Annotated in this window: 95 protein-coding genes (2 of these 95 running past the window's edge); 38 read left to right on the top strand and 57 right to left on the bottom strand. The window is 67.8% G+C overall.

The window, feature by feature from the left end; genetic code table 11:
- The 7 genes from AC1DFU_RS02090 to AC1DFU_RS02060 form a co-directional block, all read right to left on the bottom strand.
- On the bottom strand, nt 1–563 hold the start of the coding sequence (locus tag AC1DFU_RS02090) for a lipase family alpha/beta hydrolase (RefSeq protein ID WP_211943371.1). Its footprint begins 985 nt before the window's first position; only the first 563 of its 1,548 coding nucleotides appear in the window; the start codon lies at nt 561–563; its stop codon lies beyond the left edge, outside the window.
- 41 nt (nt 564–604) lie between these two features.
- Nucleotides 605–1,672 carry a T6SS immunity protein Tli4 family protein gene (locus AC1DFU_RS02085; RefSeq protein WP_441592519.1) on the bottom strand — a complete coding sequence of 356 codons (1,068 nt, stop codon included), beginning with the start codon at nt 1,670–1,672 and terminating at the stop codon, nt 605–607.
- Nucleotides 1,673–1,849: 177 nt separating this feature from the next.
- Nucleotides 1,850–2,917 carry a T6SS immunity protein Tli4 family protein gene (locus tag AC1DFU_RS02080; RefSeq protein WP_441592518.1) on the bottom strand — a complete coding sequence of 356 codons (1,068 nt, stop codon included), beginning with the start codon at nt 2,915–2,917 and terminating at the stop codon, nt 1,850–1,852.
- A complete protein-coding gene (locus tag AC1DFU_RS02075; RefSeq protein WP_441592517.1) occupies nt 2,914–4,500 on the bottom strand; it encodes an esterase/lipase family protein in 1,587 nt (528 codons plus the stop codon). Before AC1DFU_RS02075 ends, AC1DFU_RS02080 begins: the two co-directional genes overlap by 4 nt.
- Nucleotides 4,501–4,510: 10 nt before the next feature.
- On the bottom strand, nt 4,511–7,006 hold the full coding sequence (locus tag AC1DFU_RS02070; protein ID WP_477159664.1) for a type VI secretion system Vgr family protein: 2,496 nt from the start codon (nt 7,004–7,006) through the stop codon (nt 4,511–4,513).
- A gap of 158 nt (nt 7,007–7,164) precedes the next feature.
- Nucleotides 7,165–7,908 (bottom strand): CDP-diacylglycerol diphosphatase, encoded by a 744-nt coding sequence (locus AC1DFU_RS02065; protein WP_441592516.1) that lies wholly within the window; start codon nt 7,906–7,908, stop codon nt 7,165–7,167.
- Nucleotides 7,909–8,014: 106 nt separating this feature from the next.
- Nucleotides 8,015–8,692 carry a GntR family transcriptional regulator gene (locus AC1DFU_RS02060; protein ID WP_441592515.1) on the bottom strand — a complete coding sequence of 226 codons (678 nt, stop codon included), beginning with the start codon at nt 8,690–8,692 and terminating at the stop codon, nt 8,015–8,017.
- A gap of 80 nt (nt 8,693–8,772) precedes the next feature.
- Here AC1DFU_RS02060 and AC1DFU_RS02055 point away from each other — a divergent pair, with 80 nt between their 5' ends.
- From AC1DFU_RS02055 to AC1DFU_RS02040, 4 genes are all read left to right on the top strand, one after another.
- Nucleotides 8,773–9,534 carry an enoyl-CoA hydratase/isomerase family protein gene (locus AC1DFU_RS02055; protein WP_092295151.1) on the top strand — a complete coding sequence of 254 codons (762 nt, stop codon included), beginning with the start codon at nt 8,773–8,775 and terminating at the stop codon, nt 9,532–9,534.
- Between the two features lie 30 nt (nt 9,535–9,564).
- The gene (locus AC1DFU_RS02050) at nt 9,565–10,560 is read left to right on the top strand and encodes a tripartite tricarboxylate transporter substrate binding protein (RefSeq protein WP_092295153.1); all 996 of its coding nucleotides are present in this window, start codon (nt 9,565–9,567) and stop codon (nt 10,558–10,560) included.
- A gap of 17 nt (nt 10,561–10,577) precedes the next feature.
- A complete protein-coding gene (locus AC1DFU_RS02045; RefSeq protein ID WP_441592514.1) occupies nt 10,578–11,768 on the top strand; it encodes a CaiB/BaiF CoA transferase family protein in 1,191 nt (396 codons plus the stop codon).
- A 153-nt stretch (nt 11,769–11,921) separates the two neighbouring features.
- Nucleotides 11,922–12,305, top strand: a complete 384-nt coding sequence (locus AC1DFU_RS02040; RefSeq protein ID WP_092295157.1) for a hypothetical protein — start codon at nt 11,922–11,924, stop codon at nt 12,303–12,305.
- A 59-nt stretch (nt 12,306–12,364) separates the two neighbouring features.
- On the opposite strand, the gene AC1DFU_RS02035 is transcribed toward AC1DFU_RS02040, so the two are convergent.
- On the bottom strand, nt 12,365–13,429 hold the full coding sequence (locus AC1DFU_RS02035) for a VWA domain-containing protein (protein WP_092295159.1): 1,065 nt from the start codon (nt 13,427–13,429) through the stop codon (nt 12,365–12,367).
- A 76-nt stretch (nt 13,430–13,505) separates the two neighbouring features.
- Here AC1DFU_RS02035 and AC1DFU_RS02030 point away from each other — a divergent pair, with 76 nt between their 5' ends.
- The 9 genes from AC1DFU_RS02030 (at nt 13,506) to AC1DFU_RS01990 (ending at nt 21,718) form a co-directional block, all read left to right on the top strand.
- Entirely contained in the window at nt 13,506–14,453 is a 948-nt protein-coding gene (locus tag AC1DFU_RS02030; RefSeq protein ID WP_441592513.1) for a S1C family serine protease, read from the top strand.
- A 12-nt stretch (nt 14,454–14,465) separates the two neighbouring features.
- Nucleotides 14,466–15,479, top strand: coding sequence for an AAA family ATPase (locus AC1DFU_RS02025; RefSeq protein ID WP_092295163.1), 1,014 nt, complete (start codon nt 14,466–14,468; stop codon nt 15,477–15,479).
- On the top strand, nt 15,457–16,479 hold the full coding sequence (locus AC1DFU_RS02020; RefSeq protein WP_441592512.1) for a DUF58 domain-containing protein: 1,023 nt from the start codon (nt 15,457–15,459) through the stop codon (nt 16,477–16,479). Before AC1DFU_RS02025 ends, AC1DFU_RS02020 begins: the two co-directional genes overlap by 23 nt.
- Complete coding sequence (locus AC1DFU_RS02015; RefSeq protein WP_092295167.1) at nt 16,476–17,534, top strand: VWA domain-containing protein; 1,059 nt, start codon at nt 16,476–16,478, stop codon at nt 17,532–17,534. The genes AC1DFU_RS02020 and AC1DFU_RS02015 overlap by 4 nt, the downstream gene beginning before the upstream one ends.
- Nucleotides 17,535–17,577: 43 nt before the next feature.
- Entirely contained in the window at nt 17,578–18,105 is a 528-nt protein-coding gene (locus AC1DFU_RS02010; protein ID WP_441592511.1) for a GbsR/MarR family transcriptional regulator, read from the top strand.
- A gap of 72 nt (nt 18,106–18,177) precedes the next feature.
- Nucleotides 18,178–19,494 (top strand): SDR family oxidoreductase, encoded by a 1,317-nt coding sequence (locus tag AC1DFU_RS02005; protein ID WP_441592510.1) that lies wholly within the window; start codon nt 18,178–18,180, stop codon nt 19,492–19,494.
- Nucleotides 19,467–19,934, top strand: coding sequence for a DUF2269 family protein (locus tag AC1DFU_RS02000; protein ID WP_441592572.1), 468 nt, complete (start codon nt 19,467–19,469; stop codon nt 19,932–19,934). Before AC1DFU_RS02005 ends, AC1DFU_RS02000 begins: the two co-directional genes overlap by 28 nt.
- A gap of 114 nt (nt 19,935–20,048) precedes the next feature.
- Nucleotides 20,049–20,750, top strand: a complete 702-nt coding sequence (locus AC1DFU_RS01995) for a cysteine hydrolase family protein (protein ID WP_092295170.1) — start codon at nt 20,049–20,051, stop codon at nt 20,748–20,750.
- 59 nt (nt 20,751–20,809) lie between these two features.
- Nucleotides 20,810–21,718, top strand: a complete 909-nt coding sequence (locus tag AC1DFU_RS01990) for a LysR family transcriptional regulator (protein WP_441592509.1) — start codon at nt 20,810–20,812, stop codon at nt 21,716–21,718.
- Between the two features lie 6 nt (nt 21,719–21,724).
- Here AC1DFU_RS01990 and AC1DFU_RS01985 read toward each other — a convergent pair whose 3' ends face one another.
- Together AC1DFU_RS01985 and AC1DFU_RS01980 are read right to left on the bottom strand one after the other, a co-directional pair.
- Nucleotides 21,725–22,432 (bottom strand): cysteine hydrolase family protein, encoded by a 708-nt coding sequence (locus AC1DFU_RS01985; protein WP_441592508.1) that lies wholly within the window; start codon nt 22,430–22,432, stop codon nt 21,725–21,727.
- Between the two features lie 30 nt (nt 22,433–22,462).
- Entirely contained in the window at nt 22,463–23,449 is a 987-nt protein-coding gene (locus AC1DFU_RS01980; protein WP_092295178.1) for an alpha/beta fold hydrolase, read from the bottom strand.
- A 56-nt stretch (nt 23,450–23,505) separates the two neighbouring features.
- Between AC1DFU_RS01980 and AC1DFU_RS01975 the strand changes: the two genes are divergently transcribed.
- The 5 genes from AC1DFU_RS01975 (at nt 23,506) to AC1DFU_RS01955 (ending at nt 28,445) form a co-directional block, all read left to right on the top strand.
- Nucleotides 23,506–23,700: a hypothetical protein gene (locus AC1DFU_RS01975; RefSeq protein ID WP_441592507.1), complete on the top strand. Its 195-nt coding sequence runs from the start codon at nt 23,506–23,508 to the stop codon at nt 23,698–23,700.
- Nucleotides 23,697–25,190, top strand: coding sequence for an efflux transporter outer membrane subunit (locus tag AC1DFU_RS01970; RefSeq protein ID WP_218158033.1), 1,494 nt, complete (start codon nt 23,697–23,699; stop codon nt 25,188–25,190). Before AC1DFU_RS01975 ends, AC1DFU_RS01970 begins: the two co-directional genes overlap by 4 nt.
- Entirely contained in the window at nt 25,187–26,365 is a 1,179-nt protein-coding gene (locus AC1DFU_RS01965) for an HlyD/EmrA/EmrK family protein (RefSeq protein ID WP_092295182.1), read from the top strand. Before AC1DFU_RS01970 ends, AC1DFU_RS01965 begins: the two co-directional genes overlap by 4 nt.
- 7 nt (nt 26,366–26,372) lie before the next feature.
- Entirely contained in the window at nt 26,373–27,917 is a 1,545-nt protein-coding gene (locus AC1DFU_RS01960; RefSeq protein ID WP_441592506.1) for an MFS transporter, read from the top strand.
- 87 nt (nt 27,918–28,004) lie between these two features.
- The gene (locus AC1DFU_RS01955; RefSeq protein ID WP_092295184.1) at nt 28,005–28,445 is read left to right on the top strand and encodes a MarR family winged helix-turn-helix transcriptional regulator; all 441 of its coding nucleotides are present in this window, start codon (nt 28,005–28,007) and stop codon (nt 28,443–28,445) included.
- A gap of 17 nt (nt 28,446–28,462) precedes the next feature.
- Here AC1DFU_RS01955 and AC1DFU_RS01950 read toward each other — a convergent pair whose 3' ends face one another.
- Genes AC1DFU_RS01950 through AC1DFU_RS01940 form a run of 3 tightly spaced genes read right to left on the bottom strand, consistent with a single transcriptional unit; the run spans nt 28,463 to nt 32,830 of the window.
- Nucleotides 28,463–30,022: a DHA2 family efflux MFS transporter permease subunit gene (locus AC1DFU_RS01950; protein ID WP_441592505.1), complete on the bottom strand. Its 1,560-nt coding sequence runs from the start codon at nt 30,020–30,022 to the stop codon at nt 28,463–28,465.
- A 41-nt stretch (nt 30,023–30,063) separates the two neighbouring features.
- Nucleotides 30,064–31,311: an HlyD/EmrA/EmrK family protein gene (locus AC1DFU_RS01945; RefSeq protein ID WP_092295190.1), complete on the bottom strand. Its 1,248-nt coding sequence runs from the start codon at nt 31,309–31,311 to the stop codon at nt 30,064–30,066.
- A gap of 31 nt (nt 31,312–31,342) precedes the next feature.
- Nucleotides 31,343–32,830, bottom strand: a complete 1,488-nt coding sequence (locus tag AC1DFU_RS01940) for an efflux transporter outer membrane subunit (protein WP_441592571.1) — start codon at nt 32,828–32,830, stop codon at nt 31,343–31,345.
- A gap of 305 nt (nt 32,831–33,135) precedes the next feature.
- Here AC1DFU_RS01940 and AC1DFU_RS01935 point away from each other — a divergent pair, with 305 nt between their 5' ends.
- Complete coding sequence (locus tag AC1DFU_RS01935) at nt 33,136–34,728, top strand: ATP-binding protein (protein WP_092295195.1); 1,593 nt, start codon at nt 33,136–33,138, stop codon at nt 34,726–34,728.
- On the opposite strand, the gene AC1DFU_RS01930 is transcribed toward AC1DFU_RS01935, so the two are convergent.
- A complete protein-coding gene (locus AC1DFU_RS01930) occupies nt 34,725–35,957 on the bottom strand; it encodes a CaiB/BaiF CoA transferase family protein (RefSeq protein ID WP_092295198.1) in 1,233 nt (410 codons plus the stop codon). The genes AC1DFU_RS01935 and AC1DFU_RS01930 overlap by 4 nt on opposite strands.
- A gap of 2 nt (nt 35,958–35,959) precedes the next feature.
- Entirely contained in the window at nt 35,960–36,751 is a 792-nt protein-coding gene (locus tag AC1DFU_RS01925) for an enoyl-CoA hydratase/isomerase family protein (protein WP_441592504.1), read from the bottom strand.
- A gap of 144 nt (nt 36,752–36,895) precedes the next feature.
- Here AC1DFU_RS01925 and AC1DFU_RS01920 point away from each other — a divergent pair, with 144 nt between their 5' ends.
- Nucleotides 36,896–37,885, top strand: coding sequence for a LysR family transcriptional regulator (locus AC1DFU_RS01920; protein WP_441592503.1), 990 nt, complete (start codon nt 36,896–36,898; stop codon nt 37,883–37,885).
- Between the two features lie 38 nt (nt 37,886–37,923).
- Here AC1DFU_RS01920 and AC1DFU_RS01915 read toward each other — a convergent pair whose 3' ends face one another.
- Genes AC1DFU_RS01915 through AC1DFU_RS01905 form a run of 3 tightly spaced genes read right to left on the bottom strand, consistent with a single transcriptional unit; the run spans nt 37,924 to nt 41,156 of the window.
- Nucleotides 37,924–38,904 (bottom strand): Bug family tripartite tricarboxylate transporter substrate binding protein, encoded by a 981-nt coding sequence (locus tag AC1DFU_RS01915; RefSeq protein ID WP_441592502.1) that lies wholly within the window; start codon nt 38,902–38,904, stop codon nt 37,924–37,926.
- A gap of 27 nt (nt 38,905–38,931) precedes the next feature.
- Nucleotides 38,932–39,987 (bottom strand): acyl-CoA dehydrogenase family protein, encoded by a 1,056-nt coding sequence (locus AC1DFU_RS01910; protein WP_092295210.1) that lies wholly within the window; start codon nt 39,985–39,987, stop codon nt 38,932–38,934.
- Nucleotides 39,984–41,156: an acyl-CoA dehydrogenase family protein gene (locus AC1DFU_RS01905; RefSeq protein WP_441592501.1), complete on the bottom strand. Its 1,173-nt coding sequence runs from the start codon at nt 41,154–41,156 to the stop codon at nt 39,984–39,986. Before AC1DFU_RS01905 ends, AC1DFU_RS01910 begins: the two co-directional genes overlap by 4 nt.
- 272 nt (nt 41,157–41,428) lie before the next feature.
- On the opposite strand from AC1DFU_RS01905, the gene AC1DFU_RS01900 reads away from it, so the two are divergent.
- Nucleotides 41,429–42,463 (top strand): Bug family tripartite tricarboxylate transporter substrate binding protein, encoded by a 1,035-nt coding sequence (locus AC1DFU_RS01900; RefSeq protein ID WP_441592500.1) that lies wholly within the window; start codon nt 41,429–41,431, stop codon nt 42,461–42,463.
- A 30-nt stretch (nt 42,464–42,493) separates the two neighbouring features.
- On the opposite strand, the gene AC1DFU_RS01895 is transcribed toward AC1DFU_RS01900, so the two are convergent.
- The 11 genes from AC1DFU_RS01895 to AC1DFU_RS01845 form a co-directional block, all read right to left on the bottom strand.
- Nucleotides 42,494–56,143, bottom strand: coding sequence for a filamentous haemagglutinin family protein (locus AC1DFU_RS01895; RefSeq protein ID WP_441592499.1), 13,650 nt, complete (start codon nt 56,141–56,143; stop codon nt 42,494–42,496).
- Nucleotides 56,144–56,378: 235 nt separating this feature from the next.
- Nucleotides 56,379–57,383, bottom strand: coding sequence for a FecR family protein (locus AC1DFU_RS01890; protein WP_177219930.1), 1,005 nt, complete (start codon nt 57,381–57,383; stop codon nt 56,379–56,381).
- A gap of 99 nt (nt 57,384–57,482) precedes the next feature.
- Nucleotides 57,483–57,998 (bottom strand): RNA polymerase sigma factor, encoded by a 516-nt coding sequence (locus AC1DFU_RS01885; RefSeq protein ID WP_092295224.1) that lies wholly within the window; start codon nt 57,996–57,998, stop codon nt 57,483–57,485.
- Nucleotides 57,999–58,001: 3 nt separating this feature from the next.
- A complete protein-coding gene (locus AC1DFU_RS01880; RefSeq protein WP_092295227.1) occupies nt 58,002–58,715 on the bottom strand; it encodes an STN domain-containing protein in 714 nt (237 codons plus the stop codon).
- Nucleotides 58,716–58,871: 156 nt separating this feature from the next.
- Entirely contained in the window at nt 58,872–59,423 is a 552-nt protein-coding gene (locus tag AC1DFU_RS01875) for a YbjN domain-containing protein (RefSeq protein ID WP_441592498.1), read from the bottom strand.
- A 37-nt stretch (nt 59,424–59,460) separates the two neighbouring features.
- Complete coding sequence (locus tag AC1DFU_RS01870; protein ID WP_441592497.1) at nt 59,461–60,192, bottom strand: hypothetical protein; 732 nt, start codon at nt 60,190–60,192, stop codon at nt 59,461–59,463.
- Nucleotides 60,193–60,202: 10 nt separating this feature from the next.
- Entirely contained in the window at nt 60,203–62,029 is a 1,827-nt protein-coding gene (locus AC1DFU_RS01865; RefSeq protein ID WP_441592496.1) for a putative porin, read from the bottom strand.
- A gap of 47 nt (nt 62,030–62,076) precedes the next feature.
- A complete protein-coding gene (locus tag AC1DFU_RS01860) occupies nt 62,077–62,787 on the bottom strand; it encodes an energy transducer TonB family protein (RefSeq protein WP_177219931.1) in 711 nt (236 codons plus the stop codon).
- 10 nt (nt 62,788–62,797) lie between these two features.
- Complete coding sequence (locus AC1DFU_RS01855) at nt 62,798–63,208, bottom strand: ExbD/TolR family protein (RefSeq protein ID WP_092295239.1); 411 nt, start codon at nt 63,206–63,208, stop codon at nt 62,798–62,800.
- A 15-nt stretch (nt 63,209–63,223) separates the two neighbouring features.
- Nucleotides 63,224–65,005, bottom strand: a complete 1,782-nt coding sequence (locus AC1DFU_RS01850; protein ID WP_441592494.1) for a DUF2341 domain-containing protein — start codon at nt 65,003–65,005, stop codon at nt 63,224–63,226.
- Nucleotides 65,006–65,044: 39 nt separating this feature from the next.
- The gene (locus AC1DFU_RS01845) at nt 65,045–66,724 is read right to left on the bottom strand and encodes a ShlB/FhaC/HecB family hemolysin secretion/activation protein (RefSeq protein ID WP_092295245.1); all 1,680 of its coding nucleotides are present in this window, start codon (nt 66,722–66,724) and stop codon (nt 65,045–65,047) included.
- A gap of 293 nt (nt 66,725–67,017) precedes the next feature.
- Between AC1DFU_RS01845 and AC1DFU_RS01840 the strand changes: the two genes are divergently transcribed.
- The 7 genes from AC1DFU_RS01840 to AC1DFU_RS01810 all read left to right on the top strand — a co-directional run bounded on the left by AC1DFU_RS01840 (nt 67,018) and on the right by AC1DFU_RS01810 (nt 74,626).
- Nucleotides 67,018–67,371: a hypothetical protein gene (locus tag AC1DFU_RS01840; protein WP_441592491.1), complete on the top strand. Its 354-nt coding sequence runs from the start codon at nt 67,018–67,020 to the stop codon at nt 67,369–67,371.
- Nucleotides 67,372–67,574: 203 nt separating this feature from the next.
- Nucleotides 67,575–69,551 (top strand): TonB-dependent receptor plug domain-containing protein, encoded by a 1,977-nt coding sequence (locus tag AC1DFU_RS01835; protein ID WP_441592490.1) that lies wholly within the window; start codon nt 67,575–67,577, stop codon nt 69,549–69,551.
- 31 nt (nt 69,552–69,582) lie between these two features.
- Nucleotides 69,583–70,902 (top strand): HmuY family protein, encoded by a 1,320-nt coding sequence (locus AC1DFU_RS01830; RefSeq protein WP_441592488.1) that lies wholly within the window; start codon nt 69,583–69,585, stop codon nt 70,900–70,902.
- 21 nt (nt 70,903–70,923) lie between these two features.
- Nucleotides 70,924–71,970, top strand: coding sequence for a hemin-degrading factor (locus tag AC1DFU_RS01825; RefSeq protein ID WP_441592487.1), 1,047 nt, complete (start codon nt 70,924–70,926; stop codon nt 71,968–71,970).
- Nucleotides 71,971–71,998: 28 nt separating this feature from the next.
- Complete coding sequence (locus AC1DFU_RS01820) at nt 71,999–72,841, top strand: heme/hemin ABC transporter substrate-binding protein (protein ID WP_092295260.1); 843 nt, start codon at nt 71,999–72,001, stop codon at nt 72,839–72,841.
- On the top strand, nt 72,841–73,830 hold the full coding sequence (locus AC1DFU_RS01815; protein WP_441592484.1) for a FecCD family ABC transporter permease: 990 nt from the start codon (nt 72,841–72,843) through the stop codon (nt 73,828–73,830). Before AC1DFU_RS01820 ends, AC1DFU_RS01815 begins: the two co-directional genes overlap by 1 nt.
- Nucleotide 73,831: 1 nt before the next feature.
- Nucleotides 73,832–74,626, top strand: a complete 795-nt coding sequence (locus tag AC1DFU_RS01810) for a heme ABC transporter ATP-binding protein (protein ID WP_441592483.1) — start codon at nt 73,832–73,834, stop codon at nt 74,624–74,626.
- A gap of 24 nt (nt 74,627–74,650) precedes the next feature.
- Here AC1DFU_RS01810 and AC1DFU_RS01805 read toward each other — a convergent pair whose 3' ends face one another.
- From AC1DFU_RS01805 to AC1DFU_RS01785, 5 genes are read right to left on the bottom strand one after another with little or no spacing between them, the layout of a single operon-like run.
- Entirely contained in the window at nt 74,651–75,352 is a 702-nt protein-coding gene (locus tag AC1DFU_RS01805; RefSeq protein ID WP_441592481.1) for an RraA family protein, read from the bottom strand.
- 29 nt (nt 75,353–75,381) lie between these two features.
- Nucleotides 75,382–76,584, bottom strand: a complete 1,203-nt coding sequence (locus AC1DFU_RS01800; RefSeq protein WP_441592479.1) for a pyridoxal phosphate-dependent aminotransferase — start codon at nt 76,582–76,584, stop codon at nt 75,382–75,384.
- 2 nt (nt 76,585–76,586) lie between these two features.
- Complete coding sequence (locus tag AC1DFU_RS01795) at nt 76,587–77,189, bottom strand: LeuD/DmdB family oxidoreductase small subunit (protein WP_441592477.1); 603 nt, start codon at nt 77,187–77,189, stop codon at nt 76,587–76,589.
- Complete coding sequence (locus AC1DFU_RS01790; RefSeq protein ID WP_441592475.1) at nt 77,186–78,499, bottom strand: 3-isopropylmalate dehydratase large subunit; 1,314 nt, start codon at nt 78,497–78,499, stop codon at nt 77,186–77,188. The genes AC1DFU_RS01795 and AC1DFU_RS01790 overlap by 4 nt, the downstream gene beginning before the upstream one ends.
- A 17-nt stretch (nt 78,500–78,516) precedes the next feature.
- Nucleotides 78,517–79,491: a Bug family tripartite tricarboxylate transporter substrate binding protein gene (locus AC1DFU_RS01785; RefSeq protein WP_092295281.1), complete on the bottom strand. Its 975-nt coding sequence runs from the start codon at nt 79,489–79,491 to the stop codon at nt 78,517–78,519.
- A 159-nt stretch (nt 79,492–79,650) separates the two neighbouring features.
- Between AC1DFU_RS01785 and AC1DFU_RS01780 the strand changes: the two genes are divergently transcribed.
- The 4 genes from AC1DFU_RS01780 to AC1DFU_RS01765 all read left to right on the top strand — a co-directional run bounded on the left by AC1DFU_RS01780 (nt 79,651) and on the right by AC1DFU_RS01765 (nt 85,535).
- On the top strand, nt 79,651–80,598 hold the full coding sequence (locus tag AC1DFU_RS01780) for a LysR family transcriptional regulator (RefSeq protein ID WP_092295284.1): 948 nt from the start codon (nt 79,651–79,653) through the stop codon (nt 80,596–80,598).
- A 120-nt stretch (nt 80,599–80,718) separates the two neighbouring features.
- Nucleotides 80,719–82,815 (top strand): hydantoinase/oxoprolinase family protein, encoded by a 2,097-nt coding sequence (locus AC1DFU_RS01775; protein ID WP_092295287.1) that lies wholly within the window; start codon nt 80,719–80,721, stop codon nt 82,813–82,815.
- Nucleotides 82,812–84,437: a hydantoinase B/oxoprolinase family protein gene (locus AC1DFU_RS01770; protein ID WP_092295289.1), complete on the top strand. Its 1,626-nt coding sequence runs from the start codon at nt 82,812–82,814 to the stop codon at nt 84,435–84,437. The genes AC1DFU_RS01775 and AC1DFU_RS01770 overlap by 4 nt, the downstream gene beginning before the upstream one ends.
- 105 nt (nt 84,438–84,542) lie before the next feature.
- Nucleotides 84,543–85,535, top strand: a complete 993-nt coding sequence (locus AC1DFU_RS01765) for a Bug family tripartite tricarboxylate transporter substrate binding protein (RefSeq protein WP_177219932.1) — start codon at nt 84,543–84,545, stop codon at nt 85,533–85,535.
- Nucleotides 85,536–85,586: 51 nt separating this feature from the next.
- Here AC1DFU_RS01765 and AC1DFU_RS01760 read toward each other — a convergent pair whose 3' ends face one another.
- Nucleotides 85,587–86,561, bottom strand: coding sequence for a LysR family transcriptional regulator (locus AC1DFU_RS01760; RefSeq protein WP_441592472.1), 975 nt, complete (start codon nt 86,559–86,561; stop codon nt 85,587–85,589).
- A 126-nt stretch (nt 86,562–86,687) separates the two neighbouring features.
- On the bottom strand, nt 86,688–87,599 hold the full coding sequence (locus AC1DFU_RS01755; protein ID WP_441592470.1) for a LysR substrate-binding domain-containing protein: 912 nt from the start codon (nt 87,597–87,599) through the stop codon (nt 86,688–86,690).
- 268 nt (nt 87,600–87,867) lie between these two features.
- On the opposite strand from AC1DFU_RS01755, the gene AC1DFU_RS01750 reads away from it, so the two are divergent.
- Together AC1DFU_RS01750 and wrbA are read left to right on the top strand one after the other, a co-directional pair.
- Entirely contained in the window at nt 87,868–88,818 is a 951-nt protein-coding gene (locus AC1DFU_RS01750) for a ring-cleaving dioxygenase (protein ID WP_092295298.1), read from the top strand.
- 26 nt (nt 88,819–88,844) lie between these two features.
- On the top strand, nt 88,845–89,471 hold the full coding sequence (gene wrbA, locus AC1DFU_RS01745) for an NAD(P)H:quinone oxidoreductase (protein WP_092295301.1): 627 nt from the start codon (nt 88,845–88,847) through the stop codon (nt 89,469–89,471).
- A gap of 105 nt (nt 89,472–89,576) precedes the next feature.
- Here the strand turns inward: wrbA and AC1DFU_RS01740 are convergent, their stop codons facing one another.
- Genes AC1DFU_RS01740 through AC1DFU_RS01725 form a run of 4 tightly spaced genes read right to left on the bottom strand, consistent with a single transcriptional unit; the run spans nt 89,577 to nt 94,090 of the window.
- Nucleotides 89,577–90,623 (bottom strand): glutathione S-transferase family protein, encoded by a 1,047-nt coding sequence (locus tag AC1DFU_RS01740; protein WP_441592467.1) that lies wholly within the window; start codon nt 90,621–90,623, stop codon nt 89,577–89,579.
- A 13-nt stretch (nt 90,624–90,636) separates the two neighbouring features.
- Complete coding sequence (locus tag AC1DFU_RS01735) at nt 90,637–91,521, bottom strand: tryptophan 2,3-dioxygenase (protein ID WP_441592465.1); 885 nt, start codon at nt 91,519–91,521, stop codon at nt 90,637–90,639.
- Between the two features lie 23 nt (nt 91,522–91,544).
- Entirely contained in the window at nt 91,545–92,972 is a 1,428-nt protein-coding gene (locus AC1DFU_RS01730; RefSeq protein WP_441592463.1) for an amidase, read from the bottom strand.
- Complete coding sequence (locus AC1DFU_RS01725; protein WP_441592461.1) at nt 92,972–94,090, bottom strand: iron-containing alcohol dehydrogenase; 1,119 nt, start codon at nt 94,088–94,090, stop codon at nt 92,972–92,974. The genes AC1DFU_RS01730 and AC1DFU_RS01725 overlap by 1 nt, the downstream gene beginning before the upstream one ends.
- A 427-nt stretch (nt 94,091–94,517) precedes the next feature.
- Here AC1DFU_RS01725 and AC1DFU_RS01720 point away from each other — a divergent pair, with 427 nt between their 5' ends.
- Nucleotides 94,518–95,207 (top strand): nitroreductase, encoded by a 690-nt coding sequence (locus AC1DFU_RS01720; protein ID WP_441592570.1) that lies wholly within the window; start codon nt 94,518–94,520, stop codon nt 95,205–95,207.
- Between the two features lie 11 nt (nt 95,208–95,218).
- Here the strand turns inward: AC1DFU_RS01720 and AC1DFU_RS01715 are convergent, their stop codons facing one another.
- Nucleotides 95,219–96,040, bottom strand: a complete 822-nt coding sequence (locus AC1DFU_RS01715; protein WP_441592569.1) for a sulfite exporter TauE/SafE family protein — start codon at nt 96,038–96,040, stop codon at nt 95,219–95,221.
- A gap of 120 nt (nt 96,041–96,160) precedes the next feature.
- Between AC1DFU_RS01715 and AC1DFU_RS01710 the strand changes: the two genes are divergently transcribed.
- Nucleotides 96,161–96,931 (top strand): AraC family transcriptional regulator, encoded by a 771-nt coding sequence (locus AC1DFU_RS01710; protein WP_092295312.1) that lies wholly within the window; start codon nt 96,161–96,163, stop codon nt 96,929–96,931.
- Here AC1DFU_RS01710 and AC1DFU_RS01705 read toward each other — a convergent pair.
- From AC1DFU_RS01705 to AC1DFU_RS01685, 5 genes are all read right to left on the bottom strand, one after another.
- Complete coding sequence (locus AC1DFU_RS01705) at nt 96,908–97,840, bottom strand: SMP-30/gluconolactonase/LRE family protein (RefSeq protein WP_441592459.1); 933 nt, start codon at nt 97,838–97,840, stop codon at nt 96,908–96,910. The genes AC1DFU_RS01710 and AC1DFU_RS01705 overlap by 24 nt on opposite strands.
- A 40-nt stretch (nt 97,841–97,880) precedes the next feature.
- Entirely contained in the window at nt 97,881–98,864 is a 984-nt protein-coding gene (locus AC1DFU_RS01700; protein WP_255370841.1) for a Bug family tripartite tricarboxylate transporter substrate binding protein, read from the bottom strand.
- Nucleotides 98,865–98,949: 85 nt separating this feature from the next.
- A complete protein-coding gene (locus tag AC1DFU_RS01695; RefSeq protein ID WP_441592457.1) occupies nt 98,950–99,897 on the bottom strand; it encodes a hydroxyacid dehydrogenase in 948 nt (315 codons plus the stop codon).
- On the bottom strand, nt 99,894–100,577 hold the full coding sequence (locus tag AC1DFU_RS01690) for an RraA family protein (RefSeq protein ID WP_092295320.1): 684 nt from the start codon (nt 100,575–100,577) through the stop codon (nt 99,894–99,896). The genes AC1DFU_RS01695 and AC1DFU_RS01690 overlap by 4 nt, the downstream gene beginning before the upstream one ends.
- Before the next feature lie 39 nt (nt 100,578–100,616).
- Nucleotides 100,617–101,594 (bottom strand): Bug family tripartite tricarboxylate transporter substrate binding protein, encoded by a 978-nt coding sequence (locus tag AC1DFU_RS01685; protein ID WP_092295323.1) that lies wholly within the window; start codon nt 101,592–101,594, stop codon nt 100,617–100,619.
- A gap of 96 nt (nt 101,595–101,690) precedes the next feature.
- Here AC1DFU_RS01685 and AC1DFU_RS01680 point away from each other — a divergent pair, with 96 nt between their 5' ends.
- Nucleotides 101,691–102,461 (top strand): IclR family transcriptional regulator, encoded by a 771-nt coding sequence (locus tag AC1DFU_RS01680; protein WP_092295326.1) that lies wholly within the window; start codon nt 101,691–101,693, stop codon nt 102,459–102,461.
- A gap of 4 nt (nt 102,462–102,465) precedes the next feature.
- On the opposite strand, the gene AC1DFU_RS01675 is transcribed toward AC1DFU_RS01680, so the two are convergent.
- The 10 genes from AC1DFU_RS01675 to AC1DFU_RS01630 all read right to left on the bottom strand — a co-directional run bounded on the left by AC1DFU_RS01675 (nt 102,466) and on the right by AC1DFU_RS01630 (nt 113,123).
- Nucleotides 102,466–103,059 carry a helix-turn-helix domain-containing protein gene (locus AC1DFU_RS01675; protein ID WP_477159663.1) on the bottom strand — a complete coding sequence of 198 codons (594 nt, stop codon included), beginning with the start codon at nt 103,057–103,059 and terminating at the stop codon, nt 102,466–102,468.
- A gap of 56 nt (nt 103,060–103,115) precedes the next feature.
- Entirely contained in the window at nt 103,116–104,450 is a 1,335-nt protein-coding gene (locus tag AC1DFU_RS01670; protein WP_441592452.1) for a M20 family metallo-hydrolase, read from the bottom strand.
- A 12-nt stretch (nt 104,451–104,462) separates the two neighbouring features.
- Entirely contained in the window at nt 104,463–105,764 is a 1,302-nt protein-coding gene (locus AC1DFU_RS01665; RefSeq protein ID WP_092295335.1) for an amidase, read from the bottom strand.
- A gap of 32 nt (nt 105,765–105,796) precedes the next feature.
- Complete coding sequence (locus AC1DFU_RS01660) at nt 105,797–106,510, bottom strand: ABC transporter ATP-binding protein (RefSeq protein WP_092295338.1); 714 nt, start codon at nt 106,508–106,510, stop codon at nt 105,797–105,799.
- Nucleotides 106,507–107,289 carry an ABC transporter ATP-binding protein gene (locus AC1DFU_RS01655; RefSeq protein ID WP_092295341.1) on the bottom strand — a complete coding sequence of 261 codons (783 nt, stop codon included), beginning with the start codon at nt 107,287–107,289 and terminating at the stop codon, nt 106,507–106,509. The genes AC1DFU_RS01660 and AC1DFU_RS01655 overlap by 4 nt, the downstream gene beginning before the upstream one ends.
- The gene (locus tag AC1DFU_RS01650; RefSeq protein WP_177219933.1) at nt 107,286–108,494 is read right to left on the bottom strand and encodes a branched-chain amino acid ABC transporter permease; all 1,209 of its coding nucleotides are present in this window, start codon (nt 108,492–108,494) and stop codon (nt 107,286–107,288) included. Before AC1DFU_RS01650 ends, AC1DFU_RS01655 begins: the two co-directional genes overlap by 4 nt.
- Nucleotides 108,481–109,410: a branched-chain amino acid ABC transporter permease gene (locus AC1DFU_RS01645; RefSeq protein WP_092295344.1), complete on the bottom strand. Its 930-nt coding sequence runs from the start codon at nt 109,408–109,410 to the stop codon at nt 108,481–108,483. The genes AC1DFU_RS01650 and AC1DFU_RS01645 overlap by 14 nt, the downstream gene beginning before the upstream one ends.
- Nucleotides 109,411–109,496: 86 nt before the next feature.
- Nucleotides 109,497–110,672: a branched-chain amino acid ABC transporter substrate-binding protein gene (locus AC1DFU_RS01640; protein WP_441592449.1), complete on the bottom strand. Its 1,176-nt coding sequence runs from the start codon at nt 110,670–110,672 to the stop codon at nt 109,497–109,499.
- Between the two features lie 412 nt (nt 110,673–111,084).
- On the bottom strand, nt 111,085–112,074 hold the full coding sequence (locus tag AC1DFU_RS01635) for a Bug family tripartite tricarboxylate transporter substrate binding protein (RefSeq protein WP_255370842.1): 990 nt from the start codon (nt 112,072–112,074) through the stop codon (nt 111,085–111,087).
- Between the two features lie 260 nt (nt 112,075–112,334).
- Complete coding sequence (locus tag AC1DFU_RS01630) at nt 112,335–113,123, bottom strand: HpcH/HpaI aldolase family protein (protein WP_092295350.1); 789 nt, start codon at nt 113,121–113,123, stop codon at nt 112,335–112,337.
- 118 nt (nt 113,124–113,241) lie between these two features.
- On the opposite strand from AC1DFU_RS01630, the gene AC1DFU_RS01625 reads away from it, so the two are divergent.
- A complete protein-coding gene (locus AC1DFU_RS01625) occupies nt 113,242–114,180 on the top strand; it encodes a LysR family transcriptional regulator (RefSeq protein ID WP_441592446.1) in 939 nt (312 codons plus the stop codon).
- A 47-nt stretch (nt 114,181–114,227) separates the two neighbouring features.
- Here AC1DFU_RS01625 and AC1DFU_RS01620 read toward each other — a convergent pair whose 3' ends face one another.
- A protein-coding gene (locus AC1DFU_RS01620) for an autotransporter family protein (RefSeq protein WP_441592444.1) crosses the window boundary here: on the bottom strand, nt 114,228–115,343 show its end. Its footprint extends 1,734 nt past the window's final position; only the last 1,116 of its 2,850 coding nucleotides appear in the window; its start codon lies beyond the right edge, outside the window — the gene reads right to left on this strand; the stop codon is at nt 114,228–114,230.

The following is a 115,343-nucleotide window of genomic DNA, read 5'->3' as shown; positions in this document are numbered from 1 at the left end:
TGCAGCCAGTTGTACCCCACGGCATGGACGGGATAGCGGTATTTGTAGGACAACGCGGCTTCCTCACGCGTGAGCGCTGCCACGCCGATCTCGCGCGCCTTCACTTCATCCAGCAACGTCGAACGTATGCCGGTCTGCCATTGATGCGTATCGTTGAGCGCCTCCTCAAGCCAAGCGAGGAACTCCCCGTAGCTCATATATGCGACTTCGCCCCAGCCTCTCCGCTGCATTTCCTCTGTGGAAAGCGTGCTTCCAGTCGGAAGCTTCCCTTTTCCATACACGATCGTCTCATTTGGATCTAGAATCGTCTTTCGTTCTTCCGCACTCTCATCCATCCAACCAATCACGGTAAGCACGCTATCCAGAAGCCAAACTGGATTGTCTTGCTCATCCTTATCAGCCAAATTCGACCCCATCACCCCCGGCACGAACACCACCGGGATGACCCGCCGCGAGACCAGGTAGCAAATCGCCTCGGTCTTTCCCTTCGACATGACGGATCGATACCGCACGGAGCCGTCTTCCTGAATCTCGGGCGGGATAATGCGTTGCGTGACTTCCATGACATCACCGTTGTTGTTTGACGTTGACCATCGCCGGCTTCTCAGAGAGCACCGGGTCTGGGCCGCAGGGTGCGGGACACGGCGTCCCATAGGGCCAGCGCCTGCGCCTCCGTCAGCGAGGCCTTCTTCAACGGCTCTTCCAGACCCGTGGGGCCGCCGTTGCTCAGCTTGACGGCGACGAACGGTGTCTCCGGGCTGCCGGTCGTGGCGTTGCTCTCCAGCCGGAACGCCTGCCCCTGGACGTTCGTCACGATCATCGGCCCCGCAACAACCATCTCCTCGCCCCGGCCACCCGGCAGCTCCACCGTGCCCCTGCGTAACGTCTTCCCGTCATCGAGCACGCGTTGCGCAGCGGCAATCGGGCCGCCCCGCCACAGCAAGGAGGTCTTCTCCTGAAGGCTGGAATGGGTGAATACGTTGAAGTAGACGTCGGGATATGCCGGCAAATTGAAATCGACGTCGACCTGCTCGTCATCCTTCGACTTGCCCAGGAGAATCCCGCCGGGAACGCAGAGGCCGGGCTCCGTGGGAATGGCGCCGTCTGGCCGGCCGCGGAAGCTGGTGAGCATTTCGAACACCTGTGTGGCGGCGCGAGGCACGTCGTTCTTGACCGCCATCTGCCGTACAAGCGGATCCTTGGTCTGATCTGGCTTTGTGTAGTCCGAGGATCGAAGTTGGATACTGATGAAGACACCGTTCTCCCAGCGATACCCTTCCAGCACCCGGTTTCCCGGATCGTCCCCGATCGAGCCACGATGCAGGAAGTAGCGTGAATGTTCATCCCACGCCGGCGCGTTCACGTACAGGAAGGGATGCGCATCGATGCTTCGCGTCTTGGTGAGTTCGGCCTCCCGAGCCGCCATCGCTTTCCGGAACTCCTCCAACGACATGGCCATGGTCTCAACGATGGCACCTTGCATCTTCACCATGCCGCCCAATTCGACTTGCGCAGGCATATCGATGAGATAGCGCCCCACGCATTGCGGGACGAGCCGGGTAGTCAGTGCCTGGATGGCTTGTTGTTCTTGCTCGGTCATTTTCGGAGGGAAATCACAGCCGGCAAGCGTCAGGCACAGGCCGGCGGTAAAGAGTCTGCGGGTTAGCTTCATTTGCCGTAGGCCATCGAGGTGAGCTTGACGGCATCGGTGATCTTCACGATCGACCAAAGCGTAAAGAGTTAGATGGGTAGCGCCTTGTAGGCACCGCACGGAGCCGTCTTCCTGAATCTCGGGCGGGATAATGCGTTGCGTGACTTCCATAGCATCAGGTTGGCAATCGCCAGCTTTTCAGAGAGCACCCGGCCTGGGCCGCAGGGTCCGGGACACGGCGTCCCATAGGGCCAGCGCCTGCGCCTCCGTCAGCGAGGCCTTCTTCAACGGTTCTTCCAGGCCCGTGGGGCCGCCGTTGCTCAGCTTGACGGCGACGAACGGTGTCTCCGGGCTGCCGGTCGTGGCGTTGCTCTCCAGCCGGAACGCCTGCCCCTGGACGTTCGTCACGATCATCGGCCCCGCAATAACCATCTCCTCGCCCCGGCCACCGGGCAGATCCACCGTGCCCCTGCGTAACGTCTTCCCGTCATCGAGCACGCGTTGCGCAGCGGCAATCGGGCCGCCCCGCCACAGCAAGGAGGTCTTCTCCTGAAGGCTGGAATGGGTGAATACGTTGAAGTAGACGTCGGGATAGGCCGGCAAATTGAAATCGACGTCGACCTGCTCGTCATCCTTCGACTTGCCCAGGAGAATCCCGCCGGGAACGCAGAGGCCGGGCTCTGTGGGTATCGCGCCATCCGGCCGGCCGCGGAAGCTGGTGAGCATTTCGAACACCTGTGTGGCGGCGCGAGGCACGTCGTTCTTGGTCTCCATTTTCCGCACGAGCGGATCCTTGGTCTGATCGGGCTTTGTGAAGTCCCAGGATTGAAGCTCGATCCTGATCAGCACACCGTTCTCCCACCGGTAGCCTTCCAGTATTCGATGTCCCGGATCGTTGCCGATCGAGCCACGATGCAGGAAGTAGCGTGAATGTTCATCCCACGCCGGCGCGTTCACGTGCAGGAAGGGATGCGCATCGATGCTTCGCGTCTTGGTGAGTTCGGCCTCCCGGGCTGCCACCTCTTTCTGGAATTGGTCCAGCGACATGGCTACCGTCTCGACGAGGGCACCTTGCATCTTCACCATGCCGCCCAATTCGACTTGCGCCGGCATATCGATGAGGTAGCGCCCCACGCATTGCGGGACGAGTTGGGTGGTCAGTGCCTGGATGGCTTGTTGTTCTTGCGCGGTCATTTTCGGAGGGAAATCGCAGCCGGCAAGCGTCAGGCACAGGCCGGCGGTAAAGAATCTGCGGGTCAGGTTCATTTGCCGTACGCCATCGAGGTGAGCTTGACGGCATCGGTGATCTTCACGATCGACCAAAGCGTAAAGAGTTGGATGGGCAGCGCCTTGTAGGCACCTTCGTGATCGATGCCACGATAGGCCAGGCAGACCTTTGTCCTGCCTTTTGGCGCGGCACCCGAGCGGTGCGGGACTGTGCCGTCACCGCTGTCCGCTGCGGCTTGAAGCTGGAACACGGTCCGGACGGTGTTGTCACCGCGCCGGGTGTGAACGGCGATTTCGCCGGTGCCCTTGTTCGCCACCACCTTGCCATCCAATGGGTCATCGACAGGCAGGCCTCTTGCCGGCCCGAGGCCTGCCTGATGGCGTCGCTGCCATGTCACCTCGCCCCAGCTCTTGTGATTTGGATCGTCACCGAAGAAGGCATACGAATTTGGATGGTAGCGGCCGGCGATCTCCTGATGAAACGGTTTGACGACGGCCTTGACTCGGAACTCGTATAGCTTCCAATCGCGATCGAGGGTGACCTTCTTCTTGTCCGCCGGATTGATCAACTTGTCGTCGCATAGACACCACCACTTTCCGCGGTTGGTATAGATCTCGTCGTACGGATCCGATTCCGGCAAGCCAATCACCTTGTCCCCATCCCGAAACTTCAGCCAACGCATGCCGTACTCCGGCGTTGGCAGCAGTTGCAGCGGGCCCGGTGACTGTGCGAAGACCGCAGTCATTTCCTCCGCATCGCAGCCCAGTGCCCAGCCAGCCGGTTTTTCCGTTCCCGCCTTGACGCGCTTGTAGGCGGCCGGCGCGCCGGTGGCGGGCATGACGCCATGCACAACGCCCAGCACCCGGTCGCGCCCGCCCAGCACTTCGGTGTAGCAGCGTGACACCAGCCCGCCCATGGAATGCGTGACGAGAATCACCCGGTCGCACATGAATCCCTGCTTCCGGTAATAGGCCGTGAATGCCTCGACGCGCGCCTTCAGGTGCTCCGCCGATGCGCGGTTCGACTGCAGCCAGTTGTAGCCCACGGCATGCACCGGGTATCGGTATTTGTAGGACAGCGCCACCTCCGCACGCGTCAGCGGCTGTACGCCCACGCGTTGCACGGTGTTGGGCTCCATCAGTTGCGAGCGCACGCCCGTCAGGAAGTCGTGGGTGTCGTTGAGGGCGTTCTCCAGCCAGGCCAGAAACCCGCCGTAGCTGATGTGGGCGATCTCTCCCCAACCACGGCGCCTCATCTCGTCTTCCGTCAGCGACGTCCCGGTAGGGAGCTTTCCGCCGCCATAGACGGAAGTCGTTAGCGGGTCCAGCATGATCTTGCGGAACTCGGCGCCTACGGGAATCCAGGTCGCCGCGTCGGCCATGCTGTCGAGCAGCCATACAGGCTCCTTCGTCAGTTCAATCTCGCCGTTGAACCGCCGTCTGGGTCGTAATCCAAGCAGATTCGACCCCATCACCCCCGGCACGAAGACCACCGGAATCATCCGGCGCGACACCAGATAGCAGACCGCGACGCTGTCGTCCGGCGGCGTCATGACGGAGCGGTAGCGAACCGTGCCGTCCGGCTGGATTTCGGGTGGGATGATGCGTTCTCTTGCTGCCACAGGTATGTCCTCAGGATTTCAATGCGCAAAGCAGGTCGACGCTCTCGGCGAAGAGGCTCTTCTGCAGCGACGTCTTGCCTTCCGCATCGGCCGCGCCACGAATGCGGCTGCCGTCGTCGCGGAGCACGGCATACGACTCATGGCTGGCGGGCTCGTCGTCGAACGGCCAGCGGACCGTGAACGCTTCATCGAACTCCGTGTGCTTCCACGTATTCATCGCCTGAGAAAGCGACTGCTTTGTCGTCTGCTGATAGGACGCCGATCGGATGATCCGGTCGCCGCGCGTGCCGTCCTCGATGCCCGTGAGCGACAGCCGCAGGAATGAACCGCCGCACTTCAGCAGCAGTTCCTTTTCGGCCTCGATGACCACCCTGCCGTTGGCGCTGCTGATGGTCACGTTGCGGTCGGCCAGCAGACGCATGTCGTCGCTCTGCGCCTGGATGTCGATGGGTCCCCGCGCGGCGAACAGCTTGATGCCGAGCTTTTGCGCGAAGATCGACACCAGCTCGCCGGCGGCGACGGTGAAGCGCTTCAGCGCGCTGAAGTCCGCGTGGCCACCCGATGTGCCGATCAAGTTCTGGCTCGCGCTCAGTTGCAGGTCGCCGCCAGACGCCAGCGCCATGCCGGCCGGGGCGCTGGCCAGCAGGCCGGCCTGCTTGAGGGTGTCCAGCGTGTTGTCGAGCAGCGCCTTCTGGCGGCCGTAGTCTGCCGCCACCGCCTGTGCCGCCTGCGCGGCGGAGGCCAGCGCTTCGGCCTGACTGAGCGCCTGCTGGAGCAAACCCCGGGCCGCGTCCATGCCGAGCTGTGGGCCCTTGGCGCTGGGCTGGTCGTCCGCCGACAGGAACAGGCCCTTGCCGCCCCGGATGGCGCCCCACCCGGACGTGCGCAGCTCGAAGCCCTCGCCGCGCTTCTGCCGCTTGTCGTCGACGAGATAGCCAAGATTCAGCTGCGACTTGCGCGCAAAGTCGGTGGAGAGCTTGACGCCCTCCTGCCCCTCCCAGTCTTCGAAACGCAGCTTGTTATTGCTCTGGGTGCGGATCACGTTGCGAGACAGCCAGCGGTCCCGGTTGGTGATCAGGTCCTCGTGCTGGCTGTTGTGCTGCACGTGGGCGATGTATGGCTTGTTCGGATTGCCGTCGCGGAAGGCCACGTCCACATAGGTGCCATCGACGAGCGGGAAGTGGAAGCCGGTCTGCCTCGCCCCGGCGAACGGCTTGGCCAGCGCCAGCGGCACGCTTTCGCCGCCGTTCGGCCAGGTGTCGAAATCGAGGTCGAAGCGGACCGTGTAGTGCCCCTGCTGCGTCAGGTAGGCGTACTTGTACTGGCCCGGCGAGGTCACGCGGGCAGACAGCGTGCCCTGGATCCTCGGCCATCGGTCTTCGGCCAGCGGCAGCCGGAAGCGCCGGTCCGAAGGGATGGCCTTGAAGGTGTTGCGATAGGCGGCATCGCGCGCGCCGGTGTGGATGACCTCGGTGATGACCTGCCCGTTCGGCGCCTCCGCCAGCGCCAGATCCATGCGGAGGATGCGCGCCGGGCGCAGGTCCAGCACGTTGCTCTCGCCCGAGAACACCAACTGGCCGGCCATCGCCGCTTCATGGCGTAGCTGCGCCTCCCACTTGCCGCCCTCGAAGTCCAGATGATGGGTGCCGAAGACATAGGACTGCCCGTAGGTCGTCGCCTCCTTGCGCGCGACGTTGGCCTCGCCGGTGAAGCGCTCCCACGCGCTGCCCGGGTGGTAATCGGCCACGCGAAATGACGCCGCCACGGTCGTCGCATGAGATTGCAGCGCCAGCACCGCCTCCACGCCCGCCTCCAGCCCGGCGGTTTCGCGGTACGGCACGCGCAGTTCCGGCTGGTAGAGGTAATGGTCGATGTCATCCCCGACCACCAGCATCTCGCCGAACTTGCCGGGCGCGAAGTAGCTGTACAGCCCCTCCTGCTCCATCAGCAGCCGGATGTAGGCCCAGTCGGACATCTGGTACTGGAAGCGGAACGCGTGCTGCGGATACTTGCGGCGCAGCCGGAAGGCGAACTGATGGCCCTGCAGGTCGTGCCGGCGCAGGATGGCCTCGATGATCTGCGGCGCGGTCTGGTGCTGGTAGATGCGGCTGGCCTGCGTAAGCTTCAGCCGTGCGGCGAGCGGTTCGACCACGGCCTCGTAGCTGAACAGGTCGCGGGAGCGCTGGAGCCGGCTGAGCCGGGTGATGCAGCCGGCGAACTGGCGCGGCGCGGCCCCGTCGATGGGGTCGCCATGGTCAATGCGGAAGGTGGCGGCCTTGCCGAGATAGTCGGCACGCTCGAGTTCGAGCGGGTGCGTGAACTGCACCGTGACGACGTAGGTCTCGCCAAGCCGTTCTTCGGCAGTGAATGACACCACCGACAGCGCGGCGGCATTGGCGGCGCCGGGCACGTCGAGGTAGTAGACCTGCCTCCTCTTCAGCCGGGCGTCGCCGTCGTCCGCCCAGTATTCCTTCCGCTGCGCTATTGCTTCCACTTCCTTCCCCATCGACTCGGATTTGCGGCAGAACCGTACTCCGTTTCGATGGCGCCGGAAGCGCCCAAAGCGCGCTGTTTGCGCTACGTCATGTGTGACTAATTGCTTGAATTTCCTAGGCTTTCTCGGAATTACCTGAGGTCAGGCCGGCGCCTTCCCAGGCGCCCGATCTATCGGCCTAGCTTGCAGCCACGGTCCAGGAAATCGCTGGCATGGCCGTTGTTGGCCGGCGCGAGAGCGACCGGCTCATCCACGACGACAAAGCCGCCGCCCGCGTAAGCGAGAAAGATGCCGCGGTCCTGCGTGTCGCCGCTAGTACCCGCCGTTTCGCGATGCACCTCATCGAACGGATTGAAGGCCAGCACCGGCTGGTCCGCCGGCACGCGCTTCGCCCGGACGCGCTTCCCCGCGAACGTGAACTCCCCCCATGCCGGCGAAATGCCGCTCTGGTTCAGAAACTTCTGAGCGGCGCCGCTGATGCAATCCAGATGGATATGGAGCTGGTCCTGGCTGCGCGAGCCCCGGGAATTCACGGCGAGGCCGATCAGCGTATCGGTCAGGGGCTTGCCGACCGCCTTCGCCACGATCTGGCGTTCTTCCCACCCGAAGGCCCAGCCGTTGGCTCGCGTGCCCGTCCAGACGCGCGCGTCTTCCACACCGCTGACGGCATGATCGGGAATCACGAGGTAGTGCGAGGCGCCGACGTAGTCCTTGTAGAGCACGAGGCCCCGGTCGCGATCGACCACGGCGCAGTCGGCGTGGCGCGGCGCGCCGTCCGTGAGGCAGCGCGCCTGCACGTTGCGCCAGAGACCGTTGCGGGTGAAACCGCCGACGGCATTCGGCGGCCACACGATCTCCGCGCTGGCCACGGCCGAAACGCAGGCCGCAATGATCGCGACGAACAAACCTCGCATCGGAAAACTCCTGGGTATGGGTGAGATGCCTGGGGCGCGGGGCGCGCGCCTGACCCGGGAGAGTTACCAGAACTTGTGTGGCATTTCTACCATAGGGCCGGACTGGCTATCTGGATTGCACGCCGCCCTGGTCCACCGCCGCACTGGCCAGCAGCACGAGATCGGCGATGGCCTTGCCGCCTGCCGAGATATGCGTCCGCATGGCCTCGGCGGCGACGTCGGCATGGCCCGCCAGCACCGCCTCCACCACATGCCCGTGCTCGCGGTGGGAGCTGGGCACGCGGGCGTCGTTGATCAGCCCCTTCTTCTGCCAGTAGATCGCCAGCCGGCGGCGCAACTGCACGATCTGCTCGGACAGGAACGGATTGGCTGCCGCCTGGTACAGCACGTCGTGGAATTTGCGATTGGCCTCGATATAGCCGGCGGTATCCCCGCGCTCGACGTGCTCGGCTGCCGCTTCGTGCGCATTGGCCAGCACTTTCTTGCCGGCCGCCGTAATGCGCTGGGCTGCCAGCCGCGCCACCACGCCCTCCATCTCGGCCAGCGTCTCGAACATCGCCACCAGTTCGGCGGCGGTCGGCTGGTGCACGAACATGCCAGCGCGCGGCACGATGGTCACCAGCCCCTGAGCGGCCAGCATCAGCAGCGCCTCGCGCACCGGCGTGCGCGAGCTCTCGAACGCGTCGGCCAGCGCCTTCTCGTCGATCTGTGCCCCCGGGGGCAGCGCGCCGGTCTGAATGGCCGACACCACGTTTTCTCGAATGCGATCCTGGAGTGATTGCACGGGTATACCCTCTTTTGTTCCGGATAGAAAATATCTGTAGGCTTCGTGAATATATCAAGAAGACCGGGAGATATTTCGGAATGGATGATAACTCGCCTCTGCTCACTGTGGACGGCCCCATCGCCACCCTCGCGCTACGCCGCCCCGAGGTGGCAAACCGGCTCAATCCAGGTGATCTGCGCGCCATACGGCATCACATCGAGGCGGTCAACGAGATGGAGCGCGTGCTGGTGCTCCGCTTCGTCAGCGCCGGCAAGTATTTCTGCAGCGGCTACGACATCGGCTCGCTGGCCGGCAAGGCCGACGAAGGCGCGCTGAATTTCGGCGAAGTCATGGACGTCATCGAAGCCGCCCGCCCGGTCACCATCGCCGCCATCAACGGCGGCGTCTACGGCGGCGCCACCGATCTTTGCCTGGCGTGCGACTTCCGCATCGGCGTGCCCGGCTGCGACATGTTTATGCCGGCCGCCCGCCTGGGCCTGCATTTCTATCGCGGCGGCATGGCGCGCTACGTCTCGCGGCTCGGCCTGAACGCCGCCAAGCGCCTGTTTCTGACCACTGACCGGATCGACGCCGCCACCATGCTGGACATCGGCTTCCTCACCGAGATGGTCGAGCCGGAGGCGCTCCACGCGCGGGTGGACCAGTTGTCCACCCAGCTTGCCGGCATGGCGCCCATCGCCCTGCTCGGCATGAAGCAGCACCTCAACGCGCTGGCGCGCGGCACGCTCGATGCCGACGCGCTGGCGCGGGACATCCATCGCTCGGAGATCTCGGCAGATCTCCGGGAAGGCGCGGCGGCGTGGAAGGAAAAGCGCCAGCCGGTATTCAGCGGCAAGTAGCGATACAGCTACCCGGAGGAGACACACACCATGAAAAAGACCCCCGTATCCACGCAGTCACTGGCCGCCCTGGCCACGTTGGCCCTCGTCGCCACCGCGCTGCCTGCACAGGCTTCGCCGCAGACGGCGTACCCGACCAAACCCATCCGCCTCGTCATCGGCTTTCCCGCCGGCGGCGGCGCGGACAACACGGCACGGCTGTATGGCGATGCGCTGAGCCGCGAACTGGGCCAGCCCGTCATCGTTGACAACCGGCCCGGCGCGGGCACCACCATCGCCGCCGAGTTCGTCGCCAAGGCGCCGGCGGACGGCTACACGCTCTACATCGCCACGGCCAGCCTGATGGGCGGCGACAAGGTGCTCTACAAGAACATCAAGTACGAGCCGTCCGATTTCATCCCCATCACCCGGCTGGTGGCGGCGCCGATGATCCTGGCCGTCAACAAGGACATCGGCATCCGCAATGTGGCCGACCTCGTGGCGCAGGCCAAGGCGCACCCGGGCTCGCTGAACTATTCGTCCTCCGGCAACGGCGTCATCACCCATCTGGCCGGCGTCTACTTCACCAAGCTGGCCGGCGTGAAGATGACACACGTGCCGTATAAGGGCGGCGCGCCGTCCGCGCAGGCCGTGGCCGCCGGCGACGTGCAGCTCACCTTCGGCACGGCGCCGTCCGTCAAGCCGATGATCGACACCGGCAAGATCGTGCCGATTGCCGTGACGTCCGCCCAGCGCTCGCCGGCCAACCCCCAGTTGCCGACCATTGCCGAAGGCGGCGTGAAGGGCTACGACCTGTCCGCGTGGTACGGCCTGTTCGCGCCCGCCAAGACGCCGCCCGAGATCATCGACAAGCTCTACGCGGCCACCGCCAAGGTCATGGCCAACCCCGAACTGAAGAAGAAGTTCCTGATGCAGGGCGACGAAGTGGCGGTCTCCGCCTCGGTGGCCGAATTCCAGGAATACGCGGCGCGCGAAGGCCGAATCGGCGTGGACCTGGCGGTCTCCAGCGGCGCGAAGATCGATTGAATGACATGGAGCATGCAATGACAAACCCGGCCAATCCCACCCCCACGCCTCCGGCGGGCCAGAGCCTGCTGCCGCTGGCGGGCCTCACGGTGGTGGATCTCACGCGGGTGCTGTCCGGCCCCTACTGCACGATGATGCTGGCCGACCTCGGCGCGCGCGTCATCAAGATCGAGCACCCCAACGGCGGCGACGACTCGCGCCAGGTCGGCCCGTTCGTGGATGGCGAGTCGGCCTACTTCGCCTCCATCAACCGGAACAAGGAATCGATCGCGCTGGATCTAAAGCAGGCCGACGACCGCAAGGTGCTCGAAAAGATGCTGGAGTCGGCCGACGTGCTGATCGAGAACTTCCGCGCCGGCGTGATGGAGAAGCTCGGCTACACCTGGGCGACGCTGCACGCGCGCTACCCGCGCCTGGTATTCGCGTCGATTTCCGGCTTCGGGCAGACCGGCCCCTACCGGAACCGCCCCGCCTACGACATGGTGGTGCAGGCCATGGGCGGCCTGATGAGCGTGACTGGCGAGGCCGGCGGCAACCCGGCGCGCGTGGGCGTATCGATTGGCGATATCGGCGCGGGGCTGTACGCCACCATCGGCATCCAGTCCGCGCTGCTCAAGCGCGCGGCCACGGGGCTGGGCGAACGCGTGGACATCTCGATGCTCGACTGCCAGGTGGCGCTGCTGGAGAACCCGATCGCACGCTACTCGGCCACGGGCGGCGTGCCGAAGCCGCTGGGCACACGGCATCCGTCGATCACCCCGTTCGACATGTTCGCCACGCGCGACGGCTTCATCGTCATCGCCGTGGGCAACGATGCGCTGTTCACCACACTTTGCGCGGCGCTGGGGCGCGAGGAATGGGCGCGCGACCCGCGCTTTGCCACGGTGCCGGCCCGCAACGAGCACCACGCCATCCTGAAAGAGGCGCTCGAAGCCCGGCTGGCCGATGCCACCACCGCGGAGTGGGAAGCTGCGCTGGAAGCCGCCGGGGTGCCGCATGGTCCACTCAACGGCGTGCCGGAGCTGGTCGAGAACGCGCACGTGGCGGCGCGCGGCATGCTGCTGGACATCGGCATCGGCGATGGCAAGGCGCTGCGCGTGGCCGGCAACCCGATCAAGATCGGCACGGCGGACGCACTCTCTGGCGTGCGCAACCCGCCGGCGCTCGACCAGGACCGCGCCCGGCTGCTGGCCGAGTTCCGGGTGTAGGCCCCGCTAATCAGGGTTCGCGCGCGTAACTAACCGGCCTTGCCGTGACGGGCAAGGCTCGTAAATGACAGTTGCACAATCAAACAGAATGTCAGGTGCCTCGACGCTACAGTGGTCACTCCCATGCCTGTAGGCGTTTTAGGAGGTACACGAATGAAGCAACATCTGGCGAAATCCCTGTTGATGGCTGGTGCAATGATCGCGTCTTATCCGCTGCTGGCGCAGCAGACGCTGCCGGCCCAGCCGATGCAACCGGCGCAACAGGGTCAACCGCCGATGCAGTCGGCCGCGCCGTCCCCGGTGGGCGTGCAGCAAGGCGTGCCGCCTGCTGCACCCGACACCTATGCGCAAGGCTCCGGCCAGTCGGTCCAGTACGGCGTGCCGCCGTCGGCTGGCGCGCCCATCGCGGCAACCGTCGCCCCCGCCCCCACCATGAGTCCGGCGATGGACCCGAGCGCGGCAGCGAACACCACCTTGCCGCCCGACGCACTAGGCTCGCGGCTCGGCCAGCGCAGCAGTTTCCTCGACGGGGCCTGATCCAGCCCGTTCAGCCCGGCACGCCGAGGCACCGCGCTGGTGCCCCGGCGTGCCAGCGCTCACCGCCGGAACCACAGCATCGACAAGGCGCAGGCCGCCACCAGCAACACCACCGACGCCGCCGCCAGCAGCGCGCTCACCTCGGTTTCCTTGCGCTCCATCGCAAAGCGGGCACTGAGCTGGCGATAAACCTGACTCAGGTCGGCCGCCGACCCGGCCTGGAAGTACTCCCCACCCGTCATCGTCGCCACCGCGCGCAGCGCCGGTTCATCGAGCTGCATGAAGTAAGACAGGTTCGATTCCCCCGCCGCGCCGCCCTGCGTCGACCCAAATCCCACGGTATAGACACGCACCCCGCGCTGGGCCGCCATGCGCGCGGCTTCCGCCGGGTCCGGGCCGGTGGTGCGGCGCCCATCACTCAGCAGGATCACCGCGCCGTGCCGGTACGAGCCCGGCTGCACCGCCTCCCGCTCCTGATCGCGCTTGCGCGCGGCATCCGCCGACGCGGCCTCGTCCAGCGAGCGGGGGCCGCGCCCGGGGCGGGCCGACATGCCATTGAACAGGATGTCCTCGAGATCGATGCCATCGTCGGGAAACAGCACCGCCAGCGCCTGGATCAGCCCGCTGCCGGTGGCCGTGCCACGCTGGAGCTGGAAGCGCTCGATGGCGTCGAGCATGTCCTGCCGGTTGTTGGTGGGCGGCAGCACCACCGTGGCAGTCGTGGCGAAGGACACGATGCCCAGGCGCACGCTGGCCGGCAGGCCGATGATGAGGTCCCGCGCCGCCTGCTGCGCGGCGCTGATGCGTGTGGGCGCCACGTCGGTGGCTTCCATGCTGCGCGAGGTGTCCATGGCAAGCACCAGCGTGACGGTGTCCGATGGCAGGGTGATGGTGGCGCTGGGGCGCGCGCAGGCCAGTAGCGCCAGGGCCAGCGCCACGAAGTACAGCAGGGGTGGAATATGGCGCCGCAGGCGTTGGCGCGTGCCAAGCGCGGCGCGGGGCAGCGTCAGGCTGGCATAAAGCAGCGCGGTCTTCTTACGCCGTGCCAGCAGATAGAGATAGGCCGCGGCCAGCAGCGGGAGCGCCAGCAGCAACCAGAGCATTTGCGGCCAGAGAAACTGCATGCCCTGCTCCTTGGCGCGTGAGTGAGAACGATGGTACTGTATTTTCCAACGGCGGGACGGGACCTCGGGAGCAGCAATGAAACGGGTGACGATCTACGGATGGCTCTCGGCGGCAGTCGCGCTCGTTTTCTCCTTGGGTGTGGGCTCCGCCTGGCTGATGCAGCCCGCCCCGGCGCGCGCACCCACGCAGGCAGACATCGACTCGGCCGTGCTCCATACGCTGCAAACCAAGAGCCTGCCGTCGCGCACGGCGCGCGCCGCAGAGGCGGTGCGCGAGTCGGTGGTGGAAGTCCGCAGCTACGCGCCGGGGGAAGACAAGGCGCAACCGGCACCGGCGGCGCCCAACAGCAAGCCGGCGCCATCCGCCAAAGCCGCCAAACCTTCCCCGAAATCCTCGCCAAAATCCTCCGCACCTTCCCCCGCGCCGGCCCCCGCCCCGCCGCGTGACGAAATCGCCACGGAAGGCATGCCCGACCACAAGACCGAAGAGCGCCAGATCGGCACCGGCGTGGTCGTGACCGAAAGTGGCATCGTCATCACCAATCACCACGTCATTGCCGATGCCAGCCGCGTGGAAATCCGCTTCCACGACGGGCATGTCGCCGAGGCATCCATCCTCCAGGCGATTCCGGAAAAGGACATCGCCATCCTGCAGGCCAAATCCATCCCCGACGACCTGCCGGCGGCCACGCTCGGCTCCAGCCGGGAGCTGGCGCCCGGCGCCGAAGTCGTGGCGGTGGGCTTTCCGTTCGGCATCGGCCCGTCCGTCTCCGCCGGCGTGGTGTCCGGGCTGGACCGCCAGTTCATCTCGCCGGACAACAAGCAGAAGCTGGACAAGCTGATCCAGTTCGACGCCGCCGCCAACCCGGGCAACTCGGGCGGGCCGCTGGTCAACATGAACGGCGAGGTGGTGGGCATCGTCACGGCCATCCTCAACCCCAACAAGGACGGCACTTTCCTCGGTATTGGCTTTGCCATCACCATCGAAAGTGCCGGCGCATCCATCGGATCTTCCCCCTTCTAGACGCGGAGGCCTATGAACGACGAAGCCCGTAGCGCTGCGGACAGCGCCAACCTGATGGAACGCCTGCTGTACGAGGTGAAGCGCGTGGTGGTGGGGCAGGACCACTTCCTGGAGCGGGTACTGGTGGCCGTGCTGGCTGGGGGGCACCTGCTGGTGGAAGGCGTGCCGGGCCTGGCCAAGACGCTGACCGTCAACACGCTCGCCCGCACCATGAGCGGCACGTTCAAGCGTATCCAGTTCACGCCGGACCTGCTGCCGGCGGACCTGGTCGGCACGCGCATGTACAACCAGGGCAGCGGCGAGTTCTCCACCGTGCGCGGGCCGGTGTTCGCCAACCTGCTGCTGGCCGATGAAATCAATCGCGCCCCAGCCAAGGTGCAGAGCGCGCTGCTGGAAGTGATGCAGGAGAAGCAGGTCACCATCGCCGGGGAGACGCATCGCGTGCCGGCGCCCTTCCTCGTCATGGCCACCCAGAACCCGATCGAGACCGAGGGCACCTACCCGCTGCCCGAGGCGCAGGTCGACCGCTTCATGATGAAGGTGCTGGTGGGCTACCCGAGCGAGGAGGAGGAGGTCGTCATCGTCAATCGCGTGACCGGCCCGCGCATCCATGTCGGGGCGATTGCCACGCCGGAGCATCTGGTCGAATTGCAGGAAGCCTGCCGCAAGGTCTATGTCGACCCGGAACTGATCCAGTACGCGGTGCGCGTGGTGGCGGCCACCCGCAAGCCCGGCAACTACGATCTCGCCGACATGGATCGCTACGTGTCCTTCGGCGCCAGCCCCCGCGCCACCATCGGCCTGATCGAAGGCGCCCGCGCGCTGGCCTTCCTGCGCGGCCGGCACTATGCCGTGCCCGAGGACGTGGTGGATCTGGTGCCCGATGTCCTGCGCCACCGGCTGGCGCTCTCCTATGAAGCCATGTCCGATGGCGTGACGGCGGACCAGTTGATCGCACGCATCCTCAAGGCCCTGCCGGTGCCGGAGCGGCCGCTGGAAACCCATGCTCGGGCGGCTGTTCGGTAGGCGCCGGGCCGGCGCGGACGGCATTGCCGCCGCCGCCCCGCTCCCGCCGGCCCCCCCGCCTGCGGAGGCGCCGCTGGGCGGCCCGCGCGTCAGCCAGACCGAGGCGCTGGTCCGCCGCCTGGAATGGACCGTGGTGCGCCGGCTGGACGGCATGCTCCAGGGCGACTACCGCACCCTGTTCCGCGGCTTCGGGCTGGATCTTGCCGATCTGCGCGAATACCGGCCCGGCGACGATGTGCGCCACATCGACTGGAACGTGACCGCGCGGCTGCAGACGCCGCATGTGCGCGAGTTCCAGGAAGACCGCGAGGTGGCAGTCTGGTTCCTGCTGGACCTGAGCGGCTCGATCGACTTCGGCTCGGGCAGCGTGCGCAAGCGCGACCTGCTGAACGATTTCACCACCGTGCTGGCGCTGCTGCTGACGCGCTATGGCAACCGGGTAGGCGCGGTGTTCTACGGCGGCGCGGGCGAGATCGCCACCTCGGTGATCCCGGCGCGCGCGGGGCGCCGCCAGTTGCTGCACCTGCTCGACCGCATGCAGGCCACGCCCGCCGCTTCGCCGGGCGACACCCGGCTGCGCGACCTGCTCGAACGCGCGCGGTCCGTGGCGAAACGCCGCTCCGTGATGTTCGTGGTCTCTGACTTCATCAGCGCGCCGGGCTGGCAGGCCTCGCTCGCCATGCTGGCCCGGCGCCACGAAATCGTCGCCGTGCGGCTGGTCGATCCGCTGGAAGTGGCCCTGCCTGATCTTGGGCTGGTGGTGCTGCAGGATGCCGAAACCGGCGAGCAGATGTTCGTCGACACCCATGACCCGGCCTTCCGGAAGCGCTTTGCGGCCGCCGCGGAGGCGCGCGAGGCGGAGTTGCGGCAGGGCTTCGCGCGGGCCGGCGTGGAGTGCCTGACCCTGTCGACCTACGCCCGGCTCGATCTGGCGCTGCTGCACTTCGCCCGGCAGCGACGCCATCGGCAAGGGGCCGCGAGCGGCGCGGGGGCATCATGATCGATGCGATGAGCCGCCTGCCCCTCTTCAGTTTCCTGTGGCCGGAAATGCTGTGGCTGCTCGGCTTCGTGCTGGTGCTGGGGGCCGGCTATGTCTGGCTCGATGCGCGCCGGCGCCGCGCAGCGGTGCACTATCCCGCGCTGCGCAGCGTCGGCCTGACCACCACGGGCGGCGCCGGCTGGCGCCGGCACGTGTCGCCCGGGCTGGCGCTGCTGGCCCTGAGCGCGTTGATCTTCGCCATCGCCCGCCCGCAGGCCGTGCTGATGCTGCCGTCCCGCATCGATACCGTCATGCTGGTGATGGACCTGTCCGGCAGCATGCGTGCGCAGGACGTGAAGCCGAGCCGCATTCGCGCCGCCCAGCAGGCCGCCAAGGTGCTGCTGGACGCCCAGCCCTCGGGGGTCAAGGTGGGCGTGGTGGCGATGGCCGCCACGGCCGCCGTGGCGCACGCGCCCAGCCGCAACCGGGAAGACGTGGCCAGCGCCATCGACCGCCTGAAACCGCAGGGCGGCACGGCTCTCGGCAACGGCCTGCTGATCGCGCTCACCACGCTGCTCCCGCAGGCCACCCCCGACGCCGCGCTCCTCATGGACGACGACATCCCCCCGCAGAAGACTGCCGATGCGCTGGGTAGCGACGACGACAAGCGACCCGGCTCCTACGCCTCGGGCGCCATCGTCCTGTTCTCCGACGGCGAAAGCAACGCCGGCCCGGCGGTGGTCCAGGCCGCCCAACTCGCCGCCGCCCACGGCGTCCGCATCTACACGGTAGGCGTGGGCACGACGGACGGCGTGGTGCTCTCGGTGGACGGCTGGTCGGCCCGGGTCAAGCTCGACGAAAAGGTCCTGAAACAGGTGGCCGACGTGACCGGCGCCGAATACTTCCGCCTGGAAGATGCCAGCCAGCTCAAGAAGGTCTACCGCGCCCTCAGCGCCAAGCTGGCGTTCGACAAACGCAACCAGGTGGAAATCACCGCCTTCTTCGCCGCGCTGGGCGCCCTGCTGGCCGGCTGCGCCGGGTTGCTGTCGCTGTGGTGGTTTGGGAGGGTGTTGTGATTTCTCTCTTGACAGAAATTACTGAAGCAATGGAATGCGATCCATGGAATTGAAACCGATCGCAGAACGCTTCGTGCTCCACTGGGGTGAAATGGGCTCGCGCTGGGGCGTCAACCGCACCGTGGCGCAGATCCACGCCCTGCTGTACCTGGCCGCCCGTCCGATGGACGCCGAGGAAATTACCGACACCCTGGGCGTGGCCCGCTCCAATGTCAGCAACAGCCTCAAGGAACTCCAGTCCTGGCATCTGGTGAAGGTGGTGCACCTAAAAGGCGAGCGCCGCGACTTCTTCGAGACGTCGAGCGACGTCTGGGAGCTGTTCAAGCTGATCGTGGCAGGCCGGCGCCAGCGCGAGATCGACCCCACCGCTGTGGCCCTGCGCGAATGCCTGGACAATCCCGCCCTCGAGGACGAGGACGCTGGCACCCGCGAGCGGATTGCCGAAACCCTGAAGTTCATCGAGACCATGAGCACGCTGGCCGATGAAATGCTGCGACTGAAACCGGAGACGCTGATGAAGACGCTGGGCCTGACCGCCAAGATCAGCAACGCCGTGCGAAGACGATCCTGAAGCCACCACGACGAACGGGCGACTGCCCGTTTCTTTTTCACGCAGTATTTCTGTCTTTACTGAAAAAACAGTATGAACGAGATCACGAACCACTTCCCCACCCGCAGGAGGGTGCTGGTCTGCGGCGCATCGGGCTTCATCGGCGCGGCAATCTGTAGGCGGCTGGAGCAGGCAGGCCATGAGGTGGTGCGGGGGGTCCGCACCCCACGATCAGACCGCGACATCGCCATCGATTTCAGCAAGGACACCACCGTCGAGGCCTGGCTGCCCCGGTTGGCGGGCATCGACGTGGTCGTGAACGCGGTCGGCATCATCGTCGAAAGCGCCCAAGCCCGGTTCGACGACCTGCACCACCGGGCGCCGGCAGCCCTGTTCCAGGCCTGCGCCCAGGCTGGCGTCCGCCGCGTGGTCCAGATCTCGGCGCTCGGCGCCGAGCAGGGCGACACGCCCTACTTCCACTCCAAGCATGCCGCCGACGAGGCGCTGCGGGCGCTGCCGGTGGAAGCCGTCGCATGGCAGATCCTGTATCCCTCGCTGGTCTACGGCGACGAAGGCACGTCGGCCGCCATGTTCCGCACACTGGCGGCGCTGCCGGTGGTGCCGATTCCCGCCCTGCCAGACGCGCGGTTCCGGCCGATCCACATCGACGACCTCGTCGCCATCGTGGAAGTGGCGATCGACCCGGCCACCCCGCCCGGCCAGACGCTTGCCTGCGTCGGCGGCAGCGAGGTCTCCTACCAAGGCATGCTCGACCACTACCGACGCGGCATGGGATTGCCGTCAGCGCACTGGCTGACGGCGCCCGCGCCGCTGATGGCGATGGCTGCGGCGCTCGGGCGATTTGTCCCCGGCGCTGCGCTCACGCCGGACAACTGGCGCATGCTGCAGGCCGGATGTACCGACGACGACGCGGCCATTACGGCGTGGCTTGGTCACCCGCCCCGGCGCGTGGACCAGTTCATCGCCCCGGCCCAGGCGGAATCCCTGCGCCATCGCGCTATCGCCACCTGGCGGCTGCCGCTGTTGCGCGCGGTCATGGCCATTGTCTGGATGGCCACGGCCTTCATCACGCTGTTCGTCTATCCGATGGAAGACAGCCTGGCGCTGCTGGGCGCCACCGGCATTCACGGCATGCCGGCGACGGTCGCCCTGTATGGCGCTGCCGGGCTCGACCTGGCCATGGGTGTGGCCTGCCTGCTGTATCCGCGCCGCGCGTTATGGGTCGCCCAGGCAGCGCTGATCCTCGGCTACTCGGCAGTCATCGCCGTGGCGATGCCGGAGTTCCTCGCCCATCCGTTCGGGCCGGTGCTCAAGAACCTGCCGATCCTCGCCATTCTGCTGATCCTCTACATGGAGCCGGAATCATGGAATACCTCGCCATCAAGGTGATTCACGTCATCTCGTCGGTGTTGCTGGTCGGCACCGGATTCGGGACGGCGTTCTACCTGTTCTTTGCCAACCGCTCGGGGTCCGTGGAGGCCATCGCGGTGGTATCCCGGCTCGTCGTCCGGGCGGACTGGTGGTTCACCACGCCGGCGGTCATCATCCAGCCGCTGACCGGTGCGTACATGCTCCATGTGGCCGGGTTTCCGCTTACGTCCACGTGGATCCTGGCTTCCGGCGCGCTGTACCTGTTCGCAGGCGCCTGCTGGCTGCCCGTGGTCTGGTACCAGATCCGCATGTGCCGGATGGCCATCGCCGCGCATGACAACGGCACGGCCCTGCCCGATCTCTACTGGCACTACGCGCGCCGCTGGGAGTTGCTCGGCTATCCGGCCTTCACCGCGATGGTGGTCGTGTTCGCGCTGATGGTGATGAAGCCAATGTAAGGGGAAGGCTGGCCGCGCCTGTGCAGCCCCCGCACAAATCCTGTGCGGCGCATGGCGTTGTAGTGCAGCGTGGCGGTACCTAGACTGGCGCCTCTTTCCTGAGGAGCCTGTTGCATGAACTTCCATCTGCCACGCTATTTGCGCTTCGCTACCGTCGGGGTCTCGCTCGCCGTATCGGCCGCATCGGCCGGCGCCGCCGGGGCGAACCCGCATCCGGGTATCCGCGCGATTCTCGGCGCCCAGCCCATCGACCATCTCGAGGCCAGCACCACCGCGCTGGTCATCATCGACTTCCAGAAGGAATACTTCTCCGGCCGGCTGCCCATCCCGGACGGCCGGCGTGCGCTGGCGCAGGCGCAGCGGCTGGTGGCGTTCGCGGATCAGGCGCGGATGCCGGTGTTCCAGGTGCAGCATGTGGCGCCGGCCGGCTCCGCCTTGTTTGCGGCCGATGGGGACACGGTGTCGTTCGAGCCGGGCATGCTGCCGCGCCCGCAGGACACCGTGCTGCGCAAGCAGACCGTGAGCGTGTTTGCGAGTACCGATCTCGACCGGCGCCTCAAGACGCTGGGCGTGAAAACCGTGATCGTGGCGGGCCTGATGACGCATGCCTGCGTGGCCGGCGCGGCGCGGGACGCGGTGCCGCTCGGCTATCACGTTGTGATAGCATCGGACGCCTCCGCCACGCGCGATATCGTGCGGGCCGACGGCCAGAAGGTCGACAAGGACGCGCTGCATCGCGCCGCGCTCGCGGAGATCGAAGACACCTTCGGCGATGTGATGACCACCGCCGACATTACCCGCCTGCCGCTGCGCTGAGCGGGTTCACGGAACGCCCTGCGGGGCGTTTCTCATTTGGCCGGACACATCGATACTTCATGGATCAGTTGCTTGCCATGCGCATCTTCTGCTGCATCGTCGAGACCAAGGGGTTCTCGGCGGCGGCGGAGCGGCTCGACATGTCGCACTCCACCGTCTCGCGGCAGTTAAAGCAGCTCGAAGCCGCCATGGGCGTGCAGTTGCTGAACCGCACCACGCGCCGCTTCGCGCTGACCGCGGCGGGCGAGCGCTATCACCAGTACAGCCTCGACATCCTCGCGCGCCTGGACGCCATGACAGCGGCGATGACCGGCGAACGCGAGCATCTCGCCGGGCCGCTGCGGGTGACAGTGCCGCTGGCCATCGGCACGCTGGAGCTGCCGGACTGGCTGCCGGCCTTCCAGGCAAGCTTTCCCGATATCGCCCTGGATCTGTCGTGCAGCGACCACTTCGTGGATCTGGTAGCCGAGCGTTTCGACGTGGCACTGCGCATCAGCAGTACACCGCTGGCCGACAGCAGCCTGATGGCGAAATCGCTGACGGCATCGGACACGGTGCTGGTGGCGTCACCGGCCTATCTGGCGCGGCACGGCCTGCCGGTATCGGCGGCGGACCTTGCGCAGCATGCTGTGCTGAGCTTCACGGGCGCAAACCGCACCGGCGAATGGACGCTGACAGCCCCGGACGGGGCTGTCGAACACGTGGGTGTACGGGGTGGCATGTCGACCGATACGATCACCGCGCTGTACGCGGCGGCGTTGGCCGGCACGGGCATCGCGGCATTCACCGAACGCACCGTGCGTGCCGAACTGGCCCGGGGCGGGCTGGTTCGCGTGCTGCCGCAATACCGGCTGGGTACCAGCCACTACTACGCGCTGTACCCCCACACCCGACATCTCACGCCGCGTGCGCGTGCCTTCGTCGAATTCATGGCGGCGCACTATCGGATGGACGACCGGGCAGATTGAATCGGCTTACCGCGCCAGCCGCCTGAGCGTCTCGTCGGTGTCCCAGAGCGCGTTGGCGATGTAGCGGAAGTTGACCAGCGCCGCATGGTAGCCATCACCCTCGGGCAGCTTGGGGCCGGCCACGGCATCGCGCACCACCGCCACCTCGAAGCCGTGCTCGAGCAGGTCGCGCAGATGGGACTCCACGCACAGGTTGGCCGCCATGCCGGCGAGGATGACCTGATCCACCCGCTGCTTGCGCAACTGCAGGACCAGATCGTTGGCCTGCGGCCCATAGAGCTTGTGGGTCGAGCAGATGATGGTGTCGCCATCCTCGATATAAGGCTTCAGCTCGGGCATGAAGTCGGCGCCCGAGTCACGGAAACCCTCCAGCGTCAGCGCGCCGGGGCGGTCGAACATGCCGACGGCATGCTGGAACATCTCCGCCGGTCCCGCCACCTTCCACTTGTGGTCGTGCGGAAAATAGTAGTGCGGAGAGATGGCGACGCAGATCCCGGCCTGCTTCGCCGCCGCGAACAGGCGGACGAGGTTGGGCACCAGGTTCTGCTCGGTCACGCTCTCCCCCACCACGCCCCAACTCCGCCCTTCGGGACTCATAAAGTCGACCTGCGGGTCGATCACGACCAGCGCGGTACGCGCGAGGTCCAGCGTCAGGTCGGCGCTGGGCAGGCCCGGCTCGGCCGGGTCCTTGTAGGCAGGGTTGGCATTGCACATGGTGGGGGCCTTTCAGGTGAAGTTGCGAGGTCAGCTGCGGATAAACGCCAGCAAATCGGCGTTGAATTTCTCCTTGTGGGTGTCGGTCAGGCCGTGCGGCGCGCCCGGGTAGACGATCAGCTTGGAGCCCTTGATCAGCTTCGCCGAGGCGCGGCCGGCGGCGTCGATCGGCACGATCTGGTCGTCGTCACCGTGGATGATCAGCGTCGGCTTGTCGATCTTCTTGAGGTCTTCGGTGAAATCGGTTTCCGAGAAGGCCTTGATCGAGTCCAGGGTGTTCTTGTGTCCGCCCTGCATCCCTTGCGCCCACCAGGCATCGATCAGCCCCTGGGACGGCTTGGCGCCCGGACGGTTGTAGCCGTAGAACGGGCCGGACGGCACGTCGCGATAGAACTGCGAGCGGTTGGCGAGCTGGGCCGCGCGCAGGCCGTCGAAGACCTCCACCGGCAGGCCGTTCGGGTTGGCCGGCGTCTTGACCATCACCGGGGGCACGGCCGAGACCAGGACGACCTTGGACACGCGACGCGTGCCGTGGCGGCCGAGGTAGCGCGCCACTTCGCCGCCGCCGGTGGAGAAGCCCACCAGGATGGCGTCGCGCAGGTCGAGGGTTTCGATCACCGTGGCGAGGTCGTCGGCATAGTGGTCCATGTCATTGCCCTCCCACGGCTGGCTCGACCGGCCATGGCCACGACGGTCATGCGCCACGGCGCGGAAGCCCGAGCTGGCCACCAGCAGCATCTGCGATTCCCAGCTATCGGAATGCAGCGGCCAGCCATGACTGAACACCACGGGCCGACCCGATCCCCAGTCCTTGTAGTAGAGCTGCGTGCCGTCGCGGGCGGTGATGTAGCTGCCGTGCGGCTTGCCCGCTGCCGAGGCGCTGGCCCCCTTGGCGGCCTGTGCGGCTTCGGCGCCGCCGGGAATGCTGGTGGCCACCAGCGCGGAGGCTGCGGCGGCGCTGCCGAGCAGCAGGTTACGACGTGACACGCGATTCGGGAGACTCTGATCGGAAGACATGGCGAAGATCCTTGTTTTGCTGCGAGGTTGAGAATCGGGGGTGAACGACAGTGCGCTTGTTGCTGGTTTCCATTGAACAACGAAAACGCCCGCAGGATTGGTGCCTCTCCGGCAACACCGTGCGCGCCAGCGGGGCACTACCGGCGTGCGGGGCCGACCGCTACCTTTGGTATCAGGCAACCGGCCTGTCGTCGGGGCCGATGTTCAGCCCCGGCCATGTCGTCCGGGCGAAGGTTGCGGAGAAGCAATGATGGCGAAGCCAAAGACGCGTACCGTGCCGGCCTGGGTATGCCTTGGCGTGTTGGGCGCAGCGGTATTCCTGCCGGGCTGCGCCAGCATGAAGGGGCTCAAGACCCAAGCTACGGTCGATGACCCCAACCGCCTGGCCGCCACCGCATCGCTCGCCGACACGCCCCTGTCGCCGGCCGCCTGGCCGGACCGCGCATGGTGGGAAGGCTTCGGTGATCCGCAGCTCACCGCGCTCGTGGAAACGGCACTGGCCGGGCAACCCACGCTGCGCATCGCCGCCGCGCGGGTGCGTCAGGCCGATGCGCTCGCCGGCCGCTCCGAAGCCGCCTTGTATCCGCAGGTCAACCTGGACGCGCGGACCACGCGCCAGCGCTTCAGCGAGAACGGCCTTGTGCCACCCCCGCTCGGCGGCAGCTGGAAATGGGCCAGTGACGTGCAGCTCGGTCTCGGCTACGAACTCGACTTCTGGGGCAAGAACCGCGCCGCGTTCGACGCCGCGCTGGACCGCGTGCGCGCCGCCGAGGTCGACTACCACGCAGCGGAACTGATGCTGACCACCTCCGTCGTGCGCACCTACCTGCGGCTCGATGCCGCCTACGCCCAGCGCGCGCTGACCGAGCAGACCTACCGCCAGCGCCAGAACACGTTCGACCTGACACGCCGGCGCGTGGATGCGCAACTCGACTCGGCCTTCGACATGAAGCAGGCCGAAGCCGCCCTCCCCGCCACGCGCGAGCGCCTTGCCGCCATCAACGAGATCATCGCGCTGACCCAGAACCAGCTCGCGGCACTGGCGGGCAAGGGGCCGGATGCCGGCGCCGACATCCGCCCCCCGCAACTGCGCGACCGCTACGCGGCGGCGGTGCCGGCCACCCTGCCGGCCGAACTGATCGGCCGCCGGCCGGATGTGGTGGCGCAGCGTTGGCGCGTGGAAGCGGCGGGCCACGACATCCGCGCCGCCAAGGCCGAGTTCTATCCGAACATCAGCCTGAACGCCTTTGCCGGGCTGTCCAGCCTGAGCCTGTCCGACTTCTTTACCGCGGGCAGCCGCACCCTTGGCATCGGCCCGGCGCTATCGTTGCCGATTTTCGACGGGGGCCGGCTGCGCGCCAACCTCGGCGTCAGGCAGGCCGAGTACGACGCCGCAACGGAGCAGTACAACGCCACGCTGATTACCGCGCTGCACGATGTGGTCAACCAGCTGGTGTCCCTGCGCTGGCATGCCGAGCGCGCCGACGAGCAGCAACAGGCGCTGCGACTGACGCAGGAAGCCTATGACATGGCCGTGTCGCGCTATCGCAGCGGCGTGGGCAACTATCTGCAGGTGCTGTCGGCCGAGGGCCAGGTCCTGCAACAGAAGCAATTGCTGATCGACCTTGAAACCCAGGAGCGTACGTTGCACCTCGAACTGATCCGCGCGCTGGGCGGCGGGTATGACACCGCGACAGCGCCGGCCCAAGGCGCCGGTGCGGCCACCCGGAGCGCATCATGAATCCCGCCAGCCAGCCCACGCCCGCGCAAGCCACCGCCGCGCCGCCCGTCGACCTCCGTCCGGCACGGCGCCGGCGCATCGCCGGCGGCGTCCTGCTCGTCCTCCTGCTTGCCGGCGCCGCCGGCTATTGGCTGCAATACGGCCGGGACCAGGTTTCCACCGAAGATGCCTATGTCGAAGGCAACGTGGTGCAGGTCACGCCGCAGGTCAGCGGCGTGGTCACCGCGATCCTCGCCGACAACACGGATCTGGTCGCCTCGGGCGTGACCCTGGTCGAACTCAATGGCGTGGATGCCCAGCTGGCGCTGGCGGCCGCGCAGGCCCAGCTCGCCCGCACGGTGCGGCAGGTGCGCGGGCAGTTTGCCGCCGTCGGCCAGGATCGCGCCAATGTGGAACTGCGCACGGTCGACTTGGCGCGGGAGCAGGAGAACATGACGCGGCGCTCGGCGCTGGTCGCCAGCGGGGCGATCTCGGGCGAAGAACTGATCCATGCGCGCCATGCTGTACGCGCCGCACAGGCCGCCCTGACCATGGCCAGCGAGCAGCTCAAGCGCAACCAGGCGCTGGTCGAGCGGACGTCGGTGGGGTCTCACCCCGATGTGCTCGCCGCCGCCGCGCAGGTGCGCAATGCCAGCATCGCCCTCTCGCGCACGCGCATCCTGGCGCCGGTGGGGGGCGTGGTGACCAAGCGCTCGGTGCAGGTGGGGCAGCGCGTCAGCCCGGGCGTGTCGATGATGTCCGTGGTGCCGCTGGATCACCTGTGGGTCACGGCCAACCTGAAGGAGTCGCAGTTGCGCGATATCCGCCTCGGCCAGCCGGTGACGCTGACCACCGACCTGTACGGCCGGCGGGTGGTGTACCACGGCCGGGTCATCGGGCAGGACGCCGGCACCGGCAGCGCGTTTGCGCTGCTGCCGGCGCAGAACGCCACCGGCAACTGGATCAAGGTGGTGCAGCGTGTGCCGGTGCGCATCGCGCTGGACCCGGCGGAAGTGACGGCCCACCCGCTACAGATCGGCTTGTCGATGAAGGTCGCCGTCGATACGCGCGCCCGGGACGGCAAGCGGCTGGTGGCCATCGACGCCTCCAGCCAGAACTACCGCACCACGGTGTTCGCGGACGAACTGGCGCGCGCCGAAGCGCACGTGCGCCGCATCATCGACGACAACTCCTAGGCGCGCCATGACCTCCGCCATGCCTTCCGCCATGCCCTCCGCGCCTCCCCGACGTCTCCTGCTGACGATAGGCGCGCTGACCACGATCGACTTCCTCCAGAACGGCATGGTGGCCTTCTCCGCCGCGCCGATCATGGGCGAGATCGGCGCGAGCCCGGACCAGTACAGCACCGTCGCGGCGGCCTACGCCAGCGTGGCGGTGGTGGTGATCGCGCTGCAGCGCTGGATCGTGGAGCGCGTGGGATGGCGGCGCTACGTCCAGGGGTCGCTGATGGCGGCGGCGCTGGGGGCGCTCCTGTGCGCCCATGCCGACAGCTACGAGACCTTCCTGGTCGCCCGCATGGTCATGGCGCTCGGCTGTGCCGGCATGGTGACGTCGTCGCGGCTGACCGTGAACCTGATCCCGCCCAGCCCGGCGCGATTCTTCGGCATCAAGGCGCTGGCGTCCGGCGTGTGCTGCGGCATGGCGCTGGCACCCTGGCTGGCCTCCGCCATCGTCAGCGCGGACCGCTGGCCGCTGATCTTCTGGCTGGTGGCCGGGTGTACGCTGGCGCTGCTACCGGCCACCAGCGTCCTGCCGGAGGCCACGGCGCCGCCCGCGCAACGCTCGGACGCCCATCCGATTCGGCTGGCCGCGCTGGCCGTGGGCAGCTTCCTGGTCCTGTATGTGCTGCAGCGTTCCTACTACGATTTCTACGCGGACCGGCTCTGGCTGGTGATCGGCGCCATCGCGGGCGGCACCGCCCTGCTCGGCTTCATCTGGACGGAGTCCCGCAGCGAACGTCCGCTGCTGCGGCTGCGCCATCTGGTCGAGCCGCGTTACCTGTGCGGGCTGGCGCTGTTCACGTTCTGCTACGTCACGCTGGGCGCGAATGGCTACCTGCTGCCCATTGTCCTGCAGCGCTCGCTCGGGCATGCCTGGTCCACCGCCGGGCAGTTCTATGCGATGGGGTTGTCGGCGGGCGTGCTCACCTGGCTGACCGTCTCGCGCCTGCTGCCGCGCTGGCCCAGTCCGCGCAAGTACTTCGTCGCCGGCTTTCTGTCGCTGGCCATCTCGGCCTGGATGATGAGCCGGATGCCACCCGCGCCCGACCTGTGGGGCCACGTGCTGCCGGCGCTCGCGTTCTACGGGGTCTTCATCATGATCCTGATGCCGGTGACGGCCATGCAGACTTTCAGCGGCGTGGCGCACGACGAGTCCGTGTTCTCCAACGCGCAGCAGACCAAGAACATGCTCGGCCAGCTCGGCCAGGCGCTGGGCGTGACCATCGCCACGGTGGGCCAGCAATGGCTGACCACGCGGCACTACAGCACGCTGCATGACACCATCCACCTCAACAGCCCGCAGTTCCAGGACGCCCACGCGCGCTTCACGGCGGCGATTGCCGCGTCGTCCGATCCGGTGCGCGCCGCCGAACTCGCCACGGCGCAGATCGCGCAGGTGCTCGCGCAGCAATCCGCCCTGCTGGCCAATCTTGACCACTTCCGCGCGCTTGCCGTGGTGGCCGTGCTGGCCATCGTCGTGAGCCTGACCCAGAAGGTGATCCGCTGAGCGCCCCGCTTGCTGGCCTCGGCGCACGCCCTTCCCATTGACTGACGCATCAGATACATTGACGGCTCCTGGCTTTTCCGAGGCGCCGTGAAACACTACAACCGCGAGAACTTCCGATTGACGCAGAGCGTTGGCTTCCATCTGAACAAGGCCCGCAACGGGCTGCTGATGGAGATCGACGCGGCGCTCCGTCCGCTGGACATCACCGGCCAGCAGATGGGCATCCTGCTGTCGCTCACGCAGGGCGCGGCCAGCACGCCGCTGGAGATCAGCAAGCTGCTGGAGATCGACACCGGCCTGATGACGCGCATGCTCGACAAGCTGGAGAGCAAGGGCATGCTGCAGCGGCAGCGGAGCGAGGCAGACCGGCGCGTGGTGAACCTGATCGTGACCGACAAGGGCCGGGACGTGGCCAGCCGCGTGCCCGACATCGCCCCGGATGTGCTGAACCACCGCCTGCGCCATTTCTCGCGGGAGGAGTTCAGCGAGTTCCTGCGCCTGCTGCACAAATTCTCCGAAGCCGCCTGAGCAGCAAGGGGTGGCCCTCAGTGGGCCGCCGCAGCAGCGCTCGACATCTTGCCCTTCGCAGGCCGGGTCAGCCAGATCAACGGGATGATGGCGACGAAGATCACCGCCGAGACCCAGAAGATATCGTTGAGCCCGAGCATGATCGCCTGCGCATTCATCCCCCGTTCGAAGAACGCCACGGCCTGGTCCGGCGACAGATGCATGGCCGTCTGGATCGACTCGAGCGCGGTCGTATAGAGCGGATTGCCCGGGCCGGCCTGTTCCGCGAGCCGGGCGTGGTGGAGCACCGCGCGATCGTTCCACACCGTGGTGGCCAGCGACGTGCCGGCCGCGCCGAAGAAGACCCGCACGAAGTTCGACAAACCAGCCGCAGCCGGAATCTTCTCCGGCGGCAGGCCGGAGAGGATGATGGCCGTCAGCGGCACGAAGAACAGCGCCATCGGAATGCCCTGCAGCAGCGTGGGCAGCACCAGCGTGAAGGTATCCACGCCGGTCGTGTATTGCGAGCGCATGAAGAACACGGCGGCAAAGCCCAGGAACGCCAGCGTCGCCAGCACACGCAACTCGGCCTTCGGCAGCAGCTTGCCGACCACCGGCGCCAGCAGCACGGCAAAGATGCCCAGCGGCGCCGTGACGAGACCCGCGTTGACCGCCGGATACGCCAGGTACTGCTGCATCCACTGGGGCAGCACCACGAGGTTGGCGAAGAACAAGGCAAAGCCCACCGAGATCGCCGCCGTGCCCGCCAGGAAGTTGCGGCCCTTGAACAGGCGCAGGTCGATGATCGGGTCAGGCTCGGTCAGCTCCCAGATCACGAAGAAGACGAAGCTGAGCAGCGCCACCACCCCAAGGCCGATGATCACGGGCGAGGCGAACCAGTCGAGATCCTTGCCCTTGTCGAGCATGATCTGCAGCGACGCCACCCAGGTAATCAGCGAGGCCAGGCCGACCATGTCGATCGGCAGCTTGCGCACCGGTGATTCGCGGTCGCGATAGACCGCCCAGGTCACGGCGGCGGCGAACAGCCCCACCGGCACGTTGATGTAGAAGATCCACGCCCAGGAGTAGCTGTCGGTCATCCATCCGCCCAGCGCCGGGCCGGCAATCGGCCCCACGGTGGCCGTCATGGCCCACAGCGCCAGCGCCTGCGAACTCTTCTCCTTCGGAAACGAGCCGAGCAGGATGGCCTGCGACAGCGGAATCAGCGGCCCAGCCACCGCGCCCTGCAGGATGCGCGCGGCCAGCAGCGCGGTCAGGTTCGGCGCGATGCCGCACAGCCATGACGCCAGCACGAACAGCAGCAGCGAGCCGACGAACAGCCGGATCTGCCCCACGCGCTGCGTGAGCCAGCCGGTCAGCGGAATGGCCACGGCGTTGGCGGCGGCGAACAGCGTGATGACCCACGTGCCTTCATGGACGGACACGCCGAGGTTGCCGGAGATGGTCGGAATCGCCACGTTGGCGATCGACGAATCCAGCACGTTCATAAAGGTGGCGAGCGCCACGGCAAAGCTGCCCAGCACCAGCCTGCCGCCGGTGAGCGGCGGGGGCGGCTGGAAGGGGGTCGCGGTAGACATGATGCGGCTCCGGTTGCGGTGATGGCTGGGGGATGGCTGGGTTACGACGCGGTGCGCGCGGGGGTCTCACGCTTGCGCGCCGCGCTTTGCTCGCCGCCCTGCCCCCGGTTGCGCGCGATGATGCGGTCGATCTCGGCATCCGCTTCGGCGCCGTACTGCCGGAACACGTCCGTGCTGTACGTGGTGCGGACCGGGGCGGCGTTGCGCGTGGGGTTGCGTGTGGCGTCCAGGGCATCGCCACGCGCCTTGGTTTCCACATCCACCTGCATCGACAGCCCGATCTGCAGCGGATGGGCGCGCAGCTCGGCCGGATCGAGGGCGATCCGCACCGGCAGGCGCTGCACTACCTTGATCCAGTTCCCCGTGGCGTTCTGCGCCGGCAGGGCCGAGAACGCGCTGCCGGTACCGGCCGAGAAGCCGACCACCTTGCCGTGGTACGTCACCGTGCTGCCGTAGAGGTCGGCATGCAGTGCCACCGGCTGGCCGATGCGGATGTGCTTGAGCTGGACTTCCTTGAAGTTGGCATCCACCCAGACGCCGTCCAGCGGCACGATGGCCATCAGCGGATTGCCCGGCGCCACCCGCTGCCCCACCTGCACGGAGCGGCGCGCCACATAGCCGGTGACCGGCGCCGGCAGCGTATTGCGGGCATTGGCGAGGTAGGCGTCGCGCACACGTGCGGCGGCGGCCTCCACGCTGGGGTGGTCCGCCACGGCGGCCCCGTCGGTCAGGGCATGGTTCGAGGCGAGTTGCTGGCGGGCCGTCTCCAGCGCGGCTTCGGCGGACTTGACCGCATCGCGGGCATGGGCGATGTCCTCGACCGCCACGGCGCCGGACTCGGAAACCGCCGTGCGGCGGCGCAGATCGTCACGCACGCGCGCCACATCGGCCTCCCGCTGCCGCACGGTGGCGGCCAGCACATCGTTGTTGATATAGAGCGCGCTCACCTGCCGCACGGTCTGGCCCAGCGCGGCCTCGGCGTTGGCCAGCGCAATGCGGGTATCGGCAGGGTCCAGCGTCACGACCGGTTCGCCGGCCCGCACGACCTGCGTGTCGTCGGCGTTGACCGACACCACGGTGCCGCTCACCTGGGGCGTCAGTTGCACGAGGTTGCCGTTCACGTAGGCATCGTCGGTGTGTTCGTGGAACCGGGCCACCCCGTAGTAGTAGGCGCCATAGCCTGCGGCGGCCAGGAGCGTGGTCAAACCCAGCAGCGCCAGCAGGCGCTTGCGGGAAGACTTCGGCGCGGTGGCGGACGGCTTGTCAGCGGAGGAAGGAGTCGAGGTCATGAGAGGGTCTGTTATCGAAGGAAGGGGGCGATCAGCGGGCCGCCGCTGTCTGTTGGGTGTGGGCGACGGTCTCGACGGTCTGGGCGGTCTGGGCGGTCTCGGTGTACCCACCGCCAAGCGCGGTAGCCAGCGCGATCTGCCGGTCGCGGCGTTGCATGCGCAGGTTGGTCACCACCTGGCTGCTGGCCAGCGCCGTGGTCTGGGCGTTGAGCACGGTCAACTGCGTGGTCAGGCCGCCCTGGTACTGGGCCATCGCCAGCCGGAGCGCGCGCTGCGCGGCCTCGTCGGACCGCGTGGCGTTGACCAACTGCGCGTCCACCGCGCGGATATCGGCCAGTTGCGTGGCCACATCGGTCAGCGCCTGGATCAGCGTGTCGTTGTAGTTCGCCACCGCGAAGTCGAACTCGGCATAGCGCCCCTTGAGCTGCGCACGCAGCGCGCCGCCGTCGAAGATCGGCAGATGGATGGCCGGCCCGGCCGATGCCGTGCGGCTCGCCGCGCGCAGGAAGCGGCCCCAGCCAAAGGCATCGAGGCCGATGGCCGCGCTCAGGTTGATATCCGGATAGAACTCGGCCTTGGCCACCTTGATGTCGTGCGTGGTGGCCTCCACGCGCCAGCGCGCGGCCACGATGTCCGGGCGGCGCGAGACGAGGTCGGCGGGCAGGTTGGCCGGCAGATGGATCTCGTCGCGCACGCCAAGCGTGGGACGTGCGATGGCCAGGCCGCGATCCGGCCCCTGCCCGAGCAGCGCGCCCAGTTGATAGCGGGTGCGCTGGATATTGCCTTCCAGCGCGGAGACACTGACTTGCGCGGCGGCCAGATTGGCCTCGGCAGTGCGCAGCTCGACTTCGGTATCGAGCCCCATCTTCACCCGGCCCCGCGCCACGCGCAGCACTTCGGTGCGCTGGCCGACTTCGTCGCGCGCAATGTCGAGCAGGGCGTAGAGACGCCCCAGCTCGTTGTAGCTGCGGGCGATGGCGCTCGTCAGCGTCAGGCGCACCTGCTCGGCTTCGGCCTCGCTGGCGTGCACCGTCGACACGGCCGAGCGCAACGCCTCACGGTTCTTGCCCCACAGGTCCAGCTCGTAGCTGGCGCCGAGGAAGGCCTTGTTTTCCGATTGCCAGCTGCCGGCGAACGCGGGCGGGATAAAGGTGCTTTCGGTCAGGCGCTGGCGCGTCCAGCTATAGCCGGCCCCCACCTGCGGCAGCGTATTGGCGTTGGCGGTTTCGCTGAACGCCACCGCCGCCGCCACGCGGGCGCGGGCCTTGTCGAGTGTCGGGCTGTCTTTCAACGCTTCCGCGATCAACGCCTTGAGTTGCGCATCCCCGAACTGGTCGGCCCAATCCGCCGCGGGCCATCGGCCCTGCTCCGCCGGAAGGCTCTGCGTGGTGGCGTATTGGCCGGGCTGCGCCATCTGGCGGTCGCTTCGGATGCCGGCATAGTTCGCACAGCCCGCCAGCACCGCGACCACGAGGGTCGACAGCACTGGCCTGGCCAGGCGACTCACCCCGCGCGGCATTCCCTTAGATTGCTCGAACATTATCTGACCTGTCAGTTAATCATGCAAAAAAGTGGCGCAGCGTGGGCTTTTCGTACAATTTGGCCGTGCTGCGCGTTATTTGCCTGAACAATAATTGACAGGTCAGCAAAAAACAAGCCTTAATTGGACTTTGTGCGTGCACGGTGACGAAGGCGACAATAAATGCCTGATATGTCACTTATGTGGCAGTAACGTGTCCGTCATCTCAGTCGTTCCGGTTTAGCGCTACCATCTGAACCGAATTCCCGCCGCAGAACATCAGATTCGCACTTCCCGTCCTACCCATGCCCCACGCCATCGAAGTCCCCCTGTCAACCGTCGACAAATGGCAAGACATTGTCAATCTGCTCGCCGAGATCATGTGCGTGCCGTCCGCGCTGATCATGCGGACCAAGGCACCCAATATCGAAGTGCTGGTATCGAGCCATTCGGAGGGCAATCCTTATGAGGCGGCCGAAACCGCCCCGCTGGATACGGGGCTGTATTGCGAGACCGTGATGGAGACCCGCCAGCCGCTGCTGGTGCCGGATGCCCTAGCGGACGTGGACTGGAATGCCAACCCGGATATCAAGCTGGGCATGATCTCGTACATGGGGCTCCCGATCAGCTGGCCCGATGGCGAAGTGTTCGGCACGATCTGCGTGCTCGACCGGAAGAAGAACGCCTACAGCAACCAGTTTCTCCGGCTGCTGTCGATGTGCCGGGACATCCTGCAAGCCGACCTGAACATGCTGATGGCCTTGAGCGGCCAGCTTGCGGAAAGCCAGGCCAGGATCCGGCGCCTGGTGGACGCCGACATCATCGGCATCTTCCTCTGGGAGGTGGACACCCAGGTCATCGTCGAGGCCAATGACGCCTTCCTGCGGATCGTCGGCTACGACCGCGAGGATTTGCGGTCGCGCGGCATGCGTTGGACCGCGATGACCCCGCCGGATTGGCTTGAGGTGGATCTGCGAGACCGGTTGCCGGTACTCAAGCGCAGCGGCCGCCTGCAACCGTTCGAGAAGGAATATTTCCGCAAGGATGGCAGCCGGGTGCCGGTGATGATGGGCGTGGCCCGGTTCGAGGACGGCGGCAAGGAGGGGGTCGCGTTCGTGCTGGATTTGACCGAACGCAAGCTCGCCGAAGCCGACGCCCGCGAAAGCGAGCGCCGTTACCGGGAAACCCAAAGCGCGTTGGCGCACGTCAACCGGGTCACGACCATGGGGCAGCTCACGGCCTCCATCAGCCATGAGCTGAAGCAGCCGATCGGCGCCTGTGCGATGAACGCCAGCGCGGGCCTGCGCTGGCTCGCGGCGCAACCACCGAATCTGGAAGAAGCGCGCCTCGCCTTCGAGCGGATCAACAAGGACGCCCGGCAGGCCAGCGACATGATGAGCCACATCCGCGACCTGTTCAAGAACGCCCCGCTGCAAAAGGAGGGGGTGCAGATCAACGAGGCGATTCGCGAAGTCATTACCCTGACGCGCGGCGAAGTCGTTCAGCATGGCGTGGCGGTGCAGATGCAGCTCGCGGAGGATCTGCCGCCGGTCAAGGGTGATCGTGTCCAGCTGCAGCAGGCCATGCTGAACCTGATCATGAATGCCGTGGAAGCGATGAGCGCCGTGGACGACGGCCCCCGGGAACTGACGATCCGCACCGCCGCCGATGCGGGACATGCCGTGGTGGTGACGGTACGCGACTCCGGACCGGGTGTACCGCCCGAGCACGCGGTGCGGCTCTTCGAACCGTTCTGCACGACGAAGTCCAGCGGCATGGGCATGGGCCTGACGATCTGCCGATCGATCATCCAGGCCCATGGCGGCACCCTGGAACTCTGCGAGAACGAGGCGCGTGGCGCCGTGTTCCGGTTCACGGTGCCCACGCTCGACGCCTAGCGCGCGTTCCCGGCAATCATCGCCGTGATCTCGGCGGCGTCCATCCCCGTCTCCCCCAGCACCTCGGCCGTGTGCTCGCCCAGCGCCGGCGCCGGGCGGTGGATCGCGGTCGGCGTTTCGGAGAACTTCGCCGTCGGCCGGATCTGGCGGATCGGCCCGACCACCGGATGCGTGGAGTCCTCGAACAAACCCACTTCGCGCAGATGCGGATGCGCCGGCAGGTCGTCCAGGCCGTAGATCGGCGTGGCGGGGATGTCCATCCGCTCGCACATCGCCATCCATTGCGCCGTGGTCCGCTCGGGCGCCAGTTCGCGCAGGTGGCCGTACAGCGCCTGGATATGCGCATTGCGCGCGCGCCGGCTGGCGATGTCGTAGCGGCTGGCGAGGTCGTTCCGGCCCACTTCGGCAAAGAAGGCATGCCAGTGCTTCTCGGTGTACGGCAGCAGACTCATCCAGCCGTCGGCGGTGCGCACCGGCTTGCGCCCGCCGCCGAGCAGCCGCGCGTAGCCGGCCTTGCCCGGGTTGTCCGGGAACGTCATGCCGCCCATATGCTCGGTCAGCACGAAGGCGGTCATGGTTTCCAGCATCGGCACCTCCACGTACTGCCCCGCGCCATGCCGCTCGCGATGGAACAGCGCCGCCAGCACCGCGTTGGCCACCGCCAGCCCTGTGGTCTTGTCCGCGATCAGGCTCGGCATGTAGTCCGGCGCGGCACCATCCCCCGACGCCGCCCCCACGAAACCACACGCAGCCTGGATGATGTCGTCGAACGCCGGCTTGTCGCGGTGCGGCCCGTCCTGGCCAAAACCGGTGGCGGCGCAATAAACGATGTCCGGCTTCAGCGCCGCCACGGCCGCGTAGCCAAGGCCAAGCCGCTCGATGGCACCGACGCGCATGTTGTGGATCAGCACGTCCGCGGTCGGGATCAGCCGCTCCAGCGCCTCGCGTCCGGCCGGGCTTTTCAGGTCGAGCACGATGGAGCGCTTGTTGCGGTTCAGGGCGAGGAAGATCGAACTCATGCCCACGTGGTGCACCACGCCGTTGGCCCGCATCAGGTCGCCTTCGGGCGCCTCCACCTTGATCACGTCGGCGCCCATGTCGGCCAGCAGCTGCGTGGCCATCGGCCCCAGCACGACTGAGGACAGGTCCAGCACCCGCACGCCATGCAGCGGGCCGATGGCGGCCGGCGCGTTGGGCGTCGATCGATCGCTCTTGGCAGTCCGCTCCATGCTCAGCGCCCCTGGAATTGCGGCAGGCGCCGCTCGGCCATCGCCGCCACGCCCTCGCGGAAGTCCTCGCTGGCGAACTCCTTCAGCTGCGCCGCCAGCTCCTGCCGGTTGCCCTCGACGATGCGGTCCGCCAGCCCCTGCCGCAGCGTGGCGCGGGTGCTGCGCACAGCCATCGGCGCGGAAATGGCGATCTCCGCCGCCAGTGCGTGGGCCTGGGCCAGTTCATCGCCGGGCTCGGCCAGCACGTCGGCCAGCCCGATCTCCACGGCACGCGCGCCATCGATGCGCCGGCCCGTGTAGAACAGCAGTGCCGCCTGCTGCTCGCCGATCAGGCGCGGCAGCGTCACGCTGAGGCCGAAGCCCGGATGGAAGCCGAGCCGGTTGAAATTCACGCTGAAGCGCGCGTCGCGGCTCGTCACGCGGAAATCCGCAACCAGCGCCAGCCCCACGCCGGCGCCAACGGCCGGGCCATGCACGGCGGCCACGATCGGCTTGGCCGTGCGGAACAGGCGCATGGCCTGCCGGTAGAACGGGCTCGGGTCGCGCGCCACGCTGCTGTCCTGCGCGCCGAAGTTGGCGCCGGCGCAGAACGCCTTGCCCTCCGCCGCCAGCACGATGGCGCGGCATTCGGGCGTCTCGTCGAGCGCGGCGAAGGCTTCGGCCAACTGCGTCATGCACGCCTCGTCCACATAATTGTGCGGCGGACGGCGCAGCGTCACCTGCGCCACATGGCCTGTCATGGCGACCTGGACCACGTCGGTGGAAAGCTCGGACACGGGACGTTTCGTATGCATGGGGGTGTCTCCTTCGGTTGGATGGCGCCGATCAGGCGCACGAATAGTGGGTTATGTCTGGATCGATATACACTGCGGGGGTCCACCGGACGCACCCCGCCAGGGGCGATGCCCGGCCTCAACTTACAAAATCTAGGGACATCGATGGAGCAAGGAGACAGCCTCGCCGGACCGGGCGACACCACGGGCGACACCACGGGCGGCCGACGCCTGCCGCTCGCGGACCTGCGCAAGAAGGACCTCAACCTGCTGGTGGTGCTTGCCGCACTGCTGGAGAGCAACAGCGTGAGCGAGGCCGCCAAGCGGCTCGACAGCACCCAGCCGTCCACCAGCCGCATGCTGGAGCGACTGCGCGACGAAATCGGCGATCCGCTGCTGATCAAGAGCGCGCTGAAGATGCTGCCCACGCGCCGCGCCCAGGAACTGCAGCCGCTGCTCGAAAACGTGCTGCGCCAGATCGAGCAAATCTACACCCAGGCGGCCGACTACGATCCGGCGCTGGAAACCGGCTCCTACGCCATCGGCATCAACGACTCCCTGCAGGCCGTGATCGCGCCCGGCTTCCTGGAGGCGCTGCGCCAGACCGCGCCGCGTGCGCGCGTGCGCATGCAGCCGGTGCCGATGCCGAGCGGCGTCAGCGCGCTGTCCAGCGGCGCCATCGACGTCATGGTGGCCTTCCACCCGGCCGAGGAGCACGAATCGCTGCGCGCGGAGCTGCTGTTCAACGCCCAGTTCGGCTGCCTGTGCGCCACCGACAATCGCCAGATCGGCGACCATCCCACGCCGGCCGACCTGACGCCGCTGCCCTGCCTCGATGTCTCGCAGTTCGGCCTCGTGACCAAACTGATCGACCGATACTTCGGCGCCCACGGCACCACGCGCAACATCGTCGGCACGCTGACCAGCTATCTGGCCGTGCCGGACGCCGTGGCGGGCACCGCCATGTACGCGATGGTGCCCGGCTACCTCGCCCCGCTGCTGTGCCGCCATCCCGGCGTGCGCTTCGCGCCAGTGGTGGACCCGCTGCTGACCGTGCCGGTGCACCTGTGCTGGCACAACAACGTCCACACGCACCCCTTCGTGTCGGTGCTGCGCACGCTGCTGACGCAGGCCGCCGCGCCGCTGGCGCACTGACGTCCCGGGGTGTCCATGGCGGCTGCGCCCCATCGCGGCTACTCCGGACGGATGCCCGCCGCCTGCGCCACCCGGCGGAAGCGCGCCATCTCGGTCTGGTGGAAGCTGCGCATCGCGTCGGGGTCGTAGGGCATCAGGCTCGACCCCGAACGCGCGACGTAGGCGGCGGACTCCGGCGTCTTCAGGATGGCCTGCATCGTCGTGGCCAGCCGGGCGACGATATCGTCCGGCGTCTGCGCGCGCACGTAGAACGACACCCAGCTGTACTGGATGTAGTCCGGATAGCCGCTCTCGCGCACCGTGGGCACGTCCGGCAGCTCCGGATGCCGGCGCTCGCCGGACACCGCCAGCGCGCGCAGCTTGCCCTGCTTCAGCAGCGGCAGCGCGCCCCCGGTATCGACCAGCGCCAGGTCAAGCTGGCTGCCGAGGATGTCGGACATGATCTGCGCCTGGCCCTTGTACGGGATATTGGTGAAGCGGATGCCCGCGAGCGAGCCGAACCACACTGCCGCGAGCTGGTAGCCGGCGGAGTAGGTGCCCACGTTGAACGGCCGCTCCTGCTTCTTCGCGGCGGCGGCCAGATCGCCCATGGTCTTCAGCGGCGACGTCAGCGGCACCACGAACACATTCATATTGCGGCTCAGGCCCGCCACCGGGCGCAGATCGGCGACGGGGTCATAGGGCAACTGCTTGATGACGAGGGGATTGACCGACATCGGCGAATTGCTGGCCAGCAGGATCGTGTAGCCGTCCGCCGGCGCGCTCTTGAGCGCCTGGATGCCGATGACGCCATTGGCCCCGGGCCGGTTCTCCACCACGACCGCCTGGCCGAGTTCGCGCGCCAGCGCCTCGCCGTAGAAGCGCGCCGAGGCGTCCGAGCCGCTGCCGGGCGTGAACGGCACGATGATCCGCAAGGGCTTCGAGGGGAAGTCCTGCGCGCGCTCGCCCGCCTGCGCCGTCGGCGCGTAGGCGAGCAGCGTGGCGGCCACCCCGGCCAGCATCGTCTTCAGCCATGTCATGGTGTCTCCCCGTGTGTCGTCTGAAGGCTAGGCCGCCGCGGCGGTCAGGTCCGCCCACAGCGCATCGCCGCCGCGCGCAATCGCACGCCGGCCAATCTCGGCCGCCCAGTACGCCTCGGTGCCGCACTCGGCACGCCAGGCCCACACGCGCCGCGTGGATTGGTGCAGCGAATGCTCGTGCGTGAAGCCGATCGCCCCATGCACCTGATGCGCGATGGCCGCCGCGCGGCCGGCGGACTGCCCGCAGATCACCTTGGCGACCATCGCCGCCTGGGTCCAGTCGCCGGCATCGACCGCCGCGCAGGCGGACGCCACGGCCATGCGCGCGGCCACGGTCTCGTTGGCGAGGATGGCCAGTTGCTGCTGCACCGCCTGGAACTTGCCGATCGGGCGGCCGAACTGCGTCCGCTCGTTCGCGTACTGCACGGTCTGGTTCAGGATGCGCTCCAGCAGGCCAGCGATGCCGATCGCCCGCGTCAGCGCGCCGAGTGCCTGTGGCGCCGCTGGCCATCCCGCCGGATCGCCGCGCACGGCCGCGCTGTCCGGCACGCGCTGGAAGGTGAGCCGGTCGCGCGGTTCGTTGGCGAGGTTCACGCCGGTCTCCACCGCAGCGGCGCCGGTCGCGGCGAGCAGCCAGAGCGGCGCCTTGGTCTCGGCATCGATCGCGCGGATCAGCACATGGCCCACGTAGCGGCCCCACGGCACCGCTACCGCGCCATCGAGTGCCCATCCATCGTCATGCAGACAGGCGCTGACGGGCGCGGCGAGATCGGCAAGGCCGATGGGGCCGCCCGGCATCGCCACGCCAAGCTGGTTCAGGACCCAGCCTGCCACTGCGGTGTCCAGGAACGGCGCCGGGGCGTTGGCGCCGGCCAGCAGCACCGGCAGGCCCTCGGTCCAGCTGGCCTGCGCGCCCTCGTCCGCTTCCGGCACGAAGAGGCGGGTCAGGCCGCTGGCCTCCACCTGGTCCCACAGTTCGGCCGGCCACAGGCCGTGTTCCATCGCGTCGATCCGGGCCGGCGTCACGGCATCGGCAAAGAGACGGCTGGCGCTGTCCGCCAGCATGCGTTCGAGTTCGTTCATCGGACCCCCAGTCCCTTGGCAATGATGCCGCGCAGGATTTCGCGGGTGCCGCCGCGCAGCGAGAAGGACGGCACAACCTGTGTCAGATAGCGGTGCGTGGCCGCGAACGGCGACGCGCTCCCCTGCAGGGCATCCCCGAACAGCTGGTGCGCCACCTCGGGAATTCGCTGTTCGAACAGCGCGCCAAGGTCCTTGACGTTGGCGGCGGCCACCTGCGGGTTTTCCCCGCGATTCAGCATGGCCGCAATGCCGCGCGACATCTGCCGCAGGGTGGTCAGTTCCGCCACCAGCAGGCCCAGCTCCGTGGCCTGGCGGCTGTCCGCGGCGTCGGCGTGATCGAGCATCTGGGGCAGCAGCGCGTAACTGCTCAGGTAGCGCTCGGGGCCGCTGCGCTCGAACGTCAGCTCGGCCGTCACCTGCGCCCAGCCGTCGCCTTCCTTGCCGATCAGCATGCGGTCCGGCACGAAGACATCGGTAAACACCACCTCGTTGAAGCCCTCCTCGCCGGAGAGGCTGCGGATCGGCCGCACCTGCAGGCCCGGCGAGTTCATGTCGACGAGGAACTGCGACATGCCCTTGTGCTTCTCGTCGGCGCCGCGATCGGTGCGCACCAGCGCAATCATGTAGTGCGAGCGGTGCGCGTTGGAGGTCCAGAGCTTGGTGCCATTGATGACCCAGCCGCCTTCCACGCGGTCGGCGCGGGTGCGGATCGAGGCGAGGTCGGAGCCCGAGTCGGGCTCGCTCATGCCGATGCAGAAGTAGACCTCGCCACGGGTGATGCGCGGCACGATCTCGGCGGCGACGGCCGGATCGGCGTAGCGCATCAGCAGCGGTCCGCTCTGGCGCTCGGCCACCCAGTGGCCGCCGACCGGCGCGCCGGCGGCGAGCAGTTCCTCAAGGACCACGTAGCGTTCGAGCATCGAACGCCCCTGGCCGCCGAACTCGCGCGGCCAGGTCATGCCGATCCAGCCCTGCGCGCCGAGCGCCAGGCTGAACTCGGCATCGAAGCCGCTCCAGCTCTTGGCGCGCAACGGGCGCGGCCGGTCCGGCATGACCCGGGCGAGAAATGCCCGCACCTCGGCCCGCAATGGTGCCAGCGGCCCATCGGGCTCGGCTGGGCGGATCACTATCCTGGCGGCTGTGTCCACGCTGTCTCCTGTCGTTATCATGTGTCGCGTTGCCGGGGGCCCCGCGAAAGTGACGACGAGATTAGCAAGCCGCAGACGCCGCACCTATCGCACGGACGGCATATCCGAAATGCGTGCGATAGGTGCGGCGCGCCCGAGGCATGGTTTTCCCGTAGCCGGACCTATGCCTGCGCGGCGCATACCGGCCCGCGCATAACGGATATGCCCCGCCGAGCCTTGCCTCGGTGCGGCGCGAGCCAGTAGGCTCTTCCTCCATCAAACGACGACGGATCACCGTTGCGGAGGAGACCACCATGAGACACCGACACGACAAGGTTCGCGCCATCCCTCACCAAACCCGGCGTCGTACGCTGCACACGCTGGCCACCCTGGCGGCGGCCATCGGGCTGGCGCCGCTGGCTGCCCTCCCCGCCCTGGCGCAGGGCGATGCCGCCAGCTTCCCCAACCGGCCCGTGAAGTTCATCGTGCCGTTTCCGCCGGGCAGCGGCACGGACACTGGCGCGCGCATCTTCGCCAAGAAGATCGGCGACCTCACCGGCCAGCCGGTCACGGTGGAGAACAAGCCGGGTGGCAACGGCTTTATCGGCGTGCAGACCGCGCTCAACGCGCCGGCCGATGGCTACACGGTCTTCATCGGCAGCAACTCCACGCTCTCCACCAACGCCGCCACGTTCCGCAAGCTGCCCTATGACCCGCTGACCGACTTCGCGCCGATCAGCCTGCTGACGCGTGGCCCGTGCCTGATCATCGTGCCGCCAAACTCGCCGTACAAGAACGTCGAGGAGCTGGTCGCGGACGGCAAGAAGCGCCCCGGCGCGCTCAACTACGCGAGCGGGTCGATGTCGTACACGCTGTATTCGGAATGGCTCAATGACATGACCGGCATGCGCTCCACCGGCATCAACTACAAGGGGGCGGGCGATGCGATCAACGTGACGCTCTCCGGCACCGTGGACTTCGCGGTGGTGGACGCCAGTGGCGCCATCGAGCTGGTGAAGAGTGGGAAGCTGCGCGCGCTGGCGTACACAGCCCCGCAGCGCACCCACCTGCTGCCCGATGTGCCGAACGCGCAGGAGGCGGGCATTCCGCAGTTCCTGGCCTACAACTGGGTGGCTGCGGCGGTCTCGGCCAAGACGCCGCCGGAGCTGGTGCGCCGCTGGGCCACGCTGTTCCACCAGGCGGCAGAGACACCGGAACTCAAGGACTACTACAAGCGACAGTCCACGACGGTCATCATGTCCAGCCCGGCCGAGATGCGCCAGTACCAGCAGGAGGAAATCCAGCGCTGGAAGCAACTGGCTTCCCGCGCTGGCATCCCCCTGCAGTAAGGGTCGCAGTCAGGGCCGCTGTACGGTCCTTTAGCGCTCCAGGTTCTTGCGCTCCGTGGCGGTGAGCATGCGCAGCTGCGATTCGCCCAGGTCCATCTGCCCCAGCACCTGCACCACGCCTTGCGGATCGTACTTCGGCGGCGTGGCGCTGGCGCCTTCGCGTCCTCGCGGCGCGTAGGCGCCAGCGCTGCCGTCGCCCTCATTGCCGTTGCCGAGCACCCGCACCGTGAACACCGACGGCAAGCCCTGGCGCGCCGCGGCGCGGTCGCGCTGCACGGCATCCTGCGCCGCGCTGGCCGCCTGCGACGCCGCCGCGCTGGCGTTGCTCAACGCCCCCACGTTGATCGCCGCCACCACCGGCATGCCCGCCGCCTTGCCCTGCACCTGGATGTTCTCCGCATTGACCACCCGCAGCGCCGCCAGATTGACGTTGCCCGAGACCCGGATACCGGCCTCGCCCGCGTCGATGGTGCCGAGCGGCGCAATCAGGTCGATATCGCCCGGCGGTACTTCCGGGATCGGGTTCAGCGTGGCGATACCCGCGCCCGTATTCGGCGTGGTCGGTGACAGCGCCACCAGACCGATATCGTCATAGGTACGCCGCTGCGGCGTGTAGACCACGGTGGACTTGGAACCGCGCCCGGCGTTGATATCGCCCTGCGCCGACCAGCCGAGGATATTGCCGCCGAAGGTCGTGAAGATGCGGCTCTGGCCCAGCAGGATACTGTCGCGGGCATACATCTGGATCTCGCCCGCGCCCTGCGTCAGCACGCCGGAACCCTCGCCCGGCACGAAGCCGCCGTCCACGCCGACCAGCGTCCGGCCACCCGGCGTGAACACGCTGATGTCGCCGCCGAAGTCGGTGTGGATGCCGGCATCGAGCACGTCGTAGAACGGCACGCTGCCGGGGCTGCCCGCAGCCAGCCACTCGGCCTTGCTCAGGTACTTCGTGCCCGGTTTGGGACGCGTGGTGAAGCGCCCGTCCAGGTTGTCCTGCCCGCTCTGGTAGAACCGCGCGCTGCTGAACATCGTCAGGTCGCCCTGATAGTCACCCTGAGCGTCCGCCGCCTGCCCCGGGAACAGCGTGGCGATGGCCTCGCGGCCCCGCAGGTAGCTGCCCGCGCGCGGACCGGTGGCGTCGTTGAACTCGCGGCCCGAGGCCTTGAGTTCCGCGTAATACACGTTGCGCAGGTAGGCGCGCTGCTGTTCCGGCGGCAGCGCGGCGAGGAACTGCCGCGCGTCCATGGTGGCGGCATCGAAATGCACGCCCAGCCCGTTGCTGCCGCCGAAGCGGTCCGTCAGCCAGTTGACCAGGTGTAGCTGGCCGGCCAGTCCGTATTCGCGCTGCAGGTCGCGGCTGGGCGCCGCGGTGCCGGCGGCCAGCGCCGCCTTGCGCGACTGGTCCAGCTCGGCCTGCCGGGCGGCCAGGAAGGCCGGGGCGCCGGCCTCGTCGCCGGTGTAGCCGAACTCGGCGCGCAGCCAGTCACCCAGCGTCAGCTTGCCGCCGTAGGTGGTCACGGCCTTGCCCGGCTGATCGGCCAGCGGGCGCCCGCTGTCGGCCTGATTGGCCGCATCCAGGTAGCGCGCGGCGAAGGCGTCGAAGCCCAGCCCGTCGAGCCCCTTGGCGCCCACGCCGGCGGCCACGGCAATCGCCGCGCCGTTCGAGCGGTCGTGCTGCGCCGAACCAGCCACCGCGCCGATGCTGCGCAGCTCGCCCTTGTCCGCCAGGTAGAGATCACGCCCGGCGGTCACTTCCAGCAGGCCGGGGCCCGCCACATAGAAGCTGCCGCCCCGGATGTCGCGGCCCGCCGAGATCACCGAGATGTCATCGTCGTTGCCATGCACGATCAGGTTCCCGCGCGTGGTGGCGATCGTGTTCCGGGTGGGCCGCAGCGGCGCGTCGGGCTCGGAGCTGTAGTACTGGCCGAACCAGCCCAGCGCGTCTTCCGGTGCCATCGCAAAGGTACCCAGCGGCGTGCCGGCGTTGACGATATCGCGCCCCGCGCGGATCGCCACCGGCCCGCCCCCCTCGTACAACGGGCTCTGGGTGCCTACCGTGCCCGTCAGGCTGCCCACGTAGATGATGGTGCCGGTGCGCAGGCCGACGATATCGCCCGCGTTCGCATAGAAGCGCGCGGGCGGCTGCCCCTCGCGGGTATAGCCGGATGCGGTGGGCGACGTGAGGCTGAACAGCGGATACGCCTGCTCGCTCTCCACCCCCTTCGAGAACAGCACGCTGGGCGCCAGACCCTGCGGGTCGATATTGCCGACCACGTGCTGGCCGTACCACGCGGTACCGACCACGCCGAGGAAGCCGGGGTTGAACGGGCTCGGCAGCAGCGTGGGATTGGCGCCGGACTGGGTCACCGAGTAGCCGGCGGCGTAGATCGAATTGCCAGCCAGCAGCTCCAGCGCGCCGGTGCCCGTCACCGCGAAATGCGGGCTCACCGGCGAAGGTGCCAGGATCAGGCCGACCGGCGACTGCTCCGGACTGTTGTTGCTGACCCGGCCGGAACTCGCGTTGCCGTAGTACAGGCTGCCGTTGGGCGCCGCCGCGCGCAGGATCGACGGCATCACGAAGCGGCCGTCGGTGGCGCTGTGGTTGCTGCGGTCCCGGTCGTCCGTCCACGACGTGGACGGCGTCAGGTTGCCGCCGGCGCTGAACAGGTCGATGGCGGTGGACGGCGTCCACAGCGAGAACCAGCTCCAGCCCTCGCCATCCTGCGCGGTGCCGTCGAGCGTGAACGGCGTGCCGTTGTGGAACTGGGCCACGCGGCCCGGATCCGCCACGCCGCCGAGGACCAGGTCCCCGCGCGACTCGATGCGCACGCCGGCATCGCCCACCACCAGCACCGGCCCGCCGCCCGCGATGGACGAGGTGGCCACATAGGGCTGGTAGGCGCGCGTCTCCATCGGATCGGCACGGTCGTAGCGCAGCTCGATGCCGCCCACGGCGCCGGCTTCCAGCCGCAGCGCGCCGCGCAGGTTGACGAACGTGCTGTTCAGGTCCAGGCGCGGATTCGAGAAGCGGGTCAGCGGCGTGATCTCGCCATTGCTCTCGGGCTGGTTGCGGACTTCCGCCACCGGGTTCAGGCCGCCGCCGATGCGGATGTCGAGGTCGCCCCCGCCGGTCTGCGTCAGCGTGCTGCCATCGGCCGAGACGCGGCCCGTGCTGCCCACGGCCAGCACCAGACCCTGGCTCCGCGAGAGCACCGGCGCGCCATTGCCCATGCGCGATTCCAGCATGCCGGCGTTGCCGCCGGCTTCCATCACCAGATTGCCGCCGCCGAGCGTGCCGATACCGGTGAAGCCCACCAGGAACGGCAGGGTGCCCTGCACCGCGTACTGGTCGTCCTTGGCCGCCACATAGCTGCCGAAGTTGACCCACCACGCCGTGGGCACGCCCTCGCCGGGCGCTGCCGCGCTGCCGGTGCCCTGGCGCCACAGCCAGCCGCCCACGGCCGAGGTGTCGAAGTGGATGCGCATCTGGCCGAGCGCGTCGTCGTTGCGGATAGTGCCCGGCTTGGTGCCGATGATGTCGCCGCGCACATCGCCCTGCGCGCGCACCAGCACGTTGCCGCCGTGCTCGGGATACCACGCCTGGTACGTGCTCTGCGCGCCGCCGTTGATAAACGGTTCGAGGTAGGCGCCGTTAGCGCCCAGCAGCGTGCCGTCCGCGCCCCTGGCGCGCGCCTGGTTATAGGCCGCACCCACGCCGGCCGCCTGCGTGCCGGCGGTATAGACGCCGAACGGCGAGGTCATGGTGAAGTCGGCCGCGGCCAGCAGGTCGAGGTCGCCGGTGCCGGTGCGCAGCACGCTGAACATCTGCTGGCGCCCCGGCATCATCTTGTCCTCATAGACCGGCGGCGTGCCATCGGCGATCTTCTCGACGAGGATGCCGAGGCCCAGGTCGTTGAGCCCCGCCACTGCTTCCTCACCGCCATACGCCTCGAGGTTGATCGGCGTGCCCGGCACTTCGCCGAACATCCAGGCCTCCGGCCCCCAGATGTACTGGCCCGGGATGCCCGTGCCCGGCTTGAGCACGGTCTGCTGGGCCAGCCCGTAGTGGGTATCGGCCAGCAGGAGCTGCCCGCGCGTGCTGCGCGGCTGCAGCGCGCGGGTGTCGGCCGCCGTGAGGTCGGCGCCGCCTACCAGCCGCATCGACCACGCCTGCGAGCCCTGCTCCAGCATCGGCGCCAGCGCCCAGGTGCGGCCCTGGTTGCCGCTGGCATCCGCGTCGCGCATCAGCACGGTGGTGGCGTCGCCGGGCAGCTTCACCACGGTTTCGGCCGGGATCATGGCGCCCTTGCGCAGCATCAGGTCACCCGCCAGCACCACGCCGTTGACCGGGCCGTAGGTGGGCATGTCCACCACGGCGCCATCGGGGAACGGCAGCGGCACGCCGGCCGGCCACGTCATGGCCGCCACATGCGCGGCGCCCGGCAGGCGGTTGCCCGCGTCGAGCTGCATGCCGGTGGTCAGCGTGAGCGCGGCAGACAGTACCGTGCCGGCCGGATGCACCACATTGCCCGCGCCGTCGCGGATGGCGCCGCCCAGCACGGTGCCGGCCGGCAGCACGAGGTCCGCTGTCAGCGTGGCGCGCGTGGGCAGCTCGGTGCCGGCGCGCAGGCTCATGGCCTGGATCGGCAAGGCGTAGTTGAGCGCGCGGCCCGGCTGGAAGAAGGTGCCGTCGGCCAGCGTGACCTTGCCGTCGGTCGGCACCACCACGTCGCCGCCCCAGGGCACGCGGCCCTTGACCAGCATCCAGCCGTTGTCGTCCGGCGTGACGGGCAGCGCGGCGCCGTCGAAGCCATCGGACACGCTGCCAAAGATCTTGAAGTCCCCGCCGGCACGCATCACCAGCGCGCCCGCCTCGCCGGAGCCGCGCACGCCGGTCTGCTGCGTATGCGGGTTGACGCTCGCGTAGCGGTAGCCGGACAGGTCGATATCCCCGTCGATATGCAGGTCGCCATCGGGCGTGATCGAGACGATCTCCACGCCCGGGCGCAGGTGGAACGCGTCCGCGTAGGTACGCAGCCCGGCCAGCCTGCGGGTCATCAGGTCGCCGTTGGCCAGCGCGTTGCCCATGAAGGTCAGGCTCGCCGCGTGCTTCTGGTCCAGGTAGCCCTGGGTGATGGACTGGTAGTCGCGCCCATCGGCCGTGCCGCCGGAGACCAGCGGCGCGTCGTTGTAGGTCTGGAACGCGTTGACGGTGATCGCGCGCGCGCCGTCGATGCGCACGCTGCCTGATGCGTCGATGTCGACGTCGTTGCCGGTGGCGCCGCCCAGCCGGCGGGCGCTCAGCTCCACCGTGCCGAGCGACAGCGGCGTGCCGTCGGTGCCGGCGCGCACGTCCATGCGCGCGCCGTCCGCCAGCGTCAGCCGGCCTTGGCCCGCGTTGATGTCGATCATGGCGCGGTTGGGCGCCTCGATCACCTGCCCGTAGCTGTCCACGCGCAGCACGCGGCCATGGGCGTCCAGCAGCGCGCCGCCGCCAATCGTCACGCCATCGCGCGCGGCCAGGCGGATGCTGCCGACCTGCTCGCCGCTGGCGTCCACGATGCCGTTGACTACCAGCCGGCCGCCATCCACCGAGACGCTGATCTCGCGCGCCTTCAGTTCGTCGCCCACCGTCAGGTCGCCCTGCTTGATCTGGAAGTTGCGGCCGCCGGTGACCCCGCCCGCCGTCAGGCGCTGGTTGAGGCCGATGAAGTCGGCCACGTGCTGGCCGCGAATGTCGGCGCCGCCGGCCGCGTACGGCACCCACGTGCCGCCCGCATCGTAGTAGCCGGTGCTGCCGCCGGCGATGGCACCGCGCAGGTCCACCGTACCCGCGCCAGCCCCCACCGCCACGGCGGTGAGCTTGCCGGCGCGGTTCTCCAGCGCGGAGAGGTCGATGCGCGAACCAGCCGTCTGCAGGATGTTGCCGGACTGGCTTTCCAGCACCACGTCGCCGCCCCAGCTGTACTTGCTGACGTCGAAGAAATCGACCTTGCGGCCGGCGAGGTCCAGCCGGGCGCCATCGCCGAGCACGACATCGCCCTCGGCGGACACCGTGAGCTTGCCGCTGGGCAGCGCCACGGTGGTGTCGAGTGCCACGCTGCGTCCGGCGAGCGAGACTTCCGCGCCCAGCGCGGCAATCAGCTCCGCATTCGTCAGCGCGGGCGCGGTAGCCCCGGCAGGCGCGGCCACGTTCACCGCGCCGCCCGCGCGGATCTTGTTGACCGAGCCTGCCGCGCCGGTCAGCAGCGGCGTGTGGATCGTCAGGTCGCCGCCGTTGTAGGCGTAGGCGTTAATGGCTGCATCCCAGGCGCCGCGCGTCTGGTAGACCGCGAGCGAGCCGGTCTGGTTGGCCGTGACGCGTTCGCTGGCGTTCAACTCCACGCCGCCGAAGCCGAGCACCAGCCGGTCCATATCGTGGATGGTGTCCGGACGGGTGCCCGGGCCGTAGCCGAATTCGATCTGGCGGGCATCGACGATGAACTGCCCGCTGCCGTTGCCGGCGCCACCGGCCGCCACCTGCCCCGGCGCGGTGTTGGTGCCGTTCCAGACCAGCGTGTCGGTACGGATGCGGGCGCGGGCGTCGGCGTCTCCCAGGCCGTAGATGGCCGGGGTGGTCAGCACCAGCCGTTCCAGCGAGGACTTGCCAGTGGCAGGGTCGATGGTGGACAGTTCGATCGAATCGTAGAAATTGACCGCGTCGCGCGCCGTCAGCACCAGATTCTCCAGTGCCGGCGCGCCCGCGCTGGTGTCGCCGCGCAGCAGGCGGTCCAGCACGCCCTGGTTGAGGGTCAGCCCCGGGGTCAGGGCATTGCGCGCTGCCATGGCCGCCAGCGACGCCTCGCTCCCCACGTTGATGCCGCCGACAGCCAGCGTCAGGTTGCGCGTGCCGTAGCGCGCCGTGTCGCGCAGCTCGAAAGTCTGGTCGGTGGCGGCCGCGATGGTGCCTTCCGAATAGAGCTGCGTGGTGCCGTTGCAGACGGCGCCCGCCGCGCAGGCGCCAATGTCGATGCGGCCCGGGCCCTGCGCCGGGTCATTGCCGATGGCAGGCGGCAGCAGGTCCAGCCAGCCGTTGGACACCGCCAGCACGGACAGCCGGGCCGGATCGTAGACGTAGCCGTCCATGGAATCCCACGCGGCCTTGCCCTGCCCGAGCGTGTTGATGCCCGCGCCCTGCTCGATGACGATGCCGCCGGACTTGGCGCCGGTGACGAGGAACACCTCGCCGGCCTTGAGCACCGCGCCTTCGCGCAGCACGATGTTGCGGGCGTTGCCGGTGAAGGTGGCGATGTTGTCGCGCGGTGCGCCGGTGGTGGCGCGCACCACGGCGGGCAGGCCGCCGATGCCGAGGCGGTTGGCGCCGATGGCATTGAGGTCGTCCGCGTGCAGCGAGATCTGGTTCAACAGATCCCCGCCGGGCAGCGCCCGCGGCGTCGCGCCGGCCGCCAGGATCTCGTAGTCGCCGGAGTTGCTGACGACCAGCGCGCTGCCGCCATAGCCGCCCGTCGGCGTGCCGTAGGCGGTGGTGCCGCTGGCAAAGCGCAGCGCGGGCGCGTCACCGATCTTGCCGGCCTGGATATCGGCGATGAATTCGAGCTGAAGGCCCTTGGCGTCGCGCTCGAGCATGGGCCGTGGCACGCCGTTGAGCGCCGCGTTCGCCAGCCCGAATTCGGCGTAGCTCGTCTCGTTGTACTGCGACAGCCGGCGCAGCCTGTCGGCCGAGGTCAGCAAGACCTGCGTCGGCAGCGCATCGCGGAGGGTCGTGTTGGCCGTGCCGAGCTGCGCGGAGGTGGCGTACGAGCCATTGCGCATGGCCAGCGCCGGTCCCTGCCCCAGCCCAGCCTGGCTGGCGCCGTTGAGTTCCACGCGGAACGCGCCCGGTAGCAGCGCGAAGGTCGAGGGCAGCAGCGTGTAGGTGCCGGCAGGCAGCCCCGGCACGCCCGCGCCGATGGTGATCTGGCGGCCGATGGCCGGGTCGCTGGCGCCGTGCTCGGCCACGATCGGCGCATAGCCGGCCTGCGCGCCCGGCACGATGGCGTAGATGGGATTGGTGCCCAGGCCCGGCAGCGTGAAGCCGCCCTTCGGCGACACCTGCACCAGCGGATTCATCCGCGCGTCAGTGGAGCCGCCGCGCCCGGCCAGGAAGGCCGCGCCGGTCAGCTCGCCGCCGCCGGTCATGTCCAGCAGCGCGCCCGGCTGCACATCGATGGCGTGGCCGGTCAGGTTGATGGTCGGCCCCGCGCCCACGCCGGGGTACACCACGTCCGTGCCATTGTGCATATAGCTCAGGCCGTCCAGCGTGCCGCCGTAGGGCATCACCAGCCCGTTCGCGCTGACCGAGGTCACGCTGCCCGGCAGCACGTTGACGACGCCGGTTTCCGTGCCATTGCCGCTGGTCCCGATCGAGACCGAGCCGAGCGGGGCCCGCACGACGCCGCCCTGGTTGACCGTGGGGCCGGAGAGACTCAGGGTGCCGAAGACCGAGTACGGCGTGGCGGGGAGTGCGTCGCCCACCCGCTCGATGTTCAGCACGCGGGTCGGGTCGAAGGTGCGGATGGGGCTGCCCCACTGGTTGACACCGTCGATCTGCCCGACCAGGACCCTGCCGCTGTCCTGCATGGCCGGGTAGATCTGCGAGGCGGCCAGCGTCAGGTCGCCCGGCTGGTACAGCAGCGCGGCGCCGGACATGCGGATGTCCGAGGCGCTGCGCAGCGTCATCTGGTCGAAGGCATCGCGCTCCACCTTGAGCGGATCGACGGCGTTCTGGATGATCTCGCCGCGCGCGCCAACGCTCAACTCGCCCACGATGTCGAGGAACTGCGCATCGGCCAGGAAGCTGGTGCCGTCCGCCACCAGCGGCACACCGAGCGTGCCGCCCGCCGCGCCGGAATTCTTGGAGCCGCGCACCGGGTTCGGCATGATGCCGTTTTCGCCCTGGCTGCGCGTGGTGCCGGCGAGGCGCATATAGGGCGCCGCCAGGCTGACACGCGTGCCGGCCGCAGCCTGTTCGGCCAGGCCGATGGCGCTGGCGGTCAGGCTCAGGCTCTGGCCCATGGCCAGGTTCACGTCACCATCGAAGCTGATCAGGCCGTTGGCGAGCAGCGCCAGGTTGTCGAAGCCACCGGCCGCCACACGGTCCACGCCGATACGGGCGGTGCCGTAGCGCAGCGCGGCATCGCGCATGCCGGGGCGCAGCGCGTCGGAGAGGCCGCTATCGCCCTGCACCTGCGCCACCACCAGTTCACGCGGCACACGCACCGCGTCGTCCACGGCCGCGCCCTTCAGGGTGTTGCGGTCCACGCCGAGGTAGGACGGCGTCTCCAGGTTGATCGCCAGCGTGCCGCCGGCCGCGCCCGCGCCACCGGCTGCCGCGCGCAGGTCGCCATCCACGAACAGGCCGCGCATCGAGCTGAGCGCGATCACCCCGCCGTTGCTGGCCACGTTGATCGGGCCGACGCCGGCTACGTCCACCACTGCCGACGCCCCGGAGGCGTCCAGCCGCGCGCCGGGCCGCACCACCACGAAGGCATCGGCCGCATCGACCTCCCGTGCGCCGTCCACGTGGCGCGCGCCGATCTCGATGGTGCCGCCGTTGGCGACCTCGCCATAGGCCCGGCCCTGCACGTCACGCGCGGTGACCGCACGGCCTGCCACGTCGATCACGGCATCGCCGCCGATCCAGATCGAGCGGCCATCGGGCGTGCCGCTCGGCGACGCCGCATTGCCCACGCCCAGCGCGGTCTGCAACACGGCGACGCTGCCGCCCCAGGCGTTCAGCGTACCGTCGATGGTGATCTGGCCGTTGCCCTGCAGCGTCAGCGCGTGGCCCGGATCGACCGTGACCGTGGCGCCCTGCCCCACCGTCACCGGCGCCTGGCCGTAGACGTTGCCGCCACCCAGCACGAGGTCGGCGCCGCGCCGCTGCGTCAGCACGCCATGGACCGGATCTTCCTCCCACAGCGGCGGCAGCCAGCGCTCCAGCGCCTGCGAGGGGTCCGCGCCGGTGGGCACCCTGTGCGCCGCCGTGGTGTCGTGGCGCAGCACCGGCATGATGACGTCGACGGTGGCGCCGTTGGCGATCTGCGAGCCCTGCTGGCCCGATACGTCGTACTTCGAAAAGCCGGTCTGGAACAGGTCGGTATCCAGCACCAGCAGCGGCTTGACCGCTACGTCGGTGGAAAGCACCGCGCCAGCCGGCAGGCGGTCTCCGGCGGCCATCGCATGGTCGGTCTGGAACGCCGTGCCCGCCTTGACCGTGGTGCTGTACATCGCCACCGGCATGCCGTTCGGGAACACGTTGCCCGGCACCACGTAACCGGCGCCCATTTCGCCCTGCGTGCGCACCAGCACGGTCCCAGCAGGCACCGTGGTGCCGCTCGCGTACCAGGCGCCGTTCGTGTCGTACACAACGAACTGGTTGAAGCCGACGCCCGGCGGCACCACCCACGGCGTAGCGAGCGTGAGCGGCCGGCTCGGCGCGATGGCGATGGTGCCCGGCGACACCTGGCCCGGCGCAGCGGTGTCGGACGTGAACGTGTAATCCACCGGCAGCACCGTGCCCGCCTTGATCGTGAACGGCTGGTCCAGCGTCAGGTGCACCGGCACCGATTCCCCGGCGCGCAGCACGCCGGATTCGGCCAGCAGGCCGCCGCCGATGGCGACGCCCAGCCCCGAGTCGATGGTCAGCGTACCGCCGCCGTTCACCCCGTAGCCGCGCAGATCGCCATCCATGCGCAGCGTGCCCGAGCCGGTGCCGGCCACGTCATACTGGTTCGAGCGGAGCGTGATATTGCCGCCGCGCCCGCCGCGCAGCGAGCCGTCCGCCATCAGCGCCGCACCGGACGACACGTCGATCAGGCTGCCCGCGCCGAGCGTGACGTCGCCCGAGCTGCTGACCGTGACCGAGCCGCCGTTCACATAGGGCAGGCCGTCGATGTTGCCCGGGTCCTGCTTGAGATTGGTCCACAGGCCGCGCGCATCGAGGGTGACGCCGGGCGCCACGGTCACGGTTGCCGTGCCGGTGGGCGCGTCGGTGACGGGCCGGTCGATCCAGTTGCCCGGGGTGCCCCGGCTGACGATGTCCCCAAGCGCGATGGTGCCGCCACGCGCGGTAAGGTCCGCGCCGATGTCCACCGTGGTGGCATGCAGCCCCAGCGCGCCGCCCGTCGCCACGGCCAGCGGCGCATCCACGGCAATGCCATCCTTGGCGAAGACCGTGAAACCGCCGAGTTCCAGCCCGTTGAGCCAGCCCGCGTCGAGACGGATATGGCCGCCGCTCTGGTCCGCCGGCAGCGCGTCTTCGAGCGCGATACCCTGCGCGATGCCCTGCACCGCGCCAATGTCGACCTGCCCGGCCACCGCCGTCGGGATTTCCCGGATCGTGTTGGTGGCGGGGTCGAACAGCGGCGTCAACTTGCCGATCACCAGCTGTCCGCGCCGCGGCGCGGCAATCTGGGACTGCTGGTAGCCGTCCAGCCCGGCGTCGCGCGCCTGGCCCTGGCGCGGGCCCTGATAGACGGTGGCGTCGATATCGCCCTCCATCACAGCCGAGGCGGTGGACACCACCACGCGGCCGGCATCGCGGCCCACGGTGTAGCCGTTCTCCAGCCGCTCGCGCGGCGCGATCAGCGGGTTGTAGAACTGCTCGGTGGCCTTCGCGCCCCAGCGCTTGTGCGCGGCCTCGAAGCCGCGATACACGCCCTCGTAGGTCATGTCGCCGGGCGCGGTGGCGAGGTTGTAGAGCTGGCCGTCTCTGCCGCGCAGCCAGGTCTGCTTGATCTTGCCGGTCTGCACGTCCAGCGAGCCGCCCGCCACATTGATGGTCGAGCCCGCCCGCGAGACCAGCTCGCCGCCTTCGAACAGCACGGTGCCGCCCAGCGCGGCCCATTCGCCGATGCCGTGGCCGCTCGTGTTCAGGTAGCCGCTGACTTCCAGCAGGCCGCCGCCGGTGTACCAGCGGTCCGTGGTGGCGCCGTTGGTGCCGGCCGGCACGCGCACGAGGTAGCGCCGGTCCACCCACATGGTGGTGTTGTTCAGCTTGCCGGAGTCGCGGTTGTTCGGGGCGTCGCGCTGCTCGTTGCCCTGGACGTTGATCTCGACGTTGTTGGACTCCATCGCCACGCGCACGCCCACGGCGCCCGCCACGTCCAGCACGGCGCGGTCGGCCAGCAGCGTGCGCCGCGCGGCATTGACCTGGATCTGTCCGCCGGTGGCCAGCGCCAGCGAATCGGCGTCGAACAGCACGTCCCCGCCCGAGGCGATCTGCACCAGCGACTGGTCGCGCCGGTTGTAGCCGCCCTCGCTGGCGGTGGCGGAATCCTTGATCAGCGCGTCGCGCTGCACGTCGAGCGCGGTCTCGTTGCTGTCGGCCAGCAGGATGGCGGTGACGCTCCCCGGGGCCAGCGTCACGCGGCTCTTGTCATCGCCCTCGGCGCGCAGGTGCACCGTGCCGCGCGTGGTGACGGAGCTGCTGGAGAGCAGCACGCCGCGCTGCTCGACCGTATGGCCCTTGAGCGTGATGTCGCCGGTGGCGGCCTGGATCAGGCCGGCGTTGGTGACCAGCCCGGCCGTGCTGCCCGGGTTGCGCAGCACATCCACCTCATTGCCGCGCGTGGTGGACGTCTTGTTCGCGTCGGTGCCCATGCCCCGGCGAATCACAAAGCTGTCGCCGGCGGCCAGCGTAGTCTGGCCGTTCGGCGTGACGATGGTGCCCCGGTTGTGCGCCTCGCGGCCGGCCAGCAGCACATAGCCGCCGCCCTCGGTCACGCTCTGCGGCGTGCGCGTGGCGATGCGGGCGCCCGCTTCCACCACCACGTCGCCGGTGGCGTTGCCGAAAGAGGTAGCGGTCGCCGTCGAGACCAGGTCATTGGCGAAGGTGGGCACGTAGCCGCTGCCCTTGGCCTCGCTGAACAGCCCCTTCTGGAACTGCGAATCGGTCATGCCGGCGGCGGCGGCCACGAGGTTGCGCGTGTCGACCTGGCTGGTGCCCTTGAAGACGATGCCGTTGCGGTTGACGATCATCACCGTGCCATCGGCCTTGATCTGCCCTTGGATCTGGCTGGGCCGCGCCTGCGGATCGTTCACGCGGTTGAGCACCGCCCAGTCGGCCTGCTGGTGGAACTCCACCGTGGTGTTGCGGCCCACGTTGAAGGTTTCCCAGTTCAGGATGGCGCGGTCGCCGGTCTGCTCGATGGAGACCACGGTCCGGCCATCGACAACCTTCTGCCCGGTGGCCTTGTCCAGCGGCCGGGCGTTCTGCCAGCCCGCCGTCAGGCTGTTGGTATCGACCTTGAGGCCGCCCTCGGCCAGCCCGTCGGGGACGGACGGGTCCTGCGCGGCGGCGTTGCGCGCCGCAGCCTGCGCGGCCTGCATGGCGGCGATGGCCTGCGCGGTGGTGGCGAGGTTCTGGATCGAACGCTGAAGCTGCTGGTTGGCCTGCTGTTGCTGCGCGGACGGGTTGGTCAGCGCGGAGGCCGGCATGCCGTTGGGCAGCCGGCCGGTGGCGGCCGCCGTGCCCTGCATCATGTTCTTCTGCGCCATCCAGTCGCGGCTGAAGGCCTGCTGGGCGTGCGCGCCATCGAGCATGCCGCCCGCTGCCACCAGCAGCGCTATCGCATGGGCCAGCGGCCGGCGGCGTGGATTCGGAAGCCGGAAGCCGCCGCCGTGTTGTGGCGAAGGCATGTTCCCGCTGTGAGCGCGCATCTGCATGGTGATCTCAATCCCGTCAAGCAACGTTGGCGGGCCGCCTCTCGCAATCTGCGTGGCGTGGCGGCCCTGTCGTCATGTCCACCGACGGCAAGCGCCGTCGATGCTCCTGGGACCTAGACCATTGGGCCGAAGGGAATCGGCAAGCTTTTCCTTGAAGATTTCGTGACAGCGATCCGGGAAAACCCGGACCACCGTGCCTGCGAAAAACCTAGCTCAGCAGCACCATGCCGCCCGGCAGCGTGCGCGCGTGCAGCCCGAACGAGCGCTGCATCTGGACGATGGCCTTGTCGAGCGCGTGAATCTGAAAACGGCCGGTGACCGGCTTCGCCGCGAGTTGGCGGTCCAGCAGCACGACCTTGCCGGTACGGTAACGATTGATCTCGTCGAGCACCTCGCCCAGCGGCGCATCGGTGAAGCGCAGGTAGCCCTGGCGCCAGCCCGGCATGCGCGCGGCATCGAGCTGTTCGGCGCGGCCCAGCGTGTGGTCGTCGTAGCGCAGGCGCTGGCCGCCCGACAGTTGCACGGTGCCGCTGGCATGGGCCACCTGTACCTGGCCGTCGATGCAGGTCACGCACACCGCGCCGTCCAGGTGCCGGACCTCGAAGCGCGCCGCCTGGCGCTGAAGCGCCTGCGTATGGCCGGCGCCGGCCGCCACCACGAAGGGCGTTTCGGCACGGCTCAGGTCGATGGCGGCTTCCCCGGCGATCAGGTCGATGCCGCGCGTGCCGCCCGCGCCGGGCCACACCGCGATGCTGGTGCGCGTATTGAGTTCGACATCGACGGCGCCGCCCAGCGCCAGCCGCCGCTGTTCGCCGGTGGCGGTGCGGTAGTCGGCACGCCATTCATTGGCGGCGGGCCACAGGCCCAGCGGCGGGTGGACGACGGCTGCTACCGCCGTCGCTGCGGTGGCGCCGAGCGCGCCACCGAGGAACGCACGCCGCTGCCAGCTGGACGGACGCCGTGCCGCCGGCAGGGTGGCGTGTATGGCGGCGGGGTTGCGCGCCTTGACCATCGCGGCGGCCTCGCCGAGCTGGGCCCAGCGGGCGCGCGCGGCGGCAAAGGCGGCGGCGTGGGCAGGGTTCGCCTGACACCACTGCCGCAGCGCCGCGCCGTCGGCATGCGTGATCTCGCCCGCCGCGACACGGCGCACCCAGGCGAGCGCCTGCCGCTCGACGGGATCCAGTTCGCGCGGCGGGGGGAACGGAGCATTCATGGTTGGGATCATGGCGTCAGACGAGCCATCCTCGGGTAGCGCCCGGCCAGCAGGCTTACAGACAAGACGGTTGGGCGGACGCGGATCGGCACGATTTCTTCACTCATGCTTCGGCATGTGCGCCATGCAGTACTCATGGGCGCGTTTCAGTTCCAGACCGACCAGTCGCGTGGATACGCCGAAGCGCACCGCCACCTCCTGGTTGGAGCGCTCCTCCACGCGCACCGCGAGGAAGATCGCCCGCCGCCGGGGCGGCATGCTGTCGATCAGCCGCGCCAGCGCCTCCAGCTCGTCGCGGGCGGCCACGGTCTGCGCCGGCCCCGGGGCGGGATCCGCGATTTCGAGCATCAGCGTGTCCACCTCGTCCGCACTCATATAGCGGCGGTCGCGCTGGAGCCGGTCCAGCGCGAGGTTGGTCGCCATCCGCATCAGGTAGGCGGCCGGGCTGCTGACCGGGCCGCTTTCCTCGCTGCGGTCTTCCAGATGGACCCAGGTGTCGTGCAGCGCGTCACTGGCCAGCTCGGACGAGCCGAGCCGCCACGTCAGGCGGCGCTTGAGGTCTTCGTAGCGCAGCGCGAGGAGGTCGCGCAGGGTGGCGCGGGTGGAATCGCTCATGGCTCAGCCCGCCTGCCGTTCGCACGCCGGGCGGCACGCGCCGGCCTGCGCCGCCCGTGCGTCGCAGTGCACGGGGTGGGCCAGCAGCACGAAGGGCCGCGACGGATCGGTGGGCGACAGGCCCACATCGACCTGTTCGAGGGTCTCAACGATGGCTGCATCGCGTGCCTTGTCGCCGGTGGTGTCCAGCAGCCGCACCTGCCGCACATGGCCGGAGGCATCGACATGCACGCGCAGCGCCAGCCGGTATTCCCCGAACGCCAGCGACGGCCGCGCGCACAGCGCCCGGTAGATGCGCGCCTGCACCGCGCCGTCGACCTGGCGCTGCCGGCTGGCGGTGGCCTCTGGCGCGGGCGCATCCGGCGGGCGGGGTGTGGGGATCAGCACGAAGGCGTCGGACGCCGCGGCCTGCACGGTCAGCCCGGTGCCGTCCACCAGCCTGCGCAGCGCGTCCTCGGGGCGATAGCTGCCATGCACCGGATTCGAAGTGCGGCCCTCCGCGAGTTCGGAAGGGAAGAAGACGGACAGGCTGGTCAGCCTGTCGTACTGCGCCAACGCCTGTTTCAACGGCTGGGCCGGCAGGTCGAAGGCGATCTCGGCCATGCCGTCCGGCGTGGCCTGCTGGGCGCGGAGCTTCTGGCAGGCCATGCAGAGCACGAGCAGCGTCAGGTAACCCACCAGCGCGCGCGCACTGGGCGATGCGACCAGCCTTGCCATCACGATCCAAGATGAGTCGTCCGTTGAGGAATGCCCGACGGCGCCGCTTGCGGGCGCCTTGAGCCGGTCCGCATCGTAGGACTCCTGTGTGACGTAACCGTGACTGCAAGGCGGCGTACTGCCCTCCCCCCTCCGGGAGGGGGGGCGTGGCAAGCTTCAGCCGGCAACGGCGTCGGTGGCGGCGGTGACGTCATCGGTGACGGCTACATCGGTCGCCGCTTCCGTCGCCGCTTCCGTCCCGGCCGCCTGGAAGTTGCGCAGATGCAGGAAGAACTGCCCCATCATCTGCACCCAGAGCTGCATCGCCACGCCGAGATAGGTGGGCGCGACGCCGCCGGAGACCATCACATCCATCTCCAGCACCACAAACTCGCCGTGCTGCGCCACACGCGCGAAGCGCCGGCTGCGGTGCCACTCGGCCACCACGCCCTCCGGCAGCGTGCCGCCCTGCACGCGCAGCGGGCAGCTCAGCGTGAAATCCACATACTCGCCGGGCGCGGCGGCGTTGCCCCACAGCACCTGGAAGCCGACGCCATGGCTGGCGCTATGCAGGCGCGGCACGCCCTCCTGCTCGATAACGGTGACGGCGCAGCCGGCCGCCTTGACGGCGTCCGCTACCTGCTCCGGCGTGACGGTCTGCAGGAGGGTCGGGGTCGGTTGTTCGATGGTTTGTGCGACGGCGTCGAACGGGGTGGCGATGGTGGTCATGAACTGGTCCTGAAATCTGAAATCGGTAGAAGAGGGGTTAGTGCGTCTTTTGCGGCGCGGCGTCCGGCTGGCTCGCCGACTGGGCGGGCGGGGCCGGCGGGGCAGCCTGCGCCGCCGCAGCGGCGGAGAACTGCCCTTCGTAGAGCTTGTCGCCAAACTGCTGCGCGATCTGCTCGTAGCGCACGCGGCTCTGCGCGGCAAAGGGCTGGCGTGCGCTCAGCACCGTGCCGAGATCGACGGTCTCGTAGGCCTGCAGCACCTCCTGGCCCACCGCGTACAACTGCGCGTTCTTGGCTTCGCACTGGGTCAGCGCGGTCTTCTGCGCGGTGGTCTCGGCGGCCAGGCGCTGGCGCTCGGCGTCCAGTCCGCGTGCCATCCTGAGCAGTTCGTCGTACGCGCCGCGATACTGGGCGATCTGCGCGCCAGCCTTTTCCACCTGCGCCTGGCCCTGCTGCTGGCTCTGGCGCAGCGCCTCGCGCGACTGGCGCTCGCTGGCCAGCTGCGCACGGGCAGCCTCCAGCTCCTTCTTCAGGGCATCGACATCGGCCGGCGCCGCGCCAGCCTTGGCGGCGGGCTGGCTGCCGCCGCCTGCCTTGAGCACGGCCAGTTCGTTCTGCGCCTGCTGAAGCTGCGCGGTGGTGTTGCGGAGCTGGTTGCGCAGACGCTCTTCCATGCTCTGGCCGGCCGGGGCCTGCTGGGCATGGGCGGCGCCGCCGGCCACCAACAGCGCGGCGGCCAGGGCAATGCCGGAGAGGAACGGATGGGACACGGTGTCCTCCTTAGAAACGGGCGTTGACTTCAAGCTGCAGCGTGTCGATCGACAGCGGCGGCCCGAACACTTCCTTGGTCGAGATCCAGCGGCCGGTCACCCAGGCGTTCTTGTCGAACGCATAGGAGCCGCCGAGGTAGTAGCCGCGCGCATTGGTGCCGCCCATGTGGAAGGTCGAATCGTTGTAGCCGTCCGGCATGGCGTCCGGCTCGATGCGCTTGTAGCCGGCCAGCACGTTCCAGTCGCCGCGTGCCGAAGGCGTGGGCTTGCCGAAGGTGGCCTGGAACATGTAGGCGTTGCCGCCACTCTTGAAGTCCGCGCGGCTGGTGCCGCCGCTGGCGCCGAAGTTGTTCACAATGCCGCCGTTGGCGCGCGCGAACATCTCGTCCGGGTCGTAGGCGAGGTTGCGGATGTAGTTGCCGTCCAGCCGCAGCATGTACTTGCCGGCCACCTTGGTGTCCCAGCGCAGGTTGACGTCGAGCAGCTGGAATTGCGAGGCCAGGCCCACGTACTGCGGCTGCGGCGTGTTAGCCGGGTCGAGCGGGTTGAGCGCGATATTGCGCAGCAGCATCAGCGTGTTGCCCTTCTGCATGAAGGCCGGACGGCTCCAGTCGGTGCTGCAGCTGGTGGCGCCCGCGTACAGCGCGCAGGGGTCGGACACCCGGCCGCTGACGTTGTGGAAGTCGTAGTAGGCCAGCGCGCCGCGCAGGCGGTTGTCGTCGTTCACCTTCCAGCTCGCGCCGATCTGCGCGCCCAGCAGCCACTTGTTCTCGCTGCTCATCTTGTCCTGGCTGTTGCCCGGGAAGCCGTCCGACGAGTATTCGAGCGGGATCAGGCCCAGCGAGCCGAACAGCGAGATGTCGCGGTTAGGCAGCGCCTTGTCGAACTGCGCGGCGATGCCGTCGAAATTCAGGTCATTCGAGAACAGCGTGTCCGACGACACAAACGGGTTGCCGAAGCGGCCGCCGGTGACCTTGACCCATTCGAACGGCTGGTACGACAGCCAGCCCTGGTCGAGCCAGACGTCCTTCTTGGCCAGCCCGCCGCCGAGCGTCTGGTTGGTGGAGACCGGGCTGTTGTCGTTGCCGGTGGCCAGGCGCACGCCGGCCTTCACGCTCTCGGACACATCGGCGAGCACGCCAATCCGCGCGCGGGCCTTCCACTGGAGCGTGCGGTTCTGGCGCGTGTTGAGCAGCGGCGGGAGCGCCAGGTTGGTGTTCGGGTTGACGTCGAAGCCGCCGCCCGAGTTGATGGCGGCCCAGTCGATCTCGATATTGCTGTTGTTGCCCGAGTAGAAGCGCGATTCGTTGCGCAGGCGTACATCGCCCTCGACATGGATGCGCTGGGTCCACTCCGGCGTTTCGTTCGGCGCGGCCCAGCCTTCGGCCTTGGCCTGGGCCATTACCTGCACCTTCACCTCGTCGCGGATCTCGTCCCGCACGGTTTCCGGGATGTACGGCACGCGTACGTCGCCAGGCTGCAGCGCGGCGGCGGTCACGGCACCGGCAGCGGCACCCGTGGCGACACCGGCCCCGGCACCCGTGCCGCTGGACGCCTGCATGGTCGCCAGTTGGCGCTGGGTCTGCTGCGCGGCCATCGCCTCGGTCTGGGCCTGCGCCAGCAGGGCCTCGCCGGCGTCCTTGCGCAGCGCGCCGCTCTCGATCAGGCCACGGATCAGCTTGACCATGGTGCTGTCGCCCTGGGCGGCGGTCTGCGCGTTGGCGCCGCCACCCGCGGCCAGCAGCGCGACGGCCAGGGCAAGCGCCTGCGCGCGGCGCCGGGTGCGTGGATCGCGCGTGATGGGCGTGGCGCGCGGGTGGATGGCGGAGGGATTCATCGGTGTGTTCTGCATGATGTGTTGGGAATGGGGAGCGCGCGGCATCGTCATGGCCGGCGCCCCTTGATCGACATGCGCAACGGCGAGCGCAGCGTGGCCGGCGGGCGTTCGTCGGCACGGAATTCGCGCACCATGGCGAGGACCGCTTCGTCGGTCTTCGCGTTGCCGGTGCCTTGCGAGAGCTGCACGCGCGTGACGGTGCCGTCCGCATCGAGCCAGACGTCGATGCGGATATCGTCGAACGCCAGCTGGCGGGTGCGCGCGTCACGCGCAAACGCCTGCTGCAGCGCGCTGGACAGCCACGACGCGTAGGAACGGCTGCCGAGCCCGCCCCCGCCACCGGTCATGCCGCCGCCGCTGCCCGCGCCGATGCCGAACGCATCGGTGCCGGCCTGCGCGGCGCCGTCGATGGTGACCGGGTCGCCCAGGTCCTTCGAGGGGCTGGGCGGGCTGTCGTCCTTGGGCGGATCGAGCGGCTCCATCGGCTTGGGCTCGGGCTCCTTGATTTCCGGCTTGACCTTCTCCGGCTCCGGCTCGGGCAGTTTCTCGGGCTCGGGCGGCGGAGGCGGCGGCGGTGGCAGCACCAGCGTGGGCGTGGCGGCAACTTCGCGCTTGGTGCTGGCCGTGCCGGACAGCAGGTACCAGACCACGGCCGCGAGCACCACGAACGCCAGCGCGCCAATCAGGTGCCCGCCCCAGCGACGCCAGAGCACCGCAACGCGTGCGCGGAAATCAGGCGGGGGATCGCGACGGTTCACGCTGTCTCCCTTACGCCGGCTTGCCGGTGACGAGGCCGATCTGGTTCAGCTCGATCCGCCGCAGCAGGTCGAGCACCTCCACCACCTTCGCGTATTGCACGGCGGCATCGCCGCGCACGATCACCGGGAAATCCGGCGTCAGCGCCTTCTCGGTGCGCAGGCGCTCCTCCAGCTCCGGCAGTGACACCGGGTAGGCGTCCAGGAACACCTGGCCGGCGTTGTCGATGGTGATCGCCTTGGTCTTGGGCTTCTCCAGCGCCACCGAGGCGCTGGCCTTCGGCAGATCCACCTTGATGCCGGGGATGCTGGCGTTGCTGGTGAGGATGAAGATCACCAGCACCACCAGCAGCACGTCCACGAATGGCGTGATGTTGATGCCGCCGGTGCGCTTCTTCGTGCCGAACTTGGCTGCGTGTGCCATGGTTTCGGTACCCCGTCAGGCGCTGTGCAGCGCGGCGGGCACGCGGCGGCCCTCGCCCTGCTCTTCGGCCAGGCGCGTGGCGAACTCATCCACGAACACCGCCATGTCGGCGCCGATGGCGTCCGAGCGCGAGGCCAGCCAGTTGTAGCCGAACAGCGCCGGAATGGCGACGCCGAGGCCGGCGGCGGTACACAGCAGCGCCGCGGCCATGCCCGGTGCCACCGAGTTGATGTCCACGGCGCCGGCCATGGCCGCCACCACGAACACCAGCATGATGCCGATGACGGTGCCGAACAGGCCCACGTACGGGGCGCCTTCGATGGTGGTGGAGAGCCAGTTCATGCGTTGTGCCATGCGCTCGTTCTCGCGCACCATCACGCCGTCCATCGCCGCGCGGATCGCGCTGATGGTGGCGTCGGACACTGCGTTGAGGTCGTAGCCCATCTGGTGGCGGCGGTGCAGCTCCTCGGTGGCCACCTCGTACAGGCGCCACAGCGACGAGTTCGCCTTCACCTCCGCTGGCACGCGGCCGGTCTTGGCGAGATGGTCCAGCGAGGCTGCGGACGTATCGCGGAAATGCGTCATGAAGGCGGCGTTGGCGCGCGCGTTGGCGCCGTAGCTGCGGCCCTTGGTGATCATGATGGCCCACGACGTGGCCATCATCAGGCCCAGCAGCGCCACCACGATCCAGGCGTCCAGCGGCATGGCCGCGAGGATGAAGCCGAAGTGGCTCTTGCCGGCCTGCTGTTCATCGGGGCCGAACGCCGTCAGGCGCGATTCAGCGCCTTGCGACACGGCGTCCGCCAGCAGCAGCGGCGCCGGGCGCGCGATCTTCGACAGGCGCAGTTCATCGATGGCACCGGCGAACGGCGTGCCGCCGGCCTCGGCAGTAGCCCCCGTCAGCGGTGCGCCAATGGCGGCGGGCGTGTTCAGCGCCGGCAGCGCCAGCGGCAGCGTTGCGGCAGAGCGGCCACCCACATACAGCGTGACGGCCTTGCCATCCGCATTGACCGCCAGGTGCGACCACTGCCCGGCCTGCACCGGCTGGCCCGGGCGGCTGCGCTGGCCGTTGACCTGCACGAACGGCACGCCCTGGTCGATGCCGATCACCAGTTCGCTGGCGCCATCGCGGCGGGCATAGATCACCTGCTGCGCGCCGAGCTGGTCCGGGCGCACCCATGCGGAGAACGTGAACGGTGCGCCGGCCTGGAGCGCCAGCGACGGCGAGGCGGGCAGCATCAGCGGTGCCGTGCCAAGCTGGGCGCCGCGACCGATGATGGTGCCGTCCTTGCTCACCACGGCGGTCTGGCTGTTGTTGCCGTAGGCGGTGGAGTCCCGCGCCGGCACGTTGGCTTCGGCGAAGTGATAGACCAGCGTGTAGTCGGGGTCGAAGCTGCGCTGGCCGTTGCCTGAGGCGGGTGCCTTGGGGTTGCCGTAGTACATCCAGATCTGCTGCGGGCTGCCCGCCGAGACGGCCGGTACATCCACCCAGACCAGTGCGATGCCCAGCAACGGGTCGAACTGTTCGATCTGGTGGTTCAGCACGGTCTTGTCGTCACCGGCGACAAAGCGCAGGTCGGCGCCGCTCTCGCTGACGCCCTCGAAGGTGAAATTGCCGGTATGCAGGCGCAGCAGCACCGGCGTGCGGCCGGCATCGCCGCCGATGGCGCCGCCCTGCGGGCCGGCATCGATCGTGACCGGCTTGCGATAGGCCCAGTCGGGCTGCCACCAGGCGTGCGCCAGGCCCGGCAGCAGGGTGCTCGCTAGCGCGAGCAGAAGCAAAACGATGCGTCGCATGACAAGGGTTCTCCGTAGATATATGAGGGGCGCCCGCGCTCAGTAACTCGCGGTGACGCTGAAATTCAGGCGTGGGTCGAAGCGTTCCGTGCGGGGGCCGGCCTTGAGCGGGAAGCCCAGGTCCAGGCGGCCCGTGACCTGCTGGCCGAGGCGGAAGCTGGTGCCCAGGCCCACCGAGGCCAGCGAGAACGTGCTTTCCTGCTCGGGCAGCGGTTCGCGCAGCCGCAGCTGGCCGCCATCGACGAAGGCGTACACGCGCCAGTCCTCGACCACGGTGGGGAAGAACGGCAGCGGCGGCGCGCGCAGTTCGACCGAGCCGACCACGCCGTAGTCGCCGGTGGCTTCAGCCGAGAGGTAGCCGCGCACCGAGTTCATGCCGCCGGCCGCGATCTGCTCGCTCGACACCAGCGGGGAATCGGTGATCTGCCCGGCCAGCCGCCATGCGAGCTGGGTGTTGCCGGGGAAGCTGTAGCTGCCGGTGGTATCGGCCTTGAGCACGGTGAAGCTCGGCGACGCCTTGTAGCGCTTGTAGTCGAACTGTTCCCAGTTGCTGCCGTAGCCGAGGAAGCTGCGCGTGCCGGATACCAGCGCGATATTCAGGCCGTACTGGCCGCGCTCGCTCTGGGTGAAGCCCGCATAGGACAGCGTGATGGGCGCGTACTTGAGCGGCACGTTGTCGCTGGAGGCGCCGAACCGGGTGGTTTCCTGGTTGTCCTTGAAGTCCACGCCCAGGCTCAGGGCATGCCACCACGCGCCGGTGTCCGGCACGGTGTAGGTGCCCTTGATCCCGACCGAATGGCCCTTGCCGAGCACGCTGGTGCCGCCCACGGTGGCGACATTGCTGTCCGACTTGTAGCCCGAGGCTTCCACGCTCCAGTTCGTGCCCCGGAACGGCGCCACGTAGGAGCCCGAGAACACCTTGGTCTGGTTCATGTCCTGCGGCGCGCCGAAGAAACTCAGCGAGGCGCTGTGGCCGAGCTGCCAGAGGTTGTCGTGCCCCAGCGAGGCGGTGGCGCGCAGGGCCTCGGTATCGGGGCTGTAGTCGTTGTTCAGGCCGACGCTGGCGCGCCACGGGCTGCTGTCGTCCACCTTCAGGTCGACATCCATCGTGCCGGGCAGGCTGCCCTGCCGGACCAGCGGCGCCACCTGGCGCTTGGCGCCGCGATTCACGGCGGTCAGCTCCGCCTGCACCTGCGTGAAGTCGGGCACGGCGCCTTCCTTCAGCGCCGGTACCTGCTCGCGCACCTCGCGCGGCGAGTTGTACTCGGTGCCCACCACGCGCACGCGGCCCACGCGCGTCTCGCTGACCTGCAGGAACACGATGCCGCCGCTGACCTGCTGCTCGGGCAGTTCGACATAGACCGACTGGTATCCCTTGGCCTGGTAGGCCGCCGTGAGCGCGTCCCGCGCGCCCTCGATGTCCTGCATGGTGCGGTCCGGGCCCAGGAACGGGCGGACCGCCCGCTCGATCGAGCGGACGTCGAGCACGGTATTGCCGCGCACGATGTACTCGTTGACGTTGACACGCCGCGCCGTCTCGGCCTTGCCCGGCGCGGGCGCAGTGGCCTCAGCTGCGGTAGCGGCCGTGGCGCTGGCGGCCGGCGCCTCTGCCGTTGCCGCCTGCTGCGCCCCTGCCAAACCCGAGGTTCCCAGTCCAATGACCGCCAGCCACACCGCACTCCAGCTCGAAGGCGGTCCGTTCTTCTTCACGTCATGCATTGTTGACTCAATTGCTCTTGTTCGATTCGGTGCCGTGGCGCGCCCGCGGCCTCGACCAAGGCCCGTGATGCGGATGCATTCGGCAGCGGGAGACATGATGGAAAGCCTTCATGTCAGCGTTGCGCTCGGTTGCCTAGACGGCCGGCACGGGCGCCGACTGTCGTTTGTCACAAAAGCTTCATCGAGAAAAAAATGGTGCGCGGCCGCGCGGCACGGCTGGCTATACTCGGGCGAGGCAGAGCGCCCACACGAACGACAGGAACGACAGGAACGACACGAACGGAGGCATCGACATGGGCATGCAGAACTGGCTGGTGGCGATAGCCGCCATCGCGGCGGGTAGCGCGGCGCCCATGGCGTCGGCCTGGGCGGCGCCGTGCGTGGAAGTGGAGGTGAACGGCGAACGCGCGCCTTCGTACGACTGCCTGACCGAAAAGCTGAAACCCACGGGCGGCGGCCCGGCCGGCAAGGGAGAGTCGACGATGTCGTCCGAGTCGATCGTGCAACGGCCATCGAACCAGCTGGGGCTCTATAACAACGCCGCCACCAGCCATCGCATGGGGAACACCTTCGGTACGTCGGTCTATCCCCAGCGGCCGGCCACCCCGCCGCCGGCTGCGCCGGTGGTGCCGCGCGGGCAGCCCTGACGGCTGCCGTTTTTCTCGGGCGGCGCACCCCCTGCGCCGGCCCATGTCACCGCCTTCTACCCGCGTCCCCTCTCCTCTCGCTGCCCGCAATCGGCGCCTTCGACCTGCCCAAATGTATCCAAATGTTTCCAAACGTATCATGTTGTACAAATCAATACGAATCATTATCATTCGTACTTCCTTTCGTATTGACCTCTCAATTCATGCGTCTCACACGTATCGCGCTCGTTACCGGCTCCCTGCTTTCGACGTGGCCGGCGGCCCATGCCCTCGCTGCCGACGGCCAGGAATTGCCGGCCGTGGTGGTCACCGGCACCCGCTCGGAGAAGCCGATCGACGAGACGCCCATCCGTACCGAGGTGGTGGATCGCCAGGAAATCGAGCGCACCCACGCCCGCACGCTGAAAGACGCACTGGAGAACGTGCCCGGCCTGCAACTGCGGGAAATCCACGGCAAGTCGGGCTACGAGGTGACGCTGCAGGGCATGACCAGCGACCAGGTGCTGGTGCTGATCGACGGCCTGCCGATTACGGCCAGCACCGGCTCCACGGTGGATGTCTCCCAGTACCTGCTGACCGACGTGGACCGGGTGGAGGTGGTGAAGGGGGCCAGTTCGGCGCAATACGGCAGTTCGGCCATGGGCGGCGTGATCAACGTCATCACGCGCCCCATCCGCAAGGGCTTTTCAGGCGCGATGACGGCCGATGGCGGCAGCTACGGCGGCCAGAACGCCGATGGCTCGCCCGGCCTACTGCACGGCAACGTGCGCGTGGAAGGTGGCACCGAGCAGTTCCGCGGCCGGCTTTCCGCCGATGGCCTGGACAACAAGGGCTTCGCGGTGGACCCCGATGGCTGGACCCGCCACGGCGACGCCGTGCGCCGCCAGCAGTACGCGGGCCGGCTGGAGTGGCTGCCCACGCAGGCCGGCAGCTTCTGGTTCGACGCCAGCGCCTATCGGGAGACCGACGAGCAGCGCTACCAGTACTACGCCCCGCCCAACTACGTGCCGCAGCGCAAGACCGAGGATATCGACCGCAACCGCTATACCTACGGCGGGCAATGGCGCTTCGACAACGGCGTGCGGGCCCGGCTGGCGGGCGTGGCCGAGACCTACGACACCACCACGCGCGAGTTCTCCAACAGCTTCCAGACCGCCACGCGCAACAGTTCGCAGCGCACCGACCATGTGTCGACCCAGTTCGACCTGCCGGCTTGGTACTCGCAACTCTGGCAGTTCGGCGCCGATTTCCACCGCGAGCGGCTGGACCAGACCGTCAACGGCGCCTCCGAGCTGGCCGGGAATGCCGAGCGCCGCGCCGGCGAGCTCTACTTCCAGAACGACATCCTGTTCAGCGAGACCTGGGAGATGATCGTCGGCCTGCGCGGCCAGCAGGATTCGGACTTCGGCAGCCACTTCGCGCCCAAGATCGGCGTGCGCGGCAACCTGCTCGCCACCGAGGACTGGAAGGGCGTGCTGCGCGCCAACTACGGCCAGGGCTATCGCGTGCCGAACCTCAAGGAGCGGCACTACCTGTTCGACCACAGCTCGCTGGGCTACATGGTGCTGGGCAACCCGGACCTCAAGCCCGAGTCGTCGCACAGCTTCCAGCTCGGCGGCCAGTTGAGCTGGCGCGACCGCGTGACGGTGGATGCCAACCTGTTCTACAACCGCGTCTCGGACCTGATCCAGACCGACATGGCCAACTTCACGCTGGTCAACGGCATTGCCACCTACACCTACCGCAACGTGGCACGGGCACGCACCCAGGGCGCGGAAACCTCGCTGCGCTGGCGCGCCACCGGGGCGCTGGGCCTGACCGCCGCCTACACCTACACCGACGCAGACGACCTCGACACCGGCGCGCAGCTGACCCGCCGTCCGCGCCATATGGGCCGGCTCGGCGCGGACTGGCGCGTGCTGCCATCCACCGAGATCACCGCTCGGGCGCGCTTCCAGAGCAGCGAAGTGGCGGATTCCACCACCGGCGCGCGCTCGCCGGGCTGGGGCACGCTCGATCTGGTCGTCAACCAGCGCATCGGCCGCAATGCCGCCGTCTTCGCGGGCGTGAACAACCTGTTCGGCCGCCAGCGCGATTTTTCGAATGCCAGTGATTTCGGGCCCGTGGCGGGGCGCTTTGTCTATCTGGGCGCGCGATTCAATGTCGACGTCGTCCGCTGATTCCAACAAGCAACCAGGGGAGCGAACTACCATGAACAATACCCAACCCACCACTCGCCGCGCGCTGGGCGCGCTCAGTATCATCGCGCTCGCCGCGACCCTTGCCGCCTGCGGCGGCGGCGGCGACGACGGCGGTACCGCCACCACGCCGCCCACCAGCGGCGGTGGCGGCGTGGTCGCGCCGCCGACCGTCACGCCCACGTCGAGCTTCACGCAGACGGCCGAATGGACGTTCACGCTGCCGGCCGCCGGCACGTCGCTGTGCTACGACTTCAACACCAAGGCCGAAGTGGCCGGCTGCACGGGCACCGGCTGGGACCTGAAGGTCACCAGCAGCGGGCTCACCGGCACGCTCTGGAGCAATAGCGGCACGAGCGGTACCGGCGGCGGCGGCGTGTTCGGCAGCCCCCTCGCGAACACCTGGGCTGACCTGTCCACCTGGAAGAACGCCACCATCGATCCGGTCAATGGCACGCTGCCTGCCGCCGTGTTCCTGAAGGACTCCGCTGCCGGCGTGTTCGCGAACAGCAACTCGATCAGCTCGGCAGCCTTCGAGTACGGCGTGGCCAGCGCCACCGACCACCTGCTCTACCCCACCTATCGCACCTTCATCGTCACCAGCAACAGCGCCAGCGCGGACACCACGGGCACCGTGGGGGCGCCGGTCTTCGCGCTGCAGGTCACTGGCTACTACGGCGGCTCGGGCGGTACCACGTCCGGCTATCCGTCGTTCCGCTGGATCGACCGCACTGCGCCGGGCGTGGTGCGCACGGCCCAGGTCAATGCCTCGGCGGACTGGGTCTACTACGACCTGGTGGCGGGTGCCGTCAGCACGGCCAGCGGCACGTGGCATATCGCGTTCAACCGCTACAACGTGAAGCTGAACGGCGGCCAGTCCGGCAGCGGCACCGTGGCGGGCTTCCTGGGCAAGACGCCGGCGGGCTTCTATGACGGCACTGGTGCGCCGGTGGCGTCGAAGTTCACCGATGCCTCGAACCTCACTGCCACGCTGGCCGACCTCACCGCGCCGGACCTGACGCTGCCCACGGCCGCCAACCAGTGGATCAAGGACGCCAACGCGTCCGCGCTGAACCCGAAGTACACCGGCGCCTACCCGAACGCGCTGAACTACGGCTGGCTCTCCTACTTCCCGACCGCCGCCGCATCGGCCGCGAACGGCCTGCCCGCCGTGGCCCACCTGATCGCCGCCAATCCGCAAGGCGCCGTGATGCTGCGCGGTGGCGAAGGTTCCACCTACGCCCGCTTCCACCTGACCAAGATCCAGTACGCGGATCCGAACGTCAACAGCAGCGCACAGACGTGGACCATCAACTTCGACGTGCAGCCCTGATACCCGACACCCAAGAACCCTATGGCACAAGATAGTTTTGAAGCCCTGCGCCAGCGCCACGCCGCGCTGGTGGCCGCCACACCCGACCTGCGCATCCGCGAGCGCGCCAGCCGCCTCGGCGCCACCGAAGCCGAACTGGTGGCCGCCGGCTGCGGCGTGACCTCGCGCCAGCTGGGCGGCACCGCGCAGGCGCTGTTCCGCGACCTCGGCTCGCTCGGGTCGGTCATGGCGCTGTCCCGCAACGACGCCGCCGTGCACGAGCGGCACGGCCACTACGACAACATCCAGGCCGATGATGGCCCGGTCGGCATCGTGCTCGGGCCGGACATCGACCTGCGCATGTTCTTCAGCGCGTGGCAGTACTTCTACGCGGTGACCGAGAACGGCCGGGACAGCATCCAGTTCTTCGACAAAGCCGGCGAGGCGGTGCACAAGATCTACCGCACCGACCACACCGACGCGGCAGCCTGGCAGGCGTACATCGACCGGCACGCCCTGCCGGCGGGGACGCCGGTGACGCCGGTGGTGGTGGTGCCGTTCGCGGCGTCCACCGAGGCCGCCCAGCCCGCCGACCCCGAAGCGCTGCGTGCCGACTGGCGCGGCCTGAAGGACACGCACGACTTCTTCAGCATGCTGCGCCAGCACAAGGTGTCGCGCATCGGCGCGCTGCGCACGGCCGGCCAGGACCTCGCGCAGCAGGTGGCCGACGGCGCGGTGGAAACGATGCTGCAGCAGGCGGCGGAGATGGGGCTGTCGATCATGTGCTTTGTCGCCAATCGCGGCATCGTGCAGATCCACACCGGCCCGGTGCAGAAGCTGGTCCGGACCGGCCCGTGGTTCAACGTGCTGGATCCGGCCTTCAACCTGCACCTGAACACCACGGCGGTGACGTCGAGCTGGGTGGTCAACAAGCCCACGGTCGATGGCTGGGTCACGTCGCTCGAGCTGTACAGCGCGGAGGGCGAGCTGATCGTCCAGTTCTTCGGCGAGCGCAAGCCCGGCAAGCCGGAGTTGCCGGCGTGGCGCGCCCTGCTGGAGTCCTTGTGCCCGACGGCGCTGGCGGCGTAAGCCGTCTTTTCAGGAAGGAGTTTTCATCATGACTTTGCTGCGCCTGGCGCTGCTTTCGCTGCTGTGCGCAGCCGGCATGACCCACGCGGCGCCGCCGGCCCGCGTGGTCGGGCTGGGCGGCGCCATCACCGAGATTGTCTATGCGCTCGACGCCGGCGGCACGCTGGTCGGCGCCGATTCGTCGAGCATCTACCCGCCCGAGGCGCTCAAGCTGCCCAAGGTGGGCTACTACCGCACGTTCTCTGTGGAGGGCGTTGCCAGCCTGAAGCCGAACCTCGTGCTGGCGTCCGACCAGAGCGGCCCGCCGCAGGCCTTCGAGCAACTGCAGCGCCTGGGCAGCAAGGTGGTGGTGCTGCCCTCCGCGCCCACGCTGGCGGCGCTGGACCAGCGCATCCTCGGCGTGGCCGCCGCGCTGGATATGCAGGCCCGGGGCACCGCCATGGTGGAACGCCTCCATGCCGAACTGCGCGAGATCAAGCCGCCGGCGCAGCGTCCGCGCGTGCTGCTGGTGAGCAGCCATACCGGCAAGATGCAGGCCGCCGGCGAGGACACCGCCGCCGACGCGATGCTGGCGCTGGCCGGCGCGACCAACGTGCTGGCCGGCCAGACCGGCTACAAGCCGTTCTCGGCCGAGGCCGCCGCCGCGCTCAAACCCGATGTCATCGTCACCACGACGATGTCCGTCAGTGCCAGCGGCAGCGTGGACAAGTTCCTGGCGCAGCCCGGCCTGAACGCCACGCCGGCCGCGCGACAGAAACGCGTGGTTGTCATGGATGACCTGCTGCTGCTCGGCTTCGGCCCGCGCCTGCCGGACGCGCTGCGCCAGCTGCAGGCCGGCTTTGCGGCCCGCCCGGTGGCCGCCGCACGCTGATGCCGCGTCCGCCGCTTGCCGTATTCACGGCCCTGTGCGCCGTGCTGTTGGTCTCCGCGCTTTGGGCATCCGCCAGCGGCGCGCTGTCGATCCCGCACGCCAAGCTGCTGCCGCTGCTGTGGTCCGGCGCCACCGACGGTGACGATGTGATCTGGCGCAATGTCCTGATCGAAGTGCGCCTCCCGCGCATTGTGCTGGCCGTGACCGTGGGCGCCGCACTGGCGCTCTCGGGCGCGGTGATGCAGGCGCTGTTCCGCAACCCGCTGGCGGAGCCGGGCCTGATCGGCATCTCGCTGGGCGGTGCCGCCGGTGCGGTGGCGGCCATCGTGCTGGGCGCCGAGGGGCTGTTCGGCATCGCGCCGGCAGCGTTCGGCGGCAGCCTGATCGCCACCGCACTGGCCTATCGCCTCGGCTCGCAGCGGCCCGGCGTGGCCAACCTGTTGCTGGCCGGCGTGGCCATCAACGCCATCTGCGCCAGCATCGTCGGCTTCTTTACCTATCAGGCCAGCGATGTGCAGCTGCGCAACCTCACTTTCTGGAACATGGGCAGTCTGGCCGGGGCCACCTGGAGCATGCTGGCCTGGCTGGTACCGCTCGTGGTGGTGATCTGCGCGCTGATGCTGCGCGACTGGCGCGCCATGAACGCGCTGCTGCTGGGCGAGCGGGAAGCGCAGCACCTCGGCTTCGACCTCGCGCGCCTGCGCCGGCGCCTGATCGTGCTGACGGCGCTGCTGGTGGGACCGATCGTCGCCGTGACCGGCACCATCACCTTTGTCGGGCTGGTGGTACCGCATCTGATCCGCCTGCCGCTGGGGGCCGATCACCGCTGGCTGCTGCCGAATACGCTGGCTGGTGGCGCGATTGCCTTGACGCTGGCCGACTGGCTGGCGCGCACGGTGGTGATTCCCGCCGAGCTGCCGATCGGCATCGTCACGAGCCTCGTGGGCGGCCCTTTCCTGTTGTGGATGCTGACGCGCCGGAGCGCCTGACATGCTGACTGCACGCAACCTGCAATGCAGCCGTGGCCGCCGCCGCGTGCTGGACGCCATCGATATCGACCTGCCCGCCGGCGAAGTGCTTGGCGTGCTGGGCGCCAACGGCGCCGGCAAGAGCACGCTGCTCGGCACGCTGGCCGGCGAACTGAAGCCGGAACTGAGCCCGGAGCCGGGCCTGTTGCTCAACGGGCGCGAGATGGCGGCGTGGTCGGTGGCGTCGCTGGCGCGCTGCCGCGCCGTGCTGCCGCAATCGCCGGGGCTCGGCTTCGACCTGCCCGCGCACGAGGTGGTGGCGATGGGTGCCTACCCGTTTCCCGAACTGACGCCGCGTGCGCTCGCGACGCTGATCGACCGCGCCTTGGAGATTGCCGACGTGAGCGCCCTGGCGCCGCGCGCCTACCAGAGCCTGTCCGGCGGCGAGCAGCAGCGCGTACAGTTCGCCCGCACGCTGGTGCAGGTGCTGGCCTGCCGGGCGGCAGACGAGTACCGCGTGCTGTTTCTCGACGAACCCACTTCCAGCCTGGACCCGCGCCACCAGTTGCTGCTGCTCCAGGCCGTGCGGACGCTGAGCCGCACCGATGGCCTCGCGGTGCTGGTCGTGCTCCACGACGTCAACCTCGCCGCCCGCTGGTGTGACCGCCTGCTGTTGCTGGCCGACGGGCGCACCGTCGCGCTCGGCACGCCAGCGAACGTGCTGTCCGCGGCCCATCTGGCTACGGTCTACGGCATGGACGCCGCCGTCATCGACTCCCCGGTGCATCCGGGTACGCCGATGGTGGTGTTCGGCTGAGCGCTACGCCCAGCCGGGGGCCGATCAGATCGGCAGGCCCTTCTCGCGCAGCACTGCGTCGAACCGTTCCGGGTCCGCCGTGCCGAGCCGGTTCGTTTCGCGGATCTTGGCCTCACGCTCCAGGTGCAGCCGCGTGCGGCGCAAGACATCGGCGGCATCGGCCGCCGGTACCGCGATGACGCCATCGGCATCCCCGACGATCAGGTCGCCCGGCATGACGGCCATGCCTGCGCACGACACCGGCACGTTGATCTCGCCGGGACCATCCTTGCTCGGGCCGCGATGGGTATGGCCTCTCGCAAAAATCGGCATGCCGTCCTCGGCCCACTCCAGCAGGTCGCGGATCGCCCCGTCGATCACCAGCCCGCCGAGGCGCTTGGCCACGCAGGTGGTGCGCATCAGGCCACCAACGAGGGCCTGCGTGACGTCGGCACCGCCGTCGATCACGAGCACGTCGCCGGGCTGCACCATCATCAGCGCCTTGTGGATCATGAGGTTGTCACCGGGCCGCACGCGCACGGTCACGGCCGGCCCGCAGAGCACCGTTTCGAGCCGCGCGTGATACTGCCGCAGGCCGTAGGTGCCGACGTTGCGGCTCATGGCATCGCCGATGGCAGCCACGGGCATCTCGCGGAACGCATCGACGATGGCTTTCGCGGGCCCCTCGGCGCGCGGGTTGATGCGATAGCCGGCCGGCCACTGCACCGGTTGGTTGGTATCGGTCATATTCAGGACGCTCCCTTGTCAGCGGTGATTCAGCGCAGTTGTTCGCAGGCCGTGCGCAGACGCGCCAGGCCGGCCTCGAGCCGTTGCATCGACGTGGCGAACGAGATGCGGAAGAACGGCGACACGCCATAGGCGCCGCCCTGCAGCACCGCCAGGTTCTGCGCATCGAGCAGGTACATCACGAAATCCTCGTCCGTCTCGATCCGCTTGCCATCGGGCGTGGTCTTGCCCAGCAAGGCCGCGCACGAGGGAAACACGTAGAACGCGCCTTCGGGCGCATGGCAGGTGATGCCGGGCATGGTGTTCAGCGCGCTCACCACCGCATCCCGGCGCGACTGGAACACGCGGGTGCGTTCGGCGATGAAGTCCTGCGGCCCATTCAGCGCCTCCAGCGCGGCGGCCTGGCTGATCGATGACGGATTCGACGTGCTTTGCGACTGCAGCTTGACCATCGCCTTGACCAGTTCCGCCGGGGCACCGCCGTAGCCAATGCGCCAGCCGGTCATGGCGTAGGCCTTCGAGACGCCGTTGATGGTCAGCGTGCGTTCCTTGAGCGCCGGCTCCACCTGGGCGATGGTCGCGAACTCGCGGCCGTCGTAGAGGATGTGCTCGTAGATGTCATCCGTCATCACCCAGACGTGCGGATGCCGCAGCAGCACCTCGGCCAGGCCCTTCAGCTCCGTATACGAATAAGTGGCGCCGCTCGGGTTGTTCGGCGCATTCAGCACCAACCAGCGCGTGCGCGGCGTGATGGCCGCCTCGAGCTGGGCGGGCGTGAGCTTGAACGCGTTCTGGGGCAGGCAGTTGACGAAGACCGGCTTGCCTTCGGCCAGCAGCACGATGTCCGGATACGAGACCCAGTACGGCGCCGGCACGATGACTTCGTCACCGGCCTGCAGGGTGCACATGAAGGCGTTGAAGATGATCTGCTTGCCACCCGTGCCGACGATCAGCTCGTTGGGCGCGTAGTCGAGCCTATTGTCGCGGCGGAACTTGTCGGCAACGGCCGCGCGCAGCTCCGGCGTGCCGCCGACGTCGGTGTACTTGGTCTGCGACGCCGACATGGCGCGCGTGGCAGCCTCGCAGATGTTCTGCGGGGTGTCGAAGTCAGGCTCGCCGGAAGTCAGTCCGATGATGTCGCGGCCAGCGGCGCGCAACTCCCGGGCGCGCTGGCCCGCCATGGAACTGGGCGACGGCTTGATACGGTTCAGGCGTTCAGCAATGAGGGGCATGATCAGAGCGGTTGTGGGTTGATGGGACCGGGTACGGAACCCGGCCGGGATGGCTTGAGGAACTGGCGGTGCTGCCGCAGGTACGGCACCAGGCCGCCAGCTTCGCGGATGGTCAGGACGACATCGGGCACAGGCTCGCACGCAATCACATGCGCGCCCTCGGCGCCGACGTGCAACGTGGCCTGCGCGCCGGCAAGCCGCAGCGAGAGCGGCGCGCCTTCCGGCACGGCCTCGGTATCGGCGGTATCGGCGGTAATCAGCAGCAGGCCGTTATTCACGGCATTGCGCCAGTACGTGCGGGCAAAACTCTTCGCCACGACCACGCGGATGCCGGCGGCCAGCACCACCGTGACGGCCACCTCCATGGCGGAGCCACAGCCGAAGTTGTGCCCTGCCACGAGGATGTCGCCATCGCGGACGCTTCCCGCGAAGTCGGGATCGAGGTCTTCCAGCAGGAACTGCCGCAACACGTGCGGATCGACACTGTGCTTCTTGCGGCTGGAGGCAATGATGTAGTCGGTGTTGATATCGTCCCCCAGACGACGGGCGCGGCCTTCGATGACAAGGGAACGGGGACTGGCGACGGCGGGCAACGGCGAATTCATGGCGTGACGACGAGGTCTCGGGGGTCCGCCAGATGGCCACTCGCTGCGGCGGTGGCGCAGGCAAGCGGCGAGGCGAGGAAGATCTGCGCATGGCGATTGCCCATGCGCCCCTTGAAATTGCGGTTGGCGGTCGAGATCACGCGTTGGCCGTCCGCTGGAATGCTGCCGCAGGTGCCGCAGCAGCTGCCGCATCCGGGCGGCTGCAACTCGGCGCCCAGGGCGACGAACTCGGCCAGCATGCCGTTGCGCTCCATCTCGGCCCGCACCGGTTCGGACGCCGGCGTGACGATCAGCCGCACGCCCGGCGCCACGCCGCCGCGTGCGTGCAGCACGGACAGCGCCTCGCGGTAGTCCTTCACGCGGCCACCGGTACAGGTGCCGAGGTAGACGATGTCGATCTTGGTATCGCCCGCGTCGGCCAGATCGACCACGTTGTCCACGCGGTGCGGCAACGCCACCTGCGGCGCGACCGCCGAGAGGTCGAAGGTCATCGTATCGACATAGCTGGCATCGGCGTCGGCCGAGACCGGCGTGTAGCGGCCCGGGTCGACGGACGCGTTGGCCGACAGCCAGTCCGCCGTGCATGCATCGAACGGAAACAGCCCGGCCTTGGCGCCCATTTCCACCGACATGTTGGCGAGCACGATCCGGTCGTCCATATCGAGCGTCGCCACGCCGGGGCCGGCGAACTCCAGTGCCAGATAGTTGGCCCCGCCCACGCCGAGCCGCCGGGCCATGGTCAGGGCGACATCTTTCGCCGAAGCGTAGGCCGGCAGCGTGCCCGTCAGCCAGATGCGCAGCGTGCCGGGGACCTTCAGCCAGAGCTGTCCGCACTGGAAGATGCCGGCGAGATCGGACGAGCCAATACCGGAGCCAAACGCGTTGAGCGCGCCATAGCTGACCGCATGCGAATCGGCACCGACCACGAGCTGGCCCGGCAGCACGCGGCCACGTTCCAGCATCAATTGATGGCCGATGCCCTCGCCTACCTCGAACACGCACAGGCCGTGGGTCTGGGCATAACTGCGCGCCCGGTCCTGCAGCCGCAGCGCCTGCTCGCCCGACGGGGCGCCATAGTGGTCCAGCGCGAACACCAGCCGCTCCGGAAAGGCTGGCGGCGGCAAGTCGCCCTCGGGCTGCATGTCGCGGAAGTAGTCGAGCGCCATCGGGATCGACCCGTCGGTGCCCATCGCGCCATGCGGCACGCAGATCGCCAGGTCGTCGGCATAGACCGCTTCGCCTGCGGCGCGCGACAACAACTTCTCGGCAAGGGTCTGGCCACGCGTGGCGGCCGGCTGGAGAGACGTCATAACGATCAGGGCGTGACTCAGTTGAGCTTGATCTGGGCGGTCTTGATGACCTTGCCCCACTTGTCGTGCTCGGCCTGGATCAGGCGCGCGAAGTCCTCGGGCGAGCCGCCGACCGGTTCCACGCCCAGATTCAGGAGCTTCGCCTTGACGTCATCGGACTTCAGGATCGCATCGATCGCACGGTTGAGCTTCAACACGATGGCGCGCGGCGTGGCGGCTGGCGCCACGACCCCACTCCACGACAGCGATTCGTAGCCCTTGACGCCGGCTTCGTCGAGCGTCGGCACATTGGGCAGGCCGGGAAGGCGCTTGCGGCTGGTCACGGCCAGCGCCTTGAGCTTGCCTTGCTGCACGAAGCCGATGGACGACGGCGCGTTGTCGAACAGCATCGTGACATTGCCGCCCAGCAGGTCGGTCAGCGCCTGCGAACTACCCTTGTAGGGCACGTGCAGCATGTTCACGCCGGTCATCGACTTGAACAGTTCGCCCGACAGGTGCGTGGAACTGCCGGGGCCGGACGACGCGAAGCTCAGCGCGCCGGGGCGCGTCTTGGCCAGTTGCACGAGGTCCGCCACGTTGGTAGCCGGCATGCCCGGCGACACCACGAGGATGTTGGCATTCTGCGTGGCATAGCTCACAGGCACGAAGTCCTTGGCCGCGTTGTAGTTGAGCTTGCCGTACAGGTGGTCGTTGATCGACAGGATGCCGGTGGCCCCCATCAGCAGCGTGTAGCCGTCAGCGGGAGACTTGGCCACCAGTTCGGCGCCGATATTGCCGCTGGCGCCGGCGCGATTGTCCACCACGAACGGCTGCTTGAACTGCTCCTGCAGCTTCTCGGCGAGAATGCGCGCCACCACGTCGGTGGAGCCACCAGCGGCGAACGGCACGACGATGCGGACCGCCTTGTCGGGATAGGTATCTTCCGGGCCGGCAAAGGCGAAGGTGGGCAAACAGGCAAGCAGGACTGCGGCGCGACCAAACAGGTTCTTCATGGGGGGATCCTGGGCAGAGGGTGTGATTTTTTTCGCTTGGCCACGTATGCAGCCCCGTGGTTGCGAACACAGTCTAGAGACGGCCATTACCGTGGACAATCGACTTTTTTGCGCCCACTATTACCAAATTCTGATAAATCACCCCTTCGCACCCGCCTGATGCGTCACAACGTCACCCTCAAGCAGTTCCGCTGTTTCCTGGCCGTGGCCGAGACCGGTTCGTTCACCGCCGCGGCGTTGCGGCTCCATATCACCCAGTCCGCGCTGACCGCGACCATCCAGCAACTCGAGGAGGTGCTCGGTCTCCGGCTGTTCGACCGCACCACCCGCCGGGTGACGCTGACCGGGCATGCGGAGCGCTTCCGGCCCGAGGCGGAACGGCTGGTCAACGGTATCGACGGCGCCGTCTCGGACCTCGTGGCGCTGGCCCAGGGCGAGCGCGGGCATATCCGCATCGGCGCGGCGTCGTCGGTCATCAGCCAGTTCCTGGTGCCGGCGCTGCCGCGCTTTCGCGACGCGTATCCGGGCATCACGGTCTCGCTGCGCAACCCCGCCGCGCAGCAGACCGAGCGGCTGGTGCTTGAGGGGGAGGTCGACTTCGCCATCGACAGCAAATTTCGGGGCGCGGAAGAACTCGACTACACGCCGCTGGTGAGCGACTGCTATGGCGCGGTCTGCCACCGGGACTCGCCGCTCGCCACCCTCGATCGGCCGATCGATTGGACCGACCTGCCCACGGGCGGCTATGTCGGCTTCAGCGCAGACACCGGCATCGGCCACTTCCTGCGCACGCACGCCGCCCACTGGTCCATGCTGCAAGGCGAACACGATGAGGTAGAAAGCACCACCTACCTCTTCGCCATGCTGGCGCGCGGCAACTACTACTCGGTGCTGCCGGCGCTGGCGTATCAGCGCAACGAGTTTCCGGAACTCGTGTTCCGGGAGCTGCACGGCCCGCGCCTGTCGCGCGAGCTTTGCGTGATGACCCGGCCGCTGCGCTCGCTGGCGCCCAGCGCGCAACGGCTGCTGGCCCTGCTGACCGATACGTTGACCGAGATGCCCATGCCGCCGGGCGTGACGCTGCTGGCCAGACGGCAGCCGGCATAGCGCCCGACGACGATATATCGCCAACACTGATCAATCGATCTTTATTTTTCATTGGTCATCATCAATCGGTATTCCTATCATCGTCTGACGACTTCATGACGACGGGAGTGCCTTGTGACGATGTGGGCAATTGGGATTGATATTGGCGGCACCTTTACGGATGTCGTCGCACTGGACTACGGGGCGGGCAGGCTCGTCAGCCTGAAGGTCCTCACCACCCACGGTGACCCGGCGCAGGGCGTGGCCGATGGCGTCAGCCGGCTGATGCACACCCACCACATCGACCCGCAGCGGGTCACGCGCGTGGTCCATGCCACCACGCTGTTCACCAACGCGCTGATTGAACGCCGCGGCAGCACCACCGGCCTGCTGACGACCCGGGGCTTCCGGGACGTGCTGGAGATCGGCCACGAGCGCAAGTACGACCTGTATGACCTGACGATCGAGCCAGCGCCGGCGCTGGTGCCGCGCCGGCTGCGCGCCGAGATTGGCGGGCGCATGGATGCGCAAGGCCATGAGATCGAGGCGCCGGACGCCCAGGAAGTGCGCGCGGTGGTGGGGCAGTTGGTGGAGCAAGGCGTCGATTCGCTCGCCGTGTGCCTGCTGCACGCCTACGGCGCGCCGGCGCACGAGCGGCTGGTGCGCGACTGGATCGAGCGCGATTTCCCCACCCTGCACGTCACGCTGTCATCGGATGTCGCGCCCGTCATCCGCGAATTCGAGCGCAATTCCACCACCGTCGCCAATGCCTATATCAAGCCGCTGGCGACGCGCTACCTGGACGCACTCGAAGGTCGCCTGCAAGCGCTCGGCCTGCACGCCGGCGTGCTGATGATGCTGTCCAACGGCGGTCTGGCCCATATCGGCGAGGCCAAGCGCAATCCGATCGAGCTGCTCGAGTCCGGCCCCGCGGCCGGCGCGATCTCGGCGGCCCACTACAGCCTGCGCGATGCGCAGCCAGACCTGCTGGCCTTCGACATGGGCGGCACCACGGCCAAGCTGTGTTTGGTGGAGGATGGCAAGCCGGCCATCACGTTCGGCTTCGAGGCGGCACGGCGCAAGCGTTTTGCCGAAGGCAGCGGCCTACCGATCCGCATTACCACCATCGACCTGATCGAGATCGGCGCCGGCGGCGGCAGCATCGCCCATCAGGACGCCCTGGGCCTCCTCAAGGTGGGGCCGCAGAGCGCCGGCTCCGAGCCGGGGCCAGCCTGCTATGGGCTGGGCGGCACTGATCCGACCGTGACGGATGCGAATCTCGTGCTCGGCTACCTCAATCCCGATTACTTCGCTGGCGGCACGATGGCCATCAGCGTGGCGCGCGCCGCCGAGGCGCTTGGCCGCGCGGGCGAGCGGCTGGCGCGTGACGTGACCGGCGTGGCCTGGGGCATCCATGACATCGTCGCCGAGAACATGGCGGGCGCCGCGCGCGTGCACGTGGCCGAGCGTGGGCGCGATCCGCGCGGCTTCGTGCTGCTGTGCACCGGTGGCGGGGGGCCATTGCATGCGTATTACGTTGCCCAGAAGATTGGTGTGCGGACGATTTTGTGTCCGCCCGCCGCAGGCGTGGCGTCTGCATACGGCCTGCTGGTGTCACCGGCACGCGCCGACCGCTCGCGCACGGTGAGCGTGCGGCCCGCCACGGATTCGCTGGAGCGGCTGGAAACCGCCTTTGCCGAACTGGAATCGCAATCGCGCGAAGCGCTGGCGCCGCTGGACGAGAGCTTCGGCCCGATACGGCTGACGCGCCATGCCGACGGGCGCTTCGCCGGACAGGGCTTCAACCTGTCGGTGCGCCTGCCCGATGGCCCCTACACCGGCAAACAGCCGGCGGAGATCGTGCGCGCCGCCTTGATCGCCGCGTTCGAATCCGGCTATCGCGAGAAATTTGGCCGTACCCCGCCCGATGTGCCCGTCGAACTGGTGACCTTGCGCGTGACGGGCGAGGCCCCGCCGCGACAGGCCTTCGTCGCCGAAACGCTGCCTGAAGGCGTGGCCGTCGCGCCCGGCAGCCGGCGCAAGGTCTATTTCAGGGAGGCCGATGGCTACCTGGACACCCCGGTCTTCGACCGCGCCGCGCTGCCAGCGGGATTCCGCGCGCAGGGGCCGCTGCTGATCGAGGATGCCGGTTCCACGCTGGTCGTGGGGCCGAAGGGCCGCGTCACGCAAGGGGCAAGCGGCAATCTCGTCATCGAACTGGAGGAGCACGCAGCATGACCCGCCAACCCATGCCCGGCGCGGCTTCCGCCGCCGACCCCATCTTCCTGGAAGTGTTCTGGACGCGCGTGCGCGCCGTGGTGAACGAGGCCGCCAAGCTTATCGTGCGCACGTCCTTCTCCACCCTCTCCACCGAGGCCAACGACTTCGCGGTGGTCGTCACCGATTCGGCGGGTCGCGCGTTGGCGGAGAACAGCGGCAGCATTCCCTCCTTCATCGGCACCCTGCCACGCACCGTGCGCGCCGCCATCGCGCAGATCGGTGCGGACAATATGCGGCCGGGGGACATCTTCATCACCAATAACCCGTGGATCGGCACGGGGCACCTTAACGACGTGTGCCTGGTCAAGCCGATATTCCACGGCAATCGCCTGGTGGGCTTCGCGGCGACGGCGGGCCACGTGCCCGACATCGGCGGCAAGATCCGTTCGGTGGATGCGCGCGAGCTGTTCGAGGAAGGGTTCCACATCCCGATGATGCCGCTCATGCGCGAGGGGCACGTGGACGACACGCTGCTGCAACTGATTCGCACCAATGTGCGCACGCCGGAGCAGACCGTGGGCGATATCTGGTCGCAGGTCGGCGCGGTGGAACTGATCGCGGCGCGGCTCCATGACATCCTGACCGAGTACGCCTTGCCCGGCATCGACGATCTGGCGCAGGCGCTGTTCGACCGCAGCGAGGCCGCCATGCGCCACGCCATTGCGCAGCTGCCGGAGGGCGAATATCGCTACACGATGCAAACCGACGGCTTTGGCGAGCGCTTCACCTATGCCGTGACGGCGCGCATCGGCAACGGCGAGATCGAGTGCGATTTCGCGGGCACGTCTCCGCAGCAGCCGCGCGGCATCAACTGCGTGCTGGCCTATACGAGCGCGATGACGGCCTATGCGATCAAGTGCCTGCTGCTGCCCGACCTGCCGAACAACGACGGGCTGTTCCGTCCGATCCGCGCCGTGGCGCCGGAAGGCTCGCTGCTCAATCCGCGCTCGCCCGCGCCGGTGGGGGGCCGCGCCTGCACCGGCCACTACGTGCCCACCGTCATCTTCGGCGCCATGCAGCAGGTGCTGCCCGAGCGCGTGATGGCCGGCGCCGGCTCGCCGCTGTGGATCGCCAACCTCAGCGGCACCCGCGAGGATGGCCGCCCCTTCGCCACGGTGCTCTTCTATAACGGCGGTCTGGGCGCCACGGCCGGGAAGGACGGCGCATCCGTCATGTCCTGGCCGAGCAATATTTCGCCGACGCCGGTGGAAGTGGCGGAACGCGACGCGCCGCTGTTCTTCCGCTACAAGGCACTGCGCCCGGGCACCGGCGGTGCCGGCCGGCAGCGGGGCGGGCTCGGCGAGGAGGTGTGCTTCGTCAGCCGTCATCCCACGCCCCTGTCAATCGTCTTCCTGACGGAACGGCTGATCGTGCCGGCGCCGGGTTTTGCCGGCGGCGAGGCCGGCGCCTGCGGGGAAGTGCTGATCAACGGGCAAGCGGTGGATGCACGTCAGCCGCAGACGCTGCAGCCCGGCGACGAAGTGATCCTGCGTACCCCGGGCGGCGGCGGCTTCGGTCCGGCCACCGAACGGGACTTCGAGCGCATCGCGTACGATCGGGAACAGGGCTACGCCACCTGAATCGGCACGCATCATGCATGCGGAGGAGACAAGAGCCGGCACCTGAGGGTGCCTTTACCACACAACATCCGGGCGGACCCACGCCGCACCGGTGGAGAGGTAGTCATGCATTGCATCTTCAAGACGCTGTCCCTGCCCGTCGCGCTGTGGTTGCTGGCGCCCCTTGCCCACGCGGCCGATGCCACGCCGGCAGAGGTTGCCGCGTATCCCAACAAGCCAGTACGCATCATCGTGCCGTATCCAGCCGGTGGCTCCACCGACGTGCTCGCGCGCGTGCTCGGCCAGAAGATCGGCGAGGAAATGGGCCAGCCAGTGGTGGTGGAGAATCGCCCCGGCGCCAGCGGCAATATCGGCGCGAGCTATGTCGCCAAGTCGCCGGCGGATGGCTACACGCTGTTCCTCGGCACCTCCACTGCGCTAGCGGCCAACCCCGGCCTGTACAAGACGCTGCCCTACGATCCGCAGAAGGATTTCGCGCCGATCATCCTGGCCACGACGCTCGCCAGCCTGGTCGTCGTCAATCCATCGGTGCCGGTGAAGACCATGCAGGAGCTGAGCGCCTACCTGAAGGCGCATCCCGGCACGAGCTACGCGTCATCCGGCAACGGCACGCCGGCCCACCTCGGTGGCGAGCTATACAAGAAGATGGCGGGCGTGCAGATGAATCATGTGCCCTACAAGGGTGGAGCGCCGGCGCTGACGGATCTCATCGGCGGGCAGACGTCGCTGATGTTCGCGATCCTGCCCGAGGCGATGCCGTTCGTGAAGGAAGGCAAGCTGCGCGCACTGGCCGTGACCACGGCCAAGCCCACCCCCAACGCCCCGCAGATGCCGACGGTGGCCGAAGCCGGCGTGCCGGGCTATGAGCTGGTCGGCTGGTATGCCTTCCTGGCGCCGCGCGCCACGCCGCAGCCCATCGTTTCCAAGTTGAACAAGGCGTTCGACGAGGCGCTGCAGGACAAGGCGGTGCGCGAGCGGCTCACCAGTCTCGGCTTCGACGTTGCCGGCGGCCCGCCGGAGCGCCTGGCCAGCACGATTCGCAGCGAGACGAAGAAGTGGAAGCAGGTCATCGACGAGGCGCACATCAACCTCGACTGACGATTGCAACGCCGGAAGGGCTGGGGCGGCGCGGGCGCGGGGCCGGCCGCTTCAGCCCGCCTTCCGGCGCGTGGCGCGACGCGGGGCGGCTTCCTCGCCGATGATCGACACGCCATCGGGCAGCGCCTGCGCACGGATGGTGTCCATGATGATGTCGAGCATGCGTTGCGAACTCGGCGACAACGAGCGCAGCCGCCGCGTGATCAGGCAGATCTCGCGTGACAGCACCGGCGCGGCCAGCTCACGGTAGGCCAGGTCGGTGAAGCCCGCCGCCTTGGCCGCCAGGGCCGGGATGATCGAGAATCGCCCGCCTTCGTTGAGCACCGCGAACAACGACGTCGTGCTCGAAATCTCGTCATGTTCCCCGCCGAACACCGGCCAGTGGCCCGCGTTCTCGTGCAGGAAGGTGCCGATGCCCGTGTCGGCCGTGAAGGCGACGAAATCCTCTGGCGCAAGGTCCGCCCAGCGCAACGGACCGGCGCGCTTGGCTAGCGGATAGTCCGCGCGGCAGACCACGCCGTAGCGGTCTTCCAGCAGCGGCACGTAGGAGAGTTCGTCGATGCCCTTGTGGCGGCTGGTAATGGCGAAGTCGAGTTCCCCATCCATCACCATCTGTTCGACCTGCTCCGCGCCGGCATCGCGCAGCGTGAACGTCACGCCCGGATACTGCTGGCGAAACTTGCCCACGGCCGTGACCAGGAACTGGTAGATCACCGACGCCGCCGCCGCGATGCGGATATGCCCTTTCTGGCTGTCCGCGAACGATTGCAGGTCGGAGATGGCGCTGTCGAAATCCCGCAGGATCCTGTCGGCCTCGGCCTTGAAGCGGACCGCCTCCTGCGTCATGACCACGCGCCGCGTGTTGCGGTCGAACAGCTTGAGCCCGACCGATTCCTCGAACTGCTGGATGGTCGCCGTCAGCGCCGACTGCGTAACAAACAGGCGCGCCGCCGCCGTGGTGAACGATCCGGCGTTGGCCACCTCGACAAACGAGCGTAGGTGACGCAGGGAGATATTGCGGTTCATGGCGCGCGCTGTGCGGCGTGGGGAGGGATGCCTGCAGCATATATTCGAAGCCGTGAATGATCAACGACGACTCATCGCGCGTAGCGAAAAGCCGTGCGCTGCTCACCCAACGCCAGCCCCGCGTCACTAGCCGCGGTCGAAGGCGGTCACCTTGGGTAGCACCTCCGCGAGGTAGTCCACCATCGTGCGCACCGCCGGCAGCAGGCCGATACGGTAGGGAATCAGGGCGGTGATGCGCGCGTCAGCGGCGATCCATTGCGGCAAGATCTGCCGCAACGCGCCGGCCTTCAGCTCCGTCTGGCAGATGTACCCTGGCAGCGCCGCGATGCCGATGTTTGCGCAGGCGGCTTCCTTCAGTGAAATCAGGCTGTTGCTCTGGAACCTCGGATCGATCGGCACCGTAATGGTGCGTTTGTCGGGGCCCTGCAAATGCCATTGCAGCGGTCCCTTGCTGACCATGCCGATGAGCGAATGGGTCATCAGGTCTTCCGGCTCCGCCGGCACGGACATACGCTCAAGGTATTCCGGACCCGCGAACAGGTACCAGGGCGCCTTGGCCAGCGGATGCTGGATCAGGTTGGAGTCCTGCAATTGCCCGGTATGGCCCCGGATCGCGAGGTCGAAGCCCTCCCCCACGATATCCACCAGCCGGTCCGTGGCCGTCTCGACGATCTTGACCTTGGGATTCTCTGACAGGAAGGTAGGCAGCACGTGCCGCAGCGCAAACTGCGCGATCTCGGCGGCGGTGGTCACGCGGATCACGCCGCTGGGTTCGGCCAGCCGCTGGCGCATCGCCTCCTCGGCCACCTCCGCGCTGCGGAGCAGGTTCATCGCGTACTGGTAGAACTCCTGGCCCACCTCGGTCATGGCGAACTGCCGCGAGGTGCGATTGATGAGCCGCACGCCCAGCGACGCTTCCAGCTCCTTGACCCGATGGCTCAGCGTCGACTTCGGCAGGCGCAGCACCTCGCCGGCCGAGGTGAAGCCACCGCGGTCAACGACCTGCACGAAGAAATAGACGTCCTTCAGATCGAGCATTGGATGGGGGCGCGCAGTCCGCTGTCGCGATGGCAACGGCTGTCATATCGGTATGGTATCGAGGTCCGATCATACTGCACCGCGCGCGCCCAGTGGCATCCGGGCAAACCTTGGTACTTCCTGCCCCCGCCGTACGACCATCGTTCGGTTTTGCCGAACCTTGCGTACACGATCTGACCGCTGCCCAATCGATATTGAACGCTTAAGCTGTTGCACATGAGCGGCTCCGCGCTGTCTCGTGACCGTCAATACTCAAGTGGAGAGGACAATGTCGATGATCAAGGGATTTCATCATCTGACCGCCGGCGTAAGACACGCGCAGGAGGATGTGGATTTTTACGTCAAGCTGCTGGGGCAAAGCCTCGTCAAGAAGACCGTTCTTCTCGACGGCGAGGACCCGATCTATCACCTCTACTACGGCAACGCCAACGGTGACCCGGGCACGCTGGTGACCTCGTTCCCGTTCCGGCAGAAAGGGGTTGCGGCGCGCCCCGGCTCGGGCCAGGTCCGGGTCATCAACTATTCGGTGCCCACCGGCTCGCTCGACTTCTGGCGCGCCCGCTTCGACGCGATGGGCATTGCCTACGACAGCGCCATCACCGCGCGCTTCGACGAGCGGCGCCAGCGTTTTCATCACCCCTGCGGCATCGAGTTCGATCTGGTCGAGACGGATCTGGACAAGCGCCCGGCCTGCGTGGCCAGCGATATCCCCGAGGCGTTCGCGATCCGCGGCGTGCACAGCATCACGCTGTCCCTGCGCGAGGTGGCCGAATCGATCCGCTTCATGAGCGAGGCGATCGGTTTCCGCCAGGTCGGCCAGACCGGGCCGTACTACCGCTTCGAGACGCACACGGGCGGCCCCGGCATGGTTGTCGAATTCCTGCATGAGCCGGATCGTCACCAGGGCTCCTCGGTCTATGGCGAAGGCACGATCCACCATGTGGCGTTCGCCGTCGACACCATGGACCAGCAGATGGCCCTCAAGGAAAAGTTCATGGCGCTGGGCTACATCGATACCTCGGAGTCGGTGAACCGCAACTACTTCCGCTCCATGTATTTCAAGATGCCGGGCGGTGTGATGTTCGAAGCGGCCACGACCGATATCGGCTTCGCCATCGACGAAGAACCCGGCCACTTCGGCGAGGAATTCCAGTTGCCGCCCTGGCTGGCCGACCGCAAGGACGAGTTGCTCGGGCGACTCGAACCCATTTCCGTTTGACCGACTTCACCCTGTCTGGACCTGACATGCAGAAACCCAAAGTACTGATCGCCTTCTATTCCCGCAACAGCTCGACCGAACTGCTGGCCAAGGCCGTGGCAGCCGGCGCCATCGAGGCCGGCGCGGAAGTCCGCCTGCGCCGCGCGCGCGAGGTGGTCGGCCCCGACGTCATGCGCCAGGCGCCGGGCTGGCTCGAGAACGCCACCGCCATGAACGACCGCTACGAAGCGCCGACCGAGGCCGACGCCGAGTGGGCCGATGCCATCGTCTTCGGCACGCCGACGCGCTTCGGCTCGATCTCGACGGAACTCAAGGCCTATATCGACGGCCTCGGCGGCCTGTGGTTCCAGGGCAAGCTCAACGGCAAGGTCGGCTCGGTGTTCGGCTCGACCTCGTCGCGCCACGGCGGCAATGAATCGACGCTGCTGTCGATCTACACGCCGATGGCCCACCTGGGCCTGATCATCGTGCCGCTGGGCTACGCCGACGCCGTGATGTTCAAGGCCGGCACGCCCTACGGTGCGACCCATGTCTCACACCTCGACGCCGACAAGCCCGACGAGGACCACCTGGCCGTGGCCCGCTTCCAGGGCCGCCGCGTGACCGCCGTGGCACGTTCGCTGCATTGCGAGCAGGAACCCGTGGCCGCTTGAGGTCGCTCCAGGTCGCTTGAGGTAAGAGAAAGGGCGGGGACTTGTGGTCCCCGCCCTTCTTTATGCCCCCTCCGTCTGGTTCCTGTTACTGCTTCTACCCCAAACCTAAGCCGCCACGGCCTCGCCGCAGCACGCCACCGTTTCCATGTACCGCGAAGGCGGCATCGCGCCGAGCGTGGCCTGGATCGCCTCCTTGCAGAGCGACGGGCGCCTGGCGAGCAGCTCCACGTAACGCGTGACGTTCGGCAGTTCCTCCCACAGCGACGCCAGCCCGAGGTAGGCCATCCGCACCAGGTTCACGCCCCACAGCACATCGCCCAGCGTGAACGGGCCGCCCTTGAGATAGGTTTCCGACGACGAGGACAGCGTGTTTTCGAGATCCTTCAACAGGCTGGCCACGTGCTGACGCGCTGCCCGCTGGAACGCCGCGTCGTGGCGGACGGACTTGCCACCGCGCTCCTTGGCGATCTTGGCGCGATAGGCGGCCACCAGCACCGCATCGTCCGCATTGGCGGCGATCATCGCCTCGAGCGCCATGATCTTGTAGTCGTAGACCCGTTCCATGCCAGCCTTGAGCACATCGGGCCGCGCATCCGCATCGGGATGAAAGCCATAGAGCAGCGTGCCGTTCGGGATCCTGTCGACGATATCGACCTGCCGCATCACCGCCGCGCGCGCGACCGCGTCCTCTGGCACCAGTTGCACCGGGTCATGGGACACCGCGTCCAGGTAGCAGCAGATCCGCTTCGAATCGGCGATGACCCGGCCGGCCTCGTAGTCCACCAGCAGCGGCACCACGCACGGATCGAAGCCTTCGGTCTCGACCGAGGTGCGCCCGCTGTAGCCGCTGACGAATGCCCTGTCCACCTCTCGCCCGGCGATCAGGCGCAGCCGGACATAGGGCGGATGGTAGTGCTCGGCGGCGACGACACCCGCCGGCCCCATCGAACCGAGGATCATCATGTCGTTCGAGCGGTACGACAGGCGCTTCTCGGCCAAGACCGTACGCACCTTCTGCGAGCAGAGCGAACTCGCCGCATGAAAGAGCTCGAAACGCGGCGCGGCGTCGTCCCCGACGATGGTGATCCGCGCGGGGTCGGCCACGGCGGCACGGGCATCGGCCGCCTGACTCTTCAATCTCGTATGGTCCATTGCTGTGTTCTCCTTACTTGTGCATGTGCGGGCATGCCGCCGGCGGGTCGCCGATGAAACCGCGCGCCGACCAGAGTTCCGGGAACGGGATCTCCGCCATGGACGGCAGCAGCCAGGCAACGCCCTCCGTGCCGAAGTAGGCCGGGCGGGCGCCGAACGTGCGGCGCGTGGCCATCAGGTGCAGGTGCTTCCAGGCGGAGAAGCCCTCGGCGACATCGGCCAAGGTCTCGCCAAGACGCTGGAGTTCGACATGCTGGTTCGGGTTGGCATACACAACGCGCCAGGCTTTCTCGACATCCTTGCTGGGTGCATAGGCCTGGCTGAAGTCGCGCTTGATTACCGTGGCCGGCACCGCGAAGCCGTGGCGGTCCAGGTAGCCGAGCACGTCGTCGTAGACGCTCGGCTGGTGCAGCGTCGTGTTGAGCTGGTCCCAGCGCGCGGGTTGCGGTTCGAAATGCTGCAGGTGCTCCGCCTGCTTGATGCCGAGCAGGTAGACCATCTGCCGGTAGGTCCAGCCCTGGAGCGCGGTGTCCTTGCCGAACGTCGCTACCGCGCGGGACAGGATAGCCAGCAGGTCGTTGGGCGTCATCCACGCCAGCGAGCGCCACGTCGCGTTAAGCGGCTCATGATGGGCGACCACGCGTTGCAGGGTCTTGATGGCCTGCGTCAGGTCATTGGCGCGCAACTGCGCCTGGGCGATCCGCAGCTCCTTGATGATCAGCATCCAGTACAACTCGGACACCTGCACCGACGTGATCCACGCATGCTCGCCCGGATGATCGCTGACCGGGTGTTGCAGCGAGTGCAGCACGTCGGTGCGCATCCACGCGCTGTAGGGCGTTTGCCCGGGGGAAGCGCTGGCCGGGGCGGCGCGCTCTGGCTTGACGGTTTCGTCCATCGTCGTCTCCTGGTTGTGAGGGGTCAAATCTCGTGGGCCGTGCCTGCGCGCAGCAGCAACTCCATCTGCTGCGCGATCTGCAGCAGCGCGCCGTCGTCGCCCGGCTTGGCCACGACCTGCAACGCCGCGGGAAGGCCGCAGTCGCCGGTGAGCAATGGAATCGAGATGGCGGGAAACCCGGCGATGTTGAATGGCGCGGTGTAAGTCATCAGCGCCTCGCGGACCGTGCCGGACCACGCGCCGATCTCGACGTTTGCAGCGCCAAGATGGGGGGCGACGCACGGGCAGGTCGGCAGCACGAGGTAGTCGACCGTCGACATTGCCTCGTGCAGCCTGGCCGTGAACCGGCGCCGCGTCTGCTGGGCCGCCGCATAGCCGCGCAGGTCCATCGTCTCCGCACGCCGCAATCGGTCGACGGTTTCCGGGTTGTAGTGCGTGGCGATGCGGTCCCAATCGTTGCGCCGGAAGTGCTCGATGCCGCCTTCGATCAGCACGATGGTCGCGAAGGCATCGAATACGGCATCGAACAGGCCGGACGTGTCGACGTCCACGCAGGCGAAGACCTGCCCCAGTCGGCCGATCGCCCCCTTGAATGCCGTGGCGACTGCCGGGCTCGTCGGCACCGGCGCGATCTCCGGGATCACGCCGAGGCGCGCGGACAGCCACGCATCGCTTTCGGGTACCTCGATATGAAGGGCATCGGCCAGCAACAGCACATCGTCGACCTGCGCCCCGAGCAGGCCGACGTGGTCGCACGTGGGTGCCAGCGGAAACACGCCGCGCGTGGAGAACGTATCGAACGTCGGCTTGTATCCGACCACGCCGCACAGCGCGGCGGGAATGCGCACCGAGCCACCCGTATCGGTGCCCACGCCGGCCATGACGGCCCCATCGGCAATTGCCGCCGCCGCGCCGCCGCTGGAACCGCCCGGGATGCGCGTGCGGTCGAGCGGGTTCAGCGTATCGCCAAAATTTGTACTGGCGGTGGTCACGCCCCACGCGAACTCATGCGTCGTGGTCTTGCCGATGAGGATCGCGCCGCGCTCCGTCAGCGCTTTCACGATGTCGGCATCGGCGGCGGGCAGGTGCCCGAGGTAGGCCGCCGAGCCGTAGCGGGTCTCCAAGCCTTTGGTGTCGATGAGGTCCTTGATCGCGATGGGCAACCCTTCCAGCGGACGCTGCCGATTGTCGGCGTAACGGCGGTCACTCTCTGCCGCCGCCTTGAGCGCGCGGTCCCAGTCGATGGTCGAAAAGGCGTTGATGGATCGCTGGCTCGCTTCCGCCGCGTGGAGCGCCTGCTCCGCCAGCGCGGTTGCGGATATCTGCCGCGTCGCCAGGGCATCGAGCGTCTTGCGCAGGCCGGCCGGTTGCGTGGCCGCGCGGGCCGACTGCAGCAGATCACGGTGGTGATGGTCGGGATGGAGATCAGGATGGACGTCGAGATGGGTCATCACCACATGCTCTCCAGCAATGCATCGAGCTTCTGGCCGGCGTGGTCGCCCAGGTCGCCGACCTCGGCGGGATAGTTCTGCTTCAGGAGCGCCGCCACCTCGGGCAGCTTCGCGCGGTCGAAATCGAACGCGGCGAGCCGGCTGGGCAGTTGCAGCGCGTCCACGACATCCGCAATGCGGTTGGCCAGTGCCGTGGCAGCGGTGACGTCCCCCTTGCCGGAAGCGAAGATGCCGAACTTGTCGCCATAGGCTTCGGCGCAGGCGCGAATGACGGGCGCCAGCGTGATGCACGAGGTCATGCTGTGCGGCAGCCCGAACGTGCCGCCGAGGATGTGCCCGATGCGATGGCTCAGTCCGTAGATGACCGATGCGGGATAGAAGTAGCACTGCCAGGCGCCAAGCTGGAGTTGCAGCAGGTCTTCGGTCGAGACCAGCCCGCGCGCGATGGCTTCCCGTGTCTCAAGCTGCTGCGGCCACTTCTCCAGCACGGCGAGGAAACGCTCGACGCCCCGCGCGGCCAGGATCGCGTGCGGATGATCCACGCCCACCTTGCGCATCCCTTCCACCGCGTGGTCGATGCCCTTGATGGCCGAGCTCAGCAACAGCGCGCGCGGGGTATCGATGACCAGCCGGGGGTCGATGGCAACGATCTTGGGCGCCGTTTCGCGCACGGCGTAGCTGCGCTTGAATTTCTGCGGACCGTCCGTCTCCGTCACACCGAAGTAGTGGGAGAACTCGGAACCGGACAAGGTCGTCGGGAAGGCCGCGATGGGCAGGTAGCGCCCGGTCTGCTTGAAGTGCGCGTAGGAGACCGCCTTCGCTGCGTCGAGCACCGAGCCCCCGCCCAGCGCGACAATCGACTGCGCGTCACGCGTGAGGCACGCTTGCAGGCCGTCGCGCACGGCGAAGTCCGGCACATGCGGTGGCAGGTCGATAAAGGCCCCCACGCCATCCCGGATGCCGGGCTGCAGGACGTTACGATGCAAGGATTCGAGGAACCCGACCGTGAACGTGATCGGGCGGCGGATGCCGCGGTCTCCCAGCGACGCGGCAACGTCCTCCAGGATGTCGTGTCCCCAGACAATTTCTTCTTGCGGCAGGCATTTCAACTGGTTCATCCACTCACTCCAACGTGTGTCGCATGCAATCGATGCATCGATCCCGAGTGAGAAGATAGGCGATCCGGATTCAGCCGTGCGCGCGGCTTTCAGGAACATTGCGTCCATGAATATGGACGCCGGAATGCGTGCCTTGGCGCGCGCCTGCCAACGGTGCATCGCGGCCACGCAGCGGTGCAAGCGGCACGTTTTTCACCTCCGCTCACGCAGGTAAACCCTCGGACTTCGGCACCGTCTTCACGCATGACGCGCCGGTGCGGTGCATCGTTCATCGTTCTCGGACGAAGCATGCAAGCATCGCCATCTTTTCACCGTCCACCACGCGGCTATGATTTTTTCACCACGACCCCACCACGGAGAAAGAGCGATGGAAATGGAATTGGAGGCTGAGATGGAGACGGCGATGAACATGGCGATGGACACGGAGATGAGCACGGCGGCCACGCGGTTCACCGAGACACTGATTCGCGGGCGCCGCAGCAAGCGCGCGTTCCTGGACCGGCCGGTGCCGCTGCGGGCGGTCAGGGACATCCTGTCGGTGGCGAAGTACGCGCCGAGTTCAAGCAACACCCAGCCCTGGAAATGCTATGTGCTGACCGGCAGCGCACGCGAGCGAATCACCGATGCCGCGGTCGACGCCTACCGCGCCGGCCCCGACACGCTGGCCCACGAGTATCCGTTCTTCCCCAAGGATCTGCCGGCGCCGTATTCGTCACGCTTCAACATTTTCCGCGGCATGCTCGGTGACGCGCAGGGTGTAGCCAGGAGCGATATCGTCGGGCGGCGGCGCGACGTGGAACGCCAGTTCCGCTTCTTCGACGCGCCGGTCGGCCTGATCTTCACGATGGACCGCTGCCTGGAGTGGGCCAGCTTCCTCTGCTACGGCTGCTTCCTGCAGAACGTCATGCTGGCTGCGCGCGCGGAGGGGCTGGATACCTGCCCGCAACAGATCTGGTCGCTGCAGTCCGATGTGCTCCGCAAGGGCCTCGGCATTCCCGACTGCGAGATGGTGGTGGCCGGCATGTCACTGGGTTATGCGGACAACAGCGTGCCCGAGAACAACATGGCGATTCAGCGGCTGGAACTCGACGCTTTCGTCTCTTTCATCGACAACTGAGGCCCGGCGAGTCACGCCAGGCTGCCGCCCGCTACCATCATCACCAGCACCAGGGCGAGCAGCGCGACATACGTGACAGCGTGGACGCGGTCCGGGATGCGGCCGATCCAGCGTGCCGCCAGCCGGATCCCCACCCAGGAGCCGGCCGCCAGCACGACAAAGGCCAGCAGGTCGACATAGCCGGCGTGACCGGGCCCGAAGGTCGCGCCGTGCTGCCAGGCCAGCGCGACGTAGGTGACGGTGGCCGCAATCGCCATCGGCAATGACAGCGGATTGGCCATCGCCGTCGCCTGCGTCATGGTGGCCCCGCGCCGGCGCATCAGCGGCACGGTCATCACGCTGCCGCCAACGCCCAAGAAAGCGGCAATCGCCCCGATGCCGATGCCGATGGCGGCCGTCGCGCCTGCGGTCATCGGCCGCACGGTGCCCGGGCCGGCATGCATGAATCCGGGGCGCAGCGTGCTGTCCACGATGGTCACGGCCAGATAGGCGACGAACGCCCACCGCACCCAGTCGCCATTGAGCCAGCTCGCGGCGGCGGCGCCAACGACCGCACCGACGGCGATATAGGCACCCATCGCCCGGATGCGCGGCCAGTCGACATTGCCGGCGCGATGGTGGCGCCACGTCGCCATGGAAGCGCCAAAGATCATCACGCACGACGAGGTGGCCACGGCGATCTGCATGGCCGCCTGCGCCACGGCGCTGCCGGCGGCGTGCGTCATCGTCAGCATCGTATAAAGCAGCGGCACCACGACAAAACCGCCGCCAAACCCGAACAGCACCGTCGTCACGCCGGCCAGGCCGCCGCAGAGCATGAGTACCGCGTACATCGACATCGTTAGCCCTCGTTTCCCATCGAACGGATGATCACGATACGGCGGATGCGGCTGGCAAACTTGCGATGTTTGGACAATAATCTTCGAGATCCTGCCAACGTCTCTCGTGTCCCGATGATCAATGTTCCGCTCGACAGCGTCGATGCCAGCCCGTGTGCCGCACTGGCCATCGGCACCGACTACACCTTCGGCACGCTGCTCGACACGCACAGCCACCGCCGCGCCCAGTTCCTGTATGGCATGACGGGATTGATGGAGGTGGGCACCGAGGAAGGCGCGTGGGTGGTGCCGCCCTATACGGGCGTGTGGATTCCGGCGCAGAAGCCGCATCGGGTGCGCATGAACGGGGTCAGCACGCGCAGCGTCTACGTGCTGCCGGAGTCGGCGCCGCGCAGTGGTGCGGGCTGCGAGGTGTTGGTGGTTAGTCCGCTGCTGCATGCCTTGCTGCTGGCCTCGGCGGACGTGCCCGCGCACTACACGGCGGACAGCCGCGACGGGGCGCTGATGCAGCTCATCCTGTTCGAACTGCACCGCGCGCCGACCTTGCCGCTGTTTGCGCCGATGCCGCGCGACCCGGCGCTCGCCAGGCTCTGCGCGGCACTGCTGGCGCACCCCGATATCGGCGCATCCGCCGATGACTGGGCGCGGCAGCTCCACTGCAGCCCGCGCACGTTCGCGCGCCTGTTCCAACAGCAAACGGGGATGTCGTTCGGCGCATGGCGCCAGCAGGCGTGCCTGTTGGCCGCGCTGTCGCGCCTGTCGGCCGGCACGCCCGTTACGGAGGTGGCGCTCGATCTCGGCTACGACAGCCCGAGCGCGTTCTCGACGATGTTCCGCAAGGCGCTGGGCGCGCCGCCCTCGTCATTCCTGCAGGCCAGGCGCTAGCAGCGGCGAGCGCATGCCCGCCACATCCATCTCGACCCGGAGAATCTCGCCTGCGGTGGAGTCAGTCACGTAAAGCGTCTTGCGCGCCGGGCCGCCGAACGCCACGTTGGTCAACGAGTGGCCGGGGGTGCCACAAATCACCTCGACAGGTTCCGCCCGGTGATTCAGCACCCAGACGTAGGCGAGCCCCGGGTTGGCTACCAGCAAGCGTCCGGACTGGTCCATCGCGAGCCCGTCGGGTCCGCTGGGACCATAGGACGTGAAGAACTGCCCCGTCTTGGACACACTCCCGTCTGCGAGCAGCGGCATCCGCCACACACAGTTCCCCCGCGTCACGGCCACAAACAGGAAACGTTCGTCCGGAGACAGGACGATGCCATTGGGACTCGGCACGTTGGACAGCAGCAGGTCCAGCCGGCCTTCGCGGGTCAGCCGGTAGACCCGGCCGGTGGGGTCGTGCAGGCCGGTCTGGCCCTGGTCCGTGAAGTACACGTTGCCTTGCGAGTCGAGCGTCAGGTCGTTCACGCCCTTGAAGCTTTCCGTGTTGCGGCGCGCCAGATAAGGCCGGACCTCGCCCGTGCGGGTCTCCACCACCATCAGCCCGCTGCGGTAGTCCGTGACCAGCAGTTGGTCGGGAGCGATGAACTTCATGCCGTTGGGCTCGCCGTCCCACTCGGCGATCACCTCCCACCCTCCCCCGTTGTCGATCCGGAAGATGCGACCGTTGGGAATATCCGTCACGTAGACATTGCCCGCATCGTCGACGACCGGACCTTCGAGGAACGAGTCGATGGCCCGTCCCCCCTGGTTGGCGTCGGACCAATCAGTCTGGCGACGTTTGCGATAGCGCTCCGGCAGGCTGCTGAACAGCGCTGGCTGGCGGATCGTTGGCGGGGTGAGGAGGAACATGTCGATTACCTGAAGAGGGTTGCGCAGGGTGTCCGCCCGGTCACTGCTTCTCGAAGCCGGTCGCAGTGGCGACCTTACCCCAGAACGCCGTGCGCGCCCCCATCTCCTTGCGGAAGGCCCCGGCGTCCCAATAGCCGGCATCGGCCCCGATGCTCTCGGCGTAGGTGCGCATGTCGGGCGTCGCCATCGCCGTGGCGACTTCCTTCTGCAGGCGAGCGAGGACATCCGCCGGCGTGCCCTTCGGCGCCCAAAGACCCGTGAAGTTCGTGACGCCATAGCCGCGCACCCCTGCCTCGGCGAACGTGGGCACACCGGGCAATGCCGGCAGGCGCTTGTCGCCGCTCACGGCGAGCACGCGCAGCTTGTTGCCTTGCACTTGGCCGATCACGCCCGAGATGGAGGCCATCTGGAAGTCCACGGTGCCACCCAGCAGCGCCACGGTCGCCTCGCCCGCGCCCTTGAAGGGCACATGCATGAAGTGCGCGCCGGCGGCCAGCCCGAGCGCCTCACTGGCGAAATGGGGCGTCGACCCCGGGCCACCCGAGCCATAGGAGATCTTGCTGTCCGCCCCCTTCGCGGCGGCAACCAGATCGTTCAGCGTCTTGAACTTGCTGTCCGCCTTGACCACCACGCCCATCGGCGCGAATACATAGGCGCAAACCGGCTGCAGGTCTTGGGCGTAGTCGAACGGGAGCTTCTTGAAGATATGGGGCAGCAGCGCGTAGGTCGTGTCGTTGGCCAACAGCGTGTAGCCATCCGGCGCCGATCGCGCCACCTGGACCGCGCCGATGGTGCCCGTCGCCCCGGCCTTGTTTTCGACGAAGAAGCTCTGGCCGGTCTGCTCGGTCAGGCGCTGCGCCATCTTGCGCGTGACCGCATCAACGGCGCCGCCCGGCGGATAGGGCACGACGATCTTGACGGGCTTGGCCGGCCAGGTCTCGGCGTGCACGCCCATCGAAAGGACGGCGAGCGCCGCCATTACCAGTTGCGGCAGCCATCCGGCGCCGCGTTGTTGCGTGGTCATGTGTGTCTCCAAACTGCTGTGTCTTTTTGATCGCCCCGCTCCAGGCGGGGTCGCCATGCGTATCGCGGACGGAGGTGGCCTCCCGCTAGCCCTTCGTCAGTACCGGCTCCCGCTCGCGGTTCAGTACCCCCAGCACGTTCTTGGCCGCGGCCACGCCCATGTTGACGTAGGCCGCACCCGTCACACCGCCGATGTGCGGCGTCAGAATCACGCCCGGTTGCCCGTGGAAAATATGCGGCGCGGTCATCGGCTCGACGGCGAAGCTATCGAGCCCGGCCCCAGCCACTTGCCCCGACTGGACCGCCGCCAGCAGGGCCGGTTCGTCGATCAGCCCGCCGCGCGCGGTGTTGACGACGATCACGCCCCGCTTGCAGCGCGCGAGCACGTCGGCGTCCAGCATCTTGCGATTGTCGTCCGTCAGCGGGCAATGCAGCGAGATCACGTCGGACTCGGCCCAGATCGCCTCGAGTCCGACCGGCCGCACGTAGTCGGGCAGATTCCTGGCGAACGGGTCGAAGCCGATCACGCGCATATCCATGGCGTGGCACATCCGCGCAAAGCGCAGCCCGATGGTGCCCAGGCCAACCAGTCCCACGGTGCGCCCGCTCAGTTCGACACTCTTGTGCGTGGCCTTGTCCCAGTGGCCGCCGTGCATGCGCGCATCGAGCGGCACGATCGACTTGGCGCAGGCCAGCATCAGCGCCAGCGCATGCTCCGCCACGGCGGCGGCATTGGCACCGACCGCCGCCAGCACCTCCACGCCCCGCGCTGCGGCGGCAACCTTGTCGATGGTATCCGTGCCGCTGCCGTGCTTGGCGATCACCCGCAGTGACGGGGCGGCATCCATGACCTCGGCCGTCACGCTACCGTAGCGGACGATGATGGCAACCGGGTCTTGTTGTTTCGCGAGGGCGACCAGGTCAGCGGGTTGCGGGGTCTTGCCGGCGAAGACGATCGTGTAGTCGTGGAGGATGGCGAGGGCTTCGGGCGCCAGGTCCGCCCCCGTCACGATGATGGCGGGCCGGCTCGTCACAGCGTTTCTCCCTGCTTGAGCACGCCGGCGGTCACCAGCGAGGCCAGCAGCCACGGCGCCGTGGTATTGCCTTCCTTGATCTGTGCGATCCGCTTGGCTTCGGCCGCTTCCTTGTGTTCTGCGGCGGCGAGCAGCGACTCGATCTTGTCCCGCTCGACCACCACCACGCCATCGGCATCGCCGCAGACGTAGTCACCCGGGTACACCGTCACGCCCCCGACGCAGACCGGGTGACCGATGCGGCCGCCGACTTCCTTGGTCGGGCCGTTCGGGTTGGTACCCACGGAGAAGACGGGGAATTGCATTTCCTCCAGTTCGATGCTGTCGCGCACGGCGCCGTCGATGACCACGCCGGCCAGCCCGAGCTGGCGTGCCGCGTTCATCATGATGGTGCCCATCAGCGCGGAAGTCTGGTCGCCCTTGCCATCGATGACGAGGATGTCGCCCGGTTGGGCCAGCGCCAGCGCGGCGTGGATCATCAGGTTGTCGCCGGGGCGAACCTCGACCGTGAAGGCCGGACCAGCGAGCTTCATGCTCGGGCGCAGGGCCTTGATGCGGCCATGCAGCGCGCCACGGCGGCCCGCGACGTCGGCGAGAATCGCCGGTTGGAATTTCGCGGCCTTGGCGACAACGGCGGCCGATACGCGTTCAAACGATTGGTTGATATTGGGCAGGCTCATGGCTTGGCTCCGGTAGGCAAGGGGAAAGGGAGAGGAGGATTAGTCCAGCTTGGTGCCGGAGTCCTTGATGATCGAAGCCCAGCGGGCGATGTCCTGACGGATCTGCGTGCCGAACGCCTCGGGGGAGCCGCCAAGGACCAGCGCACCCTGGTCGTTCAGCTTCTTCGCCAGATCGGGCGACTTGAGCGCCTTGTTGAACTCGGCATTCAGCCGCGTGACGATGTCCTTCGGCGTGGCGGCCGGTGCGGCGAAACCGAACCAGGTCGAGGCCTCGAAACCGGCGTAGCCGGACTCGGCGATGGTGGGTACCTGGGGCAGATCGTCCACGCGCTTCGCCGAGGTGACCGCCAGCGGGCGCAGCTTGCCGCTCTTGATATGGGCCAGCAGGGTCGGCACCGACGAGAGATACAGGTCGACCTGACCGCCGATCAGGTCGTTCACCGCCTGGGCGGCGCCCTTGTACGGCACGTGAATCAGCTTGATGCCGGCCGTCTTCTGCAGCAACTCGCCCGAGAGATGGGCGACGGTGCCATTGCCGGGCGAGGCGATATTGAGCGCGCCCGGCTTTGCCTTGCTGGCCTTGATGACATCGGCCAGGGTCTTGTAGGGTGAGCTGACCGGCGTCACGAGGACGAGCGGCGCGCTGGCCACGAGGCTGATCGGCGTCAGGTCCTTGACCGGGTCATAAGGCAGATGGCTGAACAGTGTGGGGTTGATGGCAAGGTTGCTGGTCTGCCCCAGCACGATGGTGTAGCCGTCGGCGGGGGCCTTCGCTGCGGCGTCCACGCCCAGGTTGCCGCCCGAGCCGGGCTTGTTGTCCACCACGAAGGTCCAGCCCGTCGACATGGCAACCTTGTTGGTCACTTCCCGCGCGATGATGTCGGTGCCCCCGCCTGCCGGGAACGGCACGATGACGCGAATCGGCTTGGAGGGATAGGCGGGTGCGGCGGCCGCCACGTGGGCAGCGCCAAGCAAAGTGACGGCAAGGGTGAACATGCAGCGGCGAATCGCGCTCATGACTGTCTCCGAATCTCGTTGTGTTGTGAGACGGATTGTTGTCGAACGTTTCACGCCATACAATGCCGTTTCGTACCACGCAACGCGTTTCGTGCCATGAACCCAAAAAGTGATGAAATCAGCCCCGCAGGTACTGAGGAGGCCGCGAGCGGCGTCATCGCGGTCACGCGGGCGCTACGCGTGCTGGAGGCCTTCGGAGTCAACGATCCGCAGCTGTCCCTGGCGGAACTGAGCCGCAGGACGGGTATCCACAAGACCACGGTGCTGCGGCTGGCGCGCACGCTGGCGGCGGACAACTATCTGGTGCAGAAGGAAGACGGGAGCTGGCGGCTTGGGCGTGCGGCCGGCTGGCTGGGCGCGTGCTACCAGGCGACCTTCAACGTGCAGGACGTGGTGGAGCCGGTGCTGCGCGAATTGACCATCAAGACCGGGGAAAGCGCGTCGTTCTATGTTCGCGAAGGCAGACAGCGGACCTGTCTGGTGCGTGTGGAAGGTCCGCAGGCGATCCGGCACCATGTCCGGATTGGCGCGGCCCTGCCCCTCGACAGTGGATCGCCCGGCCGGGTGATCCTCGCCTTCTCAGGGGAGCCCGGCGACCTCTATGAAACGATCCGGCGCCGTGGCTTCCATTTGTCGCTTGGGGAGCGCGAAGCGGAGGTATCGAGCGTCTCGGCGCCCGTATTCGGACTGCACTGGCGGCTGCTGGGATCGATGTGTATTTCGGGACCGACGGCGCGTCTGGGGGAAGACCGGCTGCTGGAACTCGCGCAGACGGTCGTCGATGCAGCGAACAAGCTTTCGTACGCCATGGCGGGCAGCCAACGGCCGGCCATGCCCGTCGACAAGCCGGCGACGTGGCACCCGTGACCGCCTAGAACGTCGCTGGCGAATTCACCCAGAGCACCTTCGCCACGACATCGCCGACGTTGCGGTAGCCATGCGGCACCTGGCTCGAGAACGTAAACGCATCGCCCGGGCCGATCAGGTAGATATCGTCGCCCAGCATCAGCTCCAGCTTGCCTTCCAGCACGTAGCCGACTTCCTCGCCCTGATGCTCGATCTGGCCGTCACTGGCTTCGCCGGGCCAGACGATGTGGATGTTGGCCTGCAGCAGGCCGCCGCGCTTGGGCAGCACCACGCGTTCGAGCGCCACGCCACCCACACGGATCACGGGCCGTTCGCCGTGACGGAGGATCGGCGACTTGTGCGCGTCATCCTCGCTGGTGAGCGCGCCGATATTGGTATCGAGCGCCACCGCCAGCCGGTGGAGCGTGGTGAATGACGGCGTGGCCAGGCCACGCTCGACCTTCGAGATCAGGCTCTCGGAGCAACCGGCCTTGTTAGCCAGTTGCAATAAGGTATAGCCGGCCACCAGCCGCGCGTGGCGCAGCTTGACACCAAGCGTCAGGGTGGCCGACTTGCTGTCGACCGGCTCTTGCGGGATCGGGCTCGCGGTCTTTGCCATGCGGGCTGGCTGGTTGGTTGGTATTCAAAGGGGCCGCCACGCGCACCGGGGGTCGGTCACGGCCGGCGGCAGGCCAGTTCGGCGACAGTGTACGCCAGCGCCTGCGCGCCCAGGAACAGGTCCGTGGCATCGGTGTCCTCCGCCGCGTTGTGGCTGATCCCGTCCTTGCTCGGCACGAAGATCATCGCGGTCGGGCAATGATCGGCCACGTACATGGCATCGTGAAAGGCGCCGGACGTGAGCCGCATCGGCGGCGCTCGGCCAGCAAGCTGGCTGGCCCGCCCGCAGGCGCGCTGAATGGACGCCAGCATGGATTCGGGAAAGTACGTCGGGCCACGATGGAAGAAGCGCGTGATCGCTACGTCGGAGGCCGGGGCATGACGCGTGCAGGCCAGCCGCAGCGCGGCCTCGGCGCGATCGAGGGCGGCATCGTCCAGGCAGCGCATGTCCACCGTGAATGTCACCTTGCCCGGGATGGTGTTGACCGAATTCGGCACCACCGCCCATTGGCCAAGCGTCAGGCGCAGTTCCGGCGCGCCCGGTGCCCCCGGTTCGCGTGGGGCCAGCGCGTAGAGGTCCTGCGCGATGGCGACGGCCACTGCCATCGCATCGCGCCGCACGGCCATGGGCGTGGTGCCGGCGTGTGCCATGGTGCCTGCGCACTCCACGCGGAACCATCGCACCGCCTGGATGCCCGTGACGACCCCGAGCGGCACGGCGGCAGCCTCCAGCACGGGGCCCTGCTCGATATGGAGTTCCACGCAGGCGGACATCGGTCGCGCCATCGGCACGCGCTCCACGTCAGGACTGGCGGCCAGCGCCGCGTCCAGTGCATCGCCAAACCGGACGCCGGTCTGGTCGGTGGCATCGCGATAGCCGGCCAGCCGCGCCGGCTCGACGAAGGCGCTGGAGCCCATCGCGCCGGGCCCAAAGCGGCTGCCCTCCTCGTTGGTCCACGACACCACCTCGATGGGTCGCACCGTTTCGATGCCCGCCGCGTTGAGCGCCGCGATCACTTCGAGGCCGGCCAGCACGCCATACGCCCCGTCGTACTTGCCGCCCACCGGCTGGGTATCGGCATGGCTCCCGGTCAGCACGGGAGGCAGATCCTCGCTACCAGCCCGCCGGAAGAACAGGTTTCCGCAATCGTCGATGCTGACCTGGCAGCCCAGCGCGCGCGCCTGATCGACGAGGTGGCGGCGCGACGCGAGGTCGATGGCTGTCAGCGTTTCGCGCGACACGCCGCCGTCGTCACGACCGCCGAACTGCGCCAAGGCGGTGAGCGATGCCGCCAGGCGATTGGCGTCGACATGGTCCTGTGCCCGTTCGGCGAGGGCCTGTACGGTGTTATCCACGATGGCCTCGGCGGGCTGATGCAAGCGATTCAACATGTTCTCCTGGTGTCAGGCCGCCAGAGCCAGCGCCTGAGATAAACGATGTGCCACGGCCAGTACGCGCGCATCGGCGTGGCGTGGCGCGGTCACTGTCACGCCGACAGGCATGCCGCCAGCGCCCGTTCCGGTCGGCACATGGACGCAAGGCGTACCGAGCAGCGTCCACATGCGGCAGAAAATCGGGTCGCCGGTAGCGGCTAGGCCCTCGGGCGCTTCGCCTTCTGCGCTGGGGGCCAGGACCACATCGAATCCTTCCAGCGACACTGCCAGCGACATGCGCGCCTGTTCCGCGAGCGCCAGCGCAGCGCGAAAGCGCTCGCCCGTCACCGCACGCCCCACTTCGAGCTGCCTGGCAAAGGCCGCGCTGAAATCCGCTGCCCGATCGCGCGCTTCCGGTGCGAACGCGGCGACGGCTTCGAAGGCCATGATGTCCATCTGGGCCTCGGTGAGACCATGGCAGGCGACGGGCAACTCGACATCCTGAATCGACGCGCCGAGGCCCTGCAGCGTCCGTACCGCCGTCTCCAGCGCGGCACGCGCATCGGCACCCGCGCGCTCCCAGTGCGGCGTGCGGACGATGCCGACGCGCAACGGGGTCGGTGCCTGGGCACAAGCCTCCGTAATCGAGACATCGCGTGCCAGCGTACCGATAAACAACGCGGCGTCGTCCACGCGCCGGGCCAGCACACCCACCGTATCCAGGCTGGGCGACAACGGTTTGATACCGGCCAGCGGCAACGTCGCGTGGGTGGGCTTGTAGCCAATCACGCCACAGTAGGCGGCAGGCCGAATAATCGACCCTGCGGTCTGCGTGCCGAATGCCAGCGGCACCATGCCAGCCGCCACGGCGGCGGCAGAGCCACTCGACGAGCCACCCGGCGTGCGCGGGGCATTCACGGGCGCGCGTGGATTGCACGTGGGGCCCGGCTGGAATGTCGCGAATTCCGTGGTCACGGTCTTGCCCACCACCACCGCGCCAGCACTTCGCGCCAGTGCAACGGCGGCGGCATCCAGCACAGGTCGATGCGTCGCGTAGATCGGCGATCCGTATGTCGTCGGCAGATCCGCCGTATCCATCAGATCCTTGACGCCGAGCGGTACGCCGTGCAGCGCCGCTGACGCAGTGCCGGCATCCAGACGCCGCGCCTGCGCGATGGCCGCTTCACCGCCAACGTGCTGCCACGCATGGATGACATCGTCCTGCGCCCGGATGCGATCGAGCGCAGCCTGCACGACGGTTTCCGCGCGCAGCTCGCGACGGGCCATGCGCGCCACCAGTTCGCGCACGGGAAGATCGAGATATTGGTCCAAAGCTTCAGTCTCCAGAATCGATCCGCCAGCACTCAGCCAAAGTAGGCGGCGCGCACTTCGTCATTCTCACGCAACGCCTGCGCCGAGCCTTGCGCCACCACGCGCCCCTGCGTCAGCACATAGCCCTGGTGCGCAATCGCCAGCGTCTGGCGCGCGTTCTGCTCGACCAGCAGCACGGTCATGCCCAGCTCGTTGATCTGCTGGATGACCTTGAAGTTCTCCTTCACGTACAGCGGCGACAAGCCAAGCGACGGTTCATCGATGACCAGCAGGCGCGGCTGCGCCATCAATCCGCGCCCGATCGACACCATGGCCTGTTCGCCGCCCGACATGGTGCCGGCCAACTGTGCGGACCGCTCGCGCAGGCGCGGGAATATCTCGTAGACGCGCGCGATGCGCTCCCGCACCTTGGCCGGATCGGCCTCCAGGAAGGCGCCCAGTGCCAGGTTCTCGGCAACGGTCATGCGCGGGAATACCTTGCGCCCTTCCGGTATGCAGGAAATGCCGCGCGCGATGACGTTATGCGTCTTCTCCGCGGCGATGTCCACGCCATCCCACAGGATGCGGCCTTTGCGCGCGGGCGTCAGGCCCAGGATCGCCCGGATCAGTGTGCTCTTGCCCGCGCCGTTCGCCCCGAGGATGCAGGTGATCTTGCCGGGCGGCACTTCGATGGAGACGTCATGCAGCACGTTGACCTTGTCATAGCCCGTGCTCAGGCCCTCCACGCGCAACGTGTTATCGCTCATGCGGCTTCCTCCCCGAGATAGGCCGTCTGCACGTCGGGATCGGCGGTGATCTCGGCGTACGTGCCTTCGGCGATCTTCTTGCCGTAGTTCAGCACGACGCACCGATCGGTGATGCGCTCGATCACGTTCATTTCGTGCTCGATGAGCACGACGGACAAGTCCTGCAACTTGCTTCGCACCTGGAGGATGTCGTCCATCAGCTCATGGGTTTCGTCATGGGTCATGCCTGCCGAAGGTTCATCCAGCAGCAGCAGCCGTGGCCGGCTCATCAGGGCGCGGCAGACCTCGATCCGGCGACGGTCGATCATCGTGAACGACTCGACTGGCTCGAATAGCCGACTGACCAGCGGAGGGCTGAAGATGCCCAGCAGTTCGCGCACAGATTCCACATAGCGTTCATACTCGGCCCGGAATGCCTTGCGTCGAAACAGGTTGAACACCAGCCCGTGCTGCATGTGCTGGTAGTCGCCGATCACGATATTGTCGAAGACGGTCAGGGGCAGCGACAGGCGGGAGCGCTGGAACGTCCGCGCCACGCCGCTACGATAGATGTCCTGCGGCGTCTTGCCGATGACGTTCTCGCCGTTGTACGTGATGGTGCCCGCGCTGGCCTTGTAGAGGCCCGTGAGCACGTTGAAGAACGTGGTCTTGCCGGAGCCATTCGGCCCCAGCAGGCCCAGCACTTCCCCGCGGCGGATGTCGAGCTGGAGATTGTCCAGCGCAGTCAGGCCGCCGAATCGCATCGTGAGATTGCGTACCTCGATCATCGCGTCGCTCATTTGGCGTCCTGGGTCGGGAAGAACAGACGGATCTTGCGCGGCAGCAGCCCATCGGGACGGAACAGCAGGATGGCGATGACCAGCGCCGCGTAGAACAGGAAGCGGTACTCCTGGATGAACTGCAGCTTCTCCGGGAGCACCAGCACGATGATGGCGGCCGGGATCAGGCCGACGACATTGCCCAGACCACCCAGAATGACGATCGACAGCATCAGCAGCGAGTCGGCGAACGTGAAGTTGTTCGGTGCCACGAACGCCGTGACCATGCCGTAGACGCTGCCCGCCACGCCCGCGAAGAAGTTGCCGAGCATGAATGCGATGACTTTCCAGCGCGCGATATGGAGGCCGAAGGTCGCAGCGGCGGTTTCATCGGTACGCACCACGTCCATGGCCAGCCCCACCCACGAGCGCTCCAGTGCCTTGACCACCGCAAAGGTGCCTGCGCAGATCGCCAGGCTCAGCAGTGCGTAGCTGGCGTAGAACGACACGTCGATGCCGAACAGCGTCAAGCCTTCGTTGAACTGGAAGCCGAACAGCGTCATGCCGGGCACCTGCAGGCCCTGCGGACCGCCCAGCACATCGTTGACTTCGAGAAAGGTCTTGAACAGGATGCCGAACGCGATGGTCACCAGCGCCGCGTAGTGGCCACGCGTCCGCAACACCGGCGCGATCAGCAGCGAGCCGATGACCGCAGCCGCGATGCCGGACAGCACGATCACAAGGATCGACGGGATGGGCGTATGCGCGGCCAGCACCGCCGTGGCGTACGCGCCAATGCCGAAGAACGCCGCGCCGGCGAAGTTGGATACACCGGAGAAACCGAACTGCACCGTCAGGCCCAGGCAGGCAGTGGTATACAACAGCACCGCGCACAGCATCAGCAAGACAAAATGGCTTTCGTGGAACAGCACGATCAGCACGAGCGTGCCCACGACCGACCATAGCCGCGACAGCCCGGGCCGCCGGGCGGCAGCCTGCTCCACGGCCCGCGTGACCTTGAACTTGCCTGCGATGACCGTCGCTGCGACGGCCAGTGCCAGCAGCGCGGCCACGGAGAGCTGCGATTCCGCGTGCAGGAACAGATAGAGGTAGGCCACGATGACGATGGCCGCGATGCCCAGCACCACGGCCGGGCTGCGCTGCTTGCCACCGGCGCCAACCACGGCAGGGGGCAGTGGATTCGAGACGTTGTCAGACACGTTCACTGGCTTTCTCCGCAATAAGTCCGGTCGGCTTGAAGGCCATCAGCACGATGACCACGGCGAACGCAAAGACATCCTTGTAGGCGCTCGGGATATCGGGCACCAGCGCCGGCAACGTCGCACTGCCCAGCACCTGGAGCGCCGCGAACAGGAAGCCACCGAGGATGGCGCCGTACAGGTTGCCCAGTCCACCCAGGATGGCGGCTGCGAAGCCGATCACGCCGAGGAGCAGCCCGACGTTGAAGTTGATCTCGTTGTAATAGAGGCCGTTCATCACGCCGGCCAGCGCGGCCATGGCCGAGCCCAGCGCAAACGTGACCAGCACCACCACTTCGAAGTTGATGCCCATCAGGCGCGCCGTCTCGCCGTCCTGTGCCACGGCGCGGATGGCCATGCCAAAACGCGTGCGCGTGATCAACAGATGGACGCCGATGATGATGGCGACACCTGCCGCCAGCAAGATCAGGTTATCGGCGCGAAGCGTCAACGCGCCGAGCGACAGCTCCGTGGTGGGCAGCAGCGCGGGAAACGGTTTCGGGTTCGATCCATCCGGATAGAACAGGCGCACGGCTTCGCGCAGCACCGTACCCAGCATCAAGGTGGCCAGCAGGGTGTTCAGCGGCGGCGCCTTGCGCAAGGGCAGGATCAGGAAGCGGGCGATCACGGCGCCCAGCAAGCCGGTCACGACAATCGCGCACACCACGATGGCCAGCAATTGCAGCCACGGCGAATCCACATGCAGCGCCAACACGCCGGCCGATGCGGCAAGCCCTGCGAAGGCGCCCACCATCAGCACATCGCCGTGAGAAAACTTGATGACGTCCAGCACGCCAAAGAACAGCGTGAAGCCGACCGCCACCATGGCGTAGATCATGCCGAGCATCAGCCCGTTGAAGACGTACTGTCCCAATACACTCATCGGTATCCCCAGAATGGCCTGAATAGACCGTCCAGCAGTGCCAGGCCGGGTCCGCAGACGGCGCGGGCCCGGCTCAGGCGCCACGCTTACAGTCCGGCCAGCTTCTTCTTGCCCTTGGCGTAGGCGCTGTCTTCCCAGATCACCCACTTGCCGTCCTCGACGACGTACTTGGTGATCAGCGGCACCACGTTCTGGCCGTGCTCATCGAAGGTGACCTTGCCGATAATGGTGTCGACGTCCTTCGTACCGTTCAGCACGTCGCGGACCTTCTTGCGATCCGGGCCGACCTTCTCGACGGCATCCATGATCAGGTTGGCAGCGACAAAGGCGAACGGACCATAGGCTTCAGGCGGCTCGCCGTACTTCTGCTGCGTATAGCGCTCCATGAACAACTGGCCGCCGGCCAGCTTCTCGACCGGCGCCCCTTCGATAAAGGCCAGCGAGCCTTCGGACAGGGGCTTGCCCACGCCTTCGATATAGGCATCGGACTTGATGCCTGACGTGCCTTCGAACTGGGCCTTGATGCCCAGCTTCTCCATCTGGGTGCGGATGCGGACGCCGAGCGGCGTCAGGCCACCGAAATAGACCACGTCCGGCTTCAGTTCGCGGATCTTGGTCAGTTCGGTCGTGAAATCCTGCTGGTCGGCGGTCACGCCGAAGGTGCCGACGATGGTGCCGCCGTCCTTCTTCAGGAATTCACTGAAGTATTTGTTGTGACCCTTGCCGTAATCGGTGGTGTCGTGAATGATCGCCCACTTCTTGTAGCCCAGGCCGGTCATGAACTTGGCCGCCACTTCACTTTGGTTGATCATCGTGCCGTTGACGCGATGGATCTCCTTGAAGTTGTTGCCGTACGTGACTTCGGGGAGCACCGCGCCCCAGACGACCGCCGGCATGCCAAAGCGGTTATAGACACCCACGGTGCCCATGGCCACGGCCGAGCAGAAGTGCGTCACGCCGCCGACGATCGACTTGTCCGCGGCGATCTTGGTGGCCACCTGCACGCCCACGTTGGGCCGGCATTCGTCATCCTGGACGACCAGTTCGTAGGTGTATTTGGCCTTGGGATCGGCGTTGCGCAGGCGGATGGCCAGGTCAGCGGAATTGCGCCCGCCCAAGCCGATCGACGACACGCCACCGGTCAGCGGGCCCACAAAGGCGATCTTGACGACGTCCTTTGCCTGCGCCGGCGCGGACATCAGCACCACTCCCGTGGCAGCGGCGGCAATCGCGGCGGCGGCCGCAGTTTTCTTCTTCAGCACTCTGTTCCCCTATATAGACATGTCCAACGGGCGGCAGGCCCGGCGCCTGACCGAACGGGTGCAAGGCGCCGACCATACGCCGGAACACATCGAGGAAAGTCCTCTGCACCAAATTCAAGTCACTTGAATCCTATGCAACAGGCGTGCCATGGGGCAACGGGCAATAACCCGTAGGACTTTTGGGGGGAATGAGGGGGGATATGCCGCGCGGCGGCGCCAGGACAGGGTTAACGCGAGGACATTTCGGTGCATGACCTGCGTTTTCGGTGCATGGGCGGGGGGGGGCAGCCCGCCACACGTCAATGGATGTCCGCGGAGGCTCGCAACGCCCTTTTCAGGGTCGTCATTATCGACGCTGCGCAAGGCGTTGAAGTACTCGGGGGCGTAAAGCAGGAAGCAGGTGCTGTCTCGCTCATTCTGGTACCACCCCGGCGGCTTGGATGATCTTGCCCCACTTTGCGACTTCCGAGCGCTGAAACGCGGCGAAGGCAGCGGACGGCTTTCCCTCCGGCTCCACGCCGAGCGCGCGCAAGCGCTGTTGCACGGCCGGCGTCGCGACGACAGCCGCGATCTCGGTGGCGAGGCGATCGACAATCGGCTTCGGCGTGCCCGCTGGCGCGAAAATGCCCTGCCATGACTGCATCTCGAAGCCCTTCAGACCCAGCTCCGCCAACGGCCGCACCCCGGGCAGGCTCGGCAGCGGGTGCGCCGACGTCACGCCGATCGCGCGCACGCGCTTGCCGTCGAGCATGGGCTTGGCGGCGGCAACCGTCTCGAACACCATGTCGATCTGGCCGCCTATCAGGTCCGTCATCGCCGCTGCGCCGCCCTTGTAGGAGATCTGCTGCAGGCGCGTACCCGTAATGTTCTGGAATAACTGGCCCGACAACTGCTGCGAGCTGCCCGGTCCCGCCGTGCCGAACGTCAACGCACCAGGCTTGGCCTTCAAGGCCGCGACGATCTGGCCGACCGACTGGTATTGGCTGTCGTTCGACACCACCAGCACGTTGCTGACCGTGCCCACAAGATTCACCGCCACGAAGTCCTTGACCGGGTCATAGCCAAGCTTCTTGTAGAAGAAGGGATTGACCGCGTGCGTGGTAATGGTGCCGCCCATGATGGTGTAACCATCAGGCTCGGCACGGGCCACAAACTGCGTCCCCAGGATGCCCGATACGCCTGGCTTGTTATCGATGACGACTGGCTGTCCCAATCGCTGCGACAGGCCTTCGGCGACGATGCGGGCAGTGGCATCCGACACCCCGCCCGGCGAGAACGGCACCACATACTTGATTGGCTTGCTCGGCCAGGTATCGGCCCACACGCCCGGCGTGGCCATGACCAGCGAGAGCCCTCCCATTGCCAGGGCAACGCGCAGTGCGCAGCGATTCATGAATCTCATGTTTTGTCTCCAGTTCTTGTAGGGAGGCCCCGCCTCAATAGAGCTGCCGCCACCGACGCGCCCGCTCCCGCAAACGCGTGGCAGATGGCGGACCCAGGCCGCCCGTTGCGCCCGTCACCAGCACTACGCTGCCGCCGAAATCGACCGGCCCGCCCCGGCGTGCGCTCATGCTGCCTGGCGCGGCTTGCCGTAGCGGCGCACGCGAATGTCGTCGTGAATGGGGAATGGCGAGCCACTGACTGGCCCGGTGCCGGGCCGAACTAGTAACGCAGCGTCGGCGCCGGCATGTCGGGAGGCTGCGCCGCCTGCCGGAACGCCTGCGTGATCAGCGTGGTGGCGACCGTGGCGAAATAGCGCGCACCAAACTGGCCGTAGCGCTGCTCGTCGTCGGCGCCCAGCGCGATGATGCCCGCGCACTTGCCCTGACCATCGATGGCACGCAGCGCTTGCTCGATCGCCGCTGCCACGGCCGGCGCCTTCCAGTCGTTGCCGAAGCCCATTGCGTGCGACAGGTCGTTGGGGCCAACAAACACTGCGTCGATTCCCTCGACTGCCGCAATTTCCGCGGCGTTGGCCACGCCCTCGGGCGTCTCGATCATGGCGATCAGCGCCACGCCCTCGTTGCTGCGCGTGGTGTGCGGAGCGCCGGGAAAGGCGCCATAGCCGGCCGCGCGACTGCTGAAGGCGCTGCCGCGCCGGCCGATGGCGGGGTAACGGACGCGCTGCACGAGGTCGCGCGCCGCATCGGCGGTCTCGATCATGGGCACCTGGACGCCGCTCGCCCCCATGTCCAGTACCCGCGCCATATCGCCGGGGAAGCAGCGCACAACAGGAATGATCCCGCTGGCACGCGCCGCGCGCAGCATGTGCTCGGTCGTTTCGAAACCGGCCGCGCCATGCTCGTTGTCGATGATGACGAAGGTGAAGCCCGCGTAGGCGCACATCTCCACGATGGCCGGGCTGGGCAAGGCGGTGAAGATGCCGCGGAGGGGCTCGCCGCTGCGCAGCAGCGCCGGGAGGCGGTCGTCGAGGGGGTGTTGGATGATCATGTCTCGCGCAGTTGTTCTGGTCTCGCCCCCTTGATGGGGACTGGGTGAAGACATTCTGCGTACTCGCGAGTTATATTTCCAATATTACTTCTGTATCTGACTTATACAAATCCTGTATATGTACACGCCCCTCGAACTCCGCGTATTGACCTCGTTTCTCGTGCTGGCTGACGAGCTCAATTTCACGCGCGCGGCGCGGCGGCTGAATATGACTCAGCCGCCCCTCAGCCTGCAGATCAAGCAGTTGGAGGCGCAGATCGGCGCCCAGCTGTTCGAGCGCAACAAGCGCAGCGTGCGACTGACGCCGGCAGGCCAGGTCCTGCGGGCGGAGGCGGAAAAGCTGTTCGACATCGAGCACCGCGCGCGGCAAATGGTGACCCAGGCGGATCGCGGGGAGAACGTCGGACACCTCGGCATCGGCCTGACCGCGATCTCCGCCATCGAACTGGTGCCGGACATCCTGCGGCAATTCTCGGCGCATGTGCCCGGCGTCCTGTACTCGCTGCGCGAGACCAGCTCCGAAGCGATGATCCAGTCCCTTCTGGGAAACGAACTCGATGTGGCGATCCTGCGGCCGCCTGTCACCGATTCCCGTCTGCAGGCGCGCCGCCTGATGTCGGAGCCTTATGTCCTGGCCGCCCCCGCGAACCATCCGCTGGCCGGAAAATCCAGCGTCAATGCGCGTGACCTCGATGGCCAAAGCCTTGCCACGCTCGAACGGCGTCACGGCCAGTATGCGCACGACCTGATGATGACCTGGCTGGCGGAGCACAACGTCGTACCGTCGTGCATGCACGACGGGGCGCGTCACCACGCCATGATGGCGATGGTGGCAGCCGGCGTGGCGGTGTCCCTGGTGCCCGCCTCGGCCGCCGCGCAGCCGGTCAAGGGCGTGGTCTATCGACGGATCGCCAATCGGGACGTACCAACCCTTGAACTGTGGATCGCCTTCCACAAGGAAATCGGCAATCCGCTGACCTTGCCGTTCGTCGAACAGGCGGTGGAGATCGCAGCCGGTTACACGGTTGACCAGCGGTGCTTCTCCGGTCAGACATGAGCCGGCATCCCTTCTGTGCCGGACAGTCATGGGGTCGCGCCGCTGCCTTACCAGCGATAACGCACGCCAAGCTTGGCGCCAATCGCATTGCTGTCGCCAAAGTCCTGCAGGCTGGTGCGCGCCAGCAGTTCGCCATAGACCGTGTAGCGATCGTCGTCCCAGTTCAGCGAGGCACCGATGCCCAGGCCAGCCCACAGCGCCTGCTCCTTGCTGACGACGCTGAGGTCGGCGACGCGCGCCGACGTGCCGTGCAGGAAGTCGTAGTACAGGTTGGTGATGCCGTAGACGTGCGAGCGGCTCGTCTTGCCGTTGCCGGCGGTCCACTTGGCCTCGTGATCGAGCGACACGCCCAGGCGCGAGACCAGGCTGTTGCCGTTATCGCGCGACACATTGGTGCCGTACTGGTCCGTGAACGCGTCGAAGCGCACCTGCGACCAGGCGAGCTGCGCCTGCGGCGTGATCGACCAGTTGCCCCCCAGCGCGAGCTGGTGGCCGGCTTCCACGCTGGTGGCTACACCGCTGCCCCGGTTGCCGTTGGCCAGCTTGGTCGACAGCGTCGACGAGCGGATATCGGTGTCGTACCAGGTCACGGTCGCGCGGGCATCGACATACGATCCATTGTTGCCATACCACGTCGCCGTGCCGCCAAAGCCGTAGCCGGTGGCATCGATCGCGCCGTTGCCGAACATCGACGAGACGTTGGAATTGGCGACGCCATAGTGGAAGGTCGGCCCCACCACCAGCGTGCCGGCCTGATTCTCGATGACCGGCGCATCCACGCCACCCTCGAACTTCCACATGCGGACGTTGTAGCTGGCGCTGGTCGTGCTGGTGGACGGATCGATATGGGTGTTCGAACCTTCCACGCGCGCCCACGCCCCACGGCCAATGACCGGCTTGCCCGCATCCTGCTCGGCCTGCACGGCGGCGTTGGGCGACCACGAACGATTGCCCACGCGCTGCTGGAGCGTGCCCAGCTCGTTGAAGCGTTGCAGCACGCTGGAATAGGCTTCGTACAGCGGCACGGTCGGGGCCAGCAGCGGCGTGGCGGCGGCTGACGCCGAGGCGCCGACAGCAGGCGTTTCGGCCAGCGTGGACCGCAGGTACCAGTCACCGTCGGTCGGCGTCGACACGCCGTTCTTGACCAGCCGGTACGCGTACGG

This window comes from Cupriavidus sp. 10L45, from assembly GCF_056395225.1.
This window is presented reverse-complemented; position numbering and strand designations above follow the sequence as displayed.

Bases quoted from the DNA above. Each gene is read 5' to 3' on its own strand.
- AC1DFU_RS02085 (WP_441592519.1), bottom strand. From the start codon at position 1,672: ATGAAGCTAACCCGCAGACTCTTTACCGCCGGCCTGTGCCTGACGCTT.
- AC1DFU_RS02080 (WP_441592518.1), bottom strand. From the start codon at position 2,917: ATGAACCTGACCCGCAGATTCTTTACCGCCGGCCTGTGCCTGACGCTT.
- AC1DFU_RS02070 (WP_477159664.1), bottom strand. From the start codon at position 7,006: ATGGGGAAGGAAGTGGAAGCAATAGCGCAGCGGAAGGAATACTGGGCG.
- AC1DFU_RS02065 (WP_441592516.1), bottom strand. From the start codon at position 7,908: ATGCGAGGTTTGTTCGTCGCGATCATTGCGGCCTGCGTTTCGGCCGTG.
- AC1DFU_RS02055 (WP_092295151.1), top strand. From the start codon at position 8,773: ATGGATGATAACTCGCCTCTGCTCACTGTGGACGGCCCCATCGCCACC.
- AC1DFU_RS02050 (WP_092295153.1), top strand. From the start codon at position 9,565: ATGAAAAAGACCCCCGTATCCACGCAGTCACTGGCCGCCCTGGCCACG.
- AC1DFU_RS02045 (WP_441592514.1), top strand. From the start codon at position 10,578: ATGACAAACCCGGCCAATCCCACCCCCACGCCTCCGGCGGGCCAGAGC.
- AC1DFU_RS02040 (WP_092295157.1), top strand. From the start codon at position 11,922: ATGAAGCAACATCTGGCGAAATCCCTGTTGATGGCTGGTGCAATGATC.
- AC1DFU_RS02035 (WP_092295159.1), bottom strand. From the start codon at position 13,429: ATGCAGTTTCTCTGGCCGCAAATGCTCTGGTTGCTGCTGGCGCTCCCG.
- AC1DFU_RS02030 (WP_441592513.1), top strand. From the start codon at position 13,506: ATGAAACGGGTGACGATCTACGGATGGCTCTCGGCGGCAGTCGCGCTC.
- AC1DFU_RS02025 (WP_092295163.1), top strand. From the start codon at position 14,466: ATGAACGACGAAGCCCGTAGCGCTGCGGACAGCGCCAACCTGATGGAA.
- AC1DFU_RS02020 (WP_441592512.1), top strand. From the start codon at position 15,457: ATGCTCGGGCGGCTGTTCGGTAGGCGCCGGGCCGGCGCGGACGGCATT.
- AC1DFU_RS02015 (WP_092295167.1), top strand. From the start codon at position 16,476: ATGATCGATGCGATGAGCCGCCTGCCCCTCTTCAGTTTCCTGTGGCCG.
- AC1DFU_RS02010 (WP_441592511.1), top strand. From the start codon at position 17,578: ATGGAATTGAAACCGATCGCAGAACGCTTCGTGCTCCACTGGGGTGAA.
- AC1DFU_RS02005 (WP_441592510.1), top strand. From the start codon at position 18,178: ATGAACGAGATCACGAACCACTTCCCCACCCGCAGGAGGGTGCTGGTC.
- AC1DFU_RS01995 (WP_092295170.1), top strand. From the start codon at position 20,049: ATGAACTTCCATCTGCCACGCTATTTGCGCTTCGCTACCGTCGGGGTC.
- AC1DFU_RS01990 (WP_441592509.1), top strand. From the start codon at position 20,810: ATGGATCAGTTGCTTGCCATGCGCATCTTCTGCTGCATCGTCGAGACC.
- AC1DFU_RS01985 (WP_441592508.1), bottom strand. From the start codon at position 22,432: ATGTGCAATGCCAACCCTGCCTACAAGGACCCGGCCGAGCCGGGCCTG.
- AC1DFU_RS01980 (WP_092295178.1), bottom strand. From the start codon at position 23,449: ATGTCTTCCGATCAGAGTCTCCCGAATCGCGTGTCACGTCGTAACCTG.
- AC1DFU_RS01970 (WP_218158033.1), top strand. From the start codon at position 23,697: ATGATGGCGAAGCCAAAGACGCGTACCGTGCCGGCCTGGGTATGCCTT.
- AC1DFU_RS01965 (WP_092295182.1), top strand. From the start codon at position 25,187: ATGAATCCCGCCAGCCAGCCCACGCCCGCGCAAGCCACCGCCGCGCCG.
- AC1DFU_RS01960 (WP_441592506.1), top strand. From the start codon at position 26,373: ATGACCTCCGCCATGCCTTCCGCCATGCCCTCCGCGCCTCCCCGACGT.
- AC1DFU_RS01950 (WP_441592505.1), bottom strand. From the start codon at position 30,022: ATGTCTACCGCGACCCCCTTCCAGCCGCCCCCGCCGCTCACCGGCGGC.
- AC1DFU_RS01945 (WP_092295190.1), bottom strand. From the start codon at position 31,311: ATGACCTCGACTCCTTCCTCCGCTGACAAGCCGTCCGCCACCGCGCCG.
- AC1DFU_RS01940 (WP_441592571.1), bottom strand. From the start codon at position 32,830: ATGCCGCGCGGGGTGAGTCGCCTGGCCAGGCCAGTGCTGTCGACCCTC.
- AC1DFU_RS01935 (WP_092295195.1), top strand. From the start codon at position 33,136: ATGCCCCACGCCATCGAAGTCCCCCTGTCAACCGTCGACAAATGGCAA.
- AC1DFU_RS01930 (WP_092295198.1), bottom strand. From the start codon at position 35,957: ATGGAGCGGACTGCCAAGAGCGATCGATCGACGCCCAACGCGCCGGCC.
- AC1DFU_RS01925 (WP_441592504.1), bottom strand. From the start codon at position 36,751: ATGCATACGAAACGTCCCGTGTCCGAGCTTTCCACCGACGTGGTCCAG.
- AC1DFU_RS01920 (WP_441592503.1), top strand. From the start codon at position 36,896: ATGGAGCAAGGAGACAGCCTCGCCGGACCGGGCGACACCACGGGCGAC.
- AC1DFU_RS01915 (WP_441592502.1), bottom strand. From the start codon at position 38,904: ATGACATGGCTGAAGACGATGCTGGCCGGGGTGGCCGCCACGCTGCTC.
- AC1DFU_RS01910 (WP_092295210.1), bottom strand. From the start codon at position 39,987: ATGAACGAACTCGAACGCATGCTGGCGGACAGCGCCAGCCGTCTCTTT.
- AC1DFU_RS01905 (WP_441592501.1), bottom strand. From the start codon at position 41,156: ATGATAACGACAGGAGACAGCGTGGACACAGCCGCCAGGATAGTGATC.
- AC1DFU_RS01900 (WP_441592500.1), top strand. From the start codon at position 41,429: ATGAGACACCGACACGACAAGGTTCGCGCCATCCCTCACCAAACCCGG.
- AC1DFU_RS01895 (WP_441592499.1), bottom strand. From the start codon at position 56,143: ATGCCTTCGCCACAACACGGCGGCGGCTTCCGGCTTCCGAATCCACGC.
- AC1DFU_RS01890 (WP_177219930.1), bottom strand. From the start codon at position 57,383: ATGAATGCTCCGTTCCCCCCGCCGCGCGAACTGGATCCCGTCGAGCGG.
- AC1DFU_RS01885 (WP_092295224.1), bottom strand. From the start codon at position 57,998: ATGAGCGATTCCACCCGCGCCACCCTGCGCGACCTCCTCGCGCTGCGC.
- AC1DFU_RS01880 (WP_092295227.1), bottom strand. From the start codon at position 58,715: ATGGCAAGGCTGGTCGCATCGCCCAGTGCGCGCGCGCTGGTGGGTTAC.
- AC1DFU_RS01875 (WP_441592498.1), bottom strand. From the start codon at position 59,423: ATGACCACCATCGCCACCCCGTTCGACGCCGTCGCACAAACCATCGAA.
- AC1DFU_RS01865 (WP_441592496.1), bottom strand. From the start codon at position 62,029: ATGAATCCCTCCGCCATCCACCCGCGCGCCACGCCCATCACGCGCGAT.
- AC1DFU_RS01855 (WP_092295239.1), bottom strand. From the start codon at position 63,208: ATGGCACACGCAGCCAAGTTCGGCACGAAGAAGCGCACCGGCGGCATC.
- AC1DFU_RS01850 (WP_441592494.1), bottom strand. From the start codon at position 65,005: ATGCGACGCATCGTTTTGCTTCTGCTCGCGCTAGCGAGCACCCTGCTG.
- AC1DFU_RS01845 (WP_092295245.1), bottom strand. From the start codon at position 66,724: ATGCATGACGTGAAGAAGAACGGACCGCCTTCGAGCTGGAGTGCGGTG.
- AC1DFU_RS01840 (WP_441592491.1), top strand. From the start codon at position 67,018: ATGGGCATGCAGAACTGGCTGGTGGCGATAGCCGCCATCGCGGCGGGT.
- AC1DFU_RS01835 (WP_441592490.1), top strand. From the start codon at position 67,575: ATGCGTCTCACACGTATCGCGCTCGTTACCGGCTCCCTGCTTTCGACG.
- AC1DFU_RS01830 (WP_441592488.1), top strand. From the start codon at position 69,583: ATGAACAATACCCAACCCACCACTCGCCGCGCGCTGGGCGCGCTCAGT.
- AC1DFU_RS01825 (WP_441592487.1), top strand. From the start codon at position 70,924: ATGGCACAAGATAGTTTTGAAGCCCTGCGCCAGCGCCACGCCGCGCTG.
- AC1DFU_RS01820 (WP_092295260.1), top strand. From the start codon at position 71,999: ATGACTTTGCTGCGCCTGGCGCTGCTTTCGCTGCTGTGCGCAGCCGGC.
- AC1DFU_RS01815 (WP_441592484.1), top strand. From the start codon at position 72,841: ATGCCGCGTCCGCCGCTTGCCGTATTCACGGCCCTGTGCGCCGTGCTG.
- AC1DFU_RS01810 (WP_441592483.1), top strand. From the start codon at position 73,832: ATGCTGACTGCACGCAACCTGCAATGCAGCCGTGGCCGCCGCCGCGTG.
- AC1DFU_RS01805 (WP_441592481.1), bottom strand. From the start codon at position 75,352: ATGACCGATACCAACCAACCGGTGCAGTGGCCGGCCGGCTATCGCATC.
- AC1DFU_RS01800 (WP_441592479.1), bottom strand. From the start codon at position 76,584: ATGCCCCTCATTGCTGAACGCCTGAACCGTATCAAGCCGTCGCCCAGT.
- AC1DFU_RS01795 (WP_441592477.1), bottom strand. From the start codon at position 77,189: ATGAATTCGCCGTTGCCCGCCGTCGCCAGTCCCCGTTCCCTTGTCATC.
- AC1DFU_RS01790 (WP_441592475.1), bottom strand. From the start codon at position 78,499: ATGACGTCTCTCCAGCCGGCCGCCACGCGTGGCCAGACCCTTGCCGAG.
- AC1DFU_RS01785 (WP_092295281.1), bottom strand. From the start codon at position 79,491: ATGAAGAACCTGTTTGGTCGCGCCGCAGTCCTGCTTGCCTGTTTGCCC.
- AC1DFU_RS01780 (WP_092295284.1), top strand. From the start codon at position 79,651: ATGCGTCACAACGTCACCCTCAAGCAGTTCCGCTGTTTCCTGGCCGTG.
- AC1DFU_RS01775 (WP_092295287.1), top strand. From the start codon at position 80,719: ATGTGGGCAATTGGGATTGATATTGGCGGCACCTTTACGGATGTCGTC.
- AC1DFU_RS01770 (WP_092295289.1), top strand. From the start codon at position 82,812: ATGACCCGCCAACCCATGCCCGGCGCGGCTTCCGCCGCCGACCCCATC.
- AC1DFU_RS01765 (WP_177219932.1), top strand. From the start codon at position 84,543: ATGCATTGCATCTTCAAGACGCTGTCCCTGCCCGTCGCGCTGTGGTTG.
- AC1DFU_RS01760 (WP_441592472.1), bottom strand. From the start codon at position 86,561: ATGAACCGCAATATCTCCCTGCGTCACCTACGCTCGTTTGTCGAGGTG.
- AC1DFU_RS01755 (WP_441592470.1), bottom strand. From the start codon at position 87,599: ATGCTCGATCTGAAGGACGTCTATTTCTTCGTGCAGGTCGTTGACCGC.
- AC1DFU_RS01750 (WP_092295298.1), top strand. From the start codon at position 87,868: ATGTCGATGATCAAGGGATTTCATCATCTGACCGCCGGCGTAAGACAC.
- wrbA (WP_092295301.1), top strand. From the start codon at position 88,845: ATGCAGAAACCCAAAGTACTGATCGCCTTCTATTCCCGCAACAGCTCG.
- AC1DFU_RS01740 (WP_441592467.1), bottom strand. From the start codon at position 90,623: ATGGACCATACGAGATTGAAGAGTCAGGCGGCCGATGCCCGTGCCGCC.
- AC1DFU_RS01735 (WP_441592465.1), bottom strand. From the start codon at position 91,521: ATGGACGAAACCGTCAAGCCAGAGCGCGCCGCCCCGGCCAGCGCTTCC.
- AC1DFU_RS01730 (WP_441592463.1), bottom strand. From the start codon at position 92,972: ATGACCCATCTCGACGTCCATCCTGATCTCCATCCCGACCATCACCAC.
- AC1DFU_RS01725 (WP_441592461.1), bottom strand. From the start codon at position 94,090: ATGAACCAGTTGAAATGCCTGCCGCAAGAAGAAATTGTCTGGGGACAC.
- AC1DFU_RS01720 (WP_441592570.1), top strand. From the start codon at position 94,518: ATGAGCACGGCGGCCACGCGGTTCACCGAGACACTGATTCGCGGGCGC.
- AC1DFU_RS01715 (WP_441592569.1), bottom strand. From the start codon at position 96,040: ATGTACGCGGTACTCATGCTCTGCGGCGGCCTGGCCGGCGTGACGACG.
- AC1DFU_RS01710 (WP_092295312.1), top strand. From the start codon at position 96,161: ATGATCAATGTTCCGCTCGACAGCGTCGATGCCAGCCCGTGTGCCGCA.
- AC1DFU_RS01705 (WP_441592459.1), bottom strand. From the start codon at position 97,840: ATGTTCCTCCTCACCCCGCCAACGATCCGCCAGCCAGCGCTGTTCAGC.
- AC1DFU_RS01700 (WP_255370841.1), bottom strand. From the start codon at position 98,864: ATGACCACGCAACAACGCGGCGCCGGATGGCTGCCGCAACTGGTAATG.
- AC1DFU_RS01690 (WP_092295320.1), bottom strand. From the start codon at position 100,577: ATGAGCCTGCCCAATATCAACCAATCGTTTGAACGCGTATCGGCCGCC.
- AC1DFU_RS01685 (WP_092295323.1), bottom strand. From the start codon at position 101,594: ATGAGCGCGATTCGCCGCTGCATGTTCACCCTTGCCGTCACTTTGCTT.
- AC1DFU_RS01680 (WP_092295326.1), top strand. From the start codon at position 101,691: ATGAACCCAAAAAGTGATGAAATCAGCCCCGCAGGTACTGAGGAGGCC.
- AC1DFU_RS01675 (WP_477159663.1), bottom strand. From the start codon at position 103,059: ATGGCAAAGACCGCGAGCCCGATCCCGCAAGAGCCGGTCGACAGCAAG.
- AC1DFU_RS01670 (WP_441592452.1), bottom strand. From the start codon at position 104,450: ATGTTGAATCGCTTGCATCAGCCCGCCGAGGCCATCGTGGATAACACC.
- AC1DFU_RS01660 (WP_092295338.1), bottom strand. From the start codon at position 106,510: ATGAGCGATAACACGTTGCGCGTGGAGGGCCTGAGCACGGGCTATGAC.
- AC1DFU_RS01655 (WP_092295341.1), bottom strand. From the start codon at position 107,289: ATGAGCGACGCGATGATCGAGGTACGCAATCTCACGATGCGATTCGGC.
- AC1DFU_RS01645 (WP_092295344.1), bottom strand. From the start codon at position 109,410: ATGAGTGTATTGGGACAGTACGTCTTCAACGGGCTGATGCTCGGCATG.
- AC1DFU_RS01635 (WP_255370842.1), bottom strand. From the start codon at position 112,074: ATGAGATTCATGAATCGCTGCGCACTGCGCGTTGCCCTGGCAATGGGA.
- AC1DFU_RS01630 (WP_092295350.1), bottom strand. From the start codon at position 113,123: ATGATCATCCAACACCCCCTCGACGACCGCCTCCCGGCGCTGCTGCGC.
- AC1DFU_RS01625 (WP_441592446.1), top strand. From the start codon at position 113,242: ATGTACACGCCCCTCGAACTCCGCGTATTGACCTCGTTTCTCGTGCTG.